Source organism: Streptomyces sp. NPDC088197 (assembly GCF_044741185.1).
Lineage (GTDB): Bacteria > Actinomycetota > Actinomycetes > Streptomycetales > Streptomycetaceae > Actinacidiphila.
Window position 1 is genome coordinate 228,403 of sequence record NZ_JBIUSD010000001.1, and the last position, 115,343, is coordinate 343,745.

Below are 115,343 nucleotides of genomic sequence, written 5' to 3' on the forward strand. Positions count from 1 at the left end.
TACCCGTACCGCTGGACGGGCCGCCGCCCTGGGCGAATCCGGCGGAGACCCCGGCGGCGACGCCGCGCTCCAGCCGTTCCAGGCGGGCCTGCAACGAGCGCTCGTCCTCGTAGGCGGCGGGCAGCAGCACGCGGGCGCAGATCAGCTCCAGTTGGAGGCGGGGCGAGGTGGCGCCGCGCATCTCCGTCAACCCCGTATTGACCAGGTCGGCGGCGCGGCTCAGCTCGGCGGCGCCCAGCACGGAGGCTTGCGCCTGCATCCGCTCCACCACGTCGCGCGGCGCGTCGATGAGGCCCTTGTCCACGGCGTCCGGGACGGCCGCGATGATCACCAGGTCCCGTAGCCGTTCCAGCAGGTCGGCGACGAAACGGCGCGGGTCGTGCCCGCCCTCGATCACCCGGTCGACGATCTCGAAGACCGCCGCCCCGTCCCCCGCGGCGATCCCGTCCACCACCTCGTCGAGCAGCGCGGCGTCCGTGTAGCCGAGCAGCGCGGTCGCCATGGCGTACGTCACGCCGTCGGCCGCCGCGCCCGCCAGCAACTGGTCCATGACCGACATCGAGTCACGTACCGACCCGGCCCCGGCCCGTACGACCAGCGGATACACCCCGTCCTCCACGGCGATGGCCTCGCGCTCGCACACCTGCGCCAGGTAGTCGCGCAGCGTGCCGGGCGGCACCAGCCGGAACGGATAGTGGTGCGTACGCGACCGGATCGTGCCGATGACCTTCTCCGGCTCGGTGGTCGCGAAGATGAACTTCAGGTGCTCCGGGGGCTCCTCGACCACCTTCAGCAGGGCGTTGAAGCCCTGCGGGCTGACCATGTGGGCCTCGTCGATGATGTAGATCTTGTACCGACTGCTGGCCGGGCTGAAGAACGCCTTCTCCCGCAGATCACGGGCGTCGTCCACACCGCCGTGCGACGCCGCGTCGATCTCGATCACGTCGATCGACCCCGCGCCGCCCCGCGCCAGGTCCACGCACGACTGGCACACCCCGCACGGCGTCGGCGTCGGCCCCTGCTCGCAGTTCAGGCACCGCGCCAGGATCCGCGCGCTCGTCGTCTTCCCGCAGCCTCGCGGCCCGCTGAACAGATACGCGTGATTGACCCGGTTGTTCCGCAGCGCCTGCTGCAACGGGTCAGTGACGTGCTCCTGTCCGATGACCTCGGCGAAGGACTCGGGACGGTAGCGGCGGTACAGAGCAAGGGACACGCCTACGAGGTTATCCGGGCCCACCGACATCCGGCCCCGTCATCCCCGCCGGCCCACGCAAAGACCCCCCACGCACCCGCCAGAGCCCACCTACCCTTGCTGCCTTCCGGCCCTGGGGGAGTTCAGCGAGATAGCGCCACGTGAGGGGCTGCCGCCCACCCTACCCGATCCCCCACCCCCCCATCGAGTTCGCAACCACCCCCCCACGCCCTGTACTGTTCCTCCCGGAGGATTCGCCTAGTGGCCTAGGGCGCACGCTTGGAAAGCGTGTTGGGGGCAACCCCTCACGAGTTCGAATCTCGTATCCTCCGCCAGTGCCTCACCGGGCACGACGTCGAAGGGCCCCCTCGTCCGCGAGGGGGCCCTTCGACGTCGTGGTCTCAGTTCTGGTCTCAGTTCGGGACAGGGCAGCCCATTCAGGCGCGTCTCCGGCATGTCCAACACATGATCACTCAACAACGCGGTGTGCTGAGAAATGACCGGTCTGGACCCAGGCGCCGCGGTCGTCTCACCACCTGCGGCATCCCCGTCCGACCGGCCGCACCACCACGCGGGCACTGGCTAGCTCCGTTCTGGATCGCCGACCAGAACCCCGCCCAGGTGACAGGTCCGTACGGCCTGGACTGCGCTGCAACTGCCGGCATGAGGTAATGCGAAGGCAGGCACGACAAAAAGCACGTCCTGGCTGTCGGTGCGTCGCGTCATACTGGCGGATCAGGTTGTTAGACCGCCTGCTGAACGACCAGGGCAACGTCGCCCAGGGAGGGAGCGCCCATGCTGGTGCTGTCCGTACGGATCGACAAGTTCCGAAACTTCACGAACGAGCAGACCATGATCGTCGACGCCGACGTCACCTGCCTGATCGGGAAGAACGAGTCGGGGAAGACCACCGTCCTCAAAGCCCTCCACCGGCTGAATCCCGCGAACAACCGGGACACGTTCGATCTCACAAAGGACTACCCGCGCCGGCATCTGGCCCGTGACCGCCGAACGAACAGTCTCCCCGAACTCGCACCCGTGACGGCAACATTCGCCCTGGAGGACCGCGACCTCGACGTTATCGAAGACCAGTGGGGCGTGCGCCCCCCGGCCGAAACCCTCATCGAGGCTGCCCGGACTTACGACGACGTGCTTGAAGTCAGGATCGCCTGCGCCCTGCACCACGTTCTCGAGTTGGTCTTCGACGAGGCCGGCATCGATGACCCTGACGACCGCGCTTACCTGACGGAAGGCCACACGAGCGCCACGGAGGTCGTAGCCGCCGCGAAAGCGCGCTCCAAGGAGCTGAAGGACGAAAAGAAGACTGCCCGCGCCAAGGTCATCGACAAGGTCCCCGCCGAGTTCAAAAAGTACGAGCTGTTCCTCGACAGTGAACTGGACGAGGGCCATCACCAAACGCTGGTGAACCTCCTCCCGAAGTTCTTCTACTTCTCCACCTACGAACTCCTGCCCGGCGAATGCGATCTCCACAAGCTCGCCGACCGCGCCGGCAGTGGAAAGTTCCTGCGCGGCGACGCAACCATGCTCGCCCTCCTGCGCACCGCCGGTGAGGACCCTGCGGACTTCCTGGACGAGGACTACGACAGCCGCAAGGCTGAGCTGCAGGCGGCCAGCCTAGAGCTCAGCACGCAGGTCTTCGAGTACTGGAAGCAGAACGACGCGCTCACCGTCGTCTTCGACACCGACCTGGTCCCTATGCCGCTGGACCCCGAAACTGGGGAAGCCCAGCCACACCACCGCATCCTCAAGATCGAGCTGCGCGACGAGCGCCACGGCGTGGAGACTAACTTCTCCACCCGCTCGACCGGCTTCCAGTGGTTCTTCTCCTTCCTCGCCGCGTTCAGCGCCTACCGCGATCGCGCGGAGCGGGTAGTGGTCCTGCTCGATGAGCCCGGTACGAGCCTGCACGGCGAGGCTCAGGGCGACTTCCTGCGCTACATCTACGGCGAGCTCGGCACCAAGCAGCAGGTCCTCTACACCACCCACTCCCAGCACATGATCGACCCGACGCGGTACGAAACCATGCGCGCCATCCACGACCAAGCGACCCGACAAGACCCAACCCTGGGGGTCGTCATCACCCCGGTGAGTCTGTCCGCCGATCCCAAGACGATCCTCCCCGTCGAAGCAGCCCTTGGGTACACCGTCGCCCAGCACCTCTTCCTCGGCTCCGGCCCGCTCCTGGCGGTCGAGGGCAGCAGCGACTTCGTCTTCCTGCTGCGCATCTCGGACTACCTGATCAGCAAGGGCCGTACCGGCCTCGGCCCACGCCTGGCCATCATCCCGGTGGGGGGCGTCGGCAACATGCCGGCCTTCATCGCGGTCATGGGCCGCCGCCTCAGCGTCTGCGCCATCATCGACGGTGCGGAGACCACCAAGGTGACCGCCAAGGTCTACAGCGCTGCCCAGGCCGCAGACGTTGACCCGTCCAACATCATCGTCATCGGCCAACTCGATGGCCTGCCCGACACCGCCGACATTGAGGACCTGTTCACCACCAAGGACTACCTCTGGCTCTACAACAGGGCTACGAGCAGCAACCTCACCGAGACTGACCTGATCACCACGGCAAAGCCCACCCCGATCCTGATGCGCCTCAAGATCGCACGTGAGAAACAGGGCAAGCCCGGCGTCTTCGATCACGTCGGACCCGCTCACGAACTCACCCGTGACCGGGACGAGTTCTTCAAGCAGGTGGATGACCAGACTCTCGACCGGTTTGAAGAAGTGTTCAAGAAGCTGAAGGCCGCCGCCTGATCCCCTTTCAACGCCTGCGGCCCCGTTCGCCCGAACGGGGCCGCAGGCGTTCGTGAATGGCGACAAGCGGGTCGAGCCCCCACTCCGGAGGGAAGATCGCCCCCGACCTCACCCTGCCCAAACTGCGCGCCCGCCTGGAAGCCAGTGCCCCCGAGGAACACCCCACCGCCCGCCGCAACCGGCCGGACACCCCCTGGCAGCACGCCACCGAAGCCCTCGACACCCTCCACCCCGAGTTCACCGGCACCGATTCAGGCGAAGCCGGCGACAGCGCGACCCAGGCCCGCATCGCCGCGCTCGGCGAACTCATCGAAGCCACAGCCCAGGCCGCACCGGCGGAACTACGGGCCGAACTCCGCTCAGCATCCGGGACGTTCGCCCACGCCCAGCGCTCTCGGCTCCGCGCCGAACACAGCGCCGCCGCCGGGTTGCGCACAGCCGCACGCGACCTCGTCAACGCGGGCACCGGCAAGGACGGCAGCGCCCTCGCCGTACTGCTCGCCGCCCTCGTCTGGTCCGCGATCCTCGCCGGTCGCTGGCACACCGCCCGAGGCCACGCCCAGCAGGCCGCCGCCGCCCGTCAGAGCGTCCAGCACCTGCAAGCCGCCTACGCCCAGGCAGTCGACCCCCAACTCGCCGCCCTCGCAAGGCGCCAGCCCAAGCCGGACACCCGCACCACCCTCGCCAACGACCGACGAACCGCCGTCCCCGACCACGCCGCCCGTATCCTCGCCGACCCCGCCTGGCCCGCCCTCGCCACCGTCCTCGCCGACGCCGAAGCAGGCGGCCACCAACCAGCCCGCCTCCTCAAAGAAGCCACCGAGCAACGCTAACTCCGCACCGCCCGCATGCCGGCCCGTGTCCTGCTCGGCCGCATCCAGCACACGAGCCGCAACCCCGCGCCCAATCCCCGAGCGGAAGCCGCCCGCCTGCGGTCCCCAACGACCGGAGCCTGGGGTGCAGTTCAGGGGCACACTCCCGAGCCTGCGGCTCCCATCCCGTTGTCTGATGCTGCTGGGTCCGGCCGTCGACGGTGACACCGTCCACCGACACGCAATCCGCGGACAGCGGCAGCGCGCAGCGACGTCGGTTCGCACGCCGCGAGACGGCCCACCACGCCGAGGTCAGCTCGCCAGCGCCTCGCCGAGCCTGGCGTGCGCGGCGCCTGGGAGTGCCTGGTGCAGGGCTTCGGCCCGCGAGCGGACGAGCCCCTCGCGGTACGCCTGCGGCAGCCGCGCCCAGATGCCGACCGCCTTGTCGGCTGCTGCTGCCGAGTCGCCGTCCGCGTTCAGGCAGGCGGCGGCGTCCATCTCCAGCAGCGCCCGCGTCATCACGGAGGGCGACGTGGTGAGGGCCAGCGCCGCCTCCTGCTCGGCGTATGCCTCGCGCGTACGCCCCATGAGGGTGAACGCCTGCGATAGGTGGACGTGGTGCTTCTGCAGCGGGTACCCGAACCACGTGTCGGCGGCCTGGCTCCCGTCGATGCGCTCCGCGATCAGGCGAGCGTCGGCCACAGAACGAAGCGCGCCTTGGTGGTCCCCGGCGGACGCAAGCGCCCGAGCGGTGACGGCCGCGGCGAGGGCGGCAGCCGCTGACGGCTTCTGGCCGGCCTCGGCGCGGGCGCGCATGGCAAGGTCGGCCGCGGAACGCGGGGCACCGTAGTTGAGGGGGACCATCGCATGCCGTGCCAGCGCCCAGGCGAGCATCTGCCGATCGCCGGATTCGCGGGCTGCCTGCTCGGCGGTCGCGAACCAGCCGTGCGCGTCGCGCTGGTCACTGCGGTCGTGTTGGATGATCGCCACCAGCCCGGTGATCCCGGCTGCCGTACGGGCCAGGTCCGCCCGGGTCCCGGCCGCATGAGGGCGGCTGAGGACGTCTCTCAGCAGGCCGAGGTCGCCCCGCATCTCCGCGAGAACGACCGCCGGCGGACGACCGCGGTAGCCCCCGCGGTGACGTTCGAACGCCCCGTCCAGGTAGGCGAGATCACCGGCGTCGGAACTGGAAAGAGCCGCGTCGATGCCCTGTCTGGCCTCCGCGAGACCGGGCAGCGCGACCACGCTGGTCGTAGCGACGGCCGCCGCGCCGAGGAAGCGTCGTCGATCCACTTCCGTGCCCTCCTCTCCTTCACTGGAATCAGCCCCGTCGAGACGCTGGAGCCTGCGCCGCTGCCTGCTGAGTCTCACGGCCTTGGCGATCTCCTCGACCGGCGTCCCGTAGACGTCGGCAAGAAGCGCGTGCCAAGCGGGAACCGGTAAGCGGCGCTCGGTCTCCCAGCGCTTCAGGTTCTCCGGATCGAACCACCGCCCGTCCTGCGCGTCTTGCAGGACGAGCGCTTGTTCCTCGCGGGTGCGTCCGGCCGACTCGCGCGCCGCCCGCAGCATGGCGCCGATGCCATCTGGTGCCATCATGCCCGCCTCTCCAGTGTCTCAAAGTCCCGCGCCCGATCCTGGCCCCGCAAAGCGGCCCCCCGCCGGGAAACGCACCCCCTGCCGGCACCCGCCATCATCGACGGCCGCCGGTTGACTGAGGGCTCGAACCACAACTACAGCACGCGATCGGACGACATCCCATAGTGCCCCTCGCGCGCCCCTCCCACTCCTCCGATACGGCCACATCTCGGTCGAAGGGCCATCCGTCATGCGCGCCTACAACACCTGCTTCTCCATGAACAGCGACCCCGCATCGGTCCCGGCAGCCCGCCGACGCGTCGATGAATTGACCACCGGCTGGGGCCTGAGCCTGGACGAGGACAGCACAATCGCGCTGAGGACGGTCGTATCGGAGATGGTCACCAACGCCCTGCAGCACAGCGGCGGGCGGGAGTTCACCATCCGACTGAGGGCCAGCCCCGCCGCACGACGCATTCTCGTCGAGATCCGCGACTCCTCCGCTGCCCTCCCGCGCATGCTCCCGCCCACGGACGATGCGGAGGACGGGCGGGGCATGTGGCTGATCCAGCAGCTGGCCCTGGCCACCGGAGCCGAGCCCACCCGGCGCGGCAAGCGCGTCTGGGCCACGATCGCGATCCCCAAACAGCCGCTGCGCTGCCGCCAGTTCCTCTTCCGCCCCGGCCGAGTTACGCGAGCCGCCACCGCCCGGCTCACCGGCCTACGACGCCGTCCGATATCCGTCGACGCTCACACCAACTGACCCCCGCAAGCAGCAGGCGCCGACACATCGCCGCATGCACGCGTACCAAAACTCCGCTTCCCACGCGAAGCGTGACCGCCCAGCGCTCCGCGTCCCTCAGCCCGCAGGCCCTCCACCGTCCAGCACCGCACGGGACGGCGAACGAGTCGAACGTGGGCAGGCTTTCGGCCTTCAGCCCGATGCTGCGGGGCCGCACCCACCAGCGCACACCCATCCCCTCAAGGAGACCGCAATCAACGAGGAGCACGCCACCCAGGCTCCACAGCCTGCGGACGCAGTCGAGCAGCCGATGCCGTGGAGCACACCGGGTTCGTGGACGATCACCACGACGTCCGGTTTCGCGACGTCCGGCTACCTGCCCGACTGGGCGGAGGACGACCCCAGCGAGGCCGGCGTGCCGCTCGACCAGCTGCCGCTCCGGCTCGGCGGTATCAACCACAGGAACTTCTTCGAGGGCCCGCTGATGCACCTCACCGCGACGGACAGCAGGGACGACGCGGAGAAGGACGTGATCTTCGCGGGAAGCATCGACTGCAACCCCTTCGACACCGACACCCGCCTGCGCGTACCCGTCGCGAACATCCAAGTCAGTCCCCACCACTGGATCCTCAGCCTCGACCCGGGCGAACTCGCCGACGTCGCATCGAAGCTGCGCGCCCAGGCCGACTTACTCCACAACGAAGTCCTGCCCGCACTCATCGCCGCTCGTGAGGACTGGTCCGCCCACCATCCGGAGCGACCGCCCACCACATCCGCCATGCCACCGGGGCCAACCTAGGCAGAGGCCACCGCACGGCCCTCATTGCCGCCCCACCCTGCCGGTCACACTGACCACCCCGAGGGACGCTGAGATGCCCGCCCGCCGCCGGACCCGGCCAGGCAGGCTCCGTCAAGAACCCGGGGCAGTCACCTGGGCATGCGAGAAGGCTGGCCTGACCGAGCGGGCACTCGCCGACACGATCGGCATCAGCGAGCAGTTGATGGGTGAGATCGAGTCCGGCTGGCGCAGCGCCACCCCAGCCAACCTGATCAAGATCGCCGTCGCGCTGAACTGTCCGCTCGTCGTGCTGGAGCGCAAACGCACGGCGGCCGTTGACTGAGTACGCCTCGGGTTCTGCCACAGTTCCGGGGCCGAACGGGCCTCGGCTCCGCACCCGCGGTAAGAGAAACCTCATAGGGCCAGCGGCTGCAGAGACGTACCGCAGTGGCTCCGCGGGCACCGCACAGGAATGAGAGGCGCTTAGGCCGCGGCTTCGCCGGGGTCTTCTTCTTCCGAGGCCACATCCAGGTACATCCATCGGCGAACCACGGTGTAACCGGGCGGGAGTTCGTTGCCCGTGAGTTCCCTGTACCTCTCCTTGGCCGCCTCGCTGGCCCGATGCCCAGGGGGGAGCCTCCGAAGGAAGGGGTCGCGGTCAGGGTCGAGGGAGGATTGACGGGGCTCCTTGGGCTCGCTGCTGGACTCCGGCTCGGGGGAATCCCCGATCTCCTCGGCGTCGTAACTCTCGCCGTCCTGCCGCAGGTAGAGATGGGCGACCACGACCAGGCCCACGGTCAGGGTCACGCCGAAAGCGACACGAATCTTAGGCTCGTACTTCTTGTACCAGACCTTCGTCTTCTGACCGAAAGAGATCGGTTCGTCGCCTTCGGGCGTAGAGTCCTTCACGCGTACATATGTACCGGAGGCATCCCTCATCTGTCAGGCAATCAGCCCAGATCGCCAGGGCGGCAAGCAGACCCCGAGCGGAAAGGGTGGCGCTCGGGGGAAGATCAGGGAAAGACGAGCTGCACGTCGAGAAGCAGGAGGATCGTGGAGGCAGTGTGGAGGCGGGCGTCGTGGACGCTGGCCTCCGAAGCAGTTCCTTCCAGCGGTGGTAGTCGGTGTTGGGGATCAGCGGTTCGGCCGCCGGTGAGACGAAGACGTGTAGTTCAACGCACCTGAGCGTCGGATTCGTCATCGAAGGAGGGGGGGACCGGGCGGCGGCGGAAAGCGACTACTCGTCCTTCGGACGATTGCTCGGTCAACGAGGTCCGCGAGTCCGGCTGAGGCGCGATCGAGCGAAGCACAGCTGGCTGGATCGCTAGCTCTTCTGCTGCTGGAAGGTACGGCTTGTCGCCGAACTGCGCGGACAGCAATTTCCAGAGCAGCAGAGGCGACTCGTGCCCTACTGTCACAGGCTCATTCTTACGCCATCCTCGCTGGGTGACCTGAACGTAGAGAGACCGCTTACGACTCTCGTCGATGGTGCCCACCGCAGCACCTCGCATGATCAAAGCCTGGATCGACACTCCCCAAGTGGCCTTCAGCCGGGCGTAGCCTTCAAGCGTCAGTCGATCGGTGATCTCCTGCTCAGCGCGGCCCTCCGGGACTAGGAGGCTGCCGGCGAACCAGTTGGCCTCGGTCTCAGGGTCGGTCGCCTTGGGCCGGAATGAGTGCAGGACCATGTGCCCGAGTTCGTGAGCCAGGGTGAAGCGATCACGGTCGCCCTGCTGACCAGGGAAGTAAGCGATGAGGGCAGTTTCTCCGATGCCTGCCCAGTAGGACACTCCGAAGTGCTTGTTCGTCGTGCTTGACGTCTCCCCGTTGGGGTCCGGGAGAACGATGGGTGCGACAGCTACGCCAGCCCGTTCCAGAGCACGGGTCAGGTGGGGAATCGGCTTGTCCGGGGCCAGGCGCAGAGCAACCCGTGTCTGGGCGGCCAGTTCTTCGACGTCGCTACGGCTGATTTCGGCGCTGGTGGCGAAAGGCAGTGGTGGAGCCGGGTAGCGCGATCGGGTCGTGACCTCTTCCGTGACACGAAAACTTTCGCCGTAGAACGCACTGATGCGACGGGTGAGCGTTCGGCTCGCCGACGCCATCTTCCGGAACCGAAGGGAGTCCAATGGGACTGAAGAGGGCTGAGCGAAGAAGAACGACATCGGGGTGTCCGTGGCGTCAGCGATCAAGCGGAGACGTTCCTCAGAAGGCTCTCGTGCCCCCGTCTCCACTTGGGAGATCCAGCTCTGGCTAACACCGGACATCGCAGTCAGACTGGCGCCTGTCAGTCCGAGGAGGTCTCGAAGGGTACGGAGCCGCTCACCGGGGGAAGCCTCCAGCGCGGTCGGCATCGAGTGTCTCCTCGTTGGGAAGTTGAAGTTCCAGACCTTCGTCCTGCGGCTCGAACCGCAGCTCACGGAGGTCCTCAGCAGTGGCAAGCAGGGGGAAGTCTAGATCGACCTCCGCCATCTTCCCGAAGGCCCACGGCCTTGTCGTCCGAACGACCCGGAAGAGTGGGGCGCCCATCTGGTCAATGCGCCAGAGGATGAGCAGCTTGTCGTGCGTCGGCCCTGACAGGGGTTCCTGCTGTACCGCGGGCAGTCGCGGGTTGTAGTAGTAGGCCCTTCGCTCGTGATTCAGGCCCGGGGCGGGAACGTGGTCGTCCCGGAAGCCGTGGAGAAGGCGCACCCGGTAGTCGCCGCCGGTCAGCCAAAGCTCACCGTTGCGAGCGTGGTTTCCGCTCAGAGTCCAAGCTCCGAGACCGAGCTCGCACAGCCGGCTGTGGGCAAGTCCTCGGATCAGGTGTGTCCTCAACCAGCCGTACTGCGGGCTGAGGAGCTCCGGCAGCTGCTTGCGCTGGCGCTGATGCGCCCAGGCGAAGGCGTCATGAAACGGCTCACAGAGCTCTGCTGTGGCGTCGCGGATGAGTGCGACCTCAGGCTTAATCACGGGTGTAAAAATATCACAGGAAAAATTAAGGGTGCAGAGGTTCCTCCAAGTCGCCCAGTGAGGCCAGCACGGTCGCTGCCTCGCTCCGGACGCGGTCATGAACGTTGAGAACGTCGGCGACCTGGCTCCGGGGCTGTCCAGGAACTGGCGAAGGACTGCGTCGTCCCCGGCCAGAAGCGTCAGCGAACTGCAGACCACGCGGAGTCCAGTCGCTGCTTCACCAGGGCTGTCCATGACCAGCGAGCGCGTCAACAGGGGCCTACTGACGCGATCGACCTGGTGCGGGATACTACGGAACAGCTCCAATTTGGGGATCACACAGAGCTGGGGGAAGCGGTGGCGGGGGCGAACGACCCATACGCACGGGAGGTTGCGCGGCAGGCCAGAGAGCAGGAGAGGGCCCGCAAAGCAGCCGAGACCGAGGCCAAGCGGAAGGCACGCGAGGAGAAACTTGCGTACGAGGCAGCCCGTGCGCAGGAAGCTGTCGACCGGACCAGCGTCACCGAGCACGACGTCGAACAGTTGTCAACGCTGCTGCGCGCGGCGGTGCTGGACGGAGAGCCACTGACGTTCGAGCGACTGCGGCAGGAGTTCGTCCCCGCTCCGTTCGTCCCACCCGTCGGACGTACCAAAGCTGCACCAACACCTCGTTGGGAAGAGTTCGAACCAGAGGCGCCACGCGGGTTGCGGGGGGCACTCGGGTTCGGGCGGCGTGGATACGAGGCAGAGGTCGAAGTGGCTCGCGAGCGCTTCGACAGGGCGCTGCGGGATCACGCACGCGACGAGAAGAAGCGCGGTAAGAAGCTGCAGGAGGCGCGCGCTCGGCACGCTGAACACAATCGGGACGAGGCCGCGCGGATCGGGGCGTGGAATGACGCACTTGAGCAGCGTCGCAACGCCTATCGTGACCGGGATGTCGAAGCGGTCGAGTGGTTCGTCGACCAGGCCCTCGCTGCTTCCGCGTACCCCCACGGCTTCCCGAAGGCGCATAAGGTCTCCTACCAGGCAGACACGGGTGACCTCCTCGTTGAGATCGACCTCCCCCTGGAAGACGTGGTCCCCGCTGCTCGTGCCTACCGCTACGTCAAGACGCGCGATGAGATGACGCCCGTCCCGCGCCCTGAGAAGGAGCGGAAGGAGCTGTACGCGTCGGTCCTGGCCCAGACGGCTCTGCGCACGGTGCACGAACTCTTCGCGGCCGATACCGACGGCGTGGTCCAGTCGATCGCACTGAACGGGCATGTAGCCACGATCGACCGGGCTACAGGACGAAAGGTGCACCCGTGCTTGATCACGCTTCAGGCGGAACGCACCGAGTTTAGCCAACTGGTGCTGACCCAGGTCGACCCACGGGCTTGTCTGAAGCGGCTTCGCTCGCTTATCTCGCCGAATCCGTACGAGCTCGAACCGGTGCGCCCGCTCGTCACGTTCGACTTGTCCAAGTTCCGGCTCATGGACAGTTTGGACGTCGTGGCTGGCCTGGACAGCCGACCCGTGCTGATGGACCTGAAGCCCACGGAGTTCGAACACCTCATCCGGCAGCTGTTCGAAGCTATCGGCCTCGACAGTGTGAACACTCAGCCTTCGAAGGACGAGGGCGTCGACGCAGTCGCGATGAACACTGACCCGGTCATGAAGGGCCTGTGCATCATTCAGGCCAAGCGCACCAAGAACGTAGTGCCCTTCGAGACCGTCTCCGCGCTCGCCGGCGTCGTGGAACACAAGCGAGCAGCCAAGGGCATCCTGGTGACCACCTCCTGGTTCGGCCGAGCCAGCGAGGCGTTCGCCAACGAGCACGGGCGCCTCGAACTCCTCGACGGAGCCAACCTGGTGCACCTGTTCAAGGAGCACATGAATCTCGACGTCATCCCCGGGCCGGTGCCACCGAAACGGCGCCCTCGGTAGCCGCGGAGTCGCACCCGACATCCTCGCGAGGCACGGGGCATGGTCTCGGCTCCGGCCTCATTCGCCCCCATCGGGCCCCGTCCGACAAATCCGACGCAGACCGGGCGTTACCACCAGCCGTTACGGGAACGCCAGATCGGCGTGTGCTGACCCGCCACCTTTCGATGCACCAGTACCCCAGCGATATAGAGGGGTTTGAAGGCCCACCAGCACAGCCACAGTTCGCCTAGCAGCAGGTATCCAAACAACTTGAAGCCGCCTGCGATGCAGCCCGGCCCCCCGCTGTTGCTTGTCCCGCGGCGGCGTGACCTACCGCCGACGTGGCCGCTGATCGAGAACGGACCAGGGAGCGGGACACGCCAGCTCATGCGCACTGAGCCTCCCCCCTCGCGCGCACGGCAGCTAACGCAGACAGGGCGGTGCAACAACGCATGGATCCCCCAGAGATGGCCGTAACAGCCGGATATACCCGACCGAGGCGTCGCATTTTGCCATACTGCGCAACCCGGAGTGTGCGGATTCGAGCTGACTCGATGCCGCCGACCCACCTTCCCCCAGACAGATTGCTTTGGGGGGCGCCCGGTCTTCTCCCGCGCTGCGTCGAGGAGACCGAAAAACCACTGCTGTTGTCCGTCTCGTCCCGCCGTACGTTCGACCTCGCACCGCTAGGCGCTGGCCGTCGTGGTGGCACCCGGCCATGCGCCCCCTCTGGCCGGCAAGAACGTATGGTTCGCTGGTCTCAGTTCTGGTCTCATTCAGCCGCGTTCGGGTCCGTCCGCCACCCGCCCATGCGTCGGATCGGCCGCAGGTCAGACCGCCTCCGCTTCCTCCCGCACGGCCTCGTGACCCGTTGGAAAGCGTGTTGGGGGCAACCCCTCACGAGTTCGAATCTCGTATCCTCCGCCATTGCTCTCACCGGGCAATATGCCGATGGTCCCCACCGTTCGCGGTGGGGGCCATCGGTGTCTTCCCAGCCCCCGTTGTCCTGGTTTTTGCCCACAGCGGGCACGGCGGGGCGCCCCAGACGGCTCCAGCGATCTTCCGCGCCACGTCCTTGAGCATTGCGTCCGGCACATGCAGGTACCGCGCCCGCATGCTCGCCGACGTGCCCGGCTCCCACCAAGGGCCGTTTCCAGTCGTGGTAGTCCGTGTTCGGGCTCAGCGGACCGCCCAGCGGTTTGATGAACACGTAAGTTGACCCTCACCCTGGCCAGGGTCAGAGCGTCGGCCCCCGTTGATATCCATGGCGCGTGGACGATGCGACGTCGAGTGCGACCGCCCTCCTGGCCGAGATCTTCCCAGCCCGACGAAGGCGGTCTGCTGCCCCTGGGAGAGAACCCGGACAGCTGGTTCGTCTGGGAGGCGGACTGTTGGATGAGCCCCGAGCCGAGGGACGTTGAGGTCACGCGATACGCCGTGCGGCGCCCGTCGGCCAGATGACGGTGACGGGGATGCCGAGGGCGCGGGCCTCTTCGACGACGTCGGCGGTGCCGCCGCCTTCGGTGCCGGGCGGCATGCCGTTCCAGACGGCGACAAGACGGTCGGCCCGGCGCAGCAATTCGCTGTTGGCGGCTTCGTACGCCTCCCGACCGGCGGTGGCGTGGTCCATCACCACCGCCTCGGTGGCGGCAGCCAAAAGCCGGTCGAATTGGGCGGCGTGCGCATCCTTGACCTTCGTCTCGCGGTAGTCGCGGGAAGGGATCACGGCGACGAGGCTTCCGCCGGCGTCGAGGACGGCTTCGGCGAACAAGGAGTCCGCCCCGGCGGCGATGCAGGAGACGCCGACCAGTTCACCGTCCGCCACGTCACTCATCAACTCGCCGAGGGCTGCGCGAACCAGGGGGACAGAAGCATCGGTGAGGTCCATGTGGCCGGTCACGGCGAGGATGGTCACAGCGTTCCTTGTCAGTCGGCGAGTTGCTCGCGGAGCCTAGCGCGCGCTTCTCGTACGGGTGCCGAAGTACCGTGACCCGCCGTGTAGGCGCACAGCTCCGCCATGCCCTCTCGCACGCGTCCGGAGTGGACGCGCTCGGCGACGTCGCAGGCTGCTGGGTCTCGGCAACGGCTGCAGTGAGGTCGCCGGAGAGGAAATAGACCTCGGCCAGGCCGAGGCGGTCCAACGCGTGTGATCTCCCGGCCTCCGGTCCTCGACGGGTGAGTGCGGTGCGGATCTGTTCCTCGGCATGCCCGGCGTGGAGCCGAGGGTCGCGCCGGGCGAGTTCCAGCAAGTGAACGCCGATGACGCCGGCGAGTTCCTTGATCGAAGTAGCCGATCCAGTACGGCTCGTCGAGACCGGCGGCTGCAAGCACGTGCCGAGCTTGCTCCGTAGCCCGGTTGAACGCCGCCGTCCTGCCCAGCGCGGCCAATGCCCATGCCTCTCGCGTGTGGAGCATCGCGCGGAGCCTGTGTCCGGCTTCGTCACGGACACCCTCTGTGCGGAGGGGTGGATCACCACTCCCGAGGTCGAGGCCGTGATGCGCGCCGTCTCCCGGCACGCCTTCACCTCCGAGGTGAGCGTGAGGAAGGCGTACGAGCCGTACGCGGCGGTGCCGACGGCCAGGTCACCCCGGTGGACATCGATCCCGTCGTCACCGACCGGGCCTGCCTGCCGCTGGACGCGCACGGCTACGGCCGGGTCACCGTCGTCACGGCCGACGCCGCCCAGCCCATCCCCGGCCTGGGGAAGGTCGACGTCCTGATAGTGACCGTCGACGCCTGGGACGTCCCGCCGACGTGGATCGACCAACTCATGCCCGGCGGTCGCCTGGTGGTGCCGCTGCGGATGCGGGGCCTGACCCGTTCCATTGCCTTCACCCGCGTCGGCGACCACCTGGAGAGCGAGTCCGCGAAGATCTGCGGTTTCGTGCCGATGCAGGGCTCCACCGCGCACAACGAGGAGTTGCTGCTGGTCAACGGCACGCCGGAGATCGGGCTGCTCATCCCCGCGGGCGCGGGGAGCGGTATTTGATCACCGCGCTGTGCAGGGAGGTGGCGGGCCCATCCCCGCAGGCGCGGGAGCAGCGTCGCCTTCGCCTGGCGGAAACTCCAAATCGGGGTCCATCCCCGCTCGCGCGGGGAGCAGACCACCTGGCCGGCCAGGGACTGCGCGGCCATGGGTCCATCCCCGCTCGCGCGGGGAGCAGGCTGCCTGACCTGCAGTCATTGCGTGGACGCAGGCCGCACAGAACCAACTTCAGAGAAAGCCGCAAAACATGTATTTCCGCCCTCGGGCCGACATCGCCCAGCCTACGGCCACCACGAGGGGCCCGACTACTCGAACCTGGCCGCCTTGGCCGCACCAACTTCCAGACGGCCAAGCCACGAGCGCAGCCGGCAGAAGCAGCAGGGATGAGACCCACACCTCCCCCAGACCCAGATTGCTGAACCCAGCCCACCACACGACACACCGGCTTGACAGGGCCAGCGCCCGCACCCCCGAAGGTTGCAGGTCGGGGGCGGTTGCCCCCGTCCACGAGCGTCCAGCAAGCCCTGGGGCCACCACCCCGGCCCAGCTCAGTCCACCCACGTCCCGGCGCTCACCAAAGCAGAACGTCGGAGAGCGTGTTGAAGGCAACCCCTCACCGGTTCGAAAGCCATATTCTCCAGAAGGCTCGCCGGCCACGACGCGAATCGACCGGGATCAGGCTGGGGCGGATCTCGTACGGCGGCGGTGACCGTTCCAGCAGTCTCCGCCAGCCCCTCGATGTTGGAACCGCTGAATCCGGCGAGGTGGGTACCGTCGCGATCGGCGGAGGATTCGCAGGTCGGCAGGGCGAGGAGGATGGGGATGGGGATGGATCAGGTGGCTCTTGAAGCCGCTCTTCACGATGCCGAGCAGAGGTTGCAGGCCGCTATTCGATCAGGTGATGCGCGGGCATTGGACGTGCTCCTGGACGACCGTGTCGTCTACACGGGGCCGGACGGCAGCAGCGTGACGAAGGAGGAGGACCTGGGAGCGCACAGGTCCGGGACCTTGGCCGTCGAGGTCTTCGAGCAGCAGGACCTGGACGTGACCGTGGTGGACTCCACCGGGATCACCCGCGTACTGGCCGGGCTTGAAGGCACCGCCGGCGGACATCCGTTCAAGGCGCGCCTTCGCTACACCCGCACCTGGATCCACGTTGACGGCACCTGGCGCGTCCTGGCCGCCCACGCCAGCGCCGTACCGGATCTCGGGTAGAGGCTTACGGATCGGCCACGCACTCGCGCGCGAAGCGTCCTCGTCGGACCCTGATGCCGTGCTCGCCGTTGCCGCGGGCGGCCATCCGCTCGGCAGGTAACGTCTGCTCGGCCGTCGCTCCACCCAACACCCGCCGCAGGTCGGAACCCCCGTGCTTCCTCGTGAACGACGCCGTGGCCCGTGGGAAAGCGTGCGGGGGCAGCACTCCACGAGTTCGGATCTCGTGTCCTCAGCAACTCACCGGGCAATACGGCGTCGGCCCGTCATGGCGGCGGGGGCCGCGGAACCGCGCGGCGGGTGGTCAGTCGGTGACGTTCGAGGCGAGGCGGTCGAGGGCCGCGGAGACGGCGGCGAGTTCGGCGGGGGTGAAGCCGAGCCGGAGGCGGCGGTCGAAGTCGACGGCGGCGTCGCGGAGTTGGAGGAAGAGCGCGTGGCCGGTCTCGGTGAGTTCGACGACGTGGACGCGGCGGTTGTCGTCGGCACGTCGACGGGTGAGGAGGCCGTCGCGTTCCATCGCGTTGAGGTGGTGGGTCAGGGTCGCGCCGTGGATGCCGATGGCGGCGGCGAGACCGCGCTGGTTGCCGAACCGTGTCGTCTCCAGCGACATCAGGATCAGCCACACCGGCAGCGACCCACCGGCAGCGGTGAGCGCCGCGTCGAACTGTCCTGAGACGACCTTCGCCACCCGGGTGAGATGCGTCCCGAACGGCGGCCCCTGCGGCGCTGGCATGGCCGCGAGTCTACAACGGATCCTTGCTGACCTAATCGTTTGACCTCCAACGCTTAGAGATCCTAATCCCGCCCGGCGGCGTCCACGGCTTCCGCAACGACGTCGGCGAGGCCGCCTCGATGCTGCTGCTGTTCTCACCGGGCGCTCCGCGCGAGGAGTACTTCGAGCGGCTGGCCACCCTGGCCGAGGACCCGATGGGCGACGCGGAGCGCGACGAGTTCATGCGCCGTCACGACACGTACTGGCTCTGACGGCGTCCGTCACCGACCCGTCGACGCCGCGCCCGCGCCCACGCCCGTACCCGCACCCGTACGAAGAAGAGTGTCATGACGACCGCAACGGGCGACCCCGCCGCGTCGCTCACCGAACTCACCGAACTCACCGACCGCTGGGCCGACGTCGAACGTACCGGCGACGCCGACGCCCTGGCCGCGCTCGTCACCGACGACCTCACGACGGTCGGACCGTTCGGATTCGTCCTCGACCGCGGGCAGTGGCTCGATCGCTACCGCGGCGGCGACCTCGTGACGTACGCGTTCGACTGGACGCTCGACTCCATCCGCGTCCACGGGGACACCGTGATCGGAATCGGCCACACCCGCCACGACTGCGCGCACCGCGGCCAACGCGCCAGGGGCGACTCCCGCGTCACCGTCGTCGCCGTGGACGCCGACCGTGACGCAAGCGGTAACGGCGGGGACAGCCAACTGGGCCACGCCGAGCTGCCGCCGGCGTAAGCCTCGTAGGAGCCGAAGCCCAGCCGTCCGGCCCCCTCGGTCAGCGACAACGGCCGCCTTCGACCGCGACCGGCTCCATCATTTGGCGCGGTGAGGCAGGGCGCGGATACGGTCATCTTCGCGGCTTGCCGGGAAGAACCTGTGCGGGCCGCGACAGGGGAGGGAACGAATGCGCACCACACTGCTTCGCCGGGCGGCTTCTGCGGCCGTTGCGCTGGGGCTTTCCACACTCGGCCTGGTGGCGGCGGGCGCCGCGCCCGCACAAGCCGCGGTCGGCGACTGCCCCTCGGGGTACTTCTGTGCCTGGAAGGACGACAGGGGCACAGGGCCGATGTTCAAGACGAACACGAGCAAAGCGACGCTGGGCACCTGGAACAACAGTTTCGCCCTGGTCATCAACCGCTCGGCCCTGATCGCCTGCACGTTCGACGACCCGAACTACGGGGTCGCGCACGGCTACGGATTCTGGGCGCCCCGACAGAGCTACCCCACGGGCATGCGCCCCTACATCAGCTCGTTGAAGCTCGTCCGCACGCTGCGGGAGTGCGAGGGCCCCGCCTATCCGTACTGGGACGCGGCGACGGCGCCGAAGCTGTCCGGATTCGGAGACATGAATGCCGACCGGAAGTCGGACCTCCTGGTCCGTGATCCCGTCGGACGCCTGTGGTTTCTGCCTGGTGACGACACTGGGCGCCTGGTCGGCTCCGGTGGCTGGAACAGCATGAACGCCCTGACCCGGCACGGTGACTTCAGCCGGGACGGGCGCGAGGACGTGATCGCCCGTGAGGCGTCCACCGGCAAGCTGTGGCTCTACCCCGGCACCGGCACCGGCGGCCTCGGCACGCGCAAACTGATCGGCACCGGCGGCTGGAACAGCATGACCAAGATCACCGCCTTCGGTGATCTCTCCGGGGACGGCCGGGCCGACCTTGTCGCCGTGGAGAAGTCCACCGGCAAACTGTGGCTCTACCCCGGCACCAGCGCCGGCGGGCTCGGCACGCGCAAGCTCATCGGCACCGGCGGCTGGAACAGCGTGAACGCCCTGGTCGGTGCCGGTGACATGAACGGTGACGGCCGCCCCGACCTGATCGCCCGTGAGGCGTCCACCGGCAAGTTGTGGCTCTACCCCGGCAGGACCGGGTCTGTCGGGTCGCGTGTGCTGATCGGCTCCGGCGGCTGGAACGCGATGAGTTCTCTCATCGCTGTCGGCGACTGGTCGGCTGATGGTCGTGCCGACCTTCTCGCGACGAGCGGCGACTGGCTGGTCCAATACCGAGGGCTGGGCACGGGCGGTCTGCGCGCCGCCGAGCGGTACAACGCCAGTTGGTGGGGCTTGGACAGCGGCGCCTTCTGACCGACCGCGAGGGTCTTCGCCTCGGGGCGAAGGCCCTCCCGAGAGGTTGGGGCGGGTCCGACGGTGGGCGTGGCGGGCCGGGGGGGCGACGAGTCCGGATGGCGTTCCCGGGAGGACGGCGCCGTTGAGTTGGGCAGCGGGGTCCCTGGTGAGGTGAGGGGGAAAGCCCCGAACCCGCCCTCGCGGTCTCGGATCTGCACGGTGGTGAGGTGCTGGGCGACGTACGCCGTTACCTTTACGCGGTGCTGAGCTGCGCTGTCCGGTGGGGAGTCGAACCCCCGCGTCGCTCTTCACGCGGACCACCCCTCAGCGCGACGCGTACGGCTTCGGCCGCCGACGCTCCGGACGGTTCGCCGCGGCCGGGGGAGGGATCCCCGTATCGGCCGCGACGGACCGCGGAGAACCGTCGGAGCGGGCGGCTCAGGCGGTCGGGAGGAGGGCGACGACGTCGATTTCCACGAGGATGTTCATGAGGTCGGAGCCGACGGTGGTGCGGACGGGGTAGGGGGCGGTGAAGAAGGGGCGGTAGGCGGCGTCGAAGGCGGCGAAGTCGCGGTGGAGGTGCTGGAGGTGGACCGTGACCTTGACGACGTCGTCGAGGGTGAGGCCGCGCTCGGCGAGGACGGCGGTGAGGTTGCGGAGGACCTGGCGGGTCTGGTCGCCGACGAGTTCGGGGACCTCGCCGGTGAGGGGGTCCTTGGGGCCGAAGCCGGCCGTGTAGAGGAAGCCGCCCGCGACGACGCCCTGGCTGTAGGCGCCCGCGGGCTGGGGCGCGTGGGCGGTGTGTACCGCTTCCTTGGTCATCCGGTCAGATCCCCGTCCCGCTCGTTGGCCTCGGCGAAGTGGCGCAGCTTGTCCTCGTCCACGCTGACTCCCAGGCCGGGCCCTGTGGGTACTCGCAGACGGCCGTCCGCGAGGTGCAGCGGCTCGATGATGTCATCGGCGTGCAGGTAGTACATGCTGTCGATCGCGCGGGAGAGCACGGGGGTGCTGGAGACGACCGCGAGATGCGCGGCCGTCGCGATGCCCAGCTCACCGCCGCTGTGCAGGTTCATGCCGAGCCCGAACGTCTCGCAGTGGGCGGCGAGCGCCTTGGTGGCGGCGATACCGCCCCACTTGTAGACGTCGCCGTGGATGACGTCGACCGCGTTGAGCCGCATCGCGGGGGCGAAGTCCTCGAACCGTACGACGCACATGTTGGTGCACAGCGGTATCCGGACCTTCGCCTTCACCTGGCTCATGCCCTCGATGCCGACGCAGGGGTCCTCCAGGTATTCGAGGTCCAGCTCCTCGAGGGCGATCCCGGCGCGTACCGAGTCCGGTACGGACCAGGCCGCGTTCGGGTCCACCCGCAGATTGATGCCGGGCAGGGCGGTGCGCAGCGCCCGCAGGATGGCCACGTCGCCCGCGACATCGGTGGTGCCCTTGAGTTTGACGGCGCTGAAGCCGCCCTCCTCGACCACCCGCGTCGCGTGCTCGGCGAGCTGTCCCGGCAGGGCGGCGGCGCTCGCGCCGGGCGCGTCGGCGCGGGTCACCAGGGCGGTGATCGGCACCTCGTCGCGTACGGGACCGCCCAGCAGGTCGGTGAGCGACTGGCCGGTGGCCTGGCCCATGGCGTCCCAGCAGGCCACGTCGAGGGCGGCGATCGCCGCGTACCCGAGGTAGCCGTGGAAGAAGGGCACCATGTGCTGCTTGCGGTGGAAGCTCTCCAGGGCGAACGGGCTGGTGCCGATCAGATCGTCGGCCATCGCCCGGACGATCGCCGCGACGGGCCGGCCCCACATCGTCTCGCCCCAGCCCTCGACACCGTCGTCGGTGCGAATCCGCACGACCGTCCTGGTCTCCCCGGTCTTGGTCTCGAAGGAGCTGGTGAACGGGTTGAGCAGGGGCAGATTGACCACCCATACGTCGACGTCAGTGATCTTCATTCTTCTCCTCAGCTCGGATGGTGGCCGCGTCGGGGACAGCGGTGGCCGCGTCGGCCGCGGGGACAGTGGTCACGTCGTCGGCCGCAGGTACGGTGACCGCGTCAAGAGGCCCCGCGGTCGCCGCGTCAAAAGCCCCCGCCGTCGCCTCGTCAAAAGCCCTGATCGCCCGCGCGAGCCCCACCGCCCGGTCGGCCAGCAGCCGGCGCCCGGCCCCCGCGTCCGCGCCGGAGGCGTCGTCGGTCGATCCGCCGACCCGCGCCCACTCGCCGTGGCGCTCCACGGTCAGGCCCGGATACGGCGGGTTGTCGAAGAGCGGCGGCGGATCGACCGGGGCGCGGGCGGCGACCGGGGTACGGACGAGCTCCGGGTGGGCGGCGAGCATCAGGGAGGTCTCGAACCAGCCCGCGTGCCCCGGAGTCACCTCGGGCCTGCCCCCGTCGGGCTCGCCGTCACCGGACGTGACCGTCCAGTACGAGCAGGCCGCGACGGTGACGTCGGCGCGCAGCGCGAAGCGCTTCACGGCCAGCCGCATGATCTCGTCGTTGCCGCCGTGCCCGTTGACGACCATGATCCGCCGGTAACCGCTGGTCACCAGGGAGTCCAGGACGTCGTCGAGTACGGCGCCGAGCGTGGCGGCGGACAGCGAGACGGCGGCGGCGAACAGGTGGTGCGGGCTGTGGCCGAACGGGAGGGCGGGCAGCCGTACGAGCTCCGAGGGCGTCGGCTCCCGGTCGAGCAGCGCGGCGGCGGCGTCGAGGACGGCCTCGGCGAGGAGCGTGTCGGTGCCCATCGGCAGGTGGGCGGCGTGCTGCTCCTGCGATCCGATGGGCAGCAGGGCGATTCCGGTCGCCCCGGCCCCGCGGACTTCGCGCCAGGTCAGCCGGGTCAGATCTCTCACAGCGCTACCTCCCGGAAACCGTGTCGTGGCAGAGTCGGCGCATGGTCCATGAAGGTTCTCCGTTGCGGCTGGTGCCCGAGCCCGCGCCGGGGACGGTCGCGCCCCGGCCGCCGCGGACGCTCGGAGCTGTCGAACTGGTGCCCGGACGGGTCCGGGCGGCGGTGCTGACGATGTCCGGCGCGGTGCTGCGCCGGGCCGAGGCGTCGTACGACGCCGCCACGGCCCTGCCCGCCGACATCGACGCGGCGCTCGCGCTGGCCGCCGAGGTCTTCGCCGGGTACGAACCGGTCGGGGTCGGCGTGGCGGCGGCCGGGATCGTCGATCCCGGCGCCGGTCTGATCACCGAGGTCAACGACGTACCGGCGCTGCACGGCTATCCGGTGACCGCCCGGCTCGCGGCGCTGACCGGCGCCCCGGTACGGGTCGAGCACCGGGCCAGGCTCCAGGTGCTCGGCGACCGGTGGTTCGGCGCCGGGCGTGGCCGCCGTACGTTCGCGTCGGTGTCCACCGGTGAGGTGCTGGGCGTCGGCATCCTGTACGACGGCCAGGTGCTGGCCCCGGCCGGCGGGCGCAGCGGCGCCCATATGACGGTGTCGGCCAGCGGCGAGGCGTGCACCTGCGGCGGGCGCGGCTGCTGGAAGACGGTGGCCACCACGCGCTGGCTGCGCGAGCGCGCGCGGGCGGCCGGGCTCGGCGACGGCGCCACCCTCGCCGCGCTGGTGGAGCGCGACGACGAGGCGGCCCGCCGGACGGTCGAGGAGTACGCGGAGAACGTCGCCCTGGGGCTGATCAACGTCCAGCACTTGTTCGCGCCCGGGCTGTTCGTCCTGCACGGCGAGGCGCGCGAGGGCGGTGAACGGTTCCGGACGCTGATCGAGGAACGGCTGCGCTCCGACGTCGCCTCGGCCGGGGCCTCCGCGGGAGCCGAGCTGCCGCAGGTGCTGGTGAGCGGCGCGGCCGTGGACGATGTGGCGCTGCTGGGCGGCGCGGGGCTGGTGCTCTCCCACCTCTAGGCCCGGCCCCGTCGCCGCACCCGCCTCCGGACACACCACACGCCGCACCTCAGGTCCCGCTTCGGACCCCACCTCTAGACCGCCTCCGTACGGGGGCGGGACCGCGTACGGCGGGCGCGGCGCGGGTCGGGTACGGGCACGGCGTCCAGCAGCTGCCGGGTGTACGGGTGCTGCGGATCGCCGAAGACATCGGCCGCGGCGCCGACCTCCACCAGCTTGCCGTGCCGCATGACGGCGACCCGGTCGGCCACCTGCCGGACGACGGCGAGGTTGTGCGAGACGAAGACATAGGTGAGGCCGAGGCGCTGTTGCAGCTCCGCCAGGAGGTCGAGCACCTGCGCCTGCACGGAGACGTCGAGCGCGCTGGTGGGTTCGTCGAGCACCACGAGCCTCGGTTCGAGGGCGAGCGCGCGGGCGATCGACACGCGCTGGCGCTGGCCGCCGGAGAACTCGTGCGGGTAGCGGTCCTGGATCGTCGCGGGCAGGCCCACCGACTCCAGCAGCTCGCCCACGCGTTCGCGGGTACGTGCCCGGCCGCGTCTGCCGCGGGCGTCCGGATCGTGGGTGATCAGCGGTTCGGCGACGATGTCGGAGATCCGCATGCGCGGGTTCATGCTGGAGTACGGGTCCTGGAGGACGACCTGCATCTGGCGCCGTACGGACCGCAGTTGGGGCGGGGAGAGGGCGGCGAGATCCTGGCCGTCGAACCGGACGCTTCCGGCGGTCGGCTCCATCAGCCGGAGCAGCAGCCGGGTCAGGGTGGTCTTGCCGCAGCCCGACTCGCCCACCAGGGCGAGGGTTTCGCCCTCGGTCACGGTCAAGGACACGTCGTCGACCGCCACATGGACCGGCCTGCCGCCGAACTCCTTGCGCAGTCCGTCGAGTTCGAGCAGCATCATGCCGACTCCAATCGTGGGGTGGCGTCCAGCAGCCGCCGTGTGTAGTCCTCGGCGGGGTGGTCGAAGACGTCCATGACGTCCCCGCTCTCCACGACCCGGCCCGCGTTCATGACCACGACCCGGTCGGCCGTCTCCGCGACGACTCCGAGGTCGTGGGTGATCAGCACGACGGCCATGCCGTGCTGTTCCTGGAGTGCGACGAGCAGGTCGAGGATCTGCCGCTGCACGGTGACGTCGAGCGCGGTGGTCGGCTCGTCGGCGATGAGCACGCGCGGCCGTCCGACCAGCGCCGTCGCGATCATCACGCGCTGGCGCAGGCCGCCGGACATCTCGTGCGGATACTGCCGGTAGCGCCGCTCGGGGTCGGGGATGCCGACCTCGTCCAGCGCGGCGACGGCCGCCTCCTTGGCCTCGGCGCGGGAGACGCCCCTGTGGTGCCTGAGCACTTCGGCGACCTGGGCGCCGACCCGCTGGAGCGGGTCGAGGCTGGTCATCGGGTCCTGGAAGATCATGGCGATGTCGTGGCCGCGGACCGCGCGGAGTTCCTTCTCGCTCACGGCGAGCAGGTCGCGTCCCCCGAAGCGGATCTCGCCGCCCGCGTACACGCACGGCGGCTCGGGGTTGAGGCGGAGCACGGACAGCGCGGTGGCCGTCTTGCCGCTGCCCGACTCCCCCACCACGGCGAGGGTTTCGCCCGCGCCGACCTGGAGGCTGACGCCCTGGACGGCGTGCACGGTGGAGCTGTCGAGCCTGAAGTCGACGCTGAGATCGGTAATGTCGAGTACGGGTTCGGGGCGGGCGGGTGCGGCCCCGGCCCGTGTCGTGCGGTCGGTCGGCCTCGTAGGGTCGGTCGGCTTCGTGCGGTCGCTCGGCCTCGTAGGGTCGGTCGGCCTCGTGCGGTCGGTTGTCATCGGCGGTACGCCTTCGGGTCCGCGACGTCGCGCAGGGCGTCGCCGGTGATGTTGACGGCGAGCGAGGTGACCATCAGGGCGATGCCCGGGAACACCGCGACCCACCAGGAGGTGCCGAGGTAGAGCTGGCCGTCGGCGAGCATCGAGCCCCAGGTGACGGTCTCCTTGGGCACGCCGAGTCCGAGATAGCTCAGCGACGCCTCGGCGACGATGGCCGCCGCGATGTGCAGCGTGCCGATGGTGGCCAGCGGCGCCATCACGTTGGGCAGCAGGTGGCGGCGCATGATCGCGCCGTCGGTGACACCGATCGCGCGGGCCTCGGTGATGAAGTCGCGCGAGCGCAGCGACATCACCTCGGAGCGCACGACGCGGGCGTACGAGACCCAGCCGGTGAAGCCGAGCACGAGGATCACGTACCAGAGCCCGGAGCCGAGGAAACCGACGACGGCCAGGGCCAGCAGGATGGAGGGGAAGGCCAGTTGGACGTCGGCGAGCCGCATGAGCACGCGGTCGAGCCAGCCGCCGAAGTAGCCGGAGGCGAGTCCGACGGCGGTTCCGATCACTCCGGCGAGCAGCGCCGCGCCCGCGCCGACCAGCAGCGAGATCCGGGTGCCGTAGATGACGCGGGAGAGCATGTCGCGGCCGAGCTGGTCGGTGCCGAGCAGATGGGCGCCGCTGCCCCCGGACTGCCAGGCGGGCGGCTTCAGCCGGAGCAGCAGGTCCTGGGCGTTGGGGTCGTGCGGGGCGATCAGCGGTGCGAAGACCGCGAAGACCAGCATGACCGTGAGTACGGCGAGCGCGACGACGGCGAGCTTGTTGCGCAGCAGGGTCCGCAGGGCGGCGGCGCGCGGGCCGGGCCCCGCCGTCGTCGCCGGTGCGGCGACGGCCGGTGATGTGACGGTCATCGGGACGTCCTCACCCTCGGGTCGAGGAAGCTGTAGGAGAGGTCGACGAGCAGGTTCACCACGACGAAGGTGGCGGCGAAGAACAGCACGGTGGCCTGGACGAGCGGGAAGTCGCGGTGCGAGATGGCCTCGATCGTCAGCTGTCCGACGCCGGGCCAGGAGAAGACCTGTTCGGTGAGGATCGCGCCGCCCAGCAGGCTGCCGACCTCCAGGCCGACCACGGTCACCACCGGCAGCGACGCGTTGCGCAGGCCGTGGGTGAGCACCACCTTGACCGGGCCGAAGCCCTTGGCGCGGGCGGTGCGGATGTGGTCGGAGGACAGGACGTCGATCAGCGAGGAGCGCAGCAGCCGCGCGACGACGGCGACGGAGTACACGGCGAGGGTGACCGCGGGCAGCACGAGGTTGGCGAACGTGCCGTAGCCGGAGGCGGGCAGCGCGTGCAGTCCGACGGCGAAGACCAGGATCAGCAGGATGCCGACCCAGAACGGCGGGGTCGACTGGCCGAGCAGCACGCCGGTCATCACGGTGCGGTCGGAGGCCCGGCCGCGGCGCATCGCCGCGAAGATGCCCGCGGGGACCGCGACGACGAGCGTCACCACCAGTGCGGCGGCGGCCAGTTGGAGCGTGGCGGGCAGCCGGTCGGCGAGCACGGTGCGTACCGGCTCGTTGTAGAAGAGGGAGTTGCCGAAGTCCAGGCGCGGCAGCCCCCACAGGAAGTCGAGGTACTGGGTGAACAGCGGCCGGTCCAGGCCCAACGACCCGCGCAGTACGGCTTCTTGCTGGGCCGTCGCGTCGGGCGGCAGCAGCAGCTTGACGGGGTCGCCGGAGAGCCGGACGAGGAAGAACGAGACGGTCGCAGTGCAGAGCAGGACCAGCAGCGCGGTGCCGAGCCTGAGCAGGACGGTGCGCAGCAGCCGCAGTCCCGCGCGGTCGCGGGTGCGTTCCCGCGGCTCGCCGTCGGCGGCGGACGGCCGCCGCTGGAGGGAGATGTCGGTCATCGGGAGACCTCCGCGCTCGACATGTCGAGGACGCCTGCGGGGCCCGGCTTCCAACGCGGCCGTCGGTTGCGGGCGTAGATGTTGTCGAGCTGGTAGAGGAAGACGAACGGCGCTTCTTGCTGCATCAGCCGTTGCAGGTCGGCGAACGCCTTGGTGCGCTTGGCGGGATCGACGGAGAGTTCCTCGATGTCGACGAGGCGGTCCGCCTCCTTCGAGTGCCAGCGGCTCTGCCTGCGGTCGCTGCGGACGTTCGACTGGATCATGCTCTCGCCGTCCAGCGTCCAGATGGTGCTGGCGGCCAGGTACATCGGGCCGAGCGCCGAGTGGTTGGTGGAGGTGAGCCGGCTGGCGTACGTGCCGGGGTCGAGGAGGCTGACCTTGGCGCGTACACCGGCCTTGGAGAGGAGTCCGGACAGCGCCTCGGCGACGTTGGAGTCGTTGTTGGAGGCGGTGAGCGTGGTGCTGAAGCCGTGCGGGTATCCGGCGTCGGCGAGCAGCGCGCGGGCGGTCTCCACCGAGCGGGTGAACGGCTTGACCGAGGGGTCGAAGCCGAAGGCGCCGTGCGGGATCATCGCGGGCACCTCGCGCGCCTTGCCGCCGAGCACCGCCTTGATCAACAGGGGTACGTCGATGGCGTGGTTGAGGGCCTGGCGCACCCGCCGGTCGCTGAGCGGCCCCTTCTCCAGGGTGTTCAGGGACAGGTACGAGGTGCGGATGCCGGTGTAGGCGTCCAGGGTGACGCCGGGGTAGCCGTCGAGCTGCTGCGCGGCGTCGGGGGTGAGTCCGGCGACGAGGTCGACGCCGCCGCTCTGGAGGGCGGCGAGCGAGGACGAGGCGTTGGGCGCCGGGCGGAAGACCAGTTCGTCCACGTGCGGGCGGCCTGACCAGTGCTTCGGGTAGGCCCGCATGCGCAGTTCGTGGTCGCGCTGCCAACTGACGAACGTGAAGGGCCCGGTGCCGACGGGGTGGGCCGCGAAGCCCCGGTCGCCGACCTCCGCGAGGTAGCGCGGCGGCACCACGACGCCGCCGAACAGGGAGAGTTTGTCGGGCAGGATCGGGTCGTGCAGCGTGGTGTGGACGTCGATGGTGAGCGGGTCGACCACCGAGACGCTCTTCACGTACCGCAGTTCGACGATCGGTGACTTGGTCTTGGGGTCGAGCAGCCGCTCGATGGAGAACTTGACCGCCGCCGCGTCGCACACCTCGCCGTTGTGGAACGTCACGCCGGGGCGGAGCGTGAACCGCCAGGTGCGCTCGTCGCGCGCCGTCCACGTCAGCGCGAGCCGCGGGTGGAGGGTGTTGTCCTGCCCGCGGGTGGTGAGGGTGTCGAACATGTTGATCAGGGCGTTCATCGAGACCATGTCGCCCTGCTTCTGCGGGTCCATGGTCACCGGGTCCCCCGGCTGCGAGACCCGCAGGACGTTGCCCGCGCCGCTCGCCGGGTTGGCGCCGCATCCCGTCAGCAGCCCGGGCGCGGCGATGGCCGGCACGAGCAGGCCGCCGAGGCGCAGGACGTCGCGGCGGCGCGGACGGCTGCGGTCCACGGCCCGCCCTTGACGTATTCGTTCCATTGAACAACACATCCGTTCCGGCAGATGGAATGCGGTTGGGTTAAGCTAAGCGACATGTCGAAAGCGGTCAACACCCGAGCCAGCGAGCAAGAGCCCGCGAAGGGTCCCGTCGACAAGGCGATGGAGGTGCTCGAAGCGCTCGTACAGACCGGTGGCCCGCACCGGTTGGGCGATCTCGCACGACGCACAGGACTGACCAAACCGACCGTCCACCGCCATCTGAGAACGCTGGCCGAGTACGGCTTCGCCCAGCCCGCCGAGGGCGGCAGCTACCGCGCCGGACCCCGGCTGCTGGGGCTCGCCGCCGCCGCGCTGCACGACAGCCGCGACCTCGCGCTCGCCCGCCCGGTCCTGGCCGACCTGCGGCGGCGCACCGGACTGCTCGCGCAGTACGCCGTACGCCACGGCGACGAGGCCGTCCTGCTGGCGGAGTCCGAGCCCGCCAGCGAGTACCGGATGAGCGGGCGGCCGGGCGGCCGGGTCCCGCTGCACAGCAGCGGGGTGGGGCTCGCGATGCTCTCCGCGCTGCCGCCGCACGAGACGGCGGCGCTGCTGGACGCCGGACCGCTGGCCGCGCGCACCCCGCGCACCCTCACCGAGGCCGCGGAGCTGCGCGCGCTGCTGCGGGACGCGGCGAGCACCGGTTACGCCGTGGACGACGAGTACGACGAGCCGGACGTACGGTCGGTGGCCGCGCCGGTCCTCGACGGCGAGGGGCGGGTGGTGGGCGCGATCGGCGTGCGCGGCCTGACCTTCACGCTGGACGAGCGGAGTGCGGAGATGTTCGGTCCGATGGTGCGGGCGGCGGCGCGGACGGTGTCGGGGGGGCTGGGCGGTGTGGGCGGCCCGGGTCGCGTGGGCGGCTCGGGGCGCGTGGGCGGCTCGGGCGGTGTGTCGGGCAGGGGCCCGGTCGGCGCGGCGGGAGGCATCCTGGGCAGCGTGCCCGCGACGCCGTTTCTTGTGGTGGATACCGAGGCGGGTGAGCTGGCGTGAGCGGGGTCGGGGACGGGGCCGGGGGCGGGGGCGGGGCTGACGTCGAGGCCGGGGCTGACGCAGGAGTCGGGGACGGGGCCGGTGTCGGGAGCGCGCTCGGGGAGATCGTCGCCGCCGGGCGTACGCGCCGCGCGTACTCGGGCGCCGCCTGGTCCGTCGGTACGGCGGCGGGTCCGCTGGACCGCGGCTGGACCGGCACCCGCGCCTGGGACGGGCCCGCCCTCACCGGCGACGAATTGTGGGACCTGGCGTCGGTGACGAAACCCGTCGTCGGCCTCGCCGTGATGGCCCTGGTCGACCGCGGCGCGCTGGACCTCGCGGGCACCGTCGGACGGTATCTTCCGGCCTACCGGGGCGGCGACAAGGCGGACCTCACCGTACGGCAACTGCTCACGCACACCTCGGGGTTGCCGGGCCAGGTCCAGCTCTACCGCGAACACCCCACGCGCGAGGCCCTGTTGGAGGCGCTGCGCCTCCTGCCGCCGCGCTCCGCGCCCGACACCCGGGTCGAGTACTCCTCCCAGGGCTTCATCCTGCTCGGCCTCATCGCCGAGAGCGCGGCGGGCGAACCGCTGGACGCACTCGTGGACCAACTGGTCTGCGCGCCGCTCGGGTTGAAGGACACCGGCTTCAACCCGGACGAGGCGGGCCGCGCGCGGGCCGTCGCCACCGAGGACTGCCCCTGGCGCGGACGCGTGGTGGCGGGCGAGGTGCACGACGAGAACGCCGTGGTCATGGGCGGAGTCGGCGGCCACGCCGGGCTGTTCGCCCCTCTCGCGGACGTGGAACGGCTCGGCCGGTCGCTCGCGGGCGGCGCGCGCGAACTGCTGCGCCCCGAGACCTTCGCCGAGATGACGGCCCCCCACACCGACCACCTCGCCCTGCGCCGCGGCCTCGCCTGGCAGGGCCAGGACCCGGTCGGCTCCCCCGTAGGCCCCTCCCCCGGCCCCGACTCCTTCGGCCACACCGGCTTCACCGGCACCAGCCTCTGGATCGACCCCGCCACCGCCCGCTACGCCGTCCTCCTCACCAACCGCGTCCACCCCTCCCGCGCCGCCGACGGCATCACCGCCGTCCGCCACGCCTTCCACACGGCGGCGGCCACTGTGGAGTGACGGGCCGTCAACTCCCTGTACGGCAGGCGCGATACGGACGGCGGCGCGTTACGGACGGCCAACGGGTCCGGTCCCGGCGTCCTCTGGCGCCGCCGTCACGCGATGGCCCAAGGTGGCCCGCATGGACTGGTTGCCACTGCTCTCCACCCTGGCCGGCGCCGCGATCGGCATCGTCGCCACCCTCGTAGCCGACCGGAACCGCTGGAAGCGCGAGGACGACAAAGAAGCCCTCCGGCTGCGGCTGGACATCTACACGCAGTACACCAGCACCGTGAAAGTGCTCGGCGAGACCCTGCGGGCCCTGGCCGGACGGGACCACCCCTCCGACGACGCACGGGCGTTCGCGCTGCGCGAAGCCTTCAGGGAATCAGGCATCGCCACCGCCTCGGAACGCATGTGGCTCATCGCACCCGAACCCGTCGTCAAAGCCTCCAACAACGTCTTCCACTGCCTGCGCCGCATCTGCGACGGCTACGCCGACGGCACCGCCCTCGGCAGCACCGAAGACCGCGCCCGCTGGGAAGCACGCGGCAAAGCCGCCGCCGACATGCGCAAACTCATGCGCGAGGACCTCCGCGTCGGCCCCCTCACCGAACGCCACACGAGCACCCTCGACGCCGACACCCCCACCGCGTAGGACCCACACGTCTGTGGCCCAGGTCACACCGGGGCCGTGCAGCAGACGGGGCCGCTTCCACGTCAAGGAGGGGTGACAGGAAGGGAGGAGCGTGTGGATCTGGAACTGGCAACCGAGCGGATACCGCGTACGGAACTGAGCGGACCCGAGCCGGTGGAGAACGACTTCCACGCCTTCGTCGTCGCCCGGTCGGCCGTACTGTTCCACGGCGCGCTCGTCTTGACGGGAGACCGGCAGACGGCGGAGGACCTGGTCCAGGAGACTCTGGAACGGGCGTGCCGCAAGTGGCGCACCATCGCCGCCAAGGACTCCCCGGACGCGTACGTACGGCGGATCATGGTGAATCTGGCCAACGACAGATGGCGCAGATTCCGCCGTACGGTCCCGTATCAGGACGGCGTCGACAGGGCCGCTCCGGGGGACCAGTACGGACAGGTGGACACCCGGGATCAGTTGGTCCGCGCTCTTCAGGGTCTGCCGATGCGCATGCGGACGGTCGTGGTGCTGCGGTATTTCCACGACCTGTCGGACGCCCAGATCGCAGCCGATCTGGGGATCTCGCTGAGCACCGTACGGTCCCAGCTCACTCGCGGAATCGACAAGCTCAGAGGCCGGTTCCCCGCGCCCTCCGCCCCTTCGCCGCCGCAGCCCACGGAAGGAACACGATGACGTCACACGGTTCGCGGCCTTCCGGCTGCACGGGTTACACACCCTTCGAGCAGGAACTGGTGAACTCCATGAACGACTTCGTCAACGGCGCCGAGGCGCCGCACTTCGACACCGCGGCCATCGCGCGCGGGGCCCGTCGCAAGCGGGCCACGGCCATCGCCGGTATCGCCACCGCCCTCGTCGTGGCCGGCACCGGCACCGCCCTGGCCATCGGCACCTCCGGCGGCTCGCACGACTCGCGGCCCGCCGCCCACACGTCCGCCACGACCGACAAGAACCGCACCACCGTGCAGTACGGCGAGATCCCCATCCAACTGGCGGGCTTCACGCTCGACTTGGCCAGGCCCGTCCTGGTGGACAAGGCCCAGCTCAAGATCGGCCGGGTCATCAAGACGGCCTCCCCCGGCTGCAAGCCGGGCACCGTCATCGCCGTCTCCCCGCACGCCCCGACCGTCGTCCACAAGGGCGACACCGTCAATCTGACCCTCTGCGCAGGATGATCTGACAGATCATCACAGGGGTGGTGGCCCCGCCGATACCGGGGCCACCACCCCTGCCCCATGCTACGGAGCGACCGGCTCGGGCCGGGGCGCCGGGAACTATGAGTTGCCCGTGGGACGTCGGAGTGGGCAGGGGCGTCTTTCGAGGGCTGCGGGCCGTTGGAAGGATGGGGGCGTTCGCCGAGGCTGACGACGGGGGTGCTGGCGGGGTGACGGGGCGTCCGACGGATTGGGATGTGCTGGATCTGGACCGGGATCCGGTGCCGGGTGATCCGTTCGAGGTGAAGGAACTCGCGCGGAAGCTGGGGGATTTCGCCGATGATGTCGCCTCGGCGCTGCGGTCGGTGCGGGGTCTGAGCGGTGACACCGTCGTCCAGGAGTGGGCGGGGCTGTCGGGGGACGCGTACCGGCAGCAGTTCGGGGATCTTCCCGGTGAGCTGGACAAGCTGGAGCGGTCCTACCGTCTGGCGTCGGGTGCTCTGGATGATTACTGGCCGAAGCTGGAGACCGCGCAGGGTGACGCGGACCGGGCGCTGGCGCAGGGGCGCACCGCCCGCCAGGAGCTGGACACCGCCAAGTCGCAGCTCACGAACGCTGATGCGTGGGTGAAGCGCGCCCAGGACAAGTCCAGGCAGTATCAGGAGGACCCGAAGCCGGACGTGCCGCCGCCGTCGGCGGAGGAGGTGCGTGCGGCGGCCCGTAATGCCACGGACGCTAACAGCGCCCACACCACCGCCTCCACCGCCGTCCACAGCGCGCAGGCGAAGCTGGACGCGGCCAAGCAGCTCGCGGCCGACGCGGCCCAGCTCAGGGACGACGCCGCCTCCACCGCCCAGCACGCGCTGCATGAGGCGTCGGATGCGGGGATCAGGAACAAGCACTGGTGGGAGAAGGCGGTCGACTGGGTCGCGGACCACTGGGACGACATCATCGCGGTCTGCAAGGTCATCGTCGCGGTCCTGGGCATCGTCGTCCTGATCATCGGCGGCCCCCTGGCGTGGCTGGTCCTGGCCGCCGCCGTCCTGGTCCTGGCCGACACCGTCGTGAAGTACCTACAAGGCAAAGCCAGTTTGTGGGACGTCCTGTTCGCGGCGCTGGACTGCATCCCGATGTTCAAGGGCCTCACCACCGCCGGCGGCCTGTTGAAGATGGCCCGCGAACTCCCCGCCCTCCTCAAATCCGGCAAGGCCCTGGAGAACATCGCCAACAGCGTCCGCAAGGGCGCGGGAGCGATACGGGACGCCGGCCGCACCATCAAGGGCCTGTTCACCTCGGGCGACCCCATCGACATGGCCACCGGTGAGATGGTCATGTCCGCCACCGACGTGCATCTGCCCGGCATCCTCCCGCTGTTGCTGGAGCGCGCCCATCGCACCGGGTTCCGCGGCGGCCGGTGGTTCGGGCCGACCTGGGCGTCCACGCTGGACCAGCGGCTGGTCCTGGACGACCAGGGCGTGCGGTTCACCACCGCCGACGGCATGGTCCTGCACTACCCGGTACCTGAGCCAGGCCACCCACTGCTCCCCGTCGAGGGCCCGCGCTGGCCCCTGACCTGGGACGGCACCCCCGGCAGCACCATGACCGTCGCCCAGCCCGACACCGGTCGAACCCTGCGCTTCCGGGCGCAGCCGCGCGGGGGGCTGGCCCTGGCGGAGATCACCGACCGCAACGCCAACAGGATCGTGATCACATACGACGACCTCGGCGCCCCCGTCGACGTCACCCACAGCGGCGGCTACCGCGTCGCCGTCAGCACCGCGGACGGCCGGATCACCGCCCTCCACCTGGCTTCCGCCGATGACCGGCCCGCCCTGTGCGCGTTCGGCTACACCGACGGCCACCTCACCGCCGTCACCGACTCCTCCGGCGTACCCCTGACCTTCGGCTACGACGACCGGGGCCGCATCACCCGCTGGCAGGACCGCAACGACACCTGGTACACGTACGCCTACGACGACCAGGGCCGCTGCGTCCGCACCGGGGGAACCGACGGCGTCCTCGCCTACAGCTATGTCTACGACAGCGCGCCGGGGACGACGGTGGCCACCGATTCGGTCGGCGCCACGACGACCTACGAGTTCAACGTCGCTCGCCAACTGATCCGGCAGACCGATCACTTCGGGCACAGCACGACATCGGCGTGGGACCGCTACGACCGGCTGCTGAGCCGTACGGATCCGCTGGGACGCACGACGCGCTACACGTACGACGGCCTGGGCCACTGCACCGGCATCACCTATCCGGACGGCGCCGTCGCACGGATCGAGTACGACGACCTCGGATTTCCCGTACGGGCCGTCGATCCGGACGGGGCGCGGGTCGGCCAGCGGTTCGACGCGCACGGGAATCTGCTGGACACCACGGACGCGGCCGGTGCGACGACCGCGTACACGTACGACGACCGCGGCGCGCTCACGTCGGTCACCGACGCTCTCGGCGCGACCCGGCGCATACGGACCGACGCGGCCGGGCTGCCCGTGGCGGTCGTGGACCCCGACGGCGGGGAATCCGCGTACGTCCGTGACGCCTTCGGCCGTGTCGCGGAGGTCACCGATCACACGGGACAGTCCGTCAGGACCGGCTGGTCGTCCGAGGGCCTGCCGCTGTGGCGGAGGCGGCCGGACGGTTCGGCCGAGGAGTGGGAGTACGACGCCGAGGGCGACCTTGTCGCCTACCGCGATCCGGCGGGCGGTGTGCACCGCTTCACGATGACGCACTTCGGTCTCCCGGCCGAGCGGACCGCACCCGACGGATCACGTCTGCGCTACACCTACGACACCGAGCTGCGACTGACCGAGGTGCGCAACGACGACGGCCTGACCTGGTCGTACACCTACGACGCCGTGGGCAACCTGGTCAGTGAGACCGACTTCAACGGGCGTACGCGCACGCACCGTTACGACGCCGCGCGGCAGCTCATCGGCAGTGTCGACGCCCACGGGGGGACGACCGGCTACGAGCGGGACTCGGGCGGACGAGTGACCAGGATGGTCACGCCCGACGGCGACGCGGTCTTCGCCTACTCGGCCACCGGTCGCATGCTGCGCGCCGAAAACGCCTCCGCCGTCGTGGAGTTCACTTACGACGAGGGCGGTCGGCTCGTCGCCGAGAGCTGCGACGGGCTGGTCATGACCAGCTGCTACGACGCGATGGGACGCCGGATCGGCCGCCGGACTCCCTCGGGCGTCGAGAGTGCGTGGACCTACGACGAGGGCAACCGACCGGTGGGCCTGCGGATGGGTGACCAGTCGCTCCAGTTCACCTACGACCGCGACGGCCGGGAGACCGAGCGGCGGTTGGGGCAGGCGGCCCGGCTGCGGCAGAGCTGGGACCCGGTCGGCCGCCTGACGGTCCAGTCCCTTGTGGACGAGGCGAGCGGGCGCCCGGTCCAGGAGCGCAGGTACCGCTACCGGCCCGACGGATATCCGACGGAGATCGCCGAACTCGTCGGCGGCACGCACCGGTTCACGCTCGATGCCGCCGGGCGGATCACTGACGTCGACACCGGTGATCCCCGCGGTGCCGGGCCGGACGACCGGCGTCCGCCGCTTCCTGAGGTGTCGGGATCGCGGGTGCTGCGTTCCGGCCGCGTCCGCTACACGTACGACGAGCGGGGCCGCGTCGCCGTCAAGACCCGGATGCTGCTGTCCGGCGGTCGGCTGCGCTGGACCTTCGGGTGGGACGCGGAGGACCGGCTCCGGTCGGTCACCAACCCGGACGGCAGTGTCGCCGCGTACGCCTACGACGCGCTGGGACGCCGTACGTCCAAGAAGCTGGTGACGGCGGACGGCAGTGCGGCCGGGGAAGTCCGGTTCGCCTGGGACGGAGAGGTCCTCGCGGAGCAGGTGCGCGTCCCGGCCGCGGCGGCGGACACCGTGGTCACCGCGGCCCAGGAAGCGGTCACCACCTGGGAGTGCCTGCTGGGAGAGGGCCCGCGCGCGGTCGCGCAGGTGCACAGCAGGCGTACGGCCGAGGCGGTGGCGGACCTGCCGCAGGAAGAGATCGACCGCCGGTTCCTCGCCGTCATCACGGACCTGGCCGGTGCTCCCACCGAACTCGTCGGTCCTGAAGGCACCGTCGCCTGGCGGCGACGCGGTCATCCGTGGCTGCCGGAGACCACGCGGACGGCGGAAGAGGAAACCGCGGCTGCCGCGTCGGAGACGGCCGCCGGGGACCCGGTCGACTGCCCGCTGCGCAGTCCGGGCCGCTACCACGACCCCGAAACCGGCCTCGACTACAACTACCACCGCTACTTCGACCCCGAGACCGGACGCTATCTGAGCCCCGATCCGCTCGGTCTGGCTCCGGGGCCCGACGACTACGCCGATGTCATCAACCCCACGGTGCTGGCCGATCCGCTCGGCCTCTCACCCTGTTCCTCGTTGATCAACGTGTTCCGGGGCCCGTCGCAGGGCCTTCCCGGCGGCCAACTCGGTGCGCCCATCAGCATCCGGCAGTTGCGCATGGCGCTGGGCAAGGCGGACATGTCCGTGAGCCACTACGACATCGTGCACGTTCCCGAGATCCACACGCCGACCGGACTCGGTTTCGGCAACAGCCCGCACCTGGTGTCCGGCACGCCTCAACTCGGGCCCCGGGGGCTGCCGTTGATCCAGATCTCCGACCTGGGTCTGCGCAGCATGGACGAGGGCGTCGCCACCGTCTTCCACGAGATCTACCACCATCAGCAGTTCCGGCTGTCGCTCAATTCGAAGCCGCTGTGGGGCGAGACCGTCGCGCCCAGTCATATCTGGGGCGGCACGGAGGACGCGGCGGAGGAATACGGCCAACGTATGCTGTCGCTGTTCAAGTCCAGGACAGGCTGACGAGGGGCGAGCGGTGCGGGAATTCGATGCGGAGCAGGTCCAGCAGCTACTGGCCGGCCCGAGATTCGTCGATGAACCCGGTGAGCGCGCCTGCCCGGCATGCGGAGCCGTCGCGGTGCGGACGTACGTCTACCGGCGGGTGGGACCCCACCGCACCGTACGCATCACCTACATGTGGTGCGCGTCCTGTCGGCGCCACAAGGGATGGACGGGCCCCGACGCCGGGCCGAGCTTCGATGACCCGCTCCTCCAACTCCCCGAAGCGGCGCGCGACATCCTCCTGAAGGACTTGGAATCGCTCTTCGCCAAGCTCGACGCCCTCTGGGATGCCGGAGACCTGCCCCAGCACTTCGGCGACTGACCGCTCGCGGAACACGGGGCCGGGCGTTGGAGAGGCCGATCCACGGGGGCGACCGGCGTCGGCCGGTGCCGGGCGGCGGGCCCGTCCCGCCGCGTTGGTCCGCGCTGACCGAGCGTGTCGCGCGGTCGGCCGGGTGGTATCCGGGACGCGCGGTGCCGGTCGGGCGGATTGGCGGAGGTGCTGCGCCCGCCTACCCCGTCCGGCGGACCGCGTGACCGCCGGGAAACGGCTCGGCAAACCTCCCGAATCGGTCGGCCGGGCACAGACCGGGGGCTTGCGGCAGTACGCACCGGCTTGTGCGGCGTACGGGACCTCGTGTGCATCAAGCGGGGCGGCGCGCGCCGATGTGCGCAGGGGCGGGGGGCGGGGAGGGTGACCGCAGACGCGCAACGCGTCGGCACGGCGGGCCTGTTGACGAGCGATCGGACGGCGCACCGGCGTGCCCGTACGAAGGAGATTGTCGATGAGAGGCTTCGGCCTGGCAGATACCGGTATCGACGGAAGACGGCGCGGCGAAGGGAGCGGCGGGGCCAGTGGCCGGGCGGACCGGCGGTGGCGCAGGCGGGTGGCCACGGCGCTGTTAGGGGTGACCGTGCTGGCCACGGGATCGCTGGTCGCGGGCGGCCCGGCGCAGGCGAACACGCCCGGTCAGCCCGGTACGCCGAGCGCGCCGACGAGCGTGTTCACGGAGGACTTCGAGAACGGTCAGGGCCCGGCGGTGACGACGCTGCCGGACTACACGGGCGCGGCGCCGCTGGCGGAGACGTACACCGCCGATCCGGCGTGGCTGACCTCCTGCAACGGTCTGCTCGTCTCGCAGCAGGGCCCCGCGAGTCCCCCGCCGGGCGTCAACTGCGGCGGCTTCTGGAACGCGAACAAGCAGATGGCCGTCGCGCTGGGCACGTGGGCGGGCGGCAACGCGTCCACCAACCACTCGCTCACCGCCTACACCTCGGGCGATCCGGGCGCCGGGCGCACCGAGTTGGAGACCGTACGGCCGATCCCGCTGAGCGCGAACCACCGGTTCCTGACCTTCTCGGTGGACGCGGCGGCCCAGAACTGCTTCGCCAGCCACCCCCTGCTCGCCTTCTACCTGCTCGACGGCGGCACCGCGCGCGCCGCGTTCACCTCCCCCATCGACCCGTGCCAGAACCCCGGTTCGGTGATCGGCGGCACCTCGGTGGGTACGTACGCCAGCAACGGCTCGGTGCTGTTCAGCGGCGACTCGGCCGGTATCCGGCTGGTCAACGAGCAGGCCAGCGGCAACGGCAACGACGGCGCGATCGACAACGTCCGTCTGCTGGACGCCACTCCGCAGCTCGACCAGGGCTTCGCACCGGCGCACCTGCCCGTGGGCGCGCCCACCACCCTGACCTTCACCGTCACCAACACCAGTGAGCTGGCCGCCAAGAACGGCTGGTCCTTCGGCGCCCAACTCCCGGACGGGCTGCGGCTGGACGGCAGCAGCGCGACCACCGACTGCGGTACGGGAACGGCCACCGCGAACGCGGCGGACGGCACGGTGACCGTGAGCGGTGACCTCGCCGCCGGTCAGCAGTCCTGCACCGCGACCGTCAAGCTCACCTCCAACGACGGTGGCACGTACCAGATCTGCGGCTCGTCGATCACCGCCCCGGTCGGCGTCGACCTGCCGGGCTGCGCCTCGGTGACCTTCACCGCGCCCGTCTTCGACGCCCGCGCGCACGGCGTACGGCTCACCTCGCCGCTGCTCGACATCGGCCCGCTGGCGCCGTCCGCCCACTCCTGCACGCCGCTGCCCGGCAGCGACAGCCACTCCGTGGTGAGCGCCGGGCTCGGCACCGTCGGCAACCTCGGTGTCCTGACCACCGACGCCTCGGGGACCGTCGACACCGACGGGACCCGTACGGCCGCGGCCCACGCCCAGACCACCGGCGTCAATCTCCTCGGCGGCCTGATCACCGCCGACCTCGTCGGCACCTCGGCCCGGGCACGGCAGTCCCTCACCGACACCGGGCCGGGACCGGTCTCCTCGACCGGCTCGACCGTCCTGACCAACCTCCGCGTCGCCGGTGTCACCGTCGCCGCCAACGCCGCGCCCAACACCACCATCGCCCTGCCGCTCGTCGGCTCCCTCGTCATCAATCAGCAGACGACCGTCGCCGGAGGCAAGGGCATCACCGTCACCGCCCTCTCCCTGACCCTCCTCACCGGCGTCCACGTCACGATCGCCCAGAGCACCGCCGCCCTCCTCACCTCCACCGACCCCTGCCCCGCCACCTGACCCAACCCAACCCAACCCGACCCGACCCACCCGCCCTGCCCGGGGCCGCGCGGACACCCCCGGGCAGGGCGGCTCCACGCCGAGAGAAGGCCCCCGGACCGGACCCGGTCAGCCGACAGCGGCCCGACGCCGGGCGATGAGTTCGGGGGGTGGTGGGGGTCTACCTCTTGGACGGGGAAAAGACACCGATCGGGAGTACGTCATGGGTCTCATTCACATCGAGCTGTTCACGACGCTGGACCTGGTGGGGCAGGCGCCCGGGGGGCCGGAGGAGGATCCGGAGGGGTTCTCGTACGGGGGGTGGCAGGTGCCGATGCTGGACGAGGTGGCCGGGGCGCAGGTGGACGCGGCGTACGAGGGGACGGACGCGCTGCTGCTCGGGCGGCGGACGTACGACATCTTCGCCGGGTACTGGCCGCATCAGAAGGACGGGGACAGCGGGGGGTTCGCCACGCTCTTCAACAGCGTGCCGAAGTACGTGGCCTCGCGGGGTACGCCCGATCTGTCGTGGGCGGGGTCGACGCACCTGGGGCCGGACCTGGTGGCGGCGGTGCGCGAGGTGCGGGAGCGGCACGAGCACATCAAGGTGGTCGGGAGCCTGAACCTGGTGCAGACGCTGCTGCGCGAGAAGCTGTTCGACCGGCTGGACCTCTGGGTGCACCCGATCATGCTGGGCGTCGGGAAGAAGGTGTTCGACGGCGGCGCGGTCCCCACGAACGTCACCCTGCTCGCACCGCCCGTGGCCAGCCCGAAGGGCACCGTGCACCTGCGGTACGCGCGCGCCGACGGCGTCCCCGGCACCGGCGACATGAGCGCGGTCGACCGCGACGCCGGGCAGGGCGCCTGAAGCACCGTTCGGTGGCTTTGCCAGCTCTTTACAATCCGTTCCGCCCGCGTCTCGTCTTTTCAGTCGATCCGCACCTCAGCCCGCGCGTGACCGCGCGGGCGGGCCGACGAAAGAGAGCGATTCATGCGCCGAACTGTTCTGAGCGCCGTGGCACTCGCGTGCACTGCCGTGCTGGCGAGCGGTGTGCCCGCGTTCGCCGACGGGGCGTCCCCGACCCCCACCCCGACCAGCGTGAAGACGCAGTCGGCCGCGCCGTCGACCGGGCCTTCGGACGCCACCTCGTCCGCGCGGCCCTCCGCGTCCCCCGCGCCGACCAAGGCGACGTCGGGCCAGGTCCCCGCGGTGCCGAAGGGAGCGCCGAACACCGGTGAGGCGCCAGTGGCCTCGCACGGCGGAAACGACGGCGGCCTGATCGGCGGAGGCGCGGCCGCGGTGCTCGCGCTCGGCGGCGGGGCGGTCCTCCTCGTACGCCGCCGGCGGGCGACCGGGGCGTGACCTCCGGCCGCACGGGCGACCGGAGCGCGGGCGACCGCGGCGCGGGATTCCGAGACACGGGCTTCCGAGACGTGAGCGACCGCGGCGCGGGCGACCGAACCGTGGGCGACCGGAGCGCGGGCTTCCGACTCACCGGCCCCCGGCGCGCCTTCGTCACCGCGGTGACGGCCGCCCTCCTGCTCACCGGCTGCGGCGGCCATCACGCCGCGGGCCACGCAGCGGGCGACGCCTCGGGTGACACCTCGCGCCGTACCGCCGTGACCGAACGTCCCACCGGCGCACCGCCCTCTTCGCGGCCCGCCGCGAAGTCGGTACGCGCGCTGGCGCGTTCGGTCCCGGTGCGGCTGGAGGTCCCGGCCATCGGGGTCAACACCCCGGTCATGGAACTGGGGTTGGCCCCGGACGGCACCGTGGAGGTCCCGCCGATCACGGCGCACGACCGCGCGGGCTGGTACCGGGGCTCACCGACACCGGGTCAGACCGGCCCCTCGGTGATCCTCGCCCACGTCACGGTCGGCGCGTACGGGGACGGGGTCTTCCGTCACCTCGCGCGGCTGCGCCCGGGCGACCGGATCGTGGCACGCCTGAAGAACGGCGAGGCGGCGCGATTCGCCGTCACCGACGTCCGTACGGTCGCCAAGTCGGACTTCCCGACGGACGCGGTCTACGGCGACGTGAACCGTCCCGAGCTGCGGCTCATCACGTGCGGCGGCCCGCGCGAAGGCACCGGCTACCGCGACAACGTCATCGTCTTCGCCTCGCTGATCCCGTAGCGGGCGCGTCACGACGAACCATGGCCAAGGCGGTCTCCTGACGCCTTCCCCGAGTCCCGGGCCGCCGCCGATCCCCGTACGTCGGCGGCCCGGGACCCTCCCCGAGCGGCCGCACAGGACCGCGAGGAACCGTAAGAAACCATAAGGAACCGTAAGAAACAAAAAAGACCGCGAGAGTCCGCGGCGACCCGCACGACCCGCAAGAAGTCCGCGACAGCACCACCCTGCCCCCGACATGGAGAGCGTTGAAACGGTCCCGCGAGAAGGCAGCGTCCGAGCTGTTCGCCGCCTTCTATCCGCGCCTCGCCGGCTGGTGCCGCCGCCTGGTCGACGACGACGAGACGGCCCACGAGATCGCCTCGGAGGCGTTCACCCGGCTCTGGGCGCGCTGGACGGCGGTGGCCGAGCCGCGCGGCTTCCTGTACGTCACCGCGACCAATCTCGTACGGGATCATTGGCGCAAGCTGGAGCGCGAGCGCAGGGCCGTACGCCGGGCCACCGTGGAAGCCGCGGTACGGCCGCCGGCCGAGCAGACCGACCCGTCGCTGCGCATGCTGGTGCAGTCGCTGCCGGAACGCCTGCGCGTGCCGATCCTGCTGCACTACTACGCCGACCTCCCGATCCGGGAGATAGCCCTGCTCACCGGCCGCAAGGAGGGGACGGTCATGTCCGACCTCCACACCGCCAGGGAACTGCTGCGCGCCCACTTGAGGAGAAGCCTTGATCACACAGTCTGACGACGGTCAGGACTTTGACCCCGAGGACCCGCTGACGGTCATCCTGCGGCCCGCCCCCGACCATCTCGGGCTGCCGCCCGGCCGGTACGAGAAGATCCGCCGGGGCGCGGCCCGCCGCCGCCTGCTCCGGATCGCCGTCGGGGTCGGCCTGTCCGGCGCCGTCGCCGTCCTCGTCGCGCTGCCGCTGCGCATGGCGGGACCGCAGTCGCCCGCCGCGCCCGCGATTCCGCTCGGCACGCCGCCCGCGAGCGGCCCCGCGGCCAGGCCCGCCGCCACCACCCCGACGCCGCGCCCCGCGCCGACCGACGCCCCCGCCACGGCGAAGACCCGGCCCACGGCCCAGGCCCCGTCCCCGAGCGCCGCCACGCGGACCGGACCGCCCTCCAAATCCGCCTCCGCCTCGCCCACTCCGACCCCCACCACGGCCCGCCCGACGGACCGTTCCTCGGACGGTCCCGCCACCTCGAACCGGTAGGCCGCGCAGGGGTGTTGCGTCCGCAAGCCCCGCAACACACCGCGGGGCCCGGCCAGGATGCGGTCGGGCCCCGCGGGGCTACGCGGATCGGGGCGCGGTCAGTGCCCGTTGCCCCGCGCGGACCGGTGGAAGGCGACGGTGTAGGTACGGGTCACCGAGCCGTTGGGTGAGGTCAGGGTGACGGTGCGGGTGGTGGAGCGCGGCGCGGTCGAGGAGACGACCGCGCTTCCGTCAGTGACCTTGACCCGGGTGCCGGGCTGGGCCGGGACGGCGGTGACGGCCGGGACCTTGCCGTTGGCGGGGAGGTCGACGACATACGTGGAGACCTCGGGGTCGAAGCCGTCGACGGCGACTCCCCCGACCTTGAGGGCACTCGCGTCGGCGACGCTCGCCTTCGTGGCGTCGGCGTGGTTGGTGACGGTGACCGAGCCGTCGTGGTTGACCACGACGCGCGCGGCCATCGCGGCGGCCAGATTGATCCGCTCCCAGCTCGGTGCGCCGTCCGCCGTGAGGTCGAGCGGGTAGCCCGAGTCGGTGGCGGTCTGCTGGAGGATCTGGGTGCGCTGCCGGGCGGTGAGGTCGGGGAACGCGGTGATCAGCAGGGCCGCCGCGTCGGCCGGCGCCGTGAGGGGCTGACCGGCCTTGCCCGTACGGGAGAAGCCGTAGGTCAGGCGCTGCGTGTAGACGTCGATGTCCTGCGCCGTGGTGAGGCCGCCGTAGGAGTCGCCCGCGCAGGCGGCGAGCGTGTCGCCGTATCCCCGCTTCTCGCACTGCGCGAGCAGCACGTTCTCGATCTCGGTGTGGGCCTGTGTGAGCAGTTGCGCGAAGTCGGGGTCGGCCCACCGGTGGGCCACGGTGGCCTGTCCGGTGATGCGCCCGCCCATGACGTCGAGCGGGTAGTGGAAGCCGAGGATGACCCGGTTGTCGCCGTACTCCGAGGTGCGGGCGAGGATCGACGGCGCCAACTCCGGCAGGAGCGTGGCCAGTACGGTCCCGGCCTCGTATCCGCCGTACGTGTGACCGCTCGGGTACGAGCCGCTGGTGGCGAGGCCGCTGTACGAGCCGTCCTGCGACTCGTAGACGTCCCCGCCGTCGCCGACGAAGCCGAGCCGGACGTACGGGCGCAGGTAGCCGTAGTGGTCCTTGGCCGCATCGTGGGTGTCGAGACCCTGGGTGACCCGGCCGAACAGGGCGTTGGTCTTAGGCAGTTGGCCGCCGCTCAGCGCGTCGCTGTAGATCGCGCCGAGCCGGGAGCCGAGGCCGTCCGCCAGGGTGACGGTGGCACTGTGCGTCGCGTCGACCTCGGCCCTGTCGACCTCCTTCTGGGTGGCCGCGTTGTTGACGCGCACCGCGATCTCGTCGTTCTCCGCGGTGAGCGACGCGCCCTTCGCGACCTTGGAGTTGGCGCCGAGGACGCTGGAGGGGAGGTGGTCGAAACCGTTGAGGAGATTGGTGAAGTAGTCGGAACCGTCGCCGGTCGCGGGCCACTTGTCCGACGCGTAGCTCGCCTTCAGCGTCTCGTCGGGGAACGGGGACGGGGTGTACGCCGGGGCCGCCGCGTCCTGGGCGGCGGCCGGGTCGTCCGAGGTCCCGGCCAGCGTCACCGCGGTGACGGTGGCCGAGTGGGCCTTGGCCTTGGCCGCCGTCTTGCCCTCCGCCTTGCCCTCCGCCTTGCCCTCCGCCTTGCCCGAGACCGTGAGCAGCGCCGTGCCGGTCGTGGCGGGAAGGTGCGCGGTGGAACCGTCGTCGAGGGTCACGGTGTAGCCGATGACCGGGAATCCGCCGTCTCCGGCCGCCCGCCAGGTCACCCGGACGTAGCTGCCGTCCGTGGTCACCCCCGTCACGTGCGGCTTCTGCGGCTTGCCGCCGCCGGTCACCACGGGCGCGGTCGCGGCGCTCTGCCGCGAGGCGCCGACGGCGTTCAGCGCCTGGACGCGCGCGGTGTACGAGCGGCCCGCGGGCAGTGAGGTGAACACCGTGCCGCGGCTGTTCGGGTCGCGGATCTCGACCTGGTGGCCGTCGCCGAGGCTGATCCGGTAGCCGGTGACGGGCGAGCCGCCGGTGTCCTGCGGCGCGGCCCAGGCGACGGTCACACTCACGCCGGACGAGGTCGCCGACACCGCGCCGGGCGCGGCCGGAACGGTCATGGGCTTCGTCCTGAGCGCGGACATCGCACGGTCGAGGGCCTGGTAGCGCGCGGTGAGCGTCGTGTCCGTCGCCTTGTCGTCCGCGACGGCCGCCTTGGCCGCGGCGAACGCGGTGGTGAACGCCTTCCACGACGCGTCCGTGTAGCGCGCGTTGTCGAGGGCCGACGCCGTGCCGACCAGGTTCTCAAGTCGCAGCCGGGGCAGCGGAATCAGCTGGTCGGCGGCGAGGGTGAGGCTGCGGGTCTGCGTGTCGACTTCGAGCTGGGCCGCGTCGTCGGCGGCCAACAGAGCTTGCGCGGAGGCGAGTTCACGCCGGAACACGCCGAAGTCGATCGTGTCGTAGCGCGCCGCGTCACCGGACAGTCCCGCGTACCGGTCGATCGCCTCGCGCAGCGCGGTCTTGTCCGTCGCCGTGGGCGTGTCGACGTGGCTGAAGGTGATCCGGCCCAGATTCGCGACGTACGGGTGCGAGGAGTCCGGAGTCGTCAGCAGCCGCAGGTGGACGGTGTGGGTGCCGGTGACCGGCGTGGGCAGCGTCAGGCTCGTCGTGCCTCCCGACGACCACGCGCTTCCGGTGACCGGCAGCGGGACGGTCGCGTACGGCGTCCCCGGATCGGCCGCGTCGAAGGAGTCCAGGTAGAGCTGGACGGCGGAACCGGTGCCGCAGCGCGCGGAGTTGTTGACGTAGGTGAAGGTGACGGTGTTCTTCGGGGCGGACCCGAAGTCGACGGCGCCGTAGCCGGCCCAGGCACCGTTGTACGTACCGCCGAGGTCGGTGGTGGAGCCGGAGCCGGTCCAGCCGACCGGCTCGCTCTTGAGGCCGCCGCCGCTGTTGGAGTCGAACGCGGTCGCGTCGAAGCCCACCGGGGCGTCGGCGGTGCGCGTCAGGGTCAGCGAGTAGACGTTGGCCACGTACGGCTGCGAGGACGACTGGGTGCTGGAGACGAAGTCGGCGTACACGTCCTGGACGCCGGTGAAGACCGCCGGGTCGAGCTGAACGGTCGCGGTGGCGAGGGTTCCCCAGCCGGAGCCGGTGTAGTCGAGCGGGATGTCGACGGCCTTCTCGCCGTCCTTCGAGCCGAGGTGCAGTTCGAGGTGCGAGTCGGACGCGGCGCGCGACTGCGGCTTGTCGTAGCTGACGGTGACGGTGTCGGCGCCGTCCTTGAGGTCGGTGGCCTTCCACTGGGCCCACGCGCCGTTCGTGGTGTTCTCGAAGATGCCGTTGCCGAGGCCGAGCGGCAGCGAACCGCCGCCGATCGTCGTGCTGTTGGCCGCCGTGAGCGTGGCGAGCGTGGTCGAGGGCGACGAGGAGACCGCCTCGGGCGAGAACTGGTACCAGTCGAAGTTCGACACCCACTGCTGGCCGGACGGCGCGTGGAAGACGAACGTCGCACCGGACGCGGCCAGCAGCGCGTCCGGGTCGGTGACGGCCGCCCGCACGGTGGTGTAGGTCTGCCAACTGCCCGTGCCGGGCAGGGAGACGGTGGCGACGACGGGGCCGTCCGCGGCGCCCGCGTGCACGTCCACGCTGCTCGGCTTCGCGCTCGCGGCCTGCGAGTTGGCGTAGCGGACCGCGACGCTGCGCGGGGCGACCCCGCCGAAGTCCAGCTTGTTGTACCGCTCCCAGGCGCCCTCGGTGACCCCGCCGAGGTCGCCGTCGGAGTAGTACGCCTCCTTCACGAGGCTGGGGCCCTCCATCTGGTCGGGGGCCTCGGCCTGGAGTACGGCGTAGCCGCCCTCGTCGATGGTGAGCGCGTCGGCGGCCGAACGCAGCGCGTCCTGCGCCGCCATGAGCGTGCCCGTCCTGGCGGCGGTGTCCGCGAGGACGGTCCGCGCGCGCTCCAGCGCCGAACGGAACAGCGTCCAGGAGCCGTCGGAGTAGTTGCCGCCGCGCACCAGGGACGCCTGGTCGACGAGCGCGCCGAGCGAGGCGCGGTACACCGCGGCGGCGGAGACGGTCAGCGGGTCGGTCGCCGAGATGCCGGTGCCGCTCACCGTGGAGGCGCGCACGCCGTGGGCGAAGGCCGCGTCGCGGAAGGTGATGCCGTAGCGCGCGTCGACCTTCGCGGTGCCGGTGAGCGACAGCGTCGCCGTACGCGAGCCGGTCACGCGGAGGTCGGCCGTGACGCCGCCGGGCAGGCCGGTCACGCTCGCCGCGCCGGTCCTGGTGAGGCTGGTGCCGCTGCGGGCGGCGAAGGACGCCGGTCCCGACAGGGTGAGCTTCACGCTGCCGTGGACGGTGCCGTCCGCGGCGGTGGCGACGGTGTCCGGGCGGGCGGACATGACGGTGCCGGTGCTGCCCGCTCCGGTGCCGCCGTGGCCGGTGTCGGTGTCCAGCGAATACGCCGGCTTGGTGTCGACGCCCCACCGGGAGGGCTTGGCGCCCATGGTGAAGTCGAGGGTCCCGCCGGCGATGATCTGCGAGTAATCCAGCCAAGTGTCGCCGAAACGCTTGCCGTTGAGGGTCGCGCTCTGCACGTAGTAGTTCGTCGGCGAGACGCCGCCGGCCTTCACCGTGAAGCGCGAGCCGTTGGCGTACGTGATCGTCGTGGAGTCGAAGAACGGGCTGCCGATCTGGAACTGGCTGGAGCCCGCGGTCACCGGGAACAGGCCGAGGGCCGCCGCGACGAACATGGTCGACATGGTGCCCGCGTCGTTGTCCATGGTCGGCAGGAAGCCGTTCGGGGCGAGCTTGTAGACCTGCGTCTTGACCGGCGGGGTGAACTCGCCGCCGCCGCTGGGGGCTTCGTTGGTGGAGCCCGTCGCGATGTACCGGTTCCAGGTCGAGCCGGTGTAGATGGCGCGCACCCACTTCTGCGTCAGGCTGGGCTCGCCGACGTAGTTGAAGAGGTACGGGGCCTGGAGGTCGATCTCGTTCGCGTTGGAATGCAGCATGGTCGAGCCGTTGTCGAGGGCGGAGTCCTCGCCGAACATGTGGTCGACGGCGGCCTTTCCGGCCTTGGCGCCGCCCATGGCCTTGATGAGGCCGCCCATGTCGTAGGCGTCGTACCAGTGGTACTGCCAGAGCGTGCCCTGGTAGAGACCGGCCGCCTCGAACTTCTCGTAGTCGGCGCTCTGCCAGTCGCCGCCGGACGCGCGCGGCGTCAGCAGACCGACCTTGGTGCCGTCACCGGCGGTCCAGGCACCGGACTTCACCAGGTTGTCGATCGCCATCGTCGACTGCGTGCGCAGCTTGGCGGCGTCCGCGTCCTTGCCGAGCGCGCCCGCGATGACGGACAACGCCCACTGGTCGTAACCGCGTTGGACCGTCGTACCGGGATCACCGGTGACGTATCCCTGGCGCAACTGCGCGCCCGTGTAGAACCCGGAGTACGACAGCAGCGCCGGATACGCCTCGTCCAGCCGGTCGAAGTTCTTGTAACCCTTCGACAGCGCGTCGGCGATCACCACCGCCGAGCGCTCCCACCGCACGGTCGGCACCGAGTGGGTGAGGCTGCCGAGGCTCTTGCCCGAGGCGTGCGCGTCGGCGAAGAGCACGATGAGCGACTGCACCAGGTCCCGGTACGTGGCCGGGTCGATGTACGCCTCGACCGAGTACTTCCTGAAGTCGTCCCAGGTGGACCAGCCGTCGTAGTACGTGAAGCCGTTCGCGGTGTGCACCGCGCCGTCCGCGCCGCGGTAGGTCCCGCTTGTGCTGGTGGCGTTCACCGGCAGCCCGTACATCCGGTACAGGTGCGTGTAGAACTCCTTGGTGAGCGTCGACCCGGGGTCGGACGTCGCGGAGGCGCTGACGGCGACCGCGCCGAGCGTGCTGTTCCACTCCGCCTTCGTCCGCGCGCGCGCCTGGTCGAAGGTGAGGCCGCCGACCTCGTTGCGCTGGTCGGTCACGGCCTGTTCCGCGCTGATCGGCGAGAGCGTGACGCGCAGTTCGACGTCGCGCCCGTCCGCCGTGTCGAATCCGAGGACCGCTCCGGCGTCGGAGCCGTCCCGCGTGGTCGCGTCACCCAGCGTGCCGTCGTTGCCCCAGCTCTTCAGCGACGTCACCGGGACATTGGTCGTGGCGGCGTAATAGAGCTGGTACGAGGCGCCGTTGAACGAACCCGCGATGAGGCCGGTGATCGAGGTCGTCCCGTTCGGGAGCGTCGTCGCCTTCATCGTCGTGCGGGTGCGGCTGGTGAAGTTGTTCGCGAGGTCGAGGACGAGTTGGGGCTCGGCGCCGTCGGGGAAGCTGTAGCGCTCCAGGGCCGTACGCGTCGTCGCCGTCACCTCGGCCTTGACGGTCCCGGCGTCCCGCGTCACCGCCGAGGCGGTCCCGGAGACCGACCCGAGCCCCACCTGGTAGTAACCGGGCGTCGCCGTCTCGTCGTTGTGGCTGTACGGGTGCGCGTACGTGCTGGGCGCCGGGCGCTTGTCGTAGCGCACGGACGTCGGGACGACCAGCAGGTCACCGCCGCCGCCCGAGCCGCCGACGCCGTCGAGATTCGTCGCGGTGAACCCGGCGATGCGGCTCTCGTTGTAGTCGTACCCGGTGTGGTTGCGGCCCGGTGTGGTCAGCGGGTTGACCTTGGCGAGGCTGTGCGGCGCCTCGGCGCCCGGCAGGTCGTTGCCGTCGTCACCCGCGGTGGAGACGAAGGGGTCGACGAGCTTGGTGTAGTCGGTGCCGCTCGTCGCGCCGGACGTGTGGGACGTGTTGGTCGTGCCGGACGTGTTGGACGCTTTGGCCGAGGGTGCCGCCGTGGCCGTACCGGCGCCCGCCAGCGCGGCGAAGGCGAGCGACCCGGTGAGCAGCGCCGCGACCGTGGCGCGCAGGCGGCCGTGGTGCCCGCGGGCGGCTGCCGGTGGCGTCGCGCGCGGCGTCGGGGCGTGGGATCTGATGGGCATGTGGCCTCTCCGGAGTCGCGGAACGCACGCACGACCCCGGGACGACAACGTTGTCAACCCAACACTGGAGCGTGCAGAGTGAGATGGCGGTGGACACGCCGGAGTATTCCCGCAAGCGCCCACGGACGTCCACCATCAGACACGGGAAAGGCGTACGGGGGACAAACGGAATCCGCACAGAAGGTGCGCTCCGGGCGCACGGGCCGGGGCGTGAGCGCGACTCATGCAGCCGGTGGCCCGTCGGCCGGAGCGGACCGGCCACATGCCCGGCCGATACCAAGGGGTGTGGGACGGGAGTTGGAGGGGAGCCGTGAGGAGAGTCGGACCGGGCGCCACATCTCCGGTGGATAACGACTCGGTGAGAACCGGCCGGGCACCACATCCATCCGGCCGGGTGGCGCGTCTCACCTTCGAGCCGCACACTCTCGTGTGACCGCGCCGCAGGGGCATTTGGAGCAATCAACGTGATAACCGGCAGCAAGGCCATTCGTCGTACGTCCGTGGTGGCCGTCACCGCGGGCGCCGTACTGACCGTCGGAGCGCTCGGCTCCACGGCCCAGGCGGCGACGCCCGCGCCGCCCCCGATCGTGGCCAAGGGCGGCTACGTGATGAACAACTCGACGGGCACGACCTACTACACCAAGACCGCCGACACCAAGCGGTCCACCGGCTCCACCACGAAGATCATGACCTTCGAGGTGGTGCTGCGGCAGAAGAAGCTCAACCTGAACGCCAAGGTCACCGTCCAGAAGGCGTACAGCGACTACATCGTCAGCAAGAACGCCTCCTCGGCGCGCCTGATCGTCGGCGACAAGGTCACCGTGCGGCAGCTCCTGTACGGGATGATGCTGCCGTCCGGCTGCGACGCGGCGTACGCGCTGGCCGACAAGTACGGCGTGGGCTCCACGCGCGCCGCGCGGGTCAAGCAGTTCGTCGGCCAGATGAACTCCACCGCCAAGGCGCTGGGCCTGAAGAACACCCACTTCGACTCCTTCGACGGAATCGGCAACGGGAACAACTACTCGACGCCGCGCGACCTGACGAAGCTCGCGAGCACCGCCATGAAGAGCGCCGACTTCCGCTCGGTGGTGAAGACCCGCTCCATCAAGACCAAGGCCACCACCAAGAGCAACGGCTACCGCTACTACACCTGGACCAACACCAATACGCTGCTGGGCAGTTACAGCGGCGCGATCGGCCTCAAGACGGGCTCGGGCCCGCAGGCCGGCTACTGCCTCGTCTTCGCCGCCACCCGCGGCAACCGCACCGTGATCGGGACCGTCCTGTCGTCCAGCTCGGTGAACCAGCGGGCGACGGACGCCAAGAAGCTGATGGACTACGCCTTCAAGCGCTGACGCGCCAGTTCGGCGAGAGCCCTTGACGAGAGGGCCCGCTGATCAAGAGGCCCCCTGACGTATGGGCGCTGACGAAAAGGCCCCGCTCGCCGTCTCCGGTGAGCGGGGCCTTCGTCCGTACGGCGCGGGCGGGCGCCGTCAGTTGGTGTAGTACAGGTACTTCCACCCCGTGGAAGTCGTGGTGTTCAGGCGGTCGCCCGAGGAGCCCTTGACGTACACCGCGCGGACGCGGGCCCGGATGCCGGACTCGCCCGGTCCCGCGAGCCCCACCCGCGAGGTGCCGGTGATCGCCAGCCGGAAGTACTCGCTGCCCGAGGAGTACCAGCGGCCCTTGTAGTAGACCTGGAGGTCCAGGCGCTGCGAGCGGCCGTTGGCGTACGTCATGTGCGTGGTGAACAGCGCGGACTTCTTCTTGTGGAACCAGTAGTACGAGGTCGAACCGACCTTGCCCTTGCGGTAGTTGCCGGACACGGCCAGCGAGACACTTACCTGCGTGCCGACCGAGCGGGCCACCGACTTCGGCGCGGAGACGGCGTCACCGGCGAACGAGGCCCAGAAGGTGGTGTTGCGGCTGAGCCGGTAGGTCACCTTCAGGTCGCCCGCCGCGTTGACCTTCGCGGACTTCACCAACTTCTTCTGCCCGCCCGCCGGTTGGGCCCAGATCGAGAGCACGCGGCTCTTGCCGGTCTTGCCCAGGTGCCCGGTGACGGTGGCGGTGGACCCGTAGGCGTACGTGGCGCGGTTGGTCTTCACGCTCGCCGCGGTGGCCAGGCGCGAGACCTGGACGACGCGCTTGCCGGAGCCGGCGGTGTGCGTGGCGTCGCCCGCGTACGTGGCGGTGTACGTGACGCCGCCGCCGGTGGTCGGGGTGTCGGTGAAGCTGAACGTGCCGTTGGCCGCGACCGACTTGGCGCCGAGGGACGTGCCCTTGGGGGAGGTGAGGTCGGTACGCGTCACCGTGACCTTGGCGCCCGCGGGGAACGCCGTGGTGGCGGTCAGCTTGCCGCTGACCGTGATCTTCGTGGCGCGCTTGGCGGTCGACGGGGCGCTGACCGTGACGGCGGTGACCGACTTGGTGGGGTCGGTCAGCACGCGCAGGGTCGGGTGCTGGCCGTAGACGTCGGCCGTGACCGCGAACAGGCGGCTGCTGTCGGGCGCCCACGCGAGGCCGCCCGCCACCAGGGCGGAGGCGGTGCCGGGGTTTCCGACGACGCCGAAGTCGTAGGTGCGGACGCGGTGGTCGGAGCGCGGGCGGAAGATGTAGACGTCCGGCTCGTAGGCGCCGTCGATGCCCGCCGCGATCGTCCCGTCGGGGGCGACCGCCACCGCGTTCGGGTACGCGTCGGTGGTGTAGCGGCCGTCGTCAGCCAAGTCGGACGTCCGGTACGCCTGTTGGAAGTACGGGGCGCCGCTGGCGACCAGCACCTGCTTGCCGTCCGCGGACAGCGCGATGTCCTGCATGTTCCCCGCGTTGTTGGCGTTCCACCGGTACGCCTGGGGCTCGGCGTGCCCCGACGACACGTTGTAGACCTGGAGCTCCATCGGGCTCTGGACGGGTGTCCCGGCCGCCACCACGTCCGGGTTACCGGGCGAGGAGGCGAGCATCGGGGCGGTGCTCCAGGTGTGGGGGCCGCCCTGGCCGAGGGTGACGACGGCGCCGTTGGTGGTCCGGGTGGGGGTGTCGGCGGCGAAGGGGGCGGGGGGTGCCGGGGTGGTGGCGTCCGGGGTCGGGGAGGTGGTGACCGGCGGGTCCGAGGGCGAGTCCGTTGGCGTGTCGGTCGGGGTGTCGGTCGGGGTATCGGTCGGTGTGTCCGACGGTGTGTCCGACGGGCTGGGGCTCGGGGCCGTGGTGTCCGTCGGGGTGGGGGTCGGCGTCGACTCGGGGTCCGTCGGGGTCGGAGTCGGGGCGTCCGTCGGAGGAGTCGTCGGCGGAGGAGTCGTGGGCGGGGTCGTCGGCGGCGGAGTCGTCGGCGGGGTCGTCGGGTCGGTCTCCGGGTCGAGGTCCAGGGAGCCGAGGTCGGCGGACCCGTCCGCCGCGTATCCGAACCAGATCGTGTGCCTGGTCATCGCCAGGTGGCGCGGGGCGACACCGAGCGGGTAGCGGGCCGTCTCGCGCAGGGTGGCCGTGTCGATCGCCGAGATCGCGTCGGCCTTCGGGAGCGCCACGTACACCGTCGAGGAGTCCGCGGACAGCACGAGCCCGGCGGCGCCCGGCTCGGAGGTGATCTGAGCGACGGTCTTGCCGTTGTAGTCGGCGACGACGACCTTGTTGTCGGTCGTGCTGATGAAGACGCGCCGGTGCGCGCCGTCGACCACCATGTCGGAGTACGAGGTGATCGGCAGGGTGGCCGCGCTGTCGGCGGCGGCCGGTTCGGCCGCGACTCCGAGCAGGGACGCGGTCGCGAGCAGGACGGACAGAGCCGTCCCGCCCGCCACATGACGGGTGAGCAAAGTGGGTTCCCCCCAGGAACACGTGCGGGGCCGGACGTCCTCCGGCACGATGCGGGCGCGCCGCCGAGCGCGGGTTCCGATGCGGACCCGGCCTGCTCGCGGCGCTGACCATGAGCACGATAGGGCACGGCTGTGACAGCGGGCCATCGTATTGGGGCGGGCCGCCGATCCGTCACGGCGCCTTGTCCCCGCGGTGGCCGTACCGTGCCCGATTCGGTCCCTGGGCTCCTACAACCATCCGGCCGCGCGCGCCTTGGGGCCGGACGTGCCTTCCGGCCGGACGCGCCTTCCGACCCGACACGCCTCCCGGCCGGACATGCCGGACGCGCGGTACGGAGCCCGTGCCCGTACCGCGCGTCCGGTGGCGGGTCAGCGCCGAACTCCGGTAGCGCTGAGCGTCGGTCAGCGCTGAGCGGTGGACGCCGAGGGGGACCAGATGTCGATCACGATCTGCTGCCGCTCGGGGCGGACCGCCGCCGCGCGGCCCGCATAGTTGCGGTCGACCTGGGCCGCCTCCGCCGCGTTGGGCTTGGCGTTGAGGCACGCCGTGCCGGGGCCGTGCCCCGACATCAACTCCGAGCACGGGCCGCTGTAGTGGTCGAGGAGCCCGAGGATGTGCCCCGTCTCGTGCGCGGCGATGCGGGTCACGTCGTACCCCTCGTTGACCGCCTCCTGCCCCAACTGCACCTGTCCCCTGCTGCCTCCCGGCACGATCGGCCCCAACGTCGTCTGCGGCCACCCGCTGGTCGCCTTGTACACGAAGTTCGCCGAGCCCGCCGAACTGGCCGCTTGCAGACGCACGTTGTGCACCGCGCTGTTCCAGTTCTGCACCCCCTGCGTGATCGCCGCCGCCCACTGCCCCGCCTGGCTGGCGTCATAGGTCAAGGTGACGACCGCCGTCGCCGCCTTCGGTTCGGCCTGCGCCGAAGCGACCCCGGACGCGGTGCCCACCATGGCCGGAATCAGCGCCGCCACAGCGACTATTCGCGTGATCATGAGACTCACCCACCTCCTCAGAACCAGTTGCCCCGCAGTCCCCCAGGGCACCACGCCCCCATCCCCCACCACAAGTAGCCGTTTCCCGCCCTTTCTCCGGCATCCCACCCCAAGCCCCGGACGTGACCGCGAGGTTCCGCCCTCGGCCGAGGCGCGCGCCCGGGCTTCGGGGCGGGCTCATCCCCACCAATTACGACAAGGTCACAAATGCCGGGACTTTTCCGGTCACTCCCGCCGAGGTGCGGGACGCCCTCCAACGCTACGCGGGACAGCACCTGGTGGAGTTCACCGAGGAGCCCGAGGCGCTGGAATGGCGGGCCAGCTCCTCCCGGTGACCACGGCCGGGGGCGGACGGGTGCCGCGGGTGCCGCGGGTGCCGCGGGGCGGGGGCGGCGTGGCAGCATCTGGGGGTATGGAATTCTCCGAGGTCGTCCGCCGTCGACGCATGATCCGGCACTACTCCGACAAGCCGTTGGCCCCCGAAGTGACCGAGCGAATTCTGGCGTCGGCGCTGCGGGCGCCTTCGGCCGGTTTCTCGCAGGGGTGGGCGTTCCTCGCGCTGACCGACGCGGCCGACCGCGCGCGGTTCTGGCCCTTCGTGCCCACGCGGGTCGAGAACACGCCGACCATGCAGGACGCGCCCCTGGTCGTGGTGCCCCTCGCTCACAAGGCGACGTACCTCGAACGGTACGCGGAGCCGGACAAGGGCTGGGAGGACCGCGCCGAGGCGCGCTGGCCCGCGCCGTACTGGTACATCGACACGGGGATGGCCTCGCTGCTCATGCTGCTGAGCGCCGTGGACGAGGGCCTGGGCGCCTGCTTCTTCGGCATCATGCCCGAGCATCTCCAGCCGTTCCGGGACGAGTTCGGCGTCCCCGACGCGTACGCGCCGCTCGGCGGCATCACCATCGGCTACCGCGCCGACGACCTTCCCCCGCAGAGCCCCCGCACCCGCGACCGCCGCCGCGACCCCCGAGAGGTCGTCCACCGCGGCCAGTGGGGCCGCCACGCCTGAGGTCGCGGAAGCGGCCCGCCGCCTGTGAAAGAGCCCTCGCGGGCGACCCGGGGTGCGGGCCGCCCGCGAGGGCTCGGGGAGGGAGGGGGGTCAGCCGGTGGTGCCTGCCGCGGCGCCGGCGGCGATGAGCCTGCGGTTGATGTCGCGGACCGGGCCCGGTTGGACCTTGAGGACTTCGCGGTCGTAGGTGATGAGGCCGTTCAACTCGCCCTCGACGTCGCTGATCTGGGTGTACACCGAGCCGGAGAGGTCGGTGGAGGCGTCGGGGACGAGAAGAGCGGTGTTGGCGACGTACGCCTTGGTGAGCTCCTCGATGGTGGGGACGTCACCGTAGTTCTGGCCGCCGGAGACACCGAGGATGTGGCCGGGGACGGTGAGGGAGTAGCCGCCGTGCTCGCCGTCGACGGCGGCGCGGGTGGCGTCGGGGGCCGGGGAGGCGGGACCGTGGTAGAGGTGGTAGTCGATCAGGTCACCTCGGCCCGAATCACCCTTGGAGGCGCAGCAGTTGACGCCGGAGGCGGGGTCGACCAGGCGGCTCGGGTCCTGTTGCTTGACCGAGTCGGCGAGGGCGCCGGTGGCTTCCTTGGTCTTCTCGCCCCAACCCTCGTTCGTCATGGTCCAGATGACGATGGACGGGCTGCTGATGTGCTGGTCGACGATCTCGTGGACCTGGCTGGTGAAGGCCGCGTCGCTGGCCGGGGTGGAGTCCGGGCCGGTGTTGCGGCTCGGCATGTCCTGCCAGACCATCAGGCCGAGCTTGTCCGCCCAGTAGTACCAGCGGGCGGGTTCGACCTTGATGTGCTTGCGCACCGCGTTGAAGCCGAGCTGCTTGTGCAGTTCGAGGTCGGACTTGAGGGCCGCGTCGGTCGGCGCGGTGTAGATGCCGTCGGGCCAGAACCCCTGGTCGAGGGTGGCCAGGACGAACGTCGGTTTCCCGTTGAGCTCGATCTTGTTCACGCCGCCGACCTTGCCGACCGAGATCGACCGCATGCCGAAGTAGGAGCCGACGGTGTCGATCGAGCGGCCGTTGGTGAGCGTGACCTGGAGGTTGTACAGGTACGGGTGGTCGGGGCTCCACAGCTCCGGGTGCGGTATGCGCAGCCGCAGTTCGGCGCCCGCGCGGCCGACGGCCGCGCCGACGGGCTTGTGGCCCGCGTACGCGACGGCGGCCACCAGCGAGGAGGACGACGTACCGGCCGCGGGACGCACCGTGACGGACAGCGTGCCGTCCTTCACGTTCGGCGTCAGGACGAGGGAGTCGATGCTCGCGGCGGCCACCGGCTCCAGCCACACCGTCTGCCAGATTCCGGAGGTCGGGGTGTACCAGATGCCGCTGGGGCTGCGCGACTGCTTGCCGACGGGCGTGCCGTCGTCGGTGGTGTCCTTCACCTTCAGCAGGACGGTCTGCGGCCCGCCGCGGGTGAGCGCGTCGGTGACGTCGGCGGTGAACGCCTCGTATCCGCCCACATGGTGGGCGACCTGGCGGCCGTTGACGTACACCCACGTCTCGTAGTCGACCGCGCCGAAGTTCAGGTGCAGGCGCTGGCCCGAGCCGATCCGCCAGTTGGCGGGTACGGAGAAGGTGCGCTGGTACAGCGACCAGTCGTGGTGCTCGGCGACGCCGGACAGCGGCGCCTCCATCGGGTACGGCACCAGGATCTTGCCGCTCAGTTTCGACGTGGGCAGCGGCGCGCTCTCCGAGGTGCCCTGGAACTGCCACGTCCCGTTGAGGTTCTGCCACTTGTCCCGCGTCAACTGCGGCCGGGGGTAGTCCGGGAGCACGTGGGACGGGTCGACGTCCTTGGCGTACTTGCTGGCGAAGTACCAGGTGGAGTTGTTGGTCGCCAGACCCGAGAAGAGCGGTACGGGACCGGCGGACGTCGTCAGGCCGCCGAGGCCGTCGTAGCTGATCCGCACATCGGAGTGCAGGGAGACCGGCGTGTCCGACTCCCCCGCTGTGAGCAGGAGTTCGGAGCTGTTCGCCGGGTTCACGGAGACGCCCGGCGTCCACCGGCCCGCGCCCGCGATCACCGCGAGGTGCTTGGTGATGTCGGACGGCACCGCGGTGACCGGGCCCGCCAACTGCACCGTGGCGGTCTTCCCCGAGGGGGCGACCACGGCGTTCACGTCGGACGGCGTGTAGCCGACCGGCAGATGCAGCGCCGCGTCCGGGATCGCCTGGCGGGCGATGCCGGGACCCGACCACTCCGTCTTGATGTACGCGCCGCCATTGCCCTGGTTGTAGTCGAACGCCAACTGATGGGCGCCGGCGGTCAAGGTGACCGGCTCGGATGTCGTCTGGACGTCCCAGTCGGTCGTCCAGTGGTCGATCACGCTCGACCCGTCGAGCGACATCCGGAAGCCGTTGTCACCCTTGATGTAGAAGGTGTACGTGCCGTCGGCCGGGACGTCGAGCTGGCCCGTCCAGTGCACGGCGACGTTCTCGGTCGAGCCCGCGTAGCCGCGCAGCGTGGGGATCAGGTCGGGCACGTTCAAGGACGGCTCGACCGCGGTGCTGCTGTACTGCGCGAAGTCGAGCGAGGTGGCGTCGGTACTCAGGTAGTAGTCGCCGCGCAGACCTTGAGCGGTGTCGGCCGGAGCGGCGGACGCCCCGGCGGTGGACGAGGCCGGTGCGGCGGCCGGGGCCGCGCCCGCCGCGGCCGGGGTCAGCAGCGCCGCGCCCAGTATCAGCGGCACCAGTGCGGTCAGCCGGGCCGTCCGGGACAGCCGGGACCACCCGGTCGTGCCCGCCGCTCGGCGGCTGTTCGTTGTGCGGGATATGCCTGATCTCACTGCGGATACACCTCTCCGTAAGAGAACTCGGCGTCCAGGAAGCGGGTGAGGACGTGCGGCTCCACGACAGCGCCTTGGGGGCCCTGCCGACTTTCCAACGTTAGAAACCTGGACCGGGAGCATGAAACCAGCAGGCTTCAGCGCCGTCCACCCTCCGCGCAAAGTTTGTGAAAAATCGAGCGGCCCGATCACACCAGGCACGGCTCACCACATGGGGCACAGGGGAGGCACGGGGGGTGCGGACTGCGAAGGCGCGCGGGCATACGAAGGCCGCACCGGAGTCCTCCGGCCCGGCACCATCCCCGCCGGAGGCCGTCTCCGCGCACCTCGCGGCTCTTTGCATCGTTAGAAAAAATGAGAAAAAGGCGCCGTTAAAGGGGGAAGCGGAACGCCGCCCTCAGGTCAGGGGCGGGCCGCGCTCGGCATAACCGCGCTCAGACCCGGTGCGCGAGGGCGCGGCGGAGGTCGTCCAGGCCGTCGGCGAGCTGGCGGCGCATGGACGGGACCAGATCGGTACGGGCGAGGCATTCCTCGGCCGCGCGTACGGTGTCGGCGTCGGCCGCACCGACCGGGAACAGCGCCCGGCTCAGCGCCTGGACCACCGCGCCGCCGCGCTCACCGGCCGCCGGAAGCCGCTCGAAGTACGCCCGTACGTAGGCTCGTTGGACCTCCGGCGCGCCCGAGCGCCAGAAGCCCTCGGCGGTCGCGACGAGCTGATGAATGGTCAGCTCGCCCGGGGCGAAGAGCAGGTGCCAGGCGCGTTCCTTGGCGGCGTCGTCCGGGAGCGCGGCGCGGGCCCGGGCCGCGCCCACCTCGCTGACGTTGCCGGGGTCGGCCGCCAGCTCGGCCGCGATCCGCTCCTCGTCGGCCGCCCCGGCCGCCGCCAGCCGGGCCAGCGCCGACCAGCGCAGATCGGCGTCGAAGGCGATGCCGTCCGGCACGTCATCACCCGCCAACCAGCCCTCAAGCTGCACGAGTTGCGCGTCACCGGACGCGGTGGCGACGGCGGTGCGCAGGGCGGCCAGCCGCAGACCCCTGCCCGTGGCCGCGGCCGGGCGGGCCAGGACGGCACGGGCGGTGTCGCCGAGCCGGGCGAGCGCGGCGGGCCGGTCGGCGGGGGCGAGATAGCGGCCGATGACGTGGTCGGCGGCGAAGGCCAGCACCGCCTCGACGACGCAGTCCGAGGTCTCGCCCGGCAGGTGCGCGGCGACCAGGTCCAGATACGCGGCGGCCGATGTCTCGGCGCCGCGCGTCAGGTCGCGGAGGTGTTCCCACAGGACCGCGCGGGCCAGTTCGTCCGTGACGGCCGACAGCGAGGCGGCGACGGTGGCCGCGGAGTGCGCGTCCAGGCGCAGCCGCGCCCAGGTGAAGTCGCCGTCGTTGGGCAGCAGCAGGGCCGGGCGCGGGGCGCCTGCCAGTTCGGACAGCGGCGTACGGCCGCCCGGCGCGACCTCGACGTCCAACTGTCGGCGCGGGACGACCGCCGCGCCGTCCCGGTCGTACACGCCGACGCGTACGCGGTGCGGGCGGGTGCCGTCGTTGACGAGGACGGCGAAGGTCAGGACGCCGGGCGCCGCGCCGGGCACCGTATCCACGTCGGCCTCGGCCTCAGGCTCGACGTCGGCCTCGACCTCGACCTCGACCTCGATGCGCAGCGTGTCCACGCCGGTCGTCCGCAGCCAGGCGTCGGCCCAGCCGGACACGTCCGGTCCCTGTGCGCCCGCCGGGCCGGCGGGGAGGGCGAGCGCGGCGAGGAAGTCCCGGAGGTTCGCGTTGCCCCAACGGTGCGCGGCGAAGTACCTGTTGAGCCCGGCGAAGAACGCCTCGTCGCCCATCCAGTGCACGAGTTGGTGCAGTGCGGAGGCGCCCTTGGCGTACGAGATGCCGTCGAACGCGGACAGCGCCTCGGCCGCGGACTCCGCTCCGGTGGCGGCGACCGGGTGGGTGGTGGGGCGCTCGTCGGCGTCGTAACCCCAGCTCTTGCGGCGGGAGAAGAGCGTCCAGGCGCTGTCGTAGCGGGTGGACTCCGCGGCGATGCGGTAGCCGAGCACCTCGGCGAAGGACTCGTTGAGCCATACGTCCTCCCACCAGGCCAGGGTGACGAGGTTGCCGAACCACATGTGGGACATCTCGTGGCACACCACGACGGCCCGCAGCGCGCGCTGCGTGTCGGTCGGCGCGGACCGGAACAGCATCTCGTCCTGGAAGAGGACACAGGCCGGATTCTCCATCGCGGCCCAGTTGAGCTCGGGCATGAACACCTGGTCGTAGCCGCCGAAGGGGTAGCGCTCCTCGAAGAGCCCGTGCAGCCGGTCGAAGCTCGCCCGGGTCACCGCGAACAAGTCCGGTGCCTCGCGGTCGAGTTCGGCGGCGAGCGAGCGGCGCGCGTACAAGCCGAGCGGGATGCCGTCGTGTTCGGCGCGGACCGCGTACAGCGGCCCGGCGGCCACGGCGACCAGGTAGCAGGAGATCGGGCCGACCGGCGCGATCTCCCAGCGGCCGTCCTTGAGTTGGGACGACGCGCCGTTGCCGACCACCGTCCAGCCCTCGGGCGCGGTCACGGTGAAGGTGAACGGCGCCTTCAGGTCCGGCTGGTCGAAGCAGGCGAAGAGCTTCGAGGCCAGGTCGGGCGCGCACGCCGAGTACACGTAGACGGCACCGTCCGCCGGGTCGGTGAAGCGGTGCAGCCCTTCCGCCGTACGCGAGTACGCCATGTCGGCCTCGACCAGCAGCTCGTTGTCCGCCGCCAGGTCCGCCAACTCCAGCCGGTTGTCGACGTGTCGCGCGAGGTCGAGCGGCCTGCCGTTCAACTCGGCGCGCAGCAGCGTCTCCGGCTGGATCTCCACGAAGGTCGACGCGCCCGGCTCCGCGCAGCCGAACCGGATCGTGGTCGTACTGCGGAAGAGACGGTCGCCGCGCGTGACGTCCAGGGCCACGGCGTACGACCGTACGTCGAGCAGGGCGGCGCGGGCTGCGGCTTCGGTACGGAGGAGGGATCCCATCTACGGCATGCTGTCCCAGGTCCGCACGGCGGACAACAGATTTGGGGGCGGTGCGGTTGCGCCGAGCGCGAAGCCGGGGCGGCCCCGAGGCAGACCCCCCATGGCCCGAACCCCCGTACCCCCGTGTCCCCGTACCGCGTACGCCACTCAGCCCATGGTCTTGGCGCCGTCCAACGACTCGCGGATGATGTCCGCGTGACCGGCGTGCTGGGCGGTCTCGGCGATGAGGTGCAGCAACACCCGCCGCGCCGACCAGAGAGCGCCCGGCTCGAACCAGGGCGCCTTCGGGAGCGGTTGGGAGGCGTCCAAGTCGGGCAGTGCCGCGACCAGTTCGTCGGTCATGCGGGCCTGCTCCTCGTACTCCTCCAGCACCCCGGCCAGTGTCTCGCCGGGCAGCAGACGGAATTCGTCGGTCCGCCGCTGCCAGTCGGCCTCGGTCATGGCCGTCGCGTCCCCGATCGCCGACGGGCCCGCCACGATGAAGTCCGTCCAGGCCCGTTCGCCTCCGGTCAGGTGCTTGATCAGGCCGCCCAGACACAGCTCGCTGACGGTCGTCCGCTGCCGCGCCTGCTCGTCCGTGAGGCCCCGCGTGGTGACGCGCAGGAAGTACCGGTGCTGGGCGAGCATCGCCAGCAGGTCCGCCCGCTCATCGGTGACGGCCCCGGCGGCCTCCTCCGCAGCCTTCGCCGCCGTGCTCTCCGCCGCGTCCACCGTCATGGTCTCGCTCATGATCCACGCCCTTCGCAGTGCTGCTCGGTCCCCCGTTGATCACCACCCTAGGAGCCGTTGCGGTCAGCTTCTGTCCGCGATGACGCGTCTCCGTCCGTTCGGTGTTCGCGCTGGTCAGAGCCCATTCGGCGCTAGATCATGCCGGGGCGGGGCCGGGCGCCGAGGGTGTGGGCGAGGCGGAGGAGGTCGCGGTGGCGGGGGTCGGCGGCGGTCGCGCGGGCGAGGACGTCGAGCTGCGGGGTGTCGAGGGCGGCGAGGGGGCGCTGGAGGAGCGCGCCGGGGTGCTGGAGGTCGTGGACCCTGCTGATCCAGTCGAAGGAGCGGCGGCGCGCCGGGGCCGTGACATCGAGCTGGCCGTAGTAGACGACGTGGCGCCCGCCGGGTGAGGTGATCACGGCCTTGAGGTGGCCGGGGTCGCCGACGAAGGCGGCCGGGGCGGCGACCGGTGCGAGACCGTCGGCCGGGTCGAAGAAGTGCACGCGGTCCTCGGAGCCCGCCTGGCCGCCGGCCACGCCCCACTGCGGCACGGCGAAGAGTCCGGACAGCCGTACGGTGTCGCGGTGGGCGACCGGCGTCAGCTCGGTGCCGTCCAACTGCCAGAGCATCAGGCCGCCTTGGTGGCCCGCCGTCATGAGCAGGTCGTCGTCGGCGAAGACCAGCTCCGACACCGGCGCGTGGTACCGGGGCACGGCGCCCACGGCCAACACCGAGCTGAGCGTGGCGTCGGTGGCGATGATCCGGCCGCCGTCGGACAGGACGAGGCGGTCGCCGCGGGGCGTCACCGCCGTCCGGTTGTCGTAACCGAGGCCCCACGCCTCCAGGTTGACCTGTTCGAGCCGTCCGTTGGGGCCGAGCGTGAGCGCCGCGGGATGGAGCGCGAGGGTGGCCACGCAGCCGCGGGCGGTGGAAGCCAGCCGCGTTCCCAGGAGTTGGGCGCCCTGCGCGAGGACCGTCGTGCCGTCCGGGCCGTGGCGGACGAGCTCCGTGCCCGCGTCGCGTCCGGCCCGCCGCCGGACCGCGATCACCTCGGTGGCGCTCAGGCAGGCCAGGGTGCTGTGGCAGGCGGGGCCTTCGTACAGGACGGTCCGCCGGGCGGGGTCGAGTCCCGCCTCCGGGCCGGACTCCGGTCCCGAGCCGAGGTGCTTCCGTCCCGAGCCGAGGTGCTTCGGTCCCGAGCCGAGGTGCTCCGGCCCTGAGGCGAGGTGCTCCGGTCCCGAGCCGAGGTGCTTCGGTCCCGAGCCGAGGTCGAGGGTCTCGATCCGCTCGGTCGCCTCCGCGTCCCCCCGCTCCGGCACGTAGTCGATCGGGACCAGGGCCAGGACGTCGCCGCCGTGGGAGAAGGCGGAGAACGAGGGCGAGAAAAAGGTCAGGTCGTCGGGCAGCGGGCGGGTGGCGGCCTTCGCGGCCTCGGCGATCAGCGCCTCGGCCTTGCGGGGCGAGGTCTCGCGCAGCCAGGCCAGCAGTTCCTGGTCCGAGCGGGACGCGGGCAGCCAGCCGCGCCGGGGAACGCGGCGCGCGAGCCGTACCGCCTCGGCCAGGGGCGCGGCGCAGATCCGTTCCCAGTACGCGGGCCAGTCCCGCGCGTCCGCGAGCCGCGCCGCCTCCGCGCCGAATGCGGCGGCTGGCGGGGACGGCCGGGGCAGGAACTCCGGCTGCCAGCCGTGGACGGTGACGGTGGCGGCCGGGACCGTGTACGTATCCCTCAGCTCGACGCGCCGGGAGCGGGCGTCGGCCTCCGGGTCCTGCGCCAGGCCCGCCGACCGCCGCGCGTCGTTCTGCGCGTGCAACGCGCCCACCAGCTCCATCTCGTACGTGGCGGGCGCCTTTTCGACGAGCCGCCGCAGGATCGCGATCGCCTCCTCGCCCACCTCCATGGCCTCGCGGGGGCGGCGCGCGTCGAGGAGGGCGGAGTGCAGCAGCCTCAGCGAGGTGACACAAGCCTCCTCGTAGTGCCGGGAGTTGGCTCGGGCGAGGCGGCGGTTGATCGCGGCCACCTCCTCCGCCACCTCGACGGCCTCGTCGTGCCGTCCCTCGGCGGTCAGTTGCCGTCCCAGCAGGGACAGCGACCTGCCGAGCGGCGTGTCCTCGACCTGCTCGCCCCCGGCCACCAACTCCCGGCTCAGGGCGACCCCTTCGCGCAGCGCGTCGGCGCCCGCCGGGGGACGGAAGGTCAGCGTCGCGCCGTTGACCAGGGCGATGGCCAGCCCTCTGCGGTACGACGGATCGCGCGCGGCGACGGTCCGATACGTGTGCGTGGCCCGCTCGTTGGCGCGGTACGCGTCCTCCCAGCGACCGGCCGCCTCCAGCCGCGTACTGAGATTGGCCAGCGCGGTGGCCAGGTGGGGGGTGTACGCGGACACGTAGTCCGTCACCGGAGCGGACGCGTCGTCGGGCCGGTCCTCGGCGACCAGCCGCTCGAAGAGGTCCACGACCCGCTGCTGGGTGCTCAGCGACTCCTCCAACCGGCCCAGCGAGACGAGGTGGTTGGCGACATTGGTCAGGGCGCGGCCGACGTGCTCCTCGTACCGCCGGGGGTCGGTCGCGGCCAGCTCGGCGAAGAGGTCCGCGCCGCGCCGCGTGGCCCGCAGCGCCTCCTCCGTACGGCCCAGGTCGTCCAGGTTGTTGCCGTGGTTGACGTGCAGCCTGGCTCGCGCGTCCACGTCGTCGGCCGCCGCCAGCCGGTGCTCGAACAGCCGTACCAGCAGCGCCGCCCGACCCACCGTCAGGTCCGCGGGCACCGGTTCCGGCAGCTCGGCGGCGACGTCTTCGAGGAGGTCGGGCCCGATGTCCGGCAGACCGGCCAGGGCGGTGAGCGCGGCGCCCCCGGCCGCGACGCCCAGCGCGGGCTCGGCGGCCAACAGCGGGTAGAGGCACGTGCGTCCGACGTGCGGCCAGCGGCCCGCGGCCGTGGCGAGCGCCGTGACCGGCCGGGCGGGACCGCCGCAGCGGCGCAGTACGGTCGCCGCCGTTTCCGGGGCCCAGGGCTGCGCGGGGTAGTCGGCCGGGTGGCCCGGCAGCGTGAGGGCGACGAAGTCCTCTGCCAGGCGGTCGGGATAGAGCGGTTCGAGTACGGTGTCGGCCGCTTCCTCGGGCGGCGGGTAGCACACCGCGTGATCGGCGAGGACGGTCGGCGGCGGGTGGCCGAGGCGTAACTCGTCCACCAGGAGCGTGCCGCGGGCGGTGGGCTGCGCGCCGCCCAGCGAGGCGGCGAAGACCACCTGGTTCATCACCGCGGGCGGGACGGTGACGCGGCCCGGTGTCCCGTGCAGCAGCGCCCAGCCCAACTGCTCCCGGTCGAGGAGGTAGACGGTCAGTCCGGCCAGGTCCTCCGGGGCGCGGCGGCCGGTGGCCTCGGCGTCCACCGCCACGAGCGCGGCCATGTGGACGGCGAGGGTGAGGCCGAAGTCGGCCGGCCGTAAGTCGGGTTGGCGGTCCGGCGGGGGGATGCCGTAGCGGGCGGCGAAGCCGTCGCGCGCCGCGCGGAACATCGGGCCGCGGTCGTCGCGGCGCGGGTCACCGGCCCGTCGCCGGAAGCCCTCCTCCATGTCCAGCGGGCCCAACGCCTGCGTGGAGACGTTGACTTGCTCATTGCTCAGGGCGGCGCGCAGCGCGGGCCAGGGGTCGGTGCTCCGCGCCAGGAGCAGGACGCGGGTCGGCACGTCCGGCCGGTGCAGCAGCGCGTTGCTGAACAGCCACGTCAGGCTGGTCAGCGCCCAGCGGTCGGCGTAGTCGACCAAGAGCAGCAGTCCCGCCGCGTCGTCCAGCCGCAGATCCTGGCTGCCCTGCGGCGGCAGTACGGTGCCCGGCCCCTCGACCGCGGTGACCACTTTCCAGCCCTGCTCGGCGAGTTGCCCCGCGAGCTGCTGGGCGAGGCGGGTCTTGCCCTGGCCGCCGGGCGCGTGCAGCCAGCGGGCCGCGCGCCGCGGGCCGTCCGCGCACCAGGCGTGCAGGGAGGCCAGTTCGGCGTCGCGGCCGGTGAAGGGGGCCACGGCGTAACGGGCGTTGAGCATCCGGCTGGGCTGCTGGGCCAGCCACTCCGCCGCGGGCTCCGGGGCCGGGGACCACTGCCTGAGGAGGTAGAGGGGGGTGCCGTCGCCGAAGACGTGGATGTCCGCGCCGATGGCGCCGTAGGCGAAGCCGCCGACCGCGGTGACATTCTGGCTGGTCACGTCATGGGTCCGCCGTCGCGGCGGGCACCGGGTGCCTGGCCGTCGGGCGATGGGGCGTCGGGCGCGTCGGCGTGGGGCGTCGGGGTGACGGGGTCGGTGTTCGGGGTGACGGGTCTCGGGGCCACGCCTCCGGCGCTCGGAGTCACGGGGCCGGTGCTCGGCGTTACGGGGCTCGGGGTCACGGTGCTCGGGGCCACGCCTCCGGCGCTCGGGGTGACGGGGCCCGCCGCCGGGGCCTCGTGGATGATCACGTTGCCGTTCTGGACGCCGAAGGCGCGGGCGTTGTCGTGGGCCTCGACGTTCTGGTGGTACCGCACCCACTGCTGCTCGGAACCCGGCAGCTCGGCCTCCAGCCGTACCGTCAACTCCCGGATGGCCTCGGCCGCCTCGGGGTTGTCCCGCAGGAACTGCTCCAGGCGCAGCCGCCAGCCCGGCTGCAAGCTCTCCCTGGCCGCCCCCGCGTCGTCCGCCGCCACCACCAGCGCGGCCTCGCTGTCCAACTGCGCAGCCAGCGCGGCCGGTTCGTGCTCGCCACCTCGACGCAGCACCCGCAGGATTCCCGTACGCGCCGTCTGCCAGGCGTCCGTGGCCATCGCGGCGACCAGCGTCGTGGACGCGGCTGCGGCAAGCGTCGCCAGGGATTCGATCATCGGCTTCCTTCCGCGGCGTGGCCAGGTGCTTCCATCGTGCCACCGAACCGCCCGGCGGTTAGCCTTGTTGGTCACGCCCGCGCGGCGAGGGAGGGGGCAGCCATGGGGAACGGCTCGACCCGCAGGCGGCTGCACCGGCAGGTCCGTACGGCCCGCGCCCTGTTCGACGAGGGCGCCCTCGAAGAGGCCGAAGCGCTGCTCCGCAGCCTCATGTCCGACTGCGACGACGCCTTCGGCGGCGACCACCGCGAGTCGATCGGCCTCCGCAATCTGCTGGGCTCCGTCCTCTACCAGCAGGGCAAGCTCGGCGCCTCCGCCGCCCTGCACGGCGAGGCCATGGCCCGCGCCGCCCGCGTCCTCGGGTCCGACGACCCCGCCACGCTCGGTTACGCCCACAACTACGGTGCGGCCCTGGCCGTCCAGGGCCGCACCTCCGACGCCGTATCCGTCCTCGACGACACCCTCCAGCGCCGCGTCCGCCGCCTCGGCGACGCCCACGAGGACACCCTGACCACCGCCAACACCCTCGGCGCCACGCTCTTCACCGCCGGTGCCCGCTCCGACGGCCTCACCCTCCTCCGCCGAGCCCACGCCTCCGCCCAACGCCTCCCCCCGAGCCATCCGCTCCGCGAGGACATCGCCCGCAATCTGGCGATCGCCCAACGCAACGCGGGCAGTTGGTAGCAGCCTCCCCGCACGAACCGAGAGCAGCCGGGCGGTGGGCGGTGTGCCGGCCGTGGAGGCCGCGCGGGACGGCGGCGCCGGGGTCAGGGGTGGAGGGTGCGGGTGACGAGGGCGGCGAGGAGGCGGGTGCGGGGGATGAGTTCGGAGGTGAGGACGTGTTCGGTGGGGGCGTGGGCGCCGGTGCCGACGGCGCCCAGACCGTCGAGCGTGGGGCAGCCGACGGCGGCCGTGTAGTTGCCGTCTGAGGCGCCGCCGACGGGGAGGCCGCGCAGTGGGGGGCGACCCGAGGCGGCGGTGAGGGCGGCGGCGAGGGCGAAGAGGTCGGCGGAGGAGGCGGGTTCCATCGGGGGGCGGCGGGGGCCGCCGCGAAGGGAGAGCCGGGCGCCGGGGGTGCGGGCGGTGAGGCCGCGCATGAGGACGTCGATACGGTCCTGCGCGGCACGCGTCGGCGCGCGGACGTCGACGGAGACGACGGCCTGGGCCGGAACGGTGTTGCGGGTGCTGCCCGCCGACAGCAGGGTGGGGGTGACGGTCGACGTGCCCAACTCCGTATCCCGCGCCGCCAATTCGGCCAGCGCCAGCACCTGGTGGGCGGCCTCGACCGCCGCGTTGACCCCCTTCTCCGGCTCCAGTCCCGCGTGCGCGGCGCGGCCGTGCACCACCACCTCGTAGCGTGACGTCCCCTTGCGCGCCGTCTTGAGCGCGCCGGTCCCGTCCGCCGACGCCTCGAGGACGAAGGCCGCCGCGCACCCCCGCGCGGTCTCCTCGATCAGCGCGCGGGAGGTCGGGGAGCCGACCTCCTCGTCACCGTTGACCAGCACGCAGACGCCGTCGAGGGACGGCAGCGAGGCGAGCGCGTGGAACATCTGCACCAGCCCGGCCTTCATGTCCAGGACGCCGGGGCCGCGCGCGATCCCGTCCGTCACCGACCAGGGGTGGGTGGCGAGCGTGCCGGCCGGCCAGACGGTGTCGTGGTGCCCGACGAGCAGGACGCGCGGAGTGCCGAAGGCCCACCGCAGGTGCGGTACGCCGTCGCTCACGATCGTCTCCGGCGCGGCGCCGAGCAGGCGGGCGCCCAGCGCGCCGACCACGTCGGCGCTGCGCGCGAGTGCGACGTGGTCGGCGGAGAAGGACTCGCAGACGACCAGCTCCTCAAGGTCGGACAGCATCTCCCGCAAGGAGAACGGGGGTTCGGACTTCGGCTGCGCCATGGCGACTCCCGCGTCAGAGGGAACGGGCTCAGGTCCGGTCGGACCAGGCCCCGTTCGGTCCCTTCGACGGTAGGAACCCCCACCCCATTCCACCAGCGACTACATTTCATGTGACCCATGCAGAGAGGGAATGGCGTGCGCGACACCTTCGGTACGGACGCGCTGCGACTGCTGCTCGCCGTCGCGGACACCGGCTCCTTCACCGCCGCCGCACAGCGGCTCGCCTACACGCAGTCCGCCGTCTCCCGCCGCATCGCCGCGCTCGAACGGCAGGCGGGCGGACCGCTGTTCGTCCGTCTGCCGCGAGGCGTACGGCTGACGCCCGCAGGTGCGGCCCTGCACCGGCACGCCACCGAGGTGCTGGACCGACTGGTCCGCGCGGAAGCCGAGTTGGCCGCCATCCACGCGGGCCGGGGCGGCACCCTGCGCGTCGGCGCCTTCGCCACCGCGAACATCGCCCTCGTACCGGCCGCGCTGCGTGCCTTCACCCGCGCGCGTCCCGACGTCGAGGTCGTCGCGGTCGAGGGCCGCAGCGACGCGCTGGTCCAGCGCCTCGCGGACGGCGCGCTCGACATCGCCGTGGCCAGCGACTACCCGTCGGGCCTGCCGTCGGCCGAGGGCGTCACGACGGACGCGCTGCTGGCGGACGAGCTGTACGTGGGTCTGCCGCGCGACCACCGGCTGGCCGCGAGCGCGGATGCGGTCCACCTCGGCGACCTGCGCGACGAGTCCTGGATTCAGGACGCGCCCGCCGGAGGGCACCCGGCCCTCCTGCTCGACGCCTGCGCGCAGGCGGGCTTCGCGCCGCGCAAGCTGATCCGCGTCGCGGAGTGGAGCGGGAAATTCGGCTACGTCGCCGCCGGGCTCGGCGTCGCCCTCGTGCCCTCCCTCGCCCTGTGGGCCGTCCCGCCCGACCTCGCCCTCCGCCCCCTGGCGCCCCCGTTCCCGCGCCGCACCGTCCACACCGCGCTTCCCCCGTCCCCCCTCCCCTCGGCCCGGCTCCTTGCGGACCTCCTCCGGGCGGCGGCCCGCCCCGCGACCCGGACGGGCGGACCGGGCCGAGTACGAACGCCCGCTCCCGGCAGCCCTGTTGACGACGGCGTTGAGCGCGCCGAAGTCCAGGCCGTGTGCCATCCCGAAGTACGGTCCTTCGCCGAGCAGTTCAGCGGCGGCCCGCCGGGCGGCACCGTAGGCGGCCTGGGCCAGGGCGGTGCCGACACTGATCCGACGGACGCCGACGGCGGAGAAGTCGGCCCCTGACGGCGAGCCGGGACCGGCCATGACGTAGACGGGCAGCGGGCTGTCGCGGACGAGGGCCACCACGGCGGGCAGGTCGACGAGGCCGGGGACGAAGATCCTGTCGGCGCCGGGCTTCGGCGTACGCCGCCCGGCGCGAGGGAGTCCTCCAGGTTGACGCCGACGGCTCCGGCTACATCCGGACACGCTGCCACGCACACCGGAACGGGCCGCGTCCGGGCGGAACGGCTGACGTCCAGCCGGAACAGGCGGCGTCCAGCCGGAACGGGCGGCGGAAGCGGATCGGAAGCGGTCCGGTTCTGGCCGGGGAAGCGGCGGCACTGGTCGCATCTGAGGTGTCAACAGCCCTTCCGCGCAGGCGCGTACGCCAGCGTGCCGAGCGGGATCGGGCGCACACCGCACCGACCGTTGGAGTGGTCCATGAGCGACCCCGGCCTGCCGTCCCCCGACCCGAATCCGTACCCGTATCCCAGATCCGCCGACCTGCCGGTGCCGCCATCGGCGCCGCCGTCCACACCGCCGGCCACACCGCCGTCCGCACCCGTACCCGTACGGGCCTCCGAACCGGTCTCCGTACCGGCGCAGTTCCCCACGTACGTGTCCGCGCCCGGTCCGACGCCGTACCGGCACGTGGGCCTGATACCGAGCGCCGGGCCCGCGCGCGGGTGGGGGCTGGTCGTCGCCGCCGCGCCCCTGCTGCTGATCGCGCTGATCGCCCTCGTCGCCGGCTCGGCGCTGCACCCGACGAGCGGCCTTACCTCCGGTGCGCGCACCGGCGTCAGCTCCGCCCACGGCGCGCCCGCACACCGCCCCGCCGCCGACGACCTGTTGAGAGCGGAGCGCTGAGCCGCCATGACCGTCACCCGGACCGTGCTCCCGCACACCGCCGAGCCCCCGCAGGCGCCGCCGGTGTCCCGCGCGTACGCCCGTACGAAGGCGACCCGTCTGCTGTCGGCGGGCACGTACCTCGACCCCGTCTACCGCGGCACCGTCATCAGGGAGTTGCTGCGCAACCGCTTCCGCGTGGTCGCGCCGTCCTACGGCTACGACAACGTGTCCGTCCTCGCGCACGCCCTCGCCGCCCGCCGACTGCGGCGTCTGCAACGGTGGTTGGGCGCCGGTTCGGTCGTCGCCGCGCTGATCCTGACCGCGAGCGGTGCGGTCAATCCCGTCATCGCCGTCCTGCTGGTGTTCTGGGCGCTGTGGGCGCTGGCGTACCTGCGCCGGATCGTGACCCTGAACATCCTGATGACGCGGCTGAAGGAGACCGGCACCGACGGCGGTTTCGACGGGGCGTACCCGGCGAACGCGCGCCTGACCGAGACCCTGATCCGCAAGATCGACCGGGAGCAGTCCGCCAGCGACAGCCTGGTCTTCTACGGCGGCTTCCGGCCGTTCGTCGGCGCGGGCGAACCGCTGCGCGACTGGGCGAACGCCCAACTCCTCATCGGTGCGCGGAAGCTGCGCCTGAAGTCGAGGGACCACGAGGGGAAGCGGGACGTCGAGGGGACGGCGCCGGGTCTCGACACCGACGAGCGCAAGCCGCTCCTGCCGTTCACCGTGGACAAGATCACCGCATACGTCGGCGAGCGGATGGCCGCCGAACTGCGCGACGGCGCGAAGCCGGGCGAGCGCATCGACGGCCTGGCCGTCGAGCGGCGCCGCTTCACGACGGCGATCCGGACCAACGACCGCACCAGCGGCGAGGGTTGGTCCCGGCTGCCCGGCATCGGCGATCTGCCGGACCTGCACTGGCGCGAGGACTACGACTCGGCGCGCGAGTACCTGTGCGTGCGGATCGGCTCGTGGAACGAGGAGTTGGTGACCTCGATCTTCGTCGGCTTCGACCTCAAGGGGAACACGCTCCACACCGAGTTCTACCCGTACGTCCTCGGGCCGCTCGTGGAGGACTTCCACCTGGTCGACCGGCTGCCGGACGCCTTCGACGGGCGGCTGGCGGCGCGGGTGGCCTGGGACATGGTCAAGGCGACGCCGCGCTGGGGGTTCAGCCTGCTGCTCTCGCCGCTGCGGCTGCTGCCCGAGCGCTTCCTGCCGTCGCCGCTGCGCTCCCTGGTCCGGCCCGGCCGCCGCGGCCCCAGTTCCATCCGGATCGGCACGAGCGTGACCTCGGTCGACAGCAGCGAATTCCGCCTGGGGCGTTACGTGACCAAGTCGGTCAACTGCGGCGCGCTGACCAGCGTGCGCGAGTTGGCGACGAACGACTACTACCACGCCTTCTTCCAGAAGTCCGACGCCGTGAAGTACACGCAGATCGTCGAGCGCCGTCTGCTGGAAATCATCCGGACGTTCCTGAACGACCACAATGTGGATCTCACCGACCACGACAGGGCGCAGAACAACATCCTCAACTACGAGGACAAGAGCATGCACGTCTCCGGCGACAACAACAGGAATTTCGGCTACGAGTACGCGCCGGGCAACGGCGGAACCGCGAACGGCCAAGGGGATTGAGCGGCATGGGCGACGAAATGGATCACCAGGACAAGCGCATGACCGTTTCCGGTTCCGGAAATGAGCACTTCGGGTACGAATACCGTCCTGTTCTGGCCGCCGCGCAGGAGCCGGCCGCCACCGGGACCGCGCGGCCGGACTCCCCGGCGCCGACGCCGTACGACGGCCTCCGCAGCCGCAACGTCTTCGTCGTGCACGGCCGGGACGAACAGGCGCGGCTCGCGATGTTCGGCCTGCTGCGGCGGCTCGACCTGCGCCCGTTGGAGTGGGAGGAGTTGGTGCGGGCGACCGGCAAGACCTCGCCCTACATCGGTGAGGTGATCGCGAACGCGCCGTCGCTCGCGCAGGCCGCGCTCGTGCTGCTCACCCCGGACGACACCGCCAAGCTGCACCCCGAACTCCTCGGTGACTACGAGCGGGTGGACGAGGTGCAGTACACCGGGCAGCCCCGGCAGAACGTGCTGATCGAGCTGGGTATGGTGCTGATGGCGTACCGCGCGCGCACGGTCATCGTCGAGGTGGGCCGGCTGCGGCACGCCACCGACATCGAGGGCCTCAACGTCATCCGCTTCGACGGCTCGCAGTCGTCGCTGGAGAAGGTCGTCGCCCGGCTGAAGGTGGCCGAGTGCCCGGTGGACGACAGCCGCTCCGACTGGCGCGACACGTCGTACTTCGAGAATCTGTCGGCCTATCGGCGGCTCGCCTGACACGCGGCCCGCCGGACACGCACCGCATCACCTCGCAGGACGAAGCAGGGGGCGGCCGGAGACCGGCCGCCCCTTCTCGTACGGTCCGCACGCGCCATCCGGCGTCCGCCTTACGCGCGGTCGACGCCCGACGCCAACGTCCGCAGGAAAGCGGCCACTTCCGGCATGTTGACGCGCTCCAGGTCCGCGGACCGGACCACCACCCGCAGCTCACGGCAGACCGCGCCCTCGCGGGACCTGGCGATGAACGACATCAGGATCAGCCGCAACAGGCTGTCCTGGTCGAGGTAGTCGAGACGGGACAGCCCCGAACCGACCAGCGGCATCGCCACCGCCTCCGGGCGCGCGTACCGACTCACCGTGTCCCAGAGCCGGTTGAGGCTGAACCAGAGGTCCTCCACGCTGGACGCGGCCACGTAGTCGTTGCCGATACGGCTGTACGCCGCCGCGAACGTCAGCCGCGGGCGGGTGCCGAGGACCGCCACCGTGCCGATCGGGTAGCGGTCCAGCTTGCCCAGCGGCTTGCGCGCCCGGTCCTCGCGCGCGACGGGCGTCACCGCGCCGAGGGCCGCGTCCAACTCGGCGTCCAGGCGCGGGAGGTCGTCGTCGTAGCGGCGGGAGAGCAACTGCCCCTGGACGCTGGCCTCGTTGATGACCAGGCCGCCCTCGGGGGCGGTGTCGAAGGTGTCGGTGAAGCCGATCACGAGGTGCGCGGCCTGCTCGAACAGGTCGCCCTCCTCGACCACCACCGTCATGTCGGGGCGCCGGAACTCCTGCCGCACGCGCGTGACCGGCCGGGCCCTGCCGATGCCCCACAGCACGCAGGCCGCCACCGATGCCGCGGTCACCGGGGCCGGATCGGGAAAGCTCTGGGGAAAGAGCTGCCCCACGAACTGGAGGACCGCGGATATTCCGCCGAATGCCGCAATGGCATTGCGCACGAAGATCTGCCGGGCGCGCCGCGCCACACGCAACCGTAAGCGAGCGCGGAGCCGAGTCCGTAACACGGAACGCGACGGAGAACGCGACGGAGAACGCGACGGGGGAAGCGACGGGGAACGCGGCCCGGTAGGCGATCCGCGCCGTAACCGCACGCGTAACCGCGCGCGCACGCGCATCCTGCGCCGCACCCCTGTCGGCGGGAGGGCCGGAACCGGGCCTGTGGGATCAGCGGAACTCATGGTTTTTCCAAGGCAGCTTGATAATCTGGCATTCGCCTCCGGGGGTTTGCGTCGAGGGAGGCGGAAACGGGTGGGGAAAGCAATGACGCACGTTCGGATAAATGTGCTGGGGCCCGTACTGCTCGAAGTCGACGGTCTTCCGGTACGGCTGACACCGCTCACGACCCGGCTGCTGGTCCGGCTGGTGGCCGCCGAGGGCGAGGCCGTTCCGGTACGTCAACTGCGCCGCGACGTCTGGGGGCTGGCCGACGAGCCGCGGCATCAGGCACAGCGCAATCGCAACGAGGTGCAAAAGCGTGTCCTGGAGTTGCGGCGCGCCCTCGACCCGGGTCAGGACGGCACGGCCGCCCGGCTGCTGCGGACCGAGCAGCAGGTCACCGTGGGCGGGGCGGAGACCGCGTACCGACTGGTGCCGCGCGCGGAGGAGTTGGACAGCGCGCGGTTCACGGCGGTCGTCGGCGAGGCGCTGCTCGCGCCGCCCGCGACCGCGGCCCACCGGCTGGCCGAGGCGCTGGGCATGGTGCGCGGACGGCCGCTTGCCGAGGTCAACGGGGAGGCGTTCGCCGTCGACTTCGTCCGGCGGCTCACCGCGCTCCAGGACTCCGCCCGACGCGGCCTGGTCCGCTCCCGCACCGAACTCGGCCGCCCCGATCTCGCCCTGCCGGTGGCCGAGTTGATCGCCCGCGAGCATCCCGGCGACCCGGACGCGGCCCGCACGCTCGAAGCCCTGCGGACCGCCCTGCGCGCGCGACACGGCGCCGAACTGCTGCGCCACGCGGTGCCGTTGCCCGGCCGACAAGTGGACGTCGTGCTCGTGCAGGGCGACCTGTTCGACCAGACGGACGCCAATCTGGTGGTCGGCTTCACCGACACCTTCGACACCGCGACCGACGAGGACGTCGTCATCAGCCGCGGCAGCGTCCAGGGCCAGCTCGTGGACCGGCTCTTCGCCGGCCAACGCCGCCTGCTGGACGAGAAGCTGCGGGCCGGGCTGCGCGCGGTGCCCGCCGTCGGGACGGAGAGCAGCCGCGCCAAACCGCGCGGCCGGCGCGTGCGCTACCCGGTGGGCACGACCGTCGCCGTACCGGTGGACGGACGGCGGGTCTTCGCGACGGCGTATTCGCGGATCGGCAACGACCTCGTCGCGCACTCCGGCCATGACGACCTGCGGGCCAGCCTGGACAGCCTCTGGGCCTCGGTGGCCGTGCACGGCATGTTCAAGCCGCTGGCCGTCCCGCTCATCGGCTCCGGACTCGCGCGCGTCACCGACCTCGACCGCGGTCAGCTCGCGGCCCTGATCGTCGACTCGTTCATCGGCGCGTGCCGTCGATACGCGGCGCTGACACCGGAGTTGCGGATCGTCATCAGGCCCGAGGACCTGGGCAGGACGGATCTGTCGCCGGTGGAGCGGCGGTTCGAGGAGCGGTACGGGGAGGCGGTGGCGGAGCCGGGTGGGCGGCCGGTGGTGGAGAGGGTCACGGAGGGGGCTGTTGCGGGGCGCGCGGAGAAGGTCCCGGAGCCCTTCGCGGGGGCGGACCTGGCCGAGTGACGGCGGGTGCGTGGGCGTCGCCGCGACCGTGGCCGTAGCCGTAGCCGTAGCCGTAGCCGTAGCCGCGACCGTACGCGTCCCCGAGCCCGTACCGTACGACCGGCTGCACCCGCCCATCTGCCCGTCCCCGTCCCGCCCGAGGCGTCGGCCCGGCCGGCCGCGCACACCTCAGTCGACCGCGGCGGGCGCTTCCGCGGGTACCCGCCGGGCGCTTCCGCCCCGCTTCCGATGCGGGGCGATGTCGGGGCCGCGTCCGTGTCGGTGTCGGGGCCGGTGTCCGGACCGTGTCGGGCGGTGTCGGACCGTGTCGGGCGGTGTCGGGCCTGGATGTCGGCCGGGCCGAAGGCGTCAGGCGGCGCTGAGGAGGGAGACGAGGTGGTCGACCGTCGCCGGGGACTCGCGGTGGAGGCCCGGCAGGTCGAGTCCCTCGTCGGCGAGGATCACCAACAGGGCGTGCTCGCCGACGGACAGGACGACGATGTAGCCGCCGTTGCAGCGGACGACGACGTCGCGCAGCCCGCCGAGACCGACTTCCGCCGCCGTGCGGCGGCCGACGCCGAGGCTCGCGGCGGCGAGCGCCGCCACCGACTCGGGCTGCACGGTCGCGGTGTCGGCGGCCACGAGCAGCCCGTCCGAGGTGGAGATCACCGTTTCGTTGACGCCCATCACGCGTTCACGCAGGGACTTGAGCGAAGCGACGAGCGCTTCGTAAGGGGCGGCACTGGTCATGGTGCACTCTCCTCGGGCAGGCCGGTCGCTGTCCCGCTCACGGCAACAGGTTGTTCTGTGACGGGTGGTTCGGTGACGAGTGATGGGGGTGACCGGGCGGCTTGCGCTCCGACGGCGGTCGTGTGGCCGGCAGTTGGCCGCCGGGCTGGCGGCGCGGAAGCGGCCTGTCGTCGGCGCCCGGCGGCGGCGGTGACTGCCGGTCGGCGGCCCGCGCGGTCAGCAGCGGGCGCGGCGCGAGCGGGTCGTCGTCGCGCGCGGCGGCCCTGCGGGTCGCGATCCTGGCCAGGTCGAGCATCACCGGGTACACCCCGCGCCCCAGCGCGAACGCGAGATCACGCGGTGTGCGGCGGCCGTTGGCGGCGAGCAGCAGCGTACGGCCGCGCTCGCCGATACGGTCCGCGTCGGACCTGGCCTCCGCGCGGACCGCGCCGCGCGCGAACTCCCCTACGGACGACACCATTTCGCGCAGCGTCCGCAGCCGCAGCGCCGTCTCCTCGGTCAGGCGCGCGGGCTCCTGGCCGGGCCAGGCGGCCAGTTCGGGGCCGCGTCCTGGACCGTGTCCTGGGCCGCGTTCCGGGTCGGAGCGCCAGCCGGTCACCGGTTGCAGGGCCATCGCGAAGGCGCCGTCGAAGAGCGCGGCGGTGCAGACGACGAACAGCTCCGCCGCCGTAACCGATCCGCGCGCGGTCAACACCGCTCCCAGTTCGCCGTTTTCGGGGAGCGCGGCCAGCGCGGCCTCCCACTCCCGCTCGTCGATCCGCCCGGACTTCAACAGCAGCGAGCGGGCGGAGGGGGCGGCGGGTGTCTCGACGGCGCCGACCAGTCCTTCGCGGAGGAAGAGGGTGCCACCGGGGCCGCCTTCGACGGTGACGGCTCCGGTGAAGCGCTCCTGGCGGAGCTGGGCGAGGAGAGCGGGGACGTTCCGGGGCACGCGCAGCTCGGGGTCGAGGTCGGAGTCGGAGTCGGGCAAGGGATCGGGCGAGGGCTCGGGCTCGGACACGGACACGGACACGGACTCAGGCTCGGACACGTCGTCGGGCTCGGTCCCGCTGTCAGCCGTCATGCGAACAGGCCCTCGGCGGCCGTGGCGATGTGCCGGGCGGCCAGCGCCAGATTGGTGTCGGCGCGGTCGAGCACCGTGGAGATCAGCACCGGGTCGCCCTGCCGGGCCACGACCCGCACGACGTGGTACGTCCGCCGCCCGGTCACCACCACGCTCTCCAACTCGCCCTCCGCTCCCGCCTCGTGCAGCCCGTCCTCGATGAGGCTCAGCAGACGGCAGACCTCAGGTCCGTTTCCGGCCACCGCGCAGTCCCCGCTCTCGGCGTATGTGAGACCGGTCACCGCGTCGACCAGGGCCGCACCGGACGTCCCGGACGCACCCGAGGTCCCAGCAGTCCCTGACGTCCCGGCAGCGGAAAGGACTTCGCCGAGTACCGACTCCAGCGCGTCCACAGGCACCCCTTCACTTTCGAACACCTGGCAGAGTACTTTAACGCCGAACTCTTTCACCTGTGATCGCGCATAGCTGTTTTCCGCTCACGCCGATCCTCGCCCGTACGGTCCGCGACACCCATGGACCTGCACAACCAAGGGAATTCCCGTGAACATTGAGTCGGCACTCAAAGAAGCGATGTCCGTCGAAGGCGCCATCGGGGTCGCGCTCGTCGACTACGAGAGCGGCATGGCGCTCGGCACGCTCGGCGGCGGCCGGGGCCTGGACCTGGAGGTGGCGGCGGCGGGCAACACCGAGGTCGTACGCGCCAAGGTCCGCACGCTGTCGATGCTCGCCATCGACGACACGATCGAGGACATCCTCATCACGCTGGGCACCCAGTACCACCTGATCCGCCTGCTCGGCAGCAGCACCGGCTCGCTCTTCCTCTACCTCGCGCTCGACCGGAGCCGGGCCAACCTCGCCCTGGCGCGGCACGTGCTCAAGCAGGTCGAGAACGGCCTGGAGGTCTGAGCCCCACCGGCTCCACCCGCCCCAGCCGCTCCACCTGCTCCACCTGCTCCATCCGCCGCGTCGGGTCCACCGGCTCCCCGGGGTCCACCGGCACCCCCGGCACCCCCGGCACCCCCGGCCCTGCCGGACGGAATATGCGGACGGAATTTGCCCGTCGGTGAATTTCCGCCCGCCGAATTCCCTTTCCCCTCAGCCCGGCCCCAACGGTCCCCAACCGGCCTCAGCCAAAACATCCACCCCGCCCGTCACACGGTCGACAGATTCCGCGGGACGGTGTTTTGGCATGCGCCATGCCGCATACACATGTAGGGCGGCGCCCCGCCACGCACGGGGAATCCATTTCTCCCGCCCCCGGCCCTGGCCCCACATTCCCCACGGGAACCACCTCGCGCGGCCCCCTCACCAGCCCCTGCCGCCGTGGCCGGATATCGCCGCCCCGGCGGCGGGCCGGTGCCGCCGGGCCGCCCCGCAGTCGCGCCGCTCCGCAGTCGGGCCGCCCCGCCGCTCCGCCGTCAGCCGGCGACGCGGAAGACGTAGTCGCCGGACCCGACCTCGTAGGCGGCGTAGCCGTCCTTCAGGCCGGTGAACCGGGCGTCGGAGGGGGCGTGGACGGCGGCGCGGGTGCGGGCCGGGACCAGGATCTGGGCCGAGGCGCCCACGGGGACGGTGGCGTGGAGCGTGAAGCGGCCGTGGTCGAGGGTCCAGGAGGAGGCCACGCGGCCGAGCGGGGACTCGACGTGGGCGGAGGCTTCGGTGAGGTCGCCGACCGGGTGGGGCCGGATCGTGATCCGGGTGTAGCCGGGCGCGGCGGGCTCGATGCCCGCGACGCGCTGGTAGAGCCAGTCGTCGACCGTGCCGAGGAAGGCGTGGTCGTGGGAGCGTGACGTGTCCTGCCACTCCTCCCACATGGTCGTGGCGCCGAGGCCCTGGAACCAGTAACCCCAGCCGGGGTAGGTGGGGTTGGTGGCGACGTCGTAGGCGAGGTCGCCGTTGCCGGTGTCGGTGAGGACGGGGAGGATCAACTTGGTGCCGAGCGCACCGGTGTTGAGGTGGCGGCCACGGGTCCTGATGTCGTTCGTGAGGTTGGCGACGACGGCCGCGCGCTCGGACGCGGGGACGATGCCGAGGCTGAGCGGCAGCAGGTTGGACGTCTGCCGGTAGCCCGCGTCCTTGTTGTCGTAGTACGCCTTCGCCTTGGCGTCGTAGAAGTTCGCGTTGATGGCGTTCGCCGTCGTCGTCGCGAAGGCGTCGAAGTGCGCGGCGTCGGCGCCGTGTCCGAGGGCGCGGGCGATCCTGGCCATCATGGTGGCCGTCTGGTGGATGTACGCGGTGCCCGAGAGACGGGTGCCCTCCGGCGGGAACGCGGCGCCGGGCGCGACCCAGTCGCCGTAGCTGAAGCCGGTGTAGACGTTGCCCGTCTTCGCGATGGTCTGCTCGTAGTGGTCGAGCCACAGCTTCATCGCGGCGTAGTTGTCCGCCAGCGGCCGGATGTCGCCGTAGTACCAGTACAGATCCCAGTTGATCAGCACGAAACTCGCCGACCAGACCGGGTCGTTCACGCCCTTGGCGCCGACGGTGCCGGGCACGGTGTGGCCGAGCGTGCCGTCCGCGTTCTGGTCGTCGCGGTGGGCGCGCATCCAGTTCTCGTAGAAGTTCTCCATGTCGAAGTTGGCGATGGCGGAGTCGGCGGTGAGATGCGCGTCCGCGTCGTACGGCCGCTTCTCGTACATCGGGGTGTCGGTCGGGATCGAGTGCAGGTTGTTCAGCGTCGTGTTCGCCTGGGCGTCCTGGAAGCGGTTGAGCAGGTCGCTCGAACTGCTGAAGTCGCCGGTGGCGGTGACCGCCGTGTGCACCCGCTCGCCCTTGACGGAGGTGACGGTGACGCCCGCGGGCGCGGCGACCTGTACGTAGCGGAAGCCGTCGTAGCTGTAGCTGGGGCGGTAACTCTCGCCGCTCGCCGCGCCCTTGAGCGTGTACGTGTACGTCTGGAGCCCGGCGTTGTCGACCGTGCCGTCGGCGAGCAGCTTCTCGCCGTACGTGATCGTGACGACGGACCCGGCGGGGCCGCGCAGCGCGGTGTCCGCCCAACCCGCCGTGGGCGAGGCGAAGTCGTACACCTTGACGGTGCTCGTCGCGTCGCTCCTGGGCGTGGTGACCTGCTTGACCGGGAGGGTGCCGGTCACCTTGATCGGCGGGAACGCCTGCGCGCGGAGGGTGCCGCCCGGGGCGGTGACGGGGAGCGCGGGCTTCCAGGCGGTGGCGTCGAACCCCGGCTTGTTCCAGCCGGGTTGTTCGAGCCGCGCGTCGTACGTCTCGCGGTACAGGACGGATTCGGTGCGCGTCGGGCCGTCGGCGGCCTGCCAACTACCGTCGCTGGTCACCTGTTGGGTGCTGCCGTCGGTGTAGGTGATGTCGAGTTCGAGCTTCAGCTTCGGCTCGCTGTGCCAGGGCGAGGCGTTCCACTCGTCGGGGTTCGTCATCGCGTAGTACCCGCGGCCGAGGCTCACGCCGAGCGTGTTGCCGCCGCTGCGCAGGGACTTGGTGACGTCGTACGTCGCGTACAGCACCGTCTTGTCGTAGACGGTGAAGGCCGGGTCGAGTTCGTGGTCGCCGACGCGCTGTCCGTTGAGGTAGAGCTTGTAGTAGCCGAACCCGGCGACGTAGGCGCGGGCGGACGCGACCTTCTTGGGGCGCTGGGCCTTGCCCTTCACGCCGCCGGTGGTGAAGTCCTTGCGCAGCAGCGGCTCGGGCGGGCTCGGGACGCCGACCGAGCTGTACCAGGGCGCGTCGCCGTAATGCGCGGCCTCCAGGGCCGCGGGCCAGGCCGCGTCGTCGAAGTCCGGCTGCTGCCAGCCGGTCGGCGCGGTGTCGCTCGCCTTCCAGGCGGCGTCTGTGACGAGGTCGGGCGGGACGCCCGCCGAGCCGTCGACGTGCAGCGTGCCGATCACCCCGGCCGGGCCGGGGAAGGTGTTGACGGCCTGGACCGCGATGACGTTACGGCCGGGCCGCAGGTCGGCCGCGATGTCCGTGACGGTGGCCGTGCTCCAGGAGTTGCTGACCTGCGGCGAGCGCGCGATCTCCTTGCCGTTGACGTAGAGGACGAAGCTGTCGTCGGCCGTCAGCTCGAACGGGGCCGCCGTGACGGCGGCGTTGGCGGGGAGGTCGACGGTGCGGCGGAAGTACCGCGTGGCCGCGGGCGCCGAATCGGCCGGTTTGCCCTCCGGGTACCAGATCCAGTCCGCGCCGGTGAGCGTCGTGGTCGCCGGTTTCGTCGGCGAGCCGATCCAACCGCCCTTGAACTGGCCCGGATCGAGGAACGCCGTCTCGAACGAGGCCGGTTGGCTCCACCGCGACACCTTGTGCGCGCCGTCCCAGACCCGCACGCGCCAGAAGTACCGTGTCTGCGACCGCAGTTGCCGTCCCGCGTACTCGACATCGAAGGACTTCGCCGAGCGCACCTCGCCGCTGTCCCACACATCCGCGCGGCCGTCGCGCGTGCTCGACACCGCGATCTCGTACGCCGTCTGCCTGGCGCCGTGCGCGCCGCCGCTCGCGCTCAGCGTCCACCCGAGCCGCGGCTTGGCCTCGTCCACCCCGAGCGGCTCGGTCTGATGCTCGACCGTCAACCCCCCGGCCCGCACCCCGCCGCCCCCGCCGCCGTGCCCGGCCCCACCGGCCTGCGCGGGCGCCACCCCCACGACCACCAAGCTCAGCACCGCCGTCACCACACGCACGATCACCGGGGTCTCCTCTGCATCTCTGCTTCGGCACGATCTCCCCATGCGTCGACCCCACGCGTCGCCCACGAAAAAATCGTTTCAAGTCCGTGGCCGCGAACCTAAGCGGCCACCCACCGAAGGTCAAGAGCCCCACCACAAAGCATCAACCCCACCCAATTGAAACGTATTTGAAACCCTGACACCCCCACCCATCCCCCCACCTCCACCGCCTACCGTGCAGCCATGACCGCCGCCGCCCCGCACCCCCACCCGCTGCTCTTCCTCGACGTCGACGGACCGCTCATCCCCTTCGGCGCGACGCGTAAGCAGCTCCCGGACGGCTACCCGACCTGCACGAGCCAGCTCGGGCCCGACGCCAACCCCCTGTCGGCACGGGTCAACCCCGCCCTGGGCGCCCGCCTGAGCGCCCTGCCGTGCGAGCTGGTGTGGGCCACCACCTGGGTATCCGAGGCCAACATCTCCCTCTCCCCGCTCCTCGGCCTCCCCCAGCTCCCCTTGGTCTCCTGGCCCGACCCCTCCGAAAGCCACGACATCCCCGGCCTCCACGGGAAGACCCGCCCCCACCCTGCTCCACCGCGTCGACCCCCACCGCGGCCTCACGGCCACGGACTTCGCGGCGCTCGACGAGTGGCTGAGCCGACTGCCCGACAGGGGCGAGTGATGGGGCCGTGCCCAGAGTGCCAAGTCCGCCTGACGGGTCCTACGACCTCCACGCCGAGTCTCCTGGAGCGTCCACGGGCGCCGCGGCCTGCGCGCGGCGAACTCGGTCCAACGTCTCCTCGCCGTGCGGCACACCAGTCGCACTGAGGATCTCCGCGAACTTGACGCCGATGAAGGCTCGATGAGTTCCCGTCAGTTCCCGGAGCATCGAAGCCAAGGAGTGCTCCCAACTGTCCGAGGCATCGAGCAACCCCTGGTGATCCACAGTCCATTGCAGGACGTCCTTGGCTTGGTCCGGGTGGTAAAGCAGCCACAGAGCCGCCAGGCCGTGGGGACCCCCGCCCACAACGTCGCGATAGAACCGGTACGCCTCGTGCTGGTCCGCCCCCCACAGCGACGGCAGCGCGGGCGGGGCCGGTGGCGGCGACAGGGCCGGGCGCCCCGGCCGGAAGCGGAAGGAGACGCCCAGTGGATCCAGGCGGTAGGGCTTACCGGGATCATGGCGCCCCGAGCTGAAGGGGGAAGGGCTCGCGTCGGACAGGCCGGGCCAGACGCCACTGAGCGAGGCGCTTTCGACGATCCGCCGGACCATCTCGTCCTCGGTGAGGGCGAGTCGGGCGACCACGGCGGGATCGCTCACCCACCATGCCAGGCCCTGGGGATACGTTCGGCCGGACTCGCCGCCCGAATCCCGACCGCGAGTCCGCGGTTCCACCTGGCACTCGCGTACTCGCAGCGACACCCATCGCGCGTCGCTCGCAGGCGCTCGCCAGGCGCTCATCAGGCCGAGCCGAGGGTGCCAGCCCACCGGCGCGCGGTCCTTCGGGTAGGCGACGAGGTCCTCCCCGTTCGGGTCCAACAGCACGAGTGCGCGGGCCTGGACGGCGCGACTCCACCGGAGTGCGATCAGGCACGACAGCGCTGAGGAGGTGGGCATTTCGACCAGCGGCTCGTAGACCTGCGACTCGTTCATGTGCGACTCCATTCGGCAGGACCGACGGCAGAGTGGGCGTGGTACCAAGTGAGGAGAAAGGCGACAACACCCGGCCGCCCGGTGGATTCGGCGGCGAGAGTTTCGAGCAAGGCGGCCAGCGCGACACGGTGGCGACTGTCGGGCGATTCGCCGACGGCCGTCAGCGCCGCTGACATCACGGTGTCCGTGCCCGGACTCTCCAACGCCGCCATCACCAGGGGAACCAATGCCTCCGGCTGCTCCACGACCAGTTCGGAGAGCCGCAGCTTGAGAGCGCCGGTGCGCTGACCACCGTCGACGGCGCTGCGGCCGAGTTGTTCCATTACGTACACGGCGTAGGCATGGTGGCCGGTGCCGACCTGCGCGGTGGACCATTCGGCCAGTCGGCGCAGTACCGGATCCCGGTTTGCCGACTCCGTCAGCAGGGCCCTCAGTGCGAAGGACACGGCCGCGTAGAGTCTCCTGATGGTCTCCTGCTCGACGGGGCCGTCGAGCACCTTGTGCAGCAGTTGCAGGGCGGTACCCGGGCGACCCAGGCCAAAGCTGCCCGCGCAGGTCTCCGCCACTGTGCAGCGGAGATTGACATCGACGACCCGACTCCAGTCCCGCACCTGTGCCGTCACCCTGCCGACCATCTGTTCGTTCTGCGCCGCCTCGCCGAGGGCGTATGCCGCCAGCCGGCGGTGCCAGCGCAGGCCCGACTTCGCGAACGCCTGGAGCGGCTGGAGCGGCCTGGTACCGGTGGCATGGCAGAGAACCCGTCCGATCGACCGCCCGGCGGTCAGGTCGTATCCGGGCTGGTACTCGCGGCTGAGAAGGACCGCGCAAAGGTGGGTTTCCATGCCCGCCCGATCCCACCAGAGTTGCCGGAGCACCTGGTCCGCACGGTGCCTGGCCGGGAAGTCGACGGCTTGGGACCAGTAGTTGGAACTGTCGCCGGGGACCAGTCGGCGTGGCAGGAGTCGCGCCTCCACACACGCCAGCCGACTTTCGAAGCTTGGTCCCAGCACGTTCGGCGGCCGGGCACCGTAGACATCGGGTCCAAGCACATCGCGGACACGCGTACGGTCGCCGTCGAGGTCGACGGCTCGGTCATGCGTGGTGTCCCACCTACCGAGGCGTTCGCGCAGCGCCGCCGCGTACGTCTGTACCGACTGGCGGTCCTCCCCGTGCAGAAGGGCGACCGCCGCGAGCAGTGCCAGTTCGTCCGGCTTACCGGCCACCTGGTCCAGAGATTGGCACACCTCGTCCGCGCCGCCCTGACTCAGGTTGGTGACAGCCTTCTCCACTGATTGGGCGCCGGCCGCCACGGCTCGCAGTTCCTCGGCGACATCCACCCCGGACTGCGGAAGTTGGTCCGCGTCGAGGTATCCGGCGAACACCGGGTCATCGAGGTACGACCAGGCGGATGAGAGGTGATCCGGCGACAACTCACCTGATTCCACGGCGGACTTCAGGTGTCCTGCGGCGACGTCGTACGCCCGCGGACGCACATGGTCCACCAGCCGATTTCGCGCTTTCACCGACTGGGCGAGATCGTCGTCCACCACGATCACCAAAGCGGCCCCGGCGTGGACCAGATGACCGGCCATCGCGCTCAGCACGACATCGTTGAGCGCGTCGACGGTCTGCGGTGTGGCGCCCGCGAGGATGTAGCCACGCGGTGCGGACGGACGCCAGCGGGCCAGGTCCTGTCCGGCATCGAGGCCGGTGATGCCGTCGGCGCCGAACCGCTCACGGAGCAGGGCGAACGCCGCGGTGGCCGCACCAGCGCCGCGGGCGCCCCGCAACAGGAGAACGCGGTCCTCCAGCACCGCACGGCATCGGGGATACGACGGGGGCTCGACAAAACCGCGCAGCCGGTCCTCGATCTCCGCTGCGGAGTATGCGCCTTCGCGTAGCCGTGGGGTGAGGATGTTCTCGGCTGCTTCTTCGCCGTCGCGGAAGATGAGAAGATTCAGGTCTCGTCCCACATTGCCCATGTGAGCTGCGGCACCGGCGCCCACCTGCTGCCGATTGCCCTGGTACGAAGCCGACCCGGCGGGCTGGGGCGCCGGGTCGGAGCCGTCCTCGGCCCGAGGGTGCGGTATGTCCCACTCGCCGCGCACTTCGTGCGCGTCTGCGGTCTCCGCGGTCACCGGTCGTCCTCGGCACCGCCGCCGACGTGCTTGGAGCCGGAGACGTTGTCGCCGCTGCCCCAGTGCTGGTTGGCTGCGCGATGGGTTGTGGACCGGCCCGTGAAGTTGAAGTCCCCGCCCACACCCCCCATGAGCGCGGCGCTGCCGTCTCTCACTTCCTGGCTGTTGCGGTGATACGTGGCCGCCGGTGGCACACCCGGCGTTGCCGAAGCGGCCGGGGCACCAACCGCTGCGTCAGCGCTGTCGGCAGAGGGGGCCTCTTTGAGCTCCTCCCTCGCCGGAACTCCCGCACTGAGCAGGTTCCCGGATGGCGAAGGGACATAGAGCCAAGCCCGCTGGGCGAAGTTCTTGCCGTCCACTGTCGCGGGCACCTCCGTGCAGCGGTCCGGGTGCAACTGTGTGTATCCGCCGATTACGGCATCCTCATAGACACGGTTGGAGAGGATCGCGACAACGTGCGTGGTCTGCTCGCTGGCATTGGCGAGCATCGCCTTGACCTGCCGGGAGTCCAGCAACCTGTGTGTGTCGTTGCGAGGGGTGCCGTTGCCGTCGCCCGGGGCGTCCGCGTCCGGCACCGGACCGACGTGCACGCTGGCCCGCAGCCTGATCCGCGGCCCCACCTCGGAGCTGTTGTACTGACCGAGAATCTCGTCGAGTACGGGCAGGAACGGCCAGAGAACATAGGGCAGATGTATCGGGTCGAAGCCGAAGACGATGCCGTCGCCCGTACTCGCCGGGAATCGCTTCGCGTCCCTCAAGTCCTTGAGCTCCGCCTTTTCCAGTGCGCGATCGACGAGTTCGGGAATCAGCTCACTCACCGGGGCGTGCAGAACGGACGGAAGTCCGGTGAAGTCCTTCGCGTCGACCGCGAGGAGGGCGCGGTAGGGAGGCAACGGTCGGCTCTGCGACCAGGGGGCGGGAACGGTCACGCTCACAGGTGTGCTCCTGACGTCGGACGGATGCTCTGGACGGTGCAACTGCCGGTTGGCGGCCGACTCCCAGCATTCGCGTACGTCTTGAGCCGTTCTGCACAGCGCAGGGCACTCCGCGAGTGACCGCGGTCACAGCGGACACGTCTCCTTCAAGGGCTGAGCGGAGAGCGGGCCGACGGGACGTCAGGCCGTATCGGCCCACGTCCGTAACCCGTCCAGGTCCTTGATCACGATCGACCGTCGCGCCGTCTCCACTGCGCCGGCGTCACGTAAGGTGCGCAGCGCCACGCCCACGGCGTTCCTGGTCACTCCGATGGACTGGGCGAGTTCTTCCTGCGTGAGGCCGGTCAACCGGACCGGCAAGTCCGGCTGTGCCGTGGCCGGTACTGATATCGGTCGACCGTGGCCCGAGCCCGCCAGTTCGACCAGTCGCACCAACGTGCGCGCGAGGCGGGTCACCAGGGGAAGGGTGAGCAACTCGGCGCGCAGCAGATCCGATTCACGCAGCCGGTGCATGGCTTGGCGCATCAGGTCGATCACCAGCCCATGCCGCTCGACGTAGGCACGGAAGCGCTCGGCCTCCAGGACCACCGCCGTGCACGGGCTGAGCGCGATCACATCGGCGATCCGCGTCCTGCCGTCAAAGACCGACACCTCGCCCAGCAGGTCACCCGGTCCGCGGAAGGCGAGCAGTGTCGTGACCCCCTGATGGTCCCGGCTCACAACCTTCGCGATTCCGGTGGTGAGAGCCAGAAGATGTGTCCCGGGATCGCCCTGCCGCAGCATCACGCTGCGCGGGCGAAACCGCCGTGTCGTCCCTTGGCTCATGACGTCGCGCCACGGCTCCGCTGGCAGCACGGGGACCTTCCCTCGAACCGACGAACCTGTACATGCGATCACGGACCGGGGCCGTGGCGTCACAGAAGGTTCTACTCCCGGAACGCGACAGATGTAAGCGGGCGTCGAACGGTTCCCCGCGTGGGGGATGTCAGGCGTCGGCGAGGAGGGGGTCGTAGGGGGTGGAGCGGTGGCGGGCGGACATGAAGGTGAGGAAGTCGGTGATGAAGGCGGAGCGGGTGTAGGTGGAGGCGGTGGCCGGGACGGTGCGGGTGAAGGCGGTGCGGAAGAGGGCGCGGTATTCGGTGGCGTCGATGGTCTGGTTGCCGTCCTTGTCGGTGACGTCGAAGAGGACTTCGGCGACGCGGATGAGGGCGGGGCCCGCGATTGTGGGGGCGGCGGCGGTGTATTCGGCTCTGCTGACGCGGCCGTCGCCGTCGGTGTCGAGGGCGGACTGGAGTTCGCGCCACCAGTCGGCGTAGGCGTTGTAGAGCTTGGTCTCCTGGGGCTCGTCGAGGTCGAGGCGGGAGGACAACTCGCGGGCCATGGCGGCGAGATCGGGCCAGTCGAGGAAGCCGTCGCCGGTCTGGTCGAGGACTTCGGTGAAGAACTCGTCGGCGCTGCGCCGCGATCCGCCCGGTGTGGAGGTGCCGGTGGAGGTGGGGCCGTCGTCGGCGGACTCGCGCTGGGCGGGGAAGGGCGTGACGAGGCGGATGAAGGCGCCCGCCTGCTTCATGCGGTCGCGCACGGCGGTGACCGTGGCGTAGGCGGGGTCGTCGCTGTCGGAGGTGAGGGCCATCAGGTTGGTGAGGGTCTCGGTCCTGATCCAGCCCTCGGGGAGGAAGCGGGCCAGGCCGGCGGCCATGTAGGCGCCCTGCATCAGCGTCTGGGCGCCGGGGATCTCGGGCAGACCGGCGCGGCGGCGGAAGGGCTCGGGGAGGGACGCGACGGTGATCTGCCCGATGACGGGCCCGGCGAGCGCGCGGCCCGCCGCCCAGACGGTGGGCAGGCCGTCCAGCAGGGGCGGCGCGGGGAGGTGGTCGAAGAGCTTGTAGAGGATGATGCGCAGCGCCTCGGTGTTCTCCAACTTCTCCTCGACCATGCGGTCGAAGTACTGCCAGAACTCCGGCAGTGTAGGGGGCAGTTGACCCGCCGGATCCCCCAAGGCACCGAGGAACGCCTGGAATTCGGCGTAGAGCTGCTCCATCGTCGTCTGGTCGAGCGGCTGCCCGCTCAGCCGGCACATCGTGACCGAACTCTCGAAGAGCGTCGCGACCACCCACGCGCGGACCTCGGGGTCCATCGCGTCGTACGGACGGTGCCGGGCGTCCGCGCCGTTGAGCCGCGCGTGCAGGCGGTTGAGGCGCGCCGCCTCCCGCTGCCGTACCGCGTCGTCCGCGCCGAACATCCGCTGGAGGCTCACGAGGGTGTTGCGCAGCCGCCGCCACGGGTGCGCGACGAAGGTGGAGTTGTCGGCCAGGGCCGCGCCGATCTGCGGGTGCGCCGCCTCCAGGACCGTCGCCCTGATCACCGCCAGGCCCCAGCGGGGGTCGTTGAAGAAGCGGTGGAACTGGGAGTCGGGGCCGAAGAGGGATTCGATCCGCGGGGCGGGCGCCGCCGGAGGTGGCCCTGCGGGCGGTTTGACCGGGTCCGGTGCTACGGGGTCCGGTGCTACGGCGGCGGGCGCTACGGGGTCGGGTCCTACGGCGTCCGGTGCTACGGCGTCCGGCTTCGACGCTCTCGGCTTCACCGGCTTCACCTGCTTCACCGGTTGCACCGGCTTCGGCTTCACGGCCCGCGGCTTGACGGCCCGCGGTTCGACGACGTCCGGCTTCGCGGCCCGCGGCTTCACCGCTTTCCGCTTCGCCGCGTCCGGCTTCACAGTGCCGACCGCCTCGGCCGCCCCGACCGCCTCAGTCACGCCGGTCGCCCCGGCCGCCCGCGAACGCACGCGCTTGGAAGGCCGGTTGATGCTGCTGCTACTGCCTGTCTCCGTCACGTGCGGGACTCTCCGTTCGCGTGCGGCGGCACGCCGCCGAAGCGGCGCTTGCGTTGCTGGTACGTGTGCAGGCACTCCAGGAAGTGCGGCGCGCGGAAGTCGGGCCAGAGCACCGAGGGGAAGGTCCATTCCGCGTAAGCGACTTGCCAGAGCATGAAGTTGGAGATGCGCTGTTCACCGGAGGTCCGGATCACGAGGTCGACGTCGGGTGTGTCGGGGAAGGGCAGGTGTGCGGCGAAGTGGCTCTCGTCCACGGCGTCGGCGGACACCCCGCTGCGGATCAGGGAGCGGGCCGCCTCGACGATGTCGCCGCGTCCGCCGTGGTCGAACGCGACGGTCAGGGTCATGCCGCGGTTCGTGCGGGTGAGTGTCATCAGGTCGGCGAAGTCGCGGGCCAGCGGGGCCGGGATTCTCGGGTCGGCGACGCCGAGGAAGCGGCAGCGGATGCCGCGCGCGTGCAGGAGTGCCGCGTGTTTGCGTACGACGCGGCGCACCAGGCGCATCAGGTAGTCGACCTCGTTGCTCGGGCGGCTCCAGTTCTCGGTGGAGAACGCGTACAGGCTCAGCCACTCCACCCCGGCTCCGCGCGCCGCCTCGATGACGTCGATCACCGTCGTCTCCGCCGCGCGGTGGCCCGCCGTCCGCGGCAGCGAACGGCTCTCCGCCCAGCGGCCGTTCCCGTCCATCACACACGCGACGTGCCGCGGGGCCGGGGTCGGTGACGTGGCCCGTCGCGGCTGTCTGCCCACGCGGACTCCGGTGTCCCATACGACCGAAGTGCCGCTGTCTCGCTCCACCGTCACAGGTGCTCCCGGCCGTCACCGTCACCGCAATTGGATCAACACCTCACAGAGTCCTGGCACTTGGCCTCCGGCACATCCCGATCCGCGCATATTCACCCATGGCACGCCAGTCCGATTCCCCGCCTCCGCGACACGCGGGCGGAGGCACACCGGGGCGCGCGGAGACAGCGCCGCCTGGCTCCCTGACGCCCTGGTCCCTGACCAGGAATTACGTGGCACGTAAAGGCGAGGCCGCGCCAAGAGGCCGCAGAAGGACGGGGCCGCGTCAAGTGGCCGTGGAAGTGCGGCCCCGCGTCCAGACCAGGACGCGCGTCAAGACGGCGACCCGCCAGGGGGCTACGCGCTGCCCACCGCGTCCGGCTCTCCGGCAGGAGATTTGGCGGCGCGCATCGGAACGCCGCGGAAGGCCTGGACGAGGACGAAGAGGGCGCCGGCCGTGACGCACTGGTCGGCGAGGTTGAAGATGCCGCCGTTGCCGACCTGGATGAAGTCGAGGACGGCGCCGCGGCCGAAGGCGGGGGTGCGGAAGAGCCGGTCGGCGAGGTTGCCGCCCGCGCCCGCGAAAAGGAAGCCGAGGCCGAGGGCCCAGCCGGTGGAGCGGACGGCCGGGGCGACGCGGGCGATGAAGACGAGGACGCAGAGGGCGAGGAAGGTGAAGACGAGGGTGGCGCGGGGTGCGAAGGAACCGGCCGCGCCGGAGTTGCGGATGGCGGTGAAGGTCACAGCGCCGCCGAACGCGTGGCTGGCCTCGTGCCCCTCGACCACGACCGCCGCGACGGCCTTCGTGGTCTGGTCCACCACGAGCCCGACGGCCGCGGTCGCCCACAGCAGGTACGTACGCCGCACCGCACACCTCCCGATCCCAGCCCCGTCCCCCATCGAGCGTACGTGGCCGCCCGCCGAAACCCGGGCCCGCACCCGCGCCGACCTGCCGCCCGTACGCCCCCGGGACCGGCCCGGCCCCGCGCCGACCTGCCGCCCGCACGCCCCCGTGACCGGCCCCGCCCCGCCCTGCCCGTGCCACCCTGGCCCGGCGGACAAGCGGCGACGAAACCCCTACGCCTCCGCCGGCGCCGGCATCTCCCCCACCGTCCGCGCGGTGTCGATGACCGAGAAGTTCGCGCCCTGCGGATCGGTGACGGCGGCGAACCGGCCGTAGGGGCTGTCCATCGGGCCGAAGCGGAGGGTGGCGCCGAGGTCGACGGCCTTCTGTACGGCGGCGTCGCAGTCGCCGACCGCGAAGTAGACGTTCACGTACGCCGGTACCTCCGGCGGGAATTCGTCACCCATGGTCATGCGGCCGAGCACCGGATTCGGGCTGCCGCCGACCTTGAAGACCTTGAAGTCCACCCCGGCGTCGGTCATTTGCTGCGCGGAATACGTGAACGCCTTCGTCAGGAAGGCATCCGTGACGTCGGGCTCGCGCGTGAAGAACTCGGCCCAGCAGAAGGCGCCCGGCTCGCCCACCTTCGCGAAGCCCTTGTGCTGATCCGGCTGCCAGAGCCCGAAGGCCGCGCCGGTCGGCTCCTTGGCCAGCGCCATCGTGCCGAGCCGGCCCACCTGCATGGACTCCATGAGCAGTTCGCCGCCCGCCGCCTTCACCTTCTCCGCGGTCGCCGCCGCGTCCGGGGTGGCGAAGTACAAGTTCCAGGCCGACTTCCCCTCTTCTCCCGGCATCGGCGGGACCACGCCCGCGACGGCCTCCCCGTCCGAGAACGCCTGCGCGTAATCGCCGAATTCGCTCGCGCTCTCCCCGAACGTCCAGCCCAGCACGTCGGCGTAGAAACGCTTGGCCCCTTCCAGGTCCACGAACATGGCGTCCACCCAGCACGGTGCGCCTTCCGGGAAATCAGTCATGACCCGCGACTCCGTCCCCACGAATGTGACGTACGTCACTTACGTACATCTCCACGCTAGTCAGTCCTCGCGCTCCCCGCACGGCGAGGCAACGGTGACGGGCGACGGAGAGCGGAAACGTACGAAGTGGCCATGGTCACCACCGATCCGGGAATGCGCGCCCGGCGGCCGGAGGCTGAGGAAGTACGGAGGCCGCACCTCCCGTGAGACCCCTTCGGACAAGGAAGTTGACCCCATGTACAAGAAGATCCTCGCCGCCGTCGACGGTTCGGCCCACGGCAGTGCCGTCCTCGACGCGGTGTCGGCGCTCGCCAAGCTGACCGGCGGGACGGTGCAGGTCATCCACATCCGGCCGTCGCAGGTGATCTCCGGAGGGATCACCAGCACGGTGGTGCCGGTGGAGGAGAGCGCCGAGAGCCGCAAGGTCGTGGACGACGCGCTCGCGCGGCTGCGCGCGGACGGCATCACCGCCGACGGCGAGGTGGACGAGGGCCTGACCGAGGACCTGGCCGCGATACTCGTCGAGCGCGCCGAAGCCCTCGGCAGCGACCTCATCGCCGTCGGCCCCGGCCACTACAGCGGCATCTCCGCGCTTCTGCACCCGAGCGTCAGCCGCGCCGTCGCGAAGTCGTCTCCCGTGTCGGTCCTGCTGGTCCACAGCGAGGCCGGGGCCACCGCCTGACCTGCCCCTTCCCCTTCCCCTTTCCGGATCGCCCCACTGCCCGCCACCCCCGGTTCCGCACCCGGCCGGGGACGGCGGGCAGCGTCGTGCCCGGAGCCTTACGCGGGGCCGCGCCCGAAGCCGTACGCGGACGGGGGCGGCGCCACCGAGGACAAGCAGCAGCACCGGAGGACGGGCGGCGCCACCGGAGGACAGGCGGCGGCACCGGAAGACAAGCGGCAGCACCGGAAAACAAGTGATGGCACCGGCAGAAACGGTCAAGCGGGGCAATTCACCGACCGCCGGACACGGAGAGTACGGCCGCGTAACCTGACCGTCAGCCGGGCGCCTGGACGCTGGTGCCCTCTCCGTACATCGCATTCGGCGGTGTCCGGAGAGAGGAGCAGTGCAGTGGCGCGTCACCGCAGGCCGAAGAGGCTGCGGACTACCGATCGATTACGCATGGGCTGGTGGCTCGTCCAGATTGCCGTCTGGATCCATCAGCACGTCAACGACCGGTAATCCGGCTGGGCGGGGGCCGTCTTCGTGGGATGCGGCGGCGGCCTCCGCGTACTCATCTCATGATGTGCCGCCCCGGCCCCGCAGGCCGCGAGTCGCACGACTTTGGCATATGCCAATCCACGCGTCGAGCGTTCCTTCGCGTGCGCGCCCCGGCCTCATTCGGCCGCGGCGTGCGCCCCCCGGCCTCATTCGGCCGCGCCCTCAGGAGCGGCGGTACGGACCGCGCCCGCGTGGCGCTTGCGCTCCAGGACGACGAGCGGGCAGTTCAGCGCATCGGCGATCTTGATGAGATTGGCGGGGGTGGCGCTGCGCCAGCCCGACTCGATCTCACCCATGAGCTGCTCCGAAATGCCGACCTGGTCGGCGAGCGCCCGCTTGGTCAGCCCGGACTTCTCCCGCGCCCAGGTGACGGCCTCGGGCTCCTGATGGAGCCTGCTCGGCCGGGTGCGGTGCGACATGGGCAAAAACTAGCGCGTAGTAGCGCGTAGCACAAGTATTTATCGGGAACTACGCACACCTGCGCACGTTGCCGCCGCGCATATGCGCAGGCCAGACCGGCCGATACCCGCCCCTCTTCGCCGTATCGCTGGACGCATAATGCGTAGTTGTGCGAAGCTCGCCGCATGACTGAGCGCCCGGACGCGCCGCCCGAGGGGGAGCTGATCAAGGTCGCGCTCGCGGCGTCCGGCCTTTCCCAGCGGGAGGCCTCGCGGCGAGCCGGCATGAGCGACACGCGGTGGCGGCAGATCGTCAGCGGTTACCAGTCGGTCGACGGGACACCGGTCCCCGTCCGCGGCCGTGACGAGACGCTGGCCCGGATGGCGCATGTCGTCGGCGTACGCCCGGAGCAGTTCGAGGACGTCGGCCGCCCCGACGCCGCCGAGGAGCTGCGCGACCTCACGGCCCGCAAGCGCGACATCGACGCCGCCTCGGCCATCCCCTCCGGCGCGTACGACCGCCTGGAGGAGCGCTGGCACCTGGTGGAAGCCGTGCTCCGCACCGCGCGCGAGGGACTGAGCCCGTCCGAGGACAGCAGCCTCGTCGGCCGGGTGCACGGGCTGCTGGCGCAGGACCCGGACGGTTTCACGCCCAAGGCCCCTGGCTAGCAGCCGACTTCACCCGTCGGCGCTCAGGCCGCGCCGGAGGACGGCGCGCTCGCCCGTACCAACTCCCGTGCCAGAGCGACGCTTTCCGCGAGTGTGTCGAGCGGCAGCGGCTGGGTGGCGAGCGCGCCCTCGTGCAGCAGGAGGAGCCGGGTGGCCAGGGCGGCGGGGGACGCGCAGGCCGCCGCGGTGGCGAGGCGCTCGAAGAGCCCGAGCAGCCAGAGCTTCTGGTCCGCGGCGACGCGGTGTGCGGGGTGCGCGGGGTCGGGGAGTTCGGCCAGGGCGTTGATGAACGCGCATCCGCGGGTGTTGGTCGCGCTCCAGGTCCGCAGCGCCTCGAAGGGCGCGGTGACGGCCTCGACGGGGTCGTCGCAGGCGTCGACGGCGGCGCGGACGAGGGCCCGCCAGCGCCGGTCGCGCTCGCCGAGGTAGACCGCCACGAGCCGGTCCTTCGAGCCGAACTGGTTGTACAGCGTCCGCTTGGTCACGCCCGAGTGCTCGGCGATCAGGTCCACGCCCACCGCCGTGATCCCGCGCCCGTAGAACAGCTCCTCGGCAGCCGCCGCGATACGGCGGCCCGCGGCGGTCATGGGCCGTACGTCGCCCGCTTCCGCCTCCTGGACCTCCGGCATCGGGCCCCCCTTCACTGATCGGTGTACCGTGGGTTGATGTTCACAGATCAGTGTACTCAAGAGGACGGTGGAGCGATGAGCGTGCCCGGGACCATGCGTGCGGTACGGATCGCCGGTCACGGCGGGCCGGAGGTGCTGGAGGCGGTGGAGGTGCCTGTGCCCGCCCCGGGGGCGGGCGAGGTGCTGGTCGAGGTCTCCGCCGTCGCCCTCAACAACACCGACCTGTGGACGCGCGAGGGCGCGTACGGGAGCCCGCAGGACGCGACGGCGCTGTCGGGCTGGCGCGGGCCGATCGACTTTCCGCGGATCCAGGGGGCCGACGTGGCCGGGCGGGTCGTGGCGGTCGGGCCACGGGAGGACGTCTCCGCCGACGGGGGCGCTGGCTTCGACGGGGGCACTGGCCTCGACGGGGGCACTGGCCTCGACGGGGGCGCTGTGGTTGACGGGGATACGGTGCGGGCGGTTGACCGGGATACGGCGCGGGCGGTCGCCGGGAACGCCGCCGAGGCGGCGGCCCGGGGCGCGGCCGCGGAGCCGAACCCGTACGCGGGCCTCCTCGGCCACCGCGTCGTCATCGACCCGGCCGTCTACGACTCCGACCGCCAGGACGCGAATCCCATCGGTCTCATGGGCAGCGAACGCGACGGCGGCTACGCCGAGTACGTGACCGCGCCGGTCGGCCGCGTGCACGACATGACCGAATCCCCGCTCACGGACGACCAGTTGGCGTCGCTGCCGACCGCGTACGGCACGGCGCTCGGCATGATCGAGCGCGGCGGGCTGCGGGACGGCGAAACCGCCCTGGTCTCCGGCGCGTCCGGCGGCGTCGGCCTCGCCCTGACCCAACTCGCCCGCGCGCGCGGCGCGAAGGTGCTCGCCGTCAGCAGCGGTTCCAAGGCCGACGCGGTCCGCGCGGCGGGCGCGCACGTCGTCATCGACCGCGCGCGGGACGTCGCCGGGCAGATCCGCGCCGCCGCCCCGGACGGCATCGACATCGGACTCGACGTCGTCGCCGGGGAGTTGGTGAGCGCGTGCCTGCCGCTGCTGCGCGAGGGCGGCCGGTGGGTGGTCGCGGGGGCGCTCGGCGGGTACGGCGTCACCTTGGACGTACGCCGTCTGTATCTGCACAACGCGCGGGTGATCGGCTCCTCGATGCACACGCCCGCGCACTTCGGGCTCCTCATGGACCTGGCGCGCGAGGGCGCTGTCCGGCCGGTCGTCGCGGCGACGTTCCCGCTCGCGCGGGCCGCGCGGGCGCAGGAGGAGCTGGCCCGCAGGGGGCACGTGGGGAAGATCGTGCTGCACCCGTAGGGCCGCCCGCGGCGCCGGGCGGCGGCCTCCCCCGCACGCGCGCCCCGCCGTGGTGGAATTGGGTGCGTTCGAGCGAGGCGGGCGCGCGGGCACGCGGACGGAGCCGGGATGGGGAGAGTCGTGGGGCGGCGGGCAGTGCTGGGGAGCGGGGATGTGCGGCGCGTGGCGCTCGGGCTGCCCGGGACCGTCGAGAAGGAGTTGTGGGGACATCCCACGTTCCATGTCGGCCGCCGGATGTATGTGACGGTGCCCGACGACGGGACGTCGTTCGCGGTGCGCTGTCCACGGCACGAGCGCGCGGAGCTGATCGCCTCGGAGCCGGAGAAGTTCTGGGTGCCCGCGCACGAGGCCCACTCGTCGTGGGTACGGGCGCGGCTGGCGGCGCTCGAGGACGAGGGCGAGCTGTACGACATCCTGCTCGACTCGTGGCAGCAGGCGGCGCCGCAAGAGCTGGTCGAGACGTTCCCGGCGAACGGCCGTCGCCCCGAACGGAATTGATTCACCCGGCGGCCGGGGGCTGCCCATCAATCCGCGCTGCCGTGGAATCAATCTCACGGGCGTCGCATACGGGGTCCGCGGGAATCGTCGCGGAAGGGCAGCACCGCCGATGGACGAAGCACGTCCGTACGCATGGGAGTTGGGGCAGGTCTGGCTGACGGTGGTGCGCCCGCCGGGACCGCTGACCGTACGGCCGGGGCCGGGGCCGGGGCCGGGGCCGGGGCGGGGATCGGGGCCGGGGCTTGGGCTTGGGCAGGGGCCTGGACGTGGACCGGGGCATGGGTCTGGGCCTGGGCCGGGGGTCGACCACTGGCGGCTGGCGCTGGTGTCGGAGGGGCCGCTGACGCTGCGCCGGGCGGACGGGGTGGACCGGGGGGACCTGAGCGCTGCCGGGAACGGTGCCGGGAACGTCGGCCGGACCGGTGGCGGAGACCTCGGCGGGGACGCGGAGCGCGACCGGGCCGGTACGCGGCTGGAGGCCGGCGAGCTGGGGCTGTGGGAGCCCTCACGGCCGTTGCTCGTCAGGGCGGTCGAGTCCGCCGCGCCGCGAGGGCGGGCGATCGTGCTGCACCTGCCGCGCGAGGCGGTGCCGGTGCCCGCCAGGTCGCTGAGGCACCTGGTCGCGCGCCCGCTCTCCTCCGACACCGGACCCGCCGCGCTGCTGGCGCACTACGTCGAAGGGCTCGCCGACCAGGCGGCCGGTTCGGTGCTCGCCCCGCAAGGCGCGCGCCTCGGCTCGGCGGCGCTGAGCCTGGCCACGGCCTTCCTGGCCCAGCTCGCGGAACCGGCGCCCGTACCCGCGTCCCGCACCCTCGAACTCCGTTGCGCCATAGGCGAGTACATCGACCGCCACCTCGCCGCGCCCTGGCTGTCGCCCGCCGCCATCGCCTCCGCGCACCACATCTCGGTGCGCTACCTGCACCACCTCTTCCGCCAGGACGGCGGCCGTACCGTCGGCGGACACGTCCGCGCCGAACGGCTCGACCGCTGCCGGGCCGATCTGGCCGACCCTCGGATGGCGCACCGCAGCGTCAGCCGGATCTGCGCGCGGTGGGGCTTCCCGGACGCGGCGGTCTTCGGCCGTGCCTTCAAGAAGGAGTATGGCGTCGCGCCCGGCGCCTACCGCAGGCGGCTGTTGAGCGCGTGAGCGTCCACACCGCCCCCGCACACGCCCGCCGAGCGGGCGACCGTACGCCCGAACTCCCCGCCCCACACGACCGGTCGGCCGAGGCGCGACCCCTGCCCCCATCGCGGCTCACTGCGGTCGTCCTCCCCGATCGTCGTCGCCACTGACGAACCGCACCGCGCGCCGCGCTCTCGGCCCACCGGCCCCGGGCACCCTCCCCCGTGCGCCGGGCCACCGAGTCTGCCGGGGGCCGAGCCGCCCGTCATCGGCCCTGTGCGCAAGGGAGTTGACCGAGAGCGCAATGCCGGGCCCGCGCGGCGCGGGCCTCAGCGGGCGGTGGTGCGGCAGACCGGGCGGGCCTCAGCGGTCCGTGGTGGTGCCGCAGACCGGGCGGGCCGGTTCGTCGGGGAGATACGTGCCGCGCTCCTGCCGGGTGAGGTCGCGGCCGACCGCGCGGCAGACGGCGGTGACGGCAGCCGCGGGGTCCGGCAGGTCAACGGCCCACAGCCGCACGGTCTGTTGCGGGTCGAGAACGAGGAGCGTGTGCGCGTCGGGGCCGAAGGCGAGGTCGGTTGCGGAGCGGGGCGCCGCCGTGAGGGTGGCCCGCACGTGTCCGGTGGCCACGTCCAGGAGGTGCACGGGGCCGTCCCAGTCGCCCGCCGCGACGGTCCGGCGGTCGGGGGTGAAGGCCACCGACGTCACGGGCGCGGTACGGCCGGTGGCCAGCGCGCGGGTGCGGCCGGTCGTCAGGTCGGCGAGCAGGACGTGACCGTCCCAGGTGCCGACGGCGGCCGTGCGCCCGTCCGAGCTGAGCGCGACGCCCGAGTCCACCATGGGCATGCTGCCCGAACTGCCGTGCACAGGAGCGCCGTTGAGGATGGACCGGGTCTCCCCCGTGCCCAGGTCGACGAGCGCGACCGCGCCGTCCACGGTCTGCGCGGCCACGATCCGGCCGTCCGGGCCGAAGACGGGTCCCGTGCCGGGTGCGATCCACACCCGGAAGGTCGTACGGAAGCGGTGCGCGCGCACGTCCCACGGCCGCAACCGGCCGTCGTAGTCGGCGATGACGAGCGTACGGCCGTCGGGGCTGAACGCCAGGCCGCCCGCGTTCCCGACCGCCGCAAGGGTGGCGGTGACCTGCCCCGACACGGTGTCCCACAGCCGCACCGAGCCGTCGCCGTCCCAACTGGCCACCGCGCGACCGTCCTTGGTGACGGCGACCGCGACCGGCGGCGGTCCCGGGGACGGACCGGCCAGGACGCGCACATGTCCGGTGGCCGTGTCGCGCAGCCGGAGTCCGCCGTCCGTTCCGGCCAGTACGACGCCACCGCCGCCGAAGGCCGCCGCCGCGACGCCGGGCAGGACGGCGGGGCCGTTCGTCACGTCCCACAGCCGTACGGTGCGGTCCGCGCCCGCCGTCGCGAGGGTGCGGCCGTCCGGGCTGAAGGCGAGCGCGCGGACGGTGCCCGTGTGACCGGACAGCACCGCACGGGCCCTGCCCGTGGCCACATCCCAGATCCGTACCGTCCGGTCGTCGCCGCCGGTCGCGAGGGTGCGGCCGTCAGGGCTGAACGCCAGCGCGCCGACCTGGCCCGCGTGGCCGGACAGCACCGCGCGTACGCGGCCGGTCGCCGCGTCCCGGATCCGCACCTTGCCGTCGGCGAAGTCCCCCGTGGCCACGCTGCGGCCGTCCGGGCCGCACGCGAGGTCGAGGAAGTCCCCTCCGTCGTCCGGGACTTCGTGGGTCTGCGACCTGGCGGCGAAGTCGGCCAGCGGGCGGCCGGTCCGGGTGTCCCACTCGCGGATCCGCCCGGCGTCGGACATCGCCACGACGCGCCCGCCCGCGCAGAACGCCATCGGTCCCGGGATCTTCTCGCGGCTGGTGACGATCCGCCGGTCGCGGCCGGTCGCCACGTCCCACAGCCTGATCGCGCCGCCGCGGTCCGCGGTGACGGCGGTGCGGGCGTCGGGGCCGAGTTCCCAGTCCAGCGGCGGCTCAGTGCCGAGGGCCACGGTCCTGGCCGCCCGGCCGCCCTCGGCGGACACCGGGCGCAGGTCCAACTCTCCCTTCCAGCCGGTGATCGCGAGGGTGCGGCCGTCCGCGCCGTACGCCAGCGCGGTCGCGCCCGCGCTCGGGTGGCCGACCGTCGAGCGGACCCGGCCGCCCGCCGCGTCCCACTGGATCACCGTGCCCGCGCTGTCGCCGGTCGCGAGGGTACGGCCGTCCGGGCTGAACGCCAGTGACTCCACGTCGTGTTCGCGGTCCGGCGGGCGCAGGACGGCTTTGAGGGGCAGCGCGGCGGCGGCTTCGAGGCTGACCACCGCCTCGGTGGTGGGGCTCTCGCGGTACGCCTGGACGGCCAGCAGCGAGGCGAGTTCGGGGTCGGAGCCGACGAGCGCGTCCGAGGTGGTGGCGAGCTGCCGCGACAGCGCGACCTGCCGGGCGGCGTCGGCGGCCCTGCGCTGCCGCTCGTTGCTGCGGCTCTGCGTCCACGCCGTCGCCCCGGCCGCCACGGCCAGGACGAGGAGTACGGACAGGGTCGCCGTCAACGCCCGCAGTCTGCGGGTGGTTCGGGCGGCGGCCTGCTCCTCGCGGCGGCGGGCGGCGGTGCTCGCGTCGAGGAACGCCCTTTCGGTGGGCGTCAGTTCGTCGGGTCCGCCGTCCGCCTCCGCCGCCGGGAACGCCTCCTCGGCCGCCGCGAGCCGCGAGCCCCGGTACAACGCGCCGGGCTCGCGGTCGAGTTCGTGCCACATCACCGCCGCGTCGGTGAGCCGACGGTGCACGCGCAGCCGGGTCCGCTCGGCGTCGATCCAGGACCGCAGCCGTGGCCACGCCTGGATGAGGGCTTCATGGGCGAGGTCGACGGTCCCGTCGTCCACGGTGATCAGCCGGGCCCTGGCCAGCTCGTCCAGGACGACGGCGGTGTCGTCCGCGCCCAGGGCGAGTTCGGCGCGGGCCACCGGTCTGCGGGTGTCGGGGGTGCCGTCGCCCGGCATGACCAGGCGGAGCAGCACGCGGCGCGCGAGGGCCGCCTGCTCGGCGGTGAGCCGGTGGTAAAGGTCCTCCGCCGTACGGGAGATGGCGCCGTGCAGACCACCGGCCTCGTCGTACGCCCGCTCGGTCAGCGCCCGGCCGGCGCGCCGCCGCCACGTCTCCAGCAGCGCGTGCGACATCAACGGCAGCCCGCCCGGCTCCCCCACGACCTCCGCGACAACCCGGGCGGACAGCGCCCGCTCCACGATCAGCCCCGCGGCCTGCGCCGGCCGCACCACCGCCTCCCGCAACTCGTCCCGGTCCATCGGCCCCGCCAGCAGCGTCGCGTCCTGCAACGCCCCGATCAGCCGCGGATGCTCCGCACACCGCCCCAAGAAGTCCGCCCGCACGGCGATCACCACCCGCGTCCGCCCCGCCGGATGCGCCGCGGCCAACAGCCGCTCGATAAACCCCTCCCGCTCCGCCGCGTCGGCACACAGCGTGAACAGCTCCTCGAACTGATCCACAATCAGCCATGTATCCCCCCCGCCACCCTCCGCACCGGACCCCGCACCAACCCCCCGACCACCCACCGGCCCGAGTCCCGGACCAGCCCCCCGACCGCCGGTCGCGCCGATCGCCGTACCAGCCGTGGAGCCAGCCGCGCCAGCGCCCTCCGGGCCGGACTCGGAGCCGGTCACATGCCCAGCCGCCGTACCGCCGGACGAGCCGGACCCCGCGTCAGCCGCGTACCCAGCCGCCGAACCAGCGGTGCCCGTCGCACGACCGCCCGCCAAGCCGGACGCAGGACCGGATGCGTGCCCGGCAGGGCGACCGCCCTCCGGGGTGGGCTCGGAGCCGATCACGTGCCCAGTCGCCGGACCACCCGCCACGCCAGGCTCCGGGCCGGACGCGTGCCCAGCCGCCCGACCGTCGGTCGAATCCGTCGCCGCACTCGCGGCCGAGGCAGTCGCGGGACCAGACGCGTGCCCGTCCGCCGGACCACCCTCCGGGCCTCGCTCCGGACCGGCAGACGTGCCCGTCGCACGACCGCCCGCCGGGCCGCGATCCGAACCGCTCACGGACTCAGCCGCCCGACCGCCCTTCGAATCCGTCACACCCCTGGGAGCCGGGCCGGGTCCCGGGGCAGCCGCCCGACCGTCGGTCGAATCCGTCGCCGCACTCGCGGCCGAGGCCGTCGCGGGACCACCCTCCGGATCGGCCGACGTGCCCGTCGCACGACCGCCCGCCGGGCCGGGGGCCGGGATGCCCGCGGTGCTGGCCGCAGGGTCGTACGTGGAGCTCGCCGCAGGCGTCAGGTGGGGGGCGTGGTCGCGGAGCGGATGGGCGCCGGGGGTGAGGATGCGGAGGGCGGCGGGGCGGGTGGCGGGGTCGGCGACTTGCTGGAGGCGGGGGATGAGGCCGGCGCGCAGGAGGGAGGACTTGCCGCTGCCGGAGGGGCCGAAGACGGCGGTGAAGCGGCGGCGGGCGGTGAGTTCCAGCAGGCGGTCGGTGAGGCGGTCGCGGCCGAAGAAGATGTCGGCGTCGCCCGCTTCGAACCGGGCCAGGCCGCGGTAGGGCGCCGGGTCGTCGCCGTCCTCGGCGTCCCGCGGCCCCGCGGCCCGCGTGGCCGCCGCCCGCCAGCGCCGCTCCCAGTCGGCCGGATCGCCGCCGCACGCGCGGACGTACGCCAGGACCACCGGCAGCGTCGCCAGCGTCTCGCCGGAGGCGGCCCGCGACAGCGTGCTCGCGCCGAAACCCGCGCCCCTGGCCATCGTCCGGTACGTCGGCTTGCCCGCCGCCTCCCGCAAGTCGCGCAGCTCGCGCGCCAGTTGGCGTACCGGGTCGTCGCCCGGCGCCATCTCCTTCTCCGGACGTCCCGACACCGCGCACTCCCCTCGACGGACAGAGCTGCCACGCTACGCAGACCCGCGCCCCACGGGGACGGCCACGGCCCGGAATTGCACTGGGTGCACACCGCTGCCGCATACCTCCCTGGCGGGGCACCGTCCTCCTCCCGTACGGCGCGCGGACGGCTCCGTAAACGTTGCCGGAAGCCTTGACAGGGGCTGGGGCAAGGCCGACTCTCGCGTGGAGAGAGCGCTCTCACGCAACCCCCCACACAAGGAGCAGGCATGTCGATGAGAGACAAGCGCTTGCGGAAACGGCTGGGCGTCGGATTAGTCGCCGTCAGCGCGATGGCCGCGGTGGCGCTGGCCGGTTCGCCGCAGGCGTCGGCGTCGGCCGCGGGAAAGGGCACCGTCTCCCCACAGACGGCGACCCGGACCGCGGCGGCACAAACGGCCGCACAACCGGCGGCGCAGCAGGCCGCACAACCGGCCGCCGTACAGCCGAACGCCGTCCCCGCCGCCCCGAGCGGCTTCACCACCACCTGGAGCGACGACTTCAACGGCGCCGCCAACACCGGCTTGGACACCGGGACATGGCGCTACGACGCCGGTGAGGGCTGGACCTTCGGGACCGGCGAGATCGAGACGATGACGAACAGCACGGCCAACGTCTACCAGGACGGCAACGGCCATCTGGTGCTCAAGGCGCTGCACTCGGGCACGGACCCGAACACCGGCTGGACGTCGGGACGGGTCGAGACGCAGGCGGACGGCTTCGGCGCGCAGCCCGGCGGCGTGGTCCGGATGCAGGCGTCGATCCAGCAGCCGAACGTGACCACGGCCAACGGCGCGGGCTACTGGCCCGCGTTCTGGATGCTGGGGTCGCCGCTGCGCGTGGGCGTGCCGTGGCCGGGTTCCGGCGAGGTCGACATCCTGGAGGACATCAACGGCCGCAGCTCGGTGTTCGGCACCCTGCACTGCGGGACGAATCCGGGCGGCGCGTGCAACGAGTCCAGCGGCGTCGGCAGCGGTGAACGGGCCTGCTCCGGCTGCCAGACGGGCTATCACACGTACGCGGTGGAGATCGACCGCTCGACGTCACCCGAGCAGATCCGCTGGTACCTGGACGGCGCGAACTACTTCACGCTCAGCTCCAACCAGGTGGACGCCACGGCGTGGGCCAACGCCGTCGACCACAGCTTCTACATCATCTTCGACCTGGCGATCGGCGGCGGCTTCCCCGCCGCCTTCGGTGGCGGCCCCAACGCGGCGACGGTCAGCGGCGGTTCGCTGAACGTCGACTACGTGGCGGTCTACAACAAGGCCGCGCCCGGCAGCACCGGCACCAACATCGCCAAGGGCAAGCCGACCACGGCCTCCTCGACCGAGAGCGCGCAGTTCCCCGCGTCGAACGCGACCGACGGCGATGTCACCACCCGCTGGTCGAGCGGCTTCAGCGACCCGCAGTGGGTCCAGGTCGACCTCGGCCAGTCCTACAACCTCACGCACGCGAGTCTGGTCTGGGAGGCGGCGGCCGCATCCGCCTACCAGCTACAGACGTCGGCCAACGGCACGACCTGGACGACGGTCTACTCCAACAACAACAGTCCGGCCGACATCCAGGACACCGCGCTGTCGGCCACGGCCCGCTATGTACGGGTCTACGCGACCGCCAGAACATCCCAATACGGCGATTCGCTGTACGAGTTGGCGCTGTACGGCACACCGACGTCCGGCGGCGGCGACCCCGGCGGACCCGGCACGCCCACCCTGCTGTCGCAGGGGAAGACGGCCACGGCCTCGTCCAGTGAGAACGGCAGCTTCACGGCGGCGAGCGCGGTGGACGGCGACCCCGGCACCCGCTGGTCCAGCACCTTCAGCGACCCGCAGTGGCTCCAGGTCGACCTCGGTGCCAGCCACACCATCAGCCAGGTCAAGCTCAACTGGGAGGCCGCGTACGCGACGGCGTACCGGATCCAGACCTCCGCGAACGGCACCACCTGGACGGACGTCTACTCCACGACCACCGGCACCGGCGGCAATCAGACGCTGAACGTCACCGGCACCGGGCGGTACGTGCGGATGTACGGGACGGCGCGCGCCACGCAGTACGGCTACTCGCTCTGGGAGTTCCAGGTGCTCGGCACCTGACCCTCAGGACCACGTAAGCACGTAAGCATCAAAGGCCGCCCCCGGTGCACGCGCCGGGGGCGGCCCGCGTACGAACAGCCGTACGCGTCACGGCACTTGTGCCAGCCGCAACGTCCTCGCTCCCGCCTTGAAGGACTCCTGCGCCGCAGTGCTGGACATGAACGTCCAGTCGGAGCCGCCGCCTTCGGCGTGGGTGTACTGGAACCAGATGAAGCCGATGACGTCATGGCGGCTCGCCAGCCACGGGAAGAGGCTGGCGATCCAGAGGGCCTTGCGCCCGCCCGGCTGAGCGCCGGTCTCGGTGATGAGCAGCGGCTTCGCGGTGAACGCGCGCAGGGCGTTCACCGACGGGTCGAGGAGTTCGCCCGCCGTGCGCTCGGCGATCCCGTAGGCGTCGAGGCCGATCCAGTCGACGTAACCGTCGCCCGGATAAAGGGACTTCAGGCTGATGTCGTCCGCGCCGCGCAGCGTGTTCGGGGCCCAGACCCAGATCACATTGGTGGCACCGGCCTGCTGGAAGATGTCGTGGACGTGCTTCCACGCGGCGACGTACTCACCGGGTCTGTTGCCGCCGTTGGGCTCGGCCCACGGATACCAGTGGCCGTTCATCTCGTGGGCGAAGCGCAGCGCGATCGGGAAACGGTTGGCTTTGACGGCCTCGGCGAAGGACCTGATGTACGGGTCGTGCGCACCGTCGATGATGGTGCGCAGCGCGTACGAGGGCTGCTCGGTGCCCTTCGCGGAGCCCGCCCACGGTTCCCAGGAGACGACGGGCACGGCGTGCTGGGCGTAGGCGGCGCGGACCGGGCCCGGGTCGAAGCCGCGGGTCCAATTGACGTAGTACTCCACCATGTTGGGCGTGACGCCGCCCGCGTCGCGGCCGACTCCGGCCAGGACGGCCGAATTCCAGGGCGCGTCGGGCTTGGCGACGCCGAAGTACGTGGTCCCGGCGGGCGGTCGGCGGATGGCGTCCTTGTCGGGCACGGCGGTCCGCGGCGGTCCCGGCGCGATGGTCGACACCCCGTCGTCGTCGCCCACGCCGCTGTCGCCCACGCCGCTGTCGGCCGCCCGGTCGGCTCCCGCGCTACGGTCGCCGCCCCCGTCCCCGCCGTCACCCCAGGCGAGCGCGGCGACCCCGATCAGCAGCGCGAGGACCGCGGCGGGCACGACGTACTTCGCCCGGCTCCAGACCTGGCCGTAGAAGGGGCTGGACAGCCGCCCCGGCCAGTTGACGAGCGGACCTCCGCGCGTCCACCGGTCGCGTCTTCCCCCGAGCATGCTCCCCCGCCTCCGTCACCCGTTCCCCCGACGATTCCCTGAACGCCCCGCGCACCCTGCCCCCGCGCGCCCCGCCCCCGTCGGGCCCGGCCCCGCCCGCGACCGGCCACGCCCGCGACCGGCCCGGTCGGCGCGCCCAACGCGCCCGCTACCGCGCCGACTTCCGCGGCAGCCGGTCGAACAGCGTAATCCGCAGGCCGCCCGCGAAGTCCTTCGCGGTGCCCGCCTTGTACTCGGTCTGGAGGAATCTCCCCTCGTCGGCCGTCATCCCCGCGTACGGCGTGCGCGGCGCGGTGGCCACCAGCCAGATCCGCTGGACGTCCTTGGTGCACACCACGGGCGCGGAGCACGGCTGTCCGGTGTACGTACCGTCCCGCTGCGGCGACACCGTCACGTACACCGCGTCCGGCTGGTCGGCCACGGCGTGCAGTTGGTACGCGGTGCCCCGCATCGCCTTGTCCAGCTCACCGCTGTAGACGACCCCGTCGCCACCGCGCGTCTGCGTCCGCAGCCAGGCCGACGCGGCCTGGTAGTCGGGGAGTCCGGGCCGCGGGTCGGTGCGCAGGCCGTTGAAGGCCGGCAGCGAGACCGCGGCCACGGCGACGGCGGCCACCGCGCCGAGCACGATCTGCCGGGTCGCCGCCCCGCCCTCCCTGCCCGGCAGCAGCTTGGCCAGACCGCACACCCCGGCGCCCGCGAGCAGCGCGACGGCGGGCACGGTGAAGACGAAGTACGACGGCGTGAACAGGTTGCCGTAAGAGCGCAGTCCGAACAGCGCGACCGGCGGCAGCACCGCCCACACCAGCAGCGGTACGCCGTTCCTGCGGCCGAGCAGCACCCCGAGCAGCGCGAGGCCGCCCACCGCGAGGGCGGCGTGCTGCGAGCCGATCAGCTCCTGCGGCAGCCGCAGCAGCGCGTGCACATCGGTGCCGCCCTGCGGGTCCTGGTGGTTCTGGCCGCGCGCCAGCATCAGCACCGCGAAGAGCGGCGCGACCGGCACCAGCGTCACCGCCAACCACGCCCCGGTGCGCTGGCGTTCGGTGGCCAGCGTGATCAGCAGATACGCCACCACGACCGTGGCCGCCACCGGGTGGAACAGCCCCGTGCACAGCATCCCGAACGCGTATCCGCCCCACCGGTCCGCGCCCACGTGGTCCAGCGCCCGGTACAGCAGCAGCGCCCCCGCCACCACCGACAGCGCCGCCAGCGCGAACGGCCGTGCCTCCTGCGCGAATCGCGTCGTCACCGGCAGCACCGCGAACACCAGCCCCGCGACCAGCCCGGTCGGCGCGTCGAACATCCGGCGGCCGAGCAGCGCCAGCAGTCCCGCCGTCACCGCCATCGCCACCACCGACGGCACCCGCAGCATCGCGGGCGAACTCCCGGCGACCGCGACCCAGATGTGCATCAGCACGTAGTACGGCGCCAGCACCACATCGGTGTTGTCCAGCAGCCGCCCGAGGTCCGACCACGACAGATGCGCCGCCCACCACGTCGCCGCCTCGTCCTCCCTGACCTGCGCCGCGCCCACCCGGTACCCGCCCGCGACGAGCGTCACCAGCATCGGCGGCAGCATGATCGCGGCGCGGCCCATCCCGCGCCGCTTCTCCTCCTGGCGCTTCTCCTCCCGCCGGCGCGCCGCCCGCCCGCCCGGGGCGGGGCGGTCCCCGGTGCTGTCGTCCTGGATCTCCCACTCGCCCTGGCCGTGATGGGAGTTCCGCGGCTGCGGAATGATCGAGATGGGAATGGTGTCGGGGTGATCGGGGTGGGGATCCAGCACTTCCCGCTCGTTCATGGGGTGCTCCCGGAAGACGGGGAGGTGCCGGGTGAACCGCTCGGCGGCGCGCCCGGTGAAGGACCGGACGACGTCTTCGTCTGCCCGGTCGCCAGCCGCAGTGTGGCCAGACCGGCCTGGAACGCCTGCTGTTCGGCCTTGCTTGAGGTGAAGCGCCAGTTGGCGCGGGCGCCGGTGTCCCGGTCCTTCTGCATCCAGATGAAGCCGACGATGTCCGGATGGGCCTGGAGCCAGGGGAAGAAGGCCCGGACCCAGTTCAGTTGCTGCTTGTCGATCTGCGCGCCGGTCTCCATGATGATCAGCGGCTTGTCGGCGAAGGTCCGCACTTGTTTGACCGTCGCACCGAAGGTGATCGCGGGGGTCTTCTCGCGCACGCCGTAGCCGGTCATGCCGATCCAGTCGACGTAGTCGTCGCCCGGGTAGTACGGCTGGAGTTTCACCTTCGGCTTCGGGCGGATGATGTTCGGCGACCAGGTCCAGATCACATTGGTGGCCCCGGCCTTGTCGAACAGGTCGTGCACGTGCCGCCACGCCTGCACGTACTCACCGGGCTTGTTGCCGTTCACCGCCTCCGACCAGGGGTACCAGCCGCCGTTCATCTCGTGCGCGAGGCGCAGCACCAGGGGCCACTTGGCGTCGGCGATGGCCGTGGCCGTACGGGTGATGTAGGCGTCGAACTTGCCGCTGATGATGTTGCCGAGCCGGAACTTGGGCTGATCGGTGTTCGTGTCGAGGATGACGCCGCCCGCCGGATTCTGCACCCCGCCCGCCCAGGGCTCCCAGGTCAGCACGGGGAGCGTGCCGTGCTCGTAGGCCGCCGTCATCGAGTACGGGTTGAACTCGTGCTCCCAGTCGAGGAAGAACGAGGCCATGGTCGGCCGGATGCCGCCGTCGTCGGTGGTGAACTCGTCCAGTTCCTTGGCGTCGTAGGGGGCCTTGACGGTGGCCGCGCCGAAGTAGATGCCGTCCGGCTTCATGAACTGCTGCTTGGTCGGCACGTTCGGGTCGCTCTTGCCCTTGAGCCGGTCCAGCAGTCCCGGGTTGCTCTTGCTGCCCCCGCCGAGTCCGGAGTAGCCGGTGCCCTCCGCGTTGGAGACGACTGCCATGTAGACGCCGTAGGACAGCGCGGAGAGCAGGACCGCGTTGACGGCCATCCAGATCCGCAGCCGGATGCCCGTGCCGCGGCTCCACCAGTGCGACGGCTTCTTGCGCCGTCGCTTGGCCTCCGCCCGGCTGCCGGACCGGTTGGCGGCCGGCCCGTTGTGGCTAGACACTCATCATCACCGACCCCCCGAGCATGAGGCCGCCGATCACGTACGGCACCAGGACCAGGGCGCTGTGCGACTTCTCGCCCGCGAAGCTGTCGGCGCGGGTGCCCCAACTCGCGTTGTGCGCGCAGCGGAAGAAGCCGAGCAGGCGCACGGGGAGCAGCAGCAGGGTGTTGATCACCATGAAGGTGGGCAGGAAGAGCAGGTCCTGCGGCCGGTAGGCGAAGTGCCGCCCGAAGCGGAACATCAGCGAGAACAGCGACATCACGGCGGCCAGCGCGAGGAGCAGCACCAGGGCCTTGGTGGGGTCGCCGGGCAGCGGCAGGTCCTGGTAGATGGTGGGCCGGCCCCGGTGGAAGGCGGCGATCAGCCAGGAGGCGAAGGTGCCGAGCAGCACGAAGGGGACCGCGACGTCGGCGAAGTAGAACAGCGCGAGCATCTTCGCGTTGCGCAGCATCCACGGCATCATCCGCAGCGTGTTGTACTGCGAGCCGCGTGCCCAGCGGTACTGCTGCTTGGCCAGCTTCTTCAACTGGAGCGGGGCGTCGGTGTAGACGAGCGACGTGGACTGGTAGACGGTCTTGTACCCGGCCTTGAGCGTGTAGTTGGTGAGCGTGCGGTCGTCGCTCACCTCCAGGAAGACGCCGAGGAACTTCTCGCCGAGGAAGGCGTCCATGCAGTCGAAGAGGATGTGGCTGCGGAAGGCGATGGTGCGGCCGGGCAGGCAGCCGACGGTGCCGAGCACGCTCATGGCGGGCATCGCGTACTGGCAGCGCACGCTCTCCAGCCAGTCCGCCCAGCGGGTGAGCACGGTGCGGCTCGGCTGGAGGATGCGCTGACGGGTCGTCACCCCGCCGACCTGGGGGTCGCGGAAGGGCTTGACCAGTTCGCTGAGGGTGTTGGCGGTCCAGATGGTGTCGGAGTCGACGAGTACGGCGATCTCGCCGCTGGACTCGGCCAGGCCGACCTTGAGCGCGTTGCGCTTGCCGGGGACGGGGGTCCACCGCCAGAACACGCCGAGGTCGTCGCAGATGTGCTCAAGCGCCTCGTTGCGGCGGCCGTTGATGACCACGATGATCTCGGTCGGCCGCTGGTCGATGATCCGGCCGACGACCTCGCGGAAGAGGTCCTCGGGCTCGTCCACCACCGGAATGATCACGGAGGTGGTGGTCTGGAACGGGCGCTTCCACGGCTTGTAGCGACGCGCGAGGACGACCTTGATCAGCCACAGCAACCAGATCAGCGCCATGAAGGCGGCGAAGGGGTACACCACCCCCTGGAGCCGCAACTCACGGATCTCCAGCAAGAACGCCAGCATGTCTTCCTTATCGCGCCGATTCCCCCGAGCCACATACAAGGCGGCGTGCCGTAGAGAGCGTAAGTGGTGACACGATTTTTATCATATGAACCTTAGCGTCCCTCACAGGATCACCTTGAGTAACGCCTCTGCCACGTACACAACGGCCCTGTCGCGTGAGCTGTGTTACACCCCGATGACAAGTCCGTTCCGCCCGGCGGCGAATTACCTGGACAAACGACCGGAGCGGTGAAATCCCGGTCACAGTCGTGTAGGTCCTGTGCCCATCGGACTGCTGTCACTGCCGTCCCGCCCGTGACTCACCCCGTCCCGCCGCCGTTTCGCGCCTCCGCGTTTCCTCCCCGCCTCCCCGCCTCCCCGCCTCCGCGCCTCCGCGCCCGTGCGGTCGTGCGGCCGTCGCACCGGTTCGGTGCGCGACGGCCCGGCCGACCCGGAGGCCCGGCTCGTGGAACCGGCCACGGCCGCACCGCCCGCACACCTAGAGACGACCATAGGTTCGTCTGATGAGATGCTTCCCGTGACGGTTCGCCGAGCAGAATGGCCGGGAATGAATGTGCTCACACGAGGGACGCGGCGGCGGCCCTTCCTGGTGAACGCCCTGGCAGGCGCGCTCGTGGGCGCCCTGCTGCTGCCGCTGGCCGCGTGCTCCTCCGGAGGCCAGGAGCGCATCGACGACTCCGGCAATCCCTCACAGTCCACGCCTTCCGGAACATCCGCCGCAGACCCCGTGACGCGCACCAAAACCCTGAGCAAGGCGGAGTATCTGCATCCGAAAGGCGTCTATTTCGGCGTCGCGACATTCCACGCGCCGGCATGGGCGACCACCGCGGCCGTGACCGTGGCGTCGGGGCGTCACCCGCGAATGCTGGAGTACTACCAGGGCTGGAACGAGGATTTCTCCGCCGCCGACGCCGAACTCAGTTACAAACAGGGCGCGGTGCCCTTGCTCACCTGGGAGCCGTTCGCCAAGTCACGGGCCGCCGACCAGCCGGAGTACTCGCTGAAGAAGATCGCGTCGGGGTCGTTCGACTCCTATGTGATCCGATTCGCGCGCCAGGTCAAAGCGGCGGGACAGCCGATCGCCCTGCGCTTCGCGCACGAGATGAACGGCGACTGGTACCCCTGGTCCGAGAAGAACAGCGGCAACTCGCGGGGCGACTACGTGAAGGCGTGGCGGCACATCCACGACCTCTTCCAGGCCGTGGGCGCGACCGAGGTGATCTGGGTCTGGAGCCCGAACGCGCTCCGCGGCGCCCGCGGCGTCCCGCTCAAGCCGCTCTACCCCGGCGACAGTTACGTCGACTGGATCGGTGTCGACGGCTACGGCTTCGGCGAGAAGACGGCCACCGAGGTGATCCAGCCCACGGTGGACGAGATCACGAAGTTCTCGCACAAGCCGATCCTGCTGAGCGAGACCGGCAGTTCACCGGGACCGCAGCAACCCGGCTGGACCGCCGACCTCTTCCGCTGGATCAAGCGGACGCCCAATGTGATCGGCTTCGTGTGGTTCCAGCACAGCGTGGACGAAGGCGGCCAGTACGACTACCGCTTCGACGTCAATCCGCAGACCAAGGCCGCATTCCGGAAGGGACTTGATTCCCTCACCCTGAGCCCGTGGCCGGTCACTCCCGATGCGCCCCAATAAGGGGAGAAGACACCCCGCGTACATGTCTGACGCTATGATTCACCGAAATGAGTGACGGGAAAGGCGAACTCCTCCGGCCATGAGTACTCCCACGGGGCCCCCGGAAGATCCTCGCATACCGCACCAGAACGGTGCCGTACCGCAGGTCGACCAGCAGCAGACGCCACCTGCGCGGCAGACACCGCCCGTACAACCGGCGCAGCGGACGCAACCGGCGCGACCGGCACAACCGGGCTACGGCTTCCCCCCGACCCAGTTCTCGCAGCCGGTCCACCAGGGCTCTCCGTACGAGATCAGGCCCGGGGTTCCGCAGATCCCGCATCCGCAGCCGTATGTGCCCAACCCCAACGAGCCCGACTGGTCGGCGCTCGCGGACCAGCACGTGGCCGAGCAGCGGGCGCGCAAGAAGCGGATGCTGATCATCGCCGTCTCCGCCGTCGTGGTCCTCGCGCTGGCGGGCGGCGCCGCGCTGTTCCTGATGGGCGGGTCCAAGAAGGACGGCGACACCGTCGCCAAGGACGACAAGGACAAGCAGACGACCGCGCCGGCCGTCCAGCCGAGCGATGTCGCCAGCGATTCGCCGAGCACGGAACCGACCGGATCGCCGAGCGGATCACCGACCGGATCACCGAGCGCCACCTCGACGCCCACGATGCAGGGCAAGGACCTCTTCTCCGACACGTCCACGCGGGTCAACGGCCAGACCTTCACGCGCAAGACCACCAGCCACGAAGCGCCGTGCTGGAAGGCCACCCGCAGCGGTCTCGGGCCGACGCTCGGGCCGAACAAGTGCGCCCAGGTCGTGCTCGCCACCTACACCTCGGCGAAGTCGTCGGTGACCGTCGGCGTGATGGTCTTCCCCAGCGCCAAGGAGGCGAACGCGGTGAACAGCGCCTTCAAGGGCGAACTGATCCCGCTCACCAACAAGTCGGGTATCCCGAACTTCTGCGAGAAGGTCGCGTGCGCGGTCACCCACGCCGTCCACGACCGCTACCTCTACACGACGATCGCCGGTCCCAACAACGGCACCGCGGGCGTCAAGGACGACGACGCGATCGCCGCCGGCCAGGGCATCGCCGGCTACACCCTGACCCGGCTGACCGAACTGGACTGAGCCGCAGGGGTCGTTGACGCCACGCGACCGCGCCTTCTTGTGAGCCCGTGACCCGTAACAGGGTCACGGGCTCACGTCGGTTCTTCGCCGATGCGGCGCAACAGGGCGAGGAGAGTGGCGCGTTCGGTGTCGTCGAGGGCGGAGAAGGCGGAGGAGAGGACCTCGTCGGCGATGCGGTGGCCGGCGGAGAGGAGGGCTTCGCCGGCGGGGGTGAGGTGGTGTTCGATGCGGCGGCCACGGCCGGGGCGGCGGTCGATGAGGTGGCGGTCGGCGAGGCGGGTGGCGAGGGTGCCGAAGGACTGCTCGGTCTGGAAGGTCGCGGCGGCGAGGTCGCGGGCCGAGGCGCCGGGCGTGCGGGCGACGGCGCGCAGGGCGTCCCACTGGGCGAGGGTGGTGCCGACGGTGGCCAGGCGACTGTCGAGGGCGCGGTGCTGGCGGTACTGCGCCTGCTTGACGGCTCGTCCGAGGAGCTGGAGTTCAACGGGCATGGGCACAGCCTAACACTCCGACTAAGCTTGCTTATATAAATATCCTTAGTTACAGTCGACGGTATGACGACCTCATCGCAGCTCACCGTTGCCGAGACCGGCCCCGCCGACGCGGGGACCGATGCCGCCGCCGCCCGCCCCGTACTGCTGCTGCACGGCGGCGGAGGCCCCTTCACCGTCGCGGGCCTCGGCGCCCACCTCGCCCGTACCGC

The 115,343-nt window shown here is 71.3% G+C and carries 86 protein-coding genes, 1 tRNA gene, 1 other RNA gene and 5 pseudogenes (2 of these 93 only partly in view); 45 read left to right on the forward strand and 48 right to left on the reverse strand.

The annotated features are described in order from the left end of the window. Window positions 1-1,213, reverse strand: the 5' portion of a protein-coding gene (locus ACIOC1_RS01080; protein ID WP_401850947.1) for a DNA polymerase III subunit gamma and tau. The gene continues 1,169 nt to the left of window position 1, outside the view; 1,213 of the gene's 2,382 nt are visible here — the first part of the coding sequence; it begins with the start codon at window positions 1,211-1,213; its stop codon lies off the left edge, out of view. Window positions 1,214-1,272: 59 nt separating this feature from the next. Next, an RNA gene (gene ffs / locus ACIOC1_RS01085) (signal recognition particle sRNA small type) lies at window positions 1,273-1,363 on the reverse strand. A 76-nt stretch (window positions 1,364-1,439) separates the two neighbouring features. Between ffs and ACIOC1_RS01090 the strand changes: the two genes are divergently transcribed. The 3 genes and pseudogenes from ACIOC1_RS01090 to ACIOC1_RS01100 all read left to right on the forward strand — a co-directional run. Next, window positions 1,440-1,527, forward strand: a tRNA-Ser gene (locus ACIOC1_RS01090). 460 nt (window positions 1,528-1,987) lie between these two features. Continuing rightward, window positions 1,988-3,970 (forward strand): AAA family ATPase, encoded by a 1,983-nt coding sequence (locus ACIOC1_RS01095; RefSeq protein WP_401850949.1) that lies wholly within the window; start codon window positions 1,988-1,990, stop codon window positions 3,968-3,970. A gap of 80 nt (window positions 3,971-4,050) precedes the next feature. Then, window positions 4,051-5,007: pseudogene (locus tag ACIOC1_RS01100) on the forward strand (mobilization protein); the annotation flags it as partial. 87 nt (window positions 5,008-5,094) lie between these two features. On the opposite strand, the gene ACIOC1_RS01105 reads toward ACIOC1_RS01100, so the two are convergent. Beyond that, complete coding sequence (locus ACIOC1_RS01105) at window positions 5,095-6,378, reverse strand: helix-turn-helix domain-containing protein (RefSeq protein ID WP_401850951.1); 1,284 nt, start codon at window positions 6,376-6,378, stop codon at window positions 5,095-5,097. Between the two features lie 229 nt (window positions 6,379-6,607). Here ACIOC1_RS01105 and ACIOC1_RS01110 point away from each other — a divergent pair, with 229 nt between their 5' ends. The 3 genes from ACIOC1_RS01110 (at window position 6,608) to ACIOC1_RS01120 (ending at window position 8,220) form a co-directional block, all read left to right on the forward strand. Continuing rightward, the gene (locus tag ACIOC1_RS01110) at window positions 6,608-7,120 is read left to right on the forward strand and encodes an ATP-binding protein (RefSeq protein ID WP_401850954.1); all 513 of its coding nucleotides are present in this window, start codon (window positions 6,608-6,610) and stop codon (window positions 7,118-7,120) included. Window positions 7,121-7,409: 289 nt separating this feature from the next. Then, a complete protein-coding gene (locus tag ACIOC1_RS01115; protein ID WP_401850957.1) occupies window positions 7,410-7,898 on the forward strand; it encodes a DUF6907 domain-containing protein in 489 nt (162 codons plus the stop codon). Between the two features lie 73 nt (window positions 7,899-7,971). Then, window positions 7,972-8,220, forward strand: coding sequence for a helix-turn-helix domain-containing protein (locus ACIOC1_RS01120; protein WP_401850960.1), 249 nt, complete (start codon window positions 7,972-7,974; stop codon window positions 8,218-8,220). Between the two features lie 140 nt (window positions 8,221-8,360). Here ACIOC1_RS01120 and ACIOC1_RS01125 read toward each other — a convergent pair whose 3' ends face one another. The 3 genes from ACIOC1_RS01125 to ACIOC1_RS01135 all read right to left on the reverse strand — a co-directional run bounded on the left by ACIOC1_RS01125 (window position 8,361) and on the right by ACIOC1_RS01135 (window position 10,826). After that, the gene (locus ACIOC1_RS01125) at window positions 8,361-8,786 is read right to left on the reverse strand and encodes a hypothetical protein (protein ID WP_401850962.1); all 426 of its coding nucleotides are present in this window, start codon (window positions 8,784-8,786) and stop codon (window positions 8,361-8,363) included. A 263-nt stretch (window positions 8,787-9,049) separates the two neighbouring features. Further along, a complete protein-coding gene (locus ACIOC1_RS01130; RefSeq protein ID WP_401850965.1) occupies window positions 9,050-10,228 on the reverse strand; it encodes a helix-turn-helix domain-containing protein in 1,179 nt (392 codons plus the stop codon). Further along, a complete protein-coding gene (locus ACIOC1_RS01135; protein WP_401850967.1) occupies window positions 10,197-10,826 on the reverse strand; it encodes a hypothetical protein in 630 nt (209 codons plus the stop codon). Before ACIOC1_RS01135 ends, ACIOC1_RS01130 begins: the two co-directional genes overlap by 32 nt. Window positions 10,827-11,162: 336 nt before the next feature. Between ACIOC1_RS01135 and ACIOC1_RS01140 the strand changes: the two genes are divergently transcribed. Further along, entirely contained in the window at window positions 11,163-12,731 is a 1,569-nt protein-coding gene (locus ACIOC1_RS01140) for a restriction endonuclease (RefSeq protein ID WP_401850970.1), read from the forward strand. 1,020 nt (window positions 12,732-13,751) lie between these two features. Here ACIOC1_RS01140 and ACIOC1_RS01145 read toward each other — a convergent pair. Then, window positions 13,752-13,929: pseudogene (locus ACIOC1_RS01145) on the reverse strand (site-specific integrase); the annotation flags it as partial. A gap of 204 nt (window positions 13,930-14,133) precedes the next feature. Next, entirely contained in the window at window positions 14,134-14,625 is a 492-nt protein-coding gene (locus tag ACIOC1_RS01150; protein WP_401850972.1) for a hypothetical protein, read from the reverse strand. A gap of 676 nt (window positions 14,626-15,301) precedes the next feature. Between ACIOC1_RS01150 and ACIOC1_RS01155 the strand changes: the two genes are divergently transcribed. Together ACIOC1_RS01155 and ACIOC1_RS01160 are read left to right on the forward strand one after the other, a co-directional pair. Beyond that, on the forward strand, window positions 15,302-15,700 hold the full coding sequence (locus tag ACIOC1_RS01155; protein ID WP_401850973.1) for a hypothetical protein: 399 nt from the start codon (window positions 15,302-15,304) through the stop codon (window positions 15,698-15,700). A gap of 825 nt (window positions 15,701-16,525) precedes the next feature. Beyond that, window positions 16,526-16,912: a nuclear transport factor 2 family protein gene (locus ACIOC1_RS01160; protein WP_401851944.1), complete on the forward strand. Its 387-nt coding sequence runs from the start codon at window positions 16,526-16,528 to the stop codon at window positions 16,910-16,912. A gap of 301 nt (window positions 16,913-17,213) precedes the next feature. On the opposite strand, the gene ACIOC1_RS01165 is transcribed toward ACIOC1_RS01160, so the two are convergent. Further along, complete coding sequence (locus ACIOC1_RS01165) at window positions 17,214-17,642, reverse strand: MarR family transcriptional regulator (protein WP_391159167.1); 429 nt, start codon at window positions 17,640-17,642, stop codon at window positions 17,214-17,216. A 119-nt stretch (window positions 17,643-17,761) separates the two neighbouring features. On the opposite strand from ACIOC1_RS01165, the gene ACIOC1_RS01170 reads away from it, so the two are divergent. The 3 genes from ACIOC1_RS01170 to ACIOC1_RS01180 all read left to right on the forward strand — a co-directional run bounded on the left by ACIOC1_RS01170 (window position 17,762) and on the right by ACIOC1_RS01180 (window position 19,733). Beyond that, window positions 17,762-17,893, forward strand: a complete 132-nt coding sequence (locus ACIOC1_RS01170; protein WP_401850976.1) for a hypothetical protein — start codon at window positions 17,762-17,764, stop codon at window positions 17,891-17,893. 75 nt (window positions 17,894-17,968) lie between these two features. Further along, window positions 17,969-18,379, forward strand: a complete 411-nt coding sequence (locus ACIOC1_RS01175; protein WP_401850978.1) for a nuclear transport factor 2 family protein — start codon at window positions 17,969-17,971, stop codon at window positions 18,377-18,379. Between the two features lie 169 nt (window positions 18,380-18,548). Beyond that, window positions 18,549-19,733, forward strand: a complete 1,185-nt coding sequence (locus tag ACIOC1_RS01180) for an FG-GAP-like repeat-containing protein (protein WP_401850981.1) — start codon at window positions 18,549-18,551, stop codon at window positions 19,731-19,733. A 420-nt stretch (window positions 19,734-20,153) separates the two neighbouring features. On the opposite strand, the gene ACIOC1_RS01185 is transcribed toward ACIOC1_RS01180, so the two are convergent. The 3 genes and pseudogenes from ACIOC1_RS01185 to ACIOC1_RS01195 form a co-directional block, all read right to left on the reverse strand. After that, the gene (locus ACIOC1_RS01185) at window positions 20,154-20,537 is read right to left on the reverse strand and encodes a Rid family hydrolase (RefSeq protein WP_391042420.1); all 384 of its coding nucleotides are present in this window, start codon (window positions 20,535-20,537) and stop codon (window positions 20,154-20,156) included. After that, window positions 20,534-21,661, reverse strand: coding sequence for an enolase C-terminal domain-like protein (locus ACIOC1_RS01190; protein WP_355335835.1), 1,128 nt, complete (start codon window positions 21,659-21,661; stop codon window positions 20,534-20,536). Before ACIOC1_RS01190 ends, ACIOC1_RS01185 begins: the two co-directional genes overlap by 4 nt. A gap of 139 nt (window positions 21,662-21,800) precedes the next feature. Further along, window positions 21,801-22,559 (reverse strand): annotated as a pseudogene (locus ACIOC1_RS01195) (creatininase family protein); the annotation flags it as partial. A 41-nt stretch (window positions 22,560-22,600) separates the two neighbouring features. Here ACIOC1_RS01195 and ACIOC1_RS01200 point away from each other — a divergent pair. Then, entirely contained in the window at window positions 22,601-23,572 is a 972-nt protein-coding gene (locus tag ACIOC1_RS01200; protein ID WP_355335832.1) for an ROK family protein, read from the forward strand. Between the two features lie 74 nt (window positions 23,573-23,646). Here ACIOC1_RS01200 and ACIOC1_RS01205 read toward each other — a convergent pair whose 3' ends face one another. From ACIOC1_RS01205 to ACIOC1_RS01225, 5 genes are read right to left on the reverse strand one after another with little or no spacing between them, the layout of a single operon-like run. Further along, complete coding sequence (locus ACIOC1_RS01205; RefSeq protein WP_401850985.1) at window positions 23,647-24,471, reverse strand: ATP-binding cassette domain-containing protein; 825 nt, start codon at window positions 24,469-24,471, stop codon at window positions 23,647-23,649. Further along, window positions 24,468-25,382 (reverse strand): ATP-binding cassette domain-containing protein, encoded by a 915-nt coding sequence (locus ACIOC1_RS01210; protein ID WP_401850987.1) that lies wholly within the window; start codon window positions 25,380-25,382, stop codon window positions 24,468-24,470. Before ACIOC1_RS01210 ends, ACIOC1_RS01205 begins: the two co-directional genes overlap by 4 nt. Continuing rightward, entirely contained in the window at window positions 25,379-26,287 is a 909-nt protein-coding gene (locus tag ACIOC1_RS01215) for an ABC transporter permease subunit (protein WP_391126532.1), read from the reverse strand. The genes ACIOC1_RS01210 and ACIOC1_RS01215 overlap by 4 nt, the downstream gene beginning before the upstream one ends. Continuing rightward, window positions 26,284-27,288, reverse strand: a complete 1,005-nt coding sequence (locus ACIOC1_RS01220; protein ID WP_355335820.1) for an ABC transporter permease — start codon at window positions 27,286-27,288, stop codon at window positions 26,284-26,286. The genes ACIOC1_RS01215 and ACIOC1_RS01220 overlap by 4 nt, the downstream gene beginning before the upstream one ends. After that, complete coding sequence (locus ACIOC1_RS01225) at window positions 27,285-28,859, reverse strand: ABC transporter substrate-binding protein (RefSeq protein WP_401850989.1); 1,575 nt, start codon at window positions 28,857-28,859, stop codon at window positions 27,285-27,287. Before ACIOC1_RS01225 ends, ACIOC1_RS01220 begins: the two co-directional genes overlap by 4 nt. 54 nt (window positions 28,860-28,913) lie before the next feature. On the opposite strand from ACIOC1_RS01225, the gene ACIOC1_RS01230 reads away from it, so the two are divergent. The 13 genes from ACIOC1_RS01230 to ACIOC1_RS01290 all read left to right on the forward strand — a co-directional run bounded on the left by ACIOC1_RS01230 (window position 28,914) and on the right by ACIOC1_RS01290 (window position 43,550). Then, window positions 28,914-29,852: an IclR family transcriptional regulator C-terminal domain-containing protein gene (locus tag ACIOC1_RS01230; protein ID WP_391159150.1), complete on the forward strand. Its 939-nt coding sequence runs from the start codon at window positions 28,914-28,916 to the stop codon at window positions 29,850-29,852. 104 nt (window positions 29,853-29,956) lie between these two features. Continuing rightward, a complete protein-coding gene (locus ACIOC1_RS01235) occupies window positions 29,957-30,967 on the forward strand; it encodes a serine hydrolase domain-containing protein (protein ID WP_401851947.1) in 1,011 nt (336 codons plus the stop codon). A 121-nt stretch (window positions 30,968-31,088) separates the two neighbouring features. Then, entirely contained in the window at window positions 31,089-31,604 is a 516-nt protein-coding gene (locus ACIOC1_RS01240) for a hypothetical protein (protein WP_401850992.1), read from the forward strand. A gap of 99 nt (window positions 31,605-31,703) precedes the next feature. After that, the gene (locus ACIOC1_RS01245; protein WP_355336418.1) at window positions 31,704-32,273 is read left to right on the forward strand and encodes a SigE family RNA polymerase sigma factor; all 570 of its coding nucleotides are present in this window, start codon (window positions 31,704-31,706) and stop codon (window positions 32,271-32,273) included. Further along, window positions 32,270-32,773 carry a PASTA domain-containing protein gene (locus ACIOC1_RS01250; protein WP_401850995.1) on the forward strand — a complete coding sequence of 168 codons (504 nt, stop codon included), beginning with the start codon at window positions 32,270-32,272 and terminating at the stop codon, window positions 32,771-32,773. The genes ACIOC1_RS01245 and ACIOC1_RS01250 overlap by 4 nt, the downstream gene beginning before the upstream one ends. A gap of 236 nt (window positions 32,774-33,009) precedes the next feature. Continuing rightward, a complete protein-coding gene (locus ACIOC1_RS01255; RefSeq protein WP_401850997.1) occupies window positions 33,010-37,599 on the forward strand; it encodes a DUF6531 domain-containing protein in 4,590 nt (1,529 codons plus the stop codon). Between the two features lie 13 nt (window positions 37,600-37,612). Beyond that, window positions 37,613-37,960 (forward strand): hypothetical protein, encoded by a 348-nt coding sequence (locus ACIOC1_RS01260; protein ID WP_355336448.1) that lies wholly within the window; start codon window positions 37,613-37,615, stop codon window positions 37,958-37,960. 592 nt (window positions 37,961-38,552) lie between these two features. Further along, window positions 38,553-40,223 carry a choice-of-anchor P family protein gene (locus tag ACIOC1_RS01265; protein WP_401851000.1) on the forward strand — a complete coding sequence of 557 codons (1,671 nt, stop codon included), beginning with the start codon at window positions 38,553-38,555 and terminating at the stop codon, window positions 40,221-40,223. Window positions 40,224-40,425: 202 nt separating this feature from the next. Next, window positions 40,426-41,070, forward strand: a complete 645-nt coding sequence (locus ACIOC1_RS01270; RefSeq protein WP_401851003.1) for a dihydrofolate reductase family protein — start codon at window positions 40,426-40,428, stop codon at window positions 41,068-41,070. 123 nt (window positions 41,071-41,193) lie between these two features. Beyond that, on the forward strand, window positions 41,194-41,565 hold the full coding sequence (locus ACIOC1_RS01275) for a sortase-dependent protein (RefSeq protein WP_355336451.1): 372 nt from the start codon (window positions 41,194-41,196) through the stop codon (window positions 41,563-41,565). Between the two features lie 101 nt (window positions 41,566-41,666). Beyond that, window positions 41,667-42,338 carry a class F sortase gene (locus ACIOC1_RS01280; protein ID WP_401851949.1) on the forward strand — a complete coding sequence of 224 codons (672 nt, stop codon included), beginning with the start codon at window positions 41,667-41,669 and terminating at the stop codon, window positions 42,336-42,338. Window positions 42,339-42,583: 245 nt separating this feature from the next. Beyond that, on the forward strand, window positions 42,584-43,075 hold the full coding sequence (locus ACIOC1_RS01285) for a sigma-70 family RNA polymerase sigma factor (protein ID WP_391042400.1): 492 nt from the start codon (window positions 42,584-42,586) through the stop codon (window positions 43,073-43,075). Next, window positions 43,059-43,550, forward strand: coding sequence for a hypothetical protein (locus ACIOC1_RS01290; RefSeq protein WP_355336453.1), 492 nt, complete (start codon window positions 43,059-43,061; stop codon window positions 43,548-43,550). Before ACIOC1_RS01285 ends, ACIOC1_RS01290 begins: the two co-directional genes overlap by 17 nt. Window positions 43,551-43,648: 98 nt before the next feature. Here ACIOC1_RS01290 and ACIOC1_RS01295 read toward each other — a convergent pair whose 3' ends face one another. Next, window positions 43,649-50,539 (reverse strand): glycoside hydrolase domain-containing protein, encoded by a 6,891-nt coding sequence (locus ACIOC1_RS01295; protein ID WP_401851008.1) that lies wholly within the window; start codon window positions 50,537-50,539, stop codon window positions 43,649-43,651. Between the two features lie 464 nt (window positions 50,540-51,003). On the opposite strand from ACIOC1_RS01295, the gene ACIOC1_RS01300 reads away from it, so the two are divergent. Next, window positions 51,004-51,894: a serine hydrolase gene (locus ACIOC1_RS01300; protein WP_355336455.1), complete on the forward strand. Its 891-nt coding sequence runs from the start codon at window positions 51,004-51,006 to the stop codon at window positions 51,892-51,894. Between the two features lie 138 nt (window positions 51,895-52,032). Here ACIOC1_RS01300 and ACIOC1_RS01305 read toward each other — a convergent pair whose 3' ends face one another. After that, window positions 52,033-54,345, reverse strand: a complete 2,313-nt coding sequence (locus ACIOC1_RS01305) for a YncE family protein (protein WP_401851010.1) — start codon at window positions 54,343-54,345, stop codon at window positions 52,033-52,035. A gap of 402 nt (window positions 54,346-54,747) precedes the next feature. Further along, window positions 54,748-55,341, reverse strand: coding sequence for a snapalysin family zinc-dependent metalloprotease (locus ACIOC1_RS01310; protein WP_355336457.1), 594 nt, complete (start codon window positions 55,339-55,341; stop codon window positions 54,748-54,750). 412 nt (window positions 55,342-55,753) lie between these two features. On the opposite strand from ACIOC1_RS01310, the gene ACIOC1_RS01315 reads away from it, so the two are divergent. Then, complete coding sequence (locus ACIOC1_RS01315) at window positions 55,754-56,356, forward strand: nitroreductase family protein (protein ID WP_355336458.1); 603 nt, start codon at window positions 55,754-55,756, stop codon at window positions 56,354-56,356. A gap of 90 nt (window positions 56,357-56,446) precedes the next feature. Here ACIOC1_RS01315 and ACIOC1_RS01320 read toward each other — a convergent pair whose 3' ends face one another. The 5 genes from ACIOC1_RS01320 to ACIOC1_RS01340 all read right to left on the reverse strand — a co-directional run bounded on the left by ACIOC1_RS01320 (window position 56,447) and on the right by ACIOC1_RS01340 (window position 67,699). After that, on the reverse strand, window positions 56,447-59,149 hold the full coding sequence (locus tag ACIOC1_RS01320; protein WP_401851013.1) for a PA14 domain-containing protein: 2,703 nt from the start codon (window positions 59,147-59,149) through the stop codon (window positions 56,447-56,449). A 434-nt stretch (window positions 59,150-59,583) separates the two neighbouring features. Further along, window positions 59,584-62,151, reverse strand: a complete 2,568-nt coding sequence (pepN, locus tag ACIOC1_RS01325) for an aminopeptidase N (RefSeq protein ID WP_401851015.1) — start codon at window positions 62,149-62,151, stop codon at window positions 59,584-59,586. Window positions 62,152-62,298: 147 nt separating this feature from the next. Further along, the gene (locus ACIOC1_RS01330; RefSeq protein WP_401851951.1) at window positions 62,299-62,868 is read right to left on the reverse strand and encodes a DinB family protein; all 570 of its coding nucleotides are present in this window, start codon (window positions 62,866-62,868) and stop codon (window positions 62,299-62,301) included. Between the two features lie 143 nt (window positions 62,869-63,011). Beyond that, window positions 63,012-67,049, reverse strand: a complete 4,038-nt coding sequence (locus tag ACIOC1_RS01335) for a hypothetical protein (protein ID WP_401851017.1) — start codon at window positions 67,047-67,049, stop codon at window positions 63,012-63,014. Further along, on the reverse strand, window positions 67,046-67,699 hold the full coding sequence (locus ACIOC1_RS01340) for a hypothetical protein (RefSeq protein ID WP_401851020.1): 654 nt from the start codon (window positions 67,697-67,699) through the stop codon (window positions 67,046-67,048). The genes ACIOC1_RS01335 and ACIOC1_RS01340 overlap by 4 nt, the downstream gene beginning before the upstream one ends. 102 nt (window positions 67,700-67,801) lie before the next feature. Here ACIOC1_RS01340 and ACIOC1_RS01345 point away from each other — a divergent pair, with 102 nt between their 5' ends. Next, window positions 67,802-68,383 carry a tetratricopeptide repeat protein gene (locus ACIOC1_RS01345; RefSeq protein ID WP_401305165.1) on the forward strand — a complete coding sequence of 194 codons (582 nt, stop codon included), beginning with the start codon at window positions 67,802-67,804 and terminating at the stop codon, window positions 68,381-68,383. Between the two features lie 83 nt (window positions 68,384-68,466). Here the strand turns inward: ACIOC1_RS01345 and ACIOC1_RS01350 are convergent, their stop codons facing one another. Beyond that, a complete protein-coding gene (locus ACIOC1_RS01350) occupies window positions 68,467-69,594 on the reverse strand; it encodes a M20 family metallopeptidase (RefSeq protein WP_401851023.1) in 1,128 nt (375 codons plus the stop codon). A gap of 117 nt (window positions 69,595-69,711) precedes the next feature. Here ACIOC1_RS01350 and ACIOC1_RS01355 point away from each other — a divergent pair, with 117 nt between their 5' ends. Beyond that, entirely contained in the window at window positions 69,712-70,854 is a 1,143-nt protein-coding gene (locus ACIOC1_RS01355; protein WP_401851026.1) for a LysR family transcriptional regulator, read from the forward strand. Here the strand turns inward: ACIOC1_RS01355 and ACIOC1_RS01360 are convergent. Then, window positions 70,813-71,181, reverse strand: a pseudogene (locus tag ACIOC1_RS01360) (isocitrate lyase/phosphoenolpyruvate mutase family protein); the annotation flags it as partial. The gene ACIOC1_RS01355 and the pseudogene ACIOC1_RS01360 sit on opposite strands and share 42 nt — an antisense overlap. Before the next feature lie 90 nt (window positions 71,182-71,271). Here ACIOC1_RS01360 and ACIOC1_RS01365 point away from each other — a divergent pair. Genes ACIOC1_RS01365 through ACIOC1_RS01375 form a run of 3 tightly spaced genes read left to right on the forward strand, consistent with a single transcriptional unit; the run spans window position 71,272 to window position 74,030 of the window. Continuing rightward, window positions 71,272-71,697 (forward strand): hypothetical protein, encoded by a 426-nt coding sequence (locus tag ACIOC1_RS01365; RefSeq protein ID WP_401851028.1) that lies wholly within the window; start codon window positions 71,272-71,274, stop codon window positions 71,695-71,697. Between the two features lie 6 nt (window positions 71,698-71,703). Next, on the forward strand, window positions 71,704-73,323 hold the full coding sequence (locus tag ACIOC1_RS01370; RefSeq protein ID WP_401851031.1) for a hypothetical protein: 1,620 nt from the start codon (window positions 71,704-71,706) through the stop codon (window positions 73,321-73,323). Between the two features lie 5 nt (window positions 73,324-73,328). Then, window positions 73,329-74,030 carry a nucleotide-binding protein gene (locus ACIOC1_RS01375; RefSeq protein ID WP_355336466.1) on the forward strand — a complete coding sequence of 234 codons (702 nt, stop codon included), beginning with the start codon at window positions 73,329-73,331 and terminating at the stop codon, window positions 74,028-74,030. A gap of 110 nt (window positions 74,031-74,140) precedes the next feature. Here ACIOC1_RS01375 and ACIOC1_RS01380 read toward each other — a convergent pair whose 3' ends face one another. Next, window positions 74,141-74,971, reverse strand: a complete 831-nt coding sequence (locus ACIOC1_RS01380; protein WP_401851034.1) for a macro domain-containing protein — start codon at window positions 74,969-74,971, stop codon at window positions 74,141-74,143. 322 nt (window positions 74,972-75,293) lie between these two features. On the opposite strand from ACIOC1_RS01380, the gene ACIOC1_RS01385 reads away from it, so the two are divergent. Beyond that, window positions 75,294-76,760, forward strand: a complete 1,467-nt coding sequence (locus ACIOC1_RS01385) for a macro domain-containing protein (protein ID WP_401851037.1) — start codon at window positions 75,294-75,296, stop codon at window positions 76,758-76,760. 348 nt (window positions 76,761-77,108) lie between these two features. Here ACIOC1_RS01385 and ACIOC1_RS01390 read toward each other — a convergent pair whose 3' ends face one another. From ACIOC1_RS01390 to ACIOC1_RS01400, 3 genes are read right to left on the reverse strand one after another with little or no spacing between them, the layout of a single operon-like run. Beyond that, window positions 77,109-77,489, reverse strand: a complete 381-nt coding sequence (locus ACIOC1_RS01390; RefSeq protein ID WP_355336469.1) for a roadblock/LC7 domain-containing protein — start codon at window positions 77,487-77,489, stop codon at window positions 77,109-77,111. Between the two features lie 37 nt (window positions 77,490-77,526). Continuing rightward, the gene (locus ACIOC1_RS01395) at window positions 77,527-78,501 is read right to left on the reverse strand and encodes a hypothetical protein (RefSeq protein WP_401851040.1); all 975 of its coding nucleotides are present in this window, start codon (window positions 78,499-78,501) and stop codon (window positions 77,527-77,529) included. 47 nt (window positions 78,502-78,548) lie between these two features. Continuing rightward, on the reverse strand, window positions 78,549-78,833 hold the full coding sequence (locus tag ACIOC1_RS01400) for a hypothetical protein (RefSeq protein ID WP_401851043.1): 285 nt from the start codon (window positions 78,831-78,833) through the stop codon (window positions 78,549-78,551). Window positions 78,834-79,092: 259 nt separating this feature from the next. Between ACIOC1_RS01400 and ACIOC1_RS01405 the strand changes: the two genes are divergently transcribed. Beyond that, entirely contained in the window at window positions 79,093-79,458 is a 366-nt protein-coding gene (locus ACIOC1_RS01405) for a hypothetical protein (protein WP_355336472.1), read from the forward strand. A gap of 512 nt (window positions 79,459-79,970) precedes the next feature. Here ACIOC1_RS01405 and ACIOC1_RS01410 read toward each other — a convergent pair. Next, window positions 79,971-83,198 (reverse strand): family 78 glycoside hydrolase catalytic domain, encoded by a 3,228-nt coding sequence (locus ACIOC1_RS01410; protein ID WP_401851045.1) that lies wholly within the window; start codon window positions 83,196-83,198, stop codon window positions 79,971-79,973. A gap of 222 nt (window positions 83,199-83,420) precedes the next feature. Here ACIOC1_RS01410 and ACIOC1_RS01415 point away from each other — a divergent pair. Continuing rightward, window positions 83,421-83,859, forward strand: a pseudogene (locus tag ACIOC1_RS01415) (hypothetical protein). Window positions 83,860-83,898: 39 nt separating this feature from the next. On the opposite strand, the gene ACIOC1_RS01420 reads toward ACIOC1_RS01415, so the two are convergent. The 8 genes from ACIOC1_RS01420 to ACIOC1_RS01455 all read right to left on the reverse strand — a co-directional run bounded on the left by ACIOC1_RS01420 (window position 83,899) and on the right by ACIOC1_RS01455 (window position 93,397). Further along, complete coding sequence (locus ACIOC1_RS01420; RefSeq protein ID WP_391042370.1) at window positions 83,899-84,831, reverse strand: hypothetical protein; 933 nt, start codon at window positions 84,829-84,831, stop codon at window positions 83,899-83,901. Beyond that, complete coding sequence (locus ACIOC1_RS01425; protein ID WP_401851048.1) at window positions 84,828-86,969, reverse strand: hypothetical protein; 2,142 nt, start codon at window positions 86,967-86,969, stop codon at window positions 84,828-84,830. The genes ACIOC1_RS01420 and ACIOC1_RS01425 overlap by 4 nt, the downstream gene beginning before the upstream one ends. Further along, entirely contained in the window at window positions 86,966-87,904 is a 939-nt protein-coding gene (locus ACIOC1_RS01430) for a hypothetical protein (RefSeq protein WP_401851050.1), read from the reverse strand. Before ACIOC1_RS01430 ends, ACIOC1_RS01425 begins: the two co-directional genes overlap by 4 nt. A gap of 180 nt (window positions 87,905-88,084) precedes the next feature. Next, entirely contained in the window at window positions 88,085-88,759 is a 675-nt protein-coding gene (locus ACIOC1_RS01435) for a cyclic nucleotide-binding domain-containing protein (protein WP_391042365.1), read from the reverse strand. Between the two features lie 130 nt (window positions 88,760-88,889). Further along, window positions 88,890-90,338, reverse strand: coding sequence for an oxygenase MpaB family protein (locus tag ACIOC1_RS01440; protein ID WP_401851952.1), 1,449 nt, complete (start codon window positions 90,336-90,338; stop codon window positions 88,890-88,892). 395 nt (window positions 90,339-90,733) lie between these two features. Continuing rightward, complete coding sequence (gene uppS, locus ACIOC1_RS01445; RefSeq protein WP_401305192.1) at window positions 90,734-91,486, reverse strand: polyprenyl diphosphate synthase; 753 nt, start codon at window positions 91,484-91,486, stop codon at window positions 90,734-90,736. A gap of 390 nt (window positions 91,487-91,876) precedes the next feature. After that, window positions 91,877-92,386, reverse strand: a complete 510-nt coding sequence (locus ACIOC1_RS01450; RefSeq protein WP_355336475.1) for a signal peptidase II — start codon at window positions 92,384-92,386, stop codon at window positions 91,877-91,879. A 210-nt stretch (window positions 92,387-92,596) separates the two neighbouring features. After that, entirely contained in the window at window positions 92,597-93,397 is an 801-nt protein-coding gene (locus ACIOC1_RS01455) for a VOC family protein (protein WP_401851054.1), read from the reverse strand. A 235-nt stretch (window positions 93,398-93,632) separates the two neighbouring features. On the opposite strand from ACIOC1_RS01455, the gene ACIOC1_RS01460 reads away from it, so the two are divergent. Then, window positions 93,633-94,079: a universal stress protein gene (locus tag ACIOC1_RS01460; protein ID WP_355336477.1), complete on the forward strand. Its 447-nt coding sequence runs from the start codon at window positions 93,633-93,635 to the stop codon at window positions 94,077-94,079. 686 nt (window positions 94,080-94,765) lie between these two features. Here ACIOC1_RS01460 and ACIOC1_RS01465 read toward each other — a convergent pair. Then, window positions 94,766-95,038, reverse strand: a complete 273-nt coding sequence (locus ACIOC1_RS01465; RefSeq protein ID WP_355336478.1) for a helix-turn-helix transcriptional regulator — start codon at window positions 95,036-95,038, stop codon at window positions 94,766-94,768. A 165-nt stretch (window positions 95,039-95,203) separates the two neighbouring features. Between ACIOC1_RS01465 and ACIOC1_RS01470 the strand changes: the two genes are divergently transcribed. Further along, window positions 95,204-95,686, forward strand: a complete 483-nt coding sequence (locus tag ACIOC1_RS01470) for a helix-turn-helix transcriptional regulator (RefSeq protein ID WP_355336479.1) — start codon at window positions 95,204-95,206, stop codon at window positions 95,684-95,686. Between the two features lie 23 nt (window positions 95,687-95,709). Here the strand turns inward: ACIOC1_RS01470 and ACIOC1_RS01475 are convergent, their stop codons facing one another. Then, complete coding sequence (locus tag ACIOC1_RS01475) at window positions 95,710-96,273, reverse strand: TetR/AcrR family transcriptional regulator (RefSeq protein ID WP_401851954.1); 564 nt, start codon at window positions 96,271-96,273, stop codon at window positions 95,710-95,712. 117 nt (window positions 96,274-96,390) lie between these two features. Here ACIOC1_RS01475 and ACIOC1_RS01480 point away from each other — a divergent pair, with 117 nt between their 5' ends. From ACIOC1_RS01480 to ACIOC1_RS01490, 3 genes are all read left to right on the forward strand, one after another. Then, on the forward strand, window positions 96,391-97,626 hold the full coding sequence (locus ACIOC1_RS01480) for a zinc-binding dehydrogenase (protein ID WP_401851057.1): 1,236 nt from the start codon (window positions 96,391-96,393) through the stop codon (window positions 97,624-97,626). 108 nt (window positions 97,627-97,734) lie between these two features. Further along, the gene (locus ACIOC1_RS01485; RefSeq protein WP_355336481.1) at window positions 97,735-98,124 is read left to right on the forward strand and encodes an MmcQ/YjbR family DNA-binding protein; all 390 of its coding nucleotides are present in this window, start codon (window positions 97,735-97,737) and stop codon (window positions 98,122-98,124) included. A gap of 325 nt (window positions 98,125-98,449) precedes the next feature. Further along, entirely contained in the window at window positions 98,450-99,271 is an 822-nt protein-coding gene (locus tag ACIOC1_RS01490) for a helix-turn-helix domain-containing protein (protein ID WP_401851060.1), read from the forward strand. Between the two features lie 339 nt (window positions 99,272-99,610). Here ACIOC1_RS01490 and ACIOC1_RS01495 read toward each other — a convergent pair whose 3' ends face one another. Next, window positions 99,611-104,086, reverse strand: coding sequence for a hypothetical protein (locus ACIOC1_RS01495; protein WP_401851957.1), 4,476 nt, complete (start codon window positions 104,084-104,086; stop codon window positions 99,611-99,613). 273 nt (window positions 104,087-104,359) lie between these two features. Between ACIOC1_RS01495 and ACIOC1_RS01500 the strand changes: the two genes are divergently transcribed. After that, entirely contained in the window at window positions 104,360-106,225 is a 1,866-nt protein-coding gene (locus ACIOC1_RS01500) for a discoidin domain-containing protein (RefSeq protein WP_401851063.1), read from the forward strand. A gap of 87 nt (window positions 106,226-106,312) precedes the next feature. On the opposite strand, the gene ACIOC1_RS01505 is transcribed toward ACIOC1_RS01500, so the two are convergent. From ACIOC1_RS01505 to ACIOC1_RS01520, 4 genes are all read right to left on the reverse strand, one after another. Beyond that, window positions 106,313-107,503 carry a glycoside hydrolase family 26 protein gene (locus tag ACIOC1_RS01505; RefSeq protein ID WP_401851064.1) on the reverse strand — a complete coding sequence of 397 codons (1,191 nt, stop codon included), beginning with the start codon at window positions 107,501-107,503 and terminating at the stop codon, window positions 106,313-106,315. A gap of 148 nt (window positions 107,504-107,651) precedes the next feature. Continuing rightward, a complete protein-coding gene (locus tag ACIOC1_RS01510) occupies window positions 107,652-109,298 on the reverse strand; it encodes a glycosyltransferase family 39 protein (protein WP_401851067.1) in 1,647 nt (548 codons plus the stop codon). After that, window positions 109,295-110,572, reverse strand: a complete 1,278-nt coding sequence (locus ACIOC1_RS01515; protein ID WP_355336486.1) for a glycosyl hydrolase — start codon at window positions 110,570-110,572, stop codon at window positions 109,295-109,297. The genes ACIOC1_RS01510 and ACIOC1_RS01515 overlap by 4 nt, the downstream gene beginning before the upstream one ends. Then, a complete protein-coding gene (locus ACIOC1_RS01520) occupies window positions 110,565-111,884 on the reverse strand; it encodes a glycosyltransferase family 2 protein (protein ID WP_401718267.1) in 1,320 nt (439 codons plus the stop codon). The genes ACIOC1_RS01515 and ACIOC1_RS01520 overlap by 8 nt, the downstream gene beginning before the upstream one ends. A gap of 547 nt (window positions 111,885-112,431) precedes the next feature. Here ACIOC1_RS01520 and ACIOC1_RS01525 point away from each other — a divergent pair. Together ACIOC1_RS01525 and ACIOC1_RS01530 are read left to right on the forward strand one after the other, a co-directional pair. After that, window positions 112,432-113,529 carry a glycoside hydrolase family 26 protein gene (locus ACIOC1_RS01525; RefSeq protein ID WP_401851071.1) on the forward strand — a complete coding sequence of 366 codons (1,098 nt, stop codon included), beginning with the start codon at window positions 112,432-112,434 and terminating at the stop codon, window positions 113,527-113,529. A 79-nt stretch (window positions 113,530-113,608) separates the two neighbouring features. Next, a complete protein-coding gene (locus tag ACIOC1_RS01530) occupies window positions 113,609-114,643 on the forward strand; it encodes a hypothetical protein (RefSeq protein ID WP_401851074.1) in 1,035 nt (344 codons plus the stop codon). A 71-nt stretch (window positions 114,644-114,714) separates the two neighbouring features. On the opposite strand, the gene ACIOC1_RS01535 is transcribed toward ACIOC1_RS01530, so the two are convergent. Then, complete coding sequence (locus ACIOC1_RS01535) at window positions 114,715-115,131, reverse strand: MarR family winged helix-turn-helix transcriptional regulator (RefSeq protein ID WP_401851075.1); 417 nt, start codon at window positions 115,129-115,131, stop codon at window positions 114,715-114,717. A gap of 63 nt (window positions 115,132-115,194) precedes the next feature. On the opposite strand from ACIOC1_RS01535, the gene ACIOC1_RS01540 reads away from it, so the two are divergent. Next, on the forward strand, window positions 115,195-115,343 hold the 5' end (the start) of the coding sequence (locus ACIOC1_RS01540) for an alpha/beta fold hydrolase (RefSeq protein ID WP_401851077.1). The gene runs 628 nt beyond the window's last position; only the first 149 of its 777 coding nucleotides appear in the window; its start codon is at window positions 115,195-115,197; its stop codon lies beyond the right edge, outside the window.

What these genes read in the sequence shown, in the direction of transcription:
- ACIOC1_RS01095 (WP_401850949.1), top strand. Translation starts at nt 1,988, where the DNA reads ATGCTGGTGCTGTCCGTACGGATCGACAAGTTCCGAAACTTCACGAAC.
- ACIOC1_RS01105 (WP_401850951.1), bottom strand. Translation starts at nt 6,378, where the DNA reads ATGATGGCACCAGATGGCATCGGCGCCATGCTGCGGGCGGCGCGCGAG.
- ACIOC1_RS01110 (WP_401850954.1), top strand. Translation starts at nt 6,608, where the DNA reads ATGCGCGCCTACAACACCTGCTTCTCCATGAACAGCGACCCCGCATCG.
- ACIOC1_RS01115 (WP_401850957.1), top strand. Translation starts at nt 7,410, where the DNA reads ATGCCGTGGAGCACACCGGGTTCGTGGACGATCACCACGACGTCCGGT.
- ACIOC1_RS01120 (WP_401850960.1), top strand. Translation starts at nt 7,972, where the DNA reads ATGCCCGCCCGCCGCCGGACCCGGCCAGGCAGGCTCCGTCAAGAACCC.
- ACIOC1_RS01130 (WP_401850965.1), bottom strand. Translation starts at nt 10,228, where the DNA reads ATGCCGACCGCGCTGGAGGCTTCCCCCGGTGAGCGGCTCCGTACCCTT.
- ACIOC1_RS01160 (WP_401851944.1), top strand. Translation starts at nt 16,526, where the DNA reads ATGGATCAGGTGGCTCTTGAAGCCGCTCTTCACGATGCCGAGCAGAGG.
- ACIOC1_RS01165 (WP_391159167.1), bottom strand. Translation starts at nt 17,642, where the DNA reads ATGCCAGCGCCGCAGGGGCCGCCGTTCGGGACGCATCTCACCCGGGTG.
- ACIOC1_RS01170 (WP_401850976.1), top strand. Translation starts at nt 17,762, where the DNA reads ATGCTGCTGCTGTTCTCACCGGGCGCTCCGCGCGAGGAGTACTTCGAG.
- ACIOC1_RS01175 (WP_401850978.1), top strand. Translation starts at nt 17,969, where the DNA reads ATGACGACCGCAACGGGCGACCCCGCCGCGTCGCTCACCGAACTCACC.
- ACIOC1_RS01180 (WP_401850981.1), top strand. Translation starts at nt 18,549, where the DNA reads ATGCGCACCACACTGCTTCGCCGGGCGGCTTCTGCGGCCGTTGCGCTG.
- ACIOC1_RS01185 (WP_391042420.1), bottom strand. Translation starts at nt 20,537, where the DNA reads ATGACCAAGGAAGCGGTACACACCGCCCACGCGCCCCAGCCCGCGGGC.
- ACIOC1_RS01190 (WP_355335835.1), bottom strand. Translation starts at nt 21,661, where the DNA reads ATGAAGATCACTGACGTCGACGTATGGGTGGTCAATCTGCCCCTGCTC.
- ACIOC1_RS01200 (WP_355335832.1), top strand. Translation starts at nt 22,601, where the DNA reads ATGGTCCATGAAGGTTCTCCGTTGCGGCTGGTGCCCGAGCCCGCGCCG.
- ACIOC1_RS01205 (WP_401850985.1), bottom strand. Translation starts at nt 24,471, where the DNA reads ATGATGCTGCTCGAACTCGACGGACTGCGCAAGGAGTTCGGCGGCAGG.
- ACIOC1_RS01210 (WP_401850987.1), bottom strand. Translation starts at nt 25,382, where the DNA reads ATGACAACCGACCGCACGAGGCCGACCGACCCTACGAGGCCGAGCGAC.
- ACIOC1_RS01215 (WP_391126532.1), bottom strand. Translation starts at nt 26,287, where the DNA reads ATGACCGTCACATCACCGGCCGTCGCCGCACCGGCGACGACGGCGGGG.
- ACIOC1_RS01220 (WP_355335820.1), bottom strand. Translation starts at nt 27,288, where the DNA reads ATGACCGACATCTCCCTCCAGCGGCGGCCGTCCGCCGCCGACGGCGAG.
- ACIOC1_RS01225 (WP_401850989.1), bottom strand. Translation starts at nt 28,859, where the DNA reads ATGGAACGAATACGTCAAGGGCGGGCCGTGGACCGCAGCCGTCCGCGC.
- ACIOC1_RS01230 (WP_391159150.1), top strand. Translation starts at nt 28,914, where the DNA reads ATGTCGAAAGCGGTCAACACCCGAGCCAGCGAGCAAGAGCCCGCGAAG.
- ACIOC1_RS01240 (WP_401850992.1), top strand. Translation starts at nt 31,089, where the DNA reads ATGGACTGGTTGCCACTGCTCTCCACCCTGGCCGGCGCCGCGATCGGC.
- ACIOC1_RS01250 (WP_401850995.1), top strand. Translation starts at nt 32,270, where the DNA reads ATGACGTCACACGGTTCGCGGCCTTCCGGCTGCACGGGTTACACACCC.
- ACIOC1_RS01270 (WP_401851003.1), top strand. Translation starts at nt 40,426, where the DNA reads ATGGGTCTCATTCACATCGAGCTGTTCACGACGCTGGACCTGGTGGGG.
- ACIOC1_RS01275 (WP_355336451.1), top strand. Translation starts at nt 41,194, where the DNA reads ATGCGCCGAACTGTTCTGAGCGCCGTGGCACTCGCGTGCACTGCCGTG.
- ACIOC1_RS01295 (WP_401851008.1), bottom strand. Translation starts at nt 50,539, where the DNA reads ATGCCCATCAGATCCCACGCCCCGACGCCGCGCGCGACGCCACCGGCA.
- ACIOC1_RS01310 (WP_355336457.1), bottom strand. Translation starts at nt 55,341, where the DNA reads ATGATCACGCGAATAGTCGCTGTGGCGGCGCTGATTCCGGCCATGGTG.
- ACIOC1_RS01315 (WP_355336458.1), top strand. Translation starts at nt 55,754, where the DNA reads ATGGAATTCTCCGAGGTCGTCCGCCGTCGACGCATGATCCGGCACTAC.
- pepN (WP_401851015.1), bottom strand. Translation starts at nt 62,151, where the DNA reads ATGGGATCCCTCCTCCGTACCGAAGCCGCAGCCCGCGCCGCCCTGCTC.
- ACIOC1_RS01330 (WP_401851951.1), bottom strand. Translation starts at nt 62,868, where the DNA reads ATGACGGTGGACGCGGCGGAGAGCACGGCGGCGAAGGCTGCGGAGGAG.
- ACIOC1_RS01340 (WP_401851020.1), bottom strand. Translation starts at nt 67,699, where the DNA reads ATGATCGAATCCCTGGCGACGCTTGCCGCAGCCGCGTCCACGACGCTG.
- ACIOC1_RS01345 (WP_401305165.1), top strand. Translation starts at nt 67,802, where the DNA reads ATGGGGAACGGCTCGACCCGCAGGCGGCTGCACCGGCAGGTCCGTACG.
- ACIOC1_RS01350 (WP_401851023.1), bottom strand. Translation starts at nt 69,594, where the DNA reads ATGGCGCAGCCGAAGTCCGAACCCCCGTTCTCCTTGCGGGAGATGCTG.
- ACIOC1_RS01355 (WP_401851026.1), top strand. Translation starts at nt 69,712, where the DNA reads ATGCAGAGAGGGAATGGCGTGCGCGACACCTTCGGTACGGACGCGCTG.
- ACIOC1_RS01365 (WP_401851028.1), top strand. Translation starts at nt 71,272, where the DNA reads ATGAGCGACCCCGGCCTGCCGTCCCCCGACCCGAATCCGTACCCGTAT.
- ACIOC1_RS01370 (WP_401851031.1), top strand. Translation starts at nt 71,704, where the DNA reads ATGACCGTCACCCGGACCGTGCTCCCGCACACCGCCGAGCCCCCGCAG.
- ACIOC1_RS01375 (WP_355336466.1), top strand. Translation starts at nt 73,329, where the DNA reads ATGGGCGACGAAATGGATCACCAGGACAAGCGCATGACCGTTTCCGGT.
- ACIOC1_RS01385 (WP_401851037.1), top strand. Translation starts at nt 75,294, where the DNA reads ATGACGCACGTTCGGATAAATGTGCTGGGGCCCGTACTGCTCGAAGTC.
- ACIOC1_RS01390 (WP_355336469.1), bottom strand. Translation starts at nt 77,489, where the DNA reads ATGACCAGTGCCGCCCCTTACGAAGCGCTCGTCGCTTCGCTCAAGTCC.
- ACIOC1_RS01420 (WP_391042370.1), bottom strand. Translation starts at nt 84,831, where the DNA reads ATGAACGAGTCGCAGGTCTACGAGCCGCTGGTCGAAATGCCCACCTCC.
- ACIOC1_RS01455 (WP_401851054.1), bottom strand. Translation starts at nt 93,397, where the DNA reads ATGACTGATTTCCCGGAAGGCGCACCGTGCTGGGTGGACGCCATGTTC.
- ACIOC1_RS01460 (WP_355336477.1), top strand. Translation starts at nt 93,633, where the DNA reads ATGTACAAGAAGATCCTCGCCGCCGTCGACGGTTCGGCCCACGGCAGT.
- ACIOC1_RS01465 (WP_355336478.1), bottom strand. Translation starts at nt 95,038, where the DNA reads ATGTCGCACCGCACCCGGCCGAGCAGGCTCCATCAGGAGCCCGAGGCC.
- ACIOC1_RS01470 (WP_355336479.1), top strand. Translation starts at nt 95,204, where the DNA reads ATGACTGAGCGCCCGGACGCGCCGCCCGAGGGGGAGCTGATCAAGGTC.
- ACIOC1_RS01475 (WP_401851954.1), bottom strand. Translation starts at nt 96,273, where the DNA reads ATGACCGCCGCGGGCCGCCGTATCGCGGCGGCTGCCGAGGAGCTGTTC.
- ACIOC1_RS01480 (WP_401851057.1), top strand. Translation starts at nt 96,391, where the DNA reads ATGAGCGTGCCCGGGACCATGCGTGCGGTACGGATCGCCGGTCACGGC.
- ACIOC1_RS01485 (WP_355336481.1), top strand. Translation starts at nt 97,735, where the DNA reads ATGGGGAGAGTCGTGGGGCGGCGGGCAGTGCTGGGGAGCGGGGATGTG.
- ACIOC1_RS01495 (WP_401851957.1), bottom strand. Translation starts at nt 104,086, where the DNA reads ATGGCGCCGGGCGACGACCCGGTACGCCAACTGGCGCGCGAGCTGCGC.
- ACIOC1_RS01500 (WP_401851063.1), top strand. Translation starts at nt 104,360, where the DNA reads ATGTCGATGAGAGACAAGCGCTTGCGGAAACGGCTGGGCGTCGGATTA.
- ACIOC1_RS01505 (WP_401851064.1), bottom strand. Translation starts at nt 107,503, where the DNA reads ATGCTCGGGGGAAGACGCGACCGGTGGACGCGCGGAGGTCCGCTCGTC.
- ACIOC1_RS01510 (WP_401851067.1), bottom strand. Translation starts at nt 109,298, where the DNA reads ATGAACGAGCGGGAAGTGCTGGATCCCCACCCCGATCACCCCGACACC.
- ACIOC1_RS01520 (WP_401718267.1), bottom strand. Translation starts at nt 111,884, where the DNA reads ATGCTGGCGTTCTTGCTGGAGATCCGTGAGTTGCGGCTCCAGGGGGTG.
- ACIOC1_RS01525 (WP_401851071.1), top strand. Translation starts at nt 112,432, where the DNA reads ATGAATGTGCTCACACGAGGGACGCGGCGGCGGCCCTTCCTGGTGAAC.
- ACIOC1_RS01530 (WP_401851074.1), top strand. Translation starts at nt 113,609, where the DNA reads ATGAGTACTCCCACGGGGCCCCCGGAAGATCCTCGCATACCGCACCAG.
- ACIOC1_RS01535 (WP_401851075.1), bottom strand. Translation starts at nt 115,131, where the DNA reads ATGCCCGTTGAACTCCAGCTCCTCGGACGAGCCGTCAAGCAGGCGCAG.